The sequence below is a fragment of the Acinetobacter sp. VT 511 genome (assembly GCF_001077515.1).
GTDB classification, from domain to species: domain Bacteria; phylum Pseudomonadota; class Gammaproteobacteria; order Pseudomonadales; family Moraxellaceae; genus Acinetobacter; species Acinetobacter schindleri.
Map to the genome: position 1 here is coordinate 1 of NZ_LFRE01000089.1, position 115,343 is coordinate 115,343.

Below are 115,343 nucleotides of genomic sequence, written 5' to 3' on the forward strand. Positions count from 1 at the left end.
TGAAGGTTTTCAGGCTGCCAAATACATGCTCAATTCCGATTCTTCTTTTATTGATTTCTTGATTATAGATTTTCAATTCAGGATCCAATTTACAGTGTCTTTTGGCTTTTAATGGCAACAGGCTATTCGGATACAAAGTATAAATCCCCTGATAGCCTTTATCTGCAAGGATAAAAGCCCCAAAAGGAATCTGGTTTAAATTGCGTTTGAACAACTCGAAATCATGCACTGCACCGCGACTGGTACATAAACTCAGAATTTGCTGAGTTTTGTAGTGAATCATGGCCTGTACTTTAAAGGTATGGGTCTTTTTCTTGCCGCTATAACTTTTCTTCTGTTTTTTTAGGCCTTTGGATTGGAATTTCCGTGGCATCCACGATCACAACATTCCAGTCGATGCCTTCGCCCTTGGGTAAATCTTTGGGTAAATTAAACAGATTGGACCGAATCAGGCAGTCTTCAACATGACGGATAATTCTTGAGGCTGTGGGCTCTGAAACCCCGTAACTCGTCGCAACGTGAAATAAGGTTCGGTATTCCCGCCAATAGCTCAGACAGAGCAGAACCTGATCCTCCAGGCTTAACTTGGGCGGTCTGCATTTGGCAGAGACATGCTTCTGCAATTGCTCAACCATCAAATAGAAAGTTGACCATGAGATGCCTGTGTATCGCTTGAACTGAGGATCAGAAAGCTTGTTTGAATCGATGTATTTCATCCGCAGATTATGCACGAATGCCAAGAAATCCGGAGTGCAAATATTAACCAAAAAGAAGGTCGTTTTTTGATTTATGAAAGAGATCTAATGGACAAATTATTCAAAGTTTAAATACCAATTCGGTTGTATTAAATCAAAATTCCGTAGTTAAAATTGGTGTCAAAATAGAGGATGTTGCCAATATTCTAAGAGAAGGAAATGCGGCAGTTATCACACTTAAAAACGGTAAAAAAATTGTTGTAGAAAATTATTTCGACCCCGCGGTGAATGAAAGTTTACTTGTTTTTGAAGGGAATAATGGTGAGCTGTACTGGGCAGAATTTACCGACAGTTCAGGTCAATTATTAGATGTAGTTAAATACAACCCGATTACTGAGGAAGCCCTTCTTGGAGGAGGGGCAACTGACTTACTACCTTGGATTGGTGGAGCATTAGCTGTTGGGGGAATTGCAGCTGCGGTAGGTGGATCGGGTGGTTCAAGTAGTTCAAAAGATTCTACACCAGTAAATCCAATGGAAAATGCTGAAAGGCTAGTATCTCAGGCTGAAGCTGAATATAACAATGCATTAGAAATACTAGAACAAGCACAACAAGATGGCCTGATTACCCCTGAAGAACAACAAGCAGTTCAGGATGCGATTAATACAGCGGAAGAAGCAAAACAAGTTGCCCAAGATGCAGTAAATACTCTACCAGCTGGTACTGATAAAGAAGGTCTACAAGATCGCCTGGATGACCTTGTCGATATCGTAGTTCCACCGGTGAATGATGCCAATGAAAATGGCATTGATGATGGAGATCTTGAAGCCGAAGCAGCTGCCGAATTGGTTGCAGCAGCAGAAGCAGCACGTGCTGAACAACAAGAGATCTTGGATGGTCTTACAGATGCAGATGACAATGGTCTTATTACACCAGAAGAATATGCACAGGCTGAAGAAAGATTAGAAGAACTGCAAGGAATTATAGATGTAGCGAAAGAACTTGCTCAAAACGCTGTCACAGGACTAGATGATTGTCCTGCAAAAGACACATTACAAGATCGTCTGGATGCGATTGAGGATCTTGTAATTCCAGCAGTCACTGACTTTGATGGTGATGGTGATGTCGATGCCGATGATGCCGCAATCCAGGCACAACTTGATGCAGCGACAACAGCAGTAGAAGACGCTGAGCAAGCGTATGATGATCTGGTTGCTGCCATTGACGCAGTTGGAGATGAAGTCAGCTCGGAAGAGCGTGCTGATTTATTAGCGCAATTAGAGGCTGCACAACAAGCGAAAGAAGATGCACAAGCCCTTGTGGATGCATTACCTGAAACGATCCAAGCAGAAAAAGATGCCTTGGATACACGTTTAGACGGCTTAATAGATCCAGAGATACCAGCTGTAAGCTTTGCTTATGATGACGACGTTAACTTGGATATGGGTAATGAGATTTCAATCACCGCTCCTGAGATTGTTGACCAAAATGTTCAAGTGATTAATTTACTTGAGTCGACTGGCGGAATAGATGCGGGAACAGAGGTAGTACTGTCAGGTTCAACCAATAGTCTCGCGATTTCGATTTCACAAACATCCTTACTTGCAGTAGCTGATGCTTATCGTGTTGATGTTTTAGATGAAGCTGGGAATATCGTGTATTCAGCAGTAACCCAAAACTCTCAATTAGTGGGTGATGTGGCAGGGCTGGGAATATTAGGTATTACAGGAGATGATACATTAACAACAACAATACCTGATTTGCCTGCAGGAACTTACCGTGTTGTAGTGAGTAATGATGCAAGTGCTTTAACGAATTTACTTGATACTGATGGTGGTGGTATTTCGTTACAGGAGCTTGGGGATGCAGGTGTATTGCTAGGTGCAGGTAACCAAGAAATTATTCTTGAAGCTGTTAATAATGCCTTAGGTGGTGGTGCGATTGCAGGTTTGGTAACAAATATTGTCTTACCACCAGTTCTTCAGTTAGTAAATGGATTACCTGCTGATGAGCTTGTTGGTGCATTAAACGAGAGTTTACTCAGCAATGCTAATGCTATTTCCTTACTTGGCTTTAGTGTGACAGGCTTACTCAATACTATTATTGATGCAACTGCAACTGCGCTGCTTTCCAATACCTTGACCTTATTGCAACAAACCACGATTACGACACAAGTAACTTCCACAACATTTGAAAATAATACTGTGGAGGATAATGTCTTGGCCAATGATGAGGGTGGTACTTTAGCAACGGTTACTCAAATCCAATTTGGAGTGGAAACACCTCAAAGTGTGAGTGCGGCTGGTACAACAATCAATGGAGAGTATGGTGTTTTAACCATTTATTCTAATGGGTCATATACTTATGTTGGGAACGGTGAATTTGCATCTATCGGACAATCAGAAGTATTTACTTATACAGTGTTAAATGCAGATGGAGTAACTACTGATACTGCAACTTTAACTATTAATATTTTGGATCGTTATGCCCCTGATGCACCTACAGTTAATCCAATAAATAATATTAATGATATTACAGGTACCGCAGAAGCTGGCTCAACAGTGATTATAACTGCTGAGGGTGGTAATGAAATCGGCAGGGCAGTAGCAGGGAGAGATGGTTTATGGTCAATCCCAAATCCGGGCTTAACAGATGGAACAATACTGAATGCCGTAACCATTGATCTGGCGGGTAATTCTTCTCAAACCGTAAGTACAAGCGTTGATGCCCAAGCTCCAATAGCGAATCTTGTGACAAATACAACAGGTGATAGTACACCAATTTTACAAGGGACAATTGACGATCCTACAGCAACAATTGTTGTGACTGTAGATGGCATTAATTATGCAGCAGTAAATAATGGTGATGGTACATGGACACTTGCCGATGGCCAGCTTCCAGAATTAGCTGATGGTAATTATAACGTTACTGTGCAAGCTATTGATGTCGCAGGTAATGAAAGTACAATTACAGAAAGTTTAGTGGTTGAGGCGGTTCTATTTGCCAATGATGATTTAAATAATGTGAATGTACTAGATAGCGTTTTGGAAGGTAACTTAAATGGCGTAAATGGTTATACATTTGGGTTGCTTAGTACCGATGTGCTATCGGGGGTAGTTGATGTAAATATAGCTACTAATGGCTTTAGATTTACAGTGAGTGGAGATACTACCCAAGATATTTCTATTGATGTAAGTGGGACTACTGGTGTTGATGTATCAATTGGTTCGGTAACTTATGCAAATCTTTTATTAATTAATATAGATACAGGTGAAATTGTTGCAACGGTACAAAATGGTTTAAAACTAGAACCATGGGTACTAACCACACGATTAGTAGCAAATAATGTAGAGTTTACTAATATTCCAGAAGGCAACTACACTATTGGTTTCTCTTCTACATCTGTTGATGGATTCCTCAATTCATTATTGGAAGGAGTTGTTGATCTCAATCTTCTCAGTGCAAGTAGAATCACTATTAATGATTCAACCCAATATTCGACAGCAGATGCTATAGGTAATGTATTAGCGGGTGGAACGGGTACGGATGTAGCAGATATCGGTGATGGTATGAGGGTGACAGAAGTCATTTCTGCTGAAACGACGTATGCCGTCAATACGCCAATCGCAAACATAGGAGAGACAGCAATTGCAGGCAGTTACGGTATTCTTTATATGCAAGCAGATGGGTCATACCGTTATGTAAGTAATGGTGATGCCAATGATGTAGCTAAAGTTGATACATTCACGTATACAGTAGCTGATGCAGCTGGTAATACCTCGCAAGCCTATCTTAATATCCGTACTGATGCAGAAGGTGCAACGATTATTTGGAATGAAAATGATCTTCAAGCTGATGGGGTGATTACTGTAAATGCACTTGATGATGAGACAACTGTATCAATTGCCCAAATTAATACAGTCAGTGAGCTGTTATCAAAAGTTGAAGTTGTAGGTGCTCAGGCTACCGGAACTAATGGACCTGTTACAGGAACGATTATTACTAATACAACTTGGACAAATACCTATACGCTCTCAGAAAGCTTTAATATCACAGAAAATACTGTAGCTAATGGAACATTAACTGTTACAGCTGAATTATTAGGTACGGTATTGAATAACTCTGTAACTGAGAATTGGGGGAGTGTTACTGCGACTTACACACTTACTGGTCAAAATGGTGAAGTGACATCGGGTATTTTAACTTTAACTGCGAATAACTCAGTGTCTGATGGTTATTATACAGCAAGCATTCCACTTAATGATTTAATTGCGGGTGATTATGTACTTAATGTTAATGTGGAAAATATAACCACTAATACAGGTGTGGGAGTAAGACCTGCAAATAATGGTGAGTTTACAGTTGATACAACACTTTCAGTGATTGAAACTTCGTTAAATGACTTTACAACTATAGAGGGTATATATAGTGAAGAGGGTAATTTACTGGAAGATGATATCGTTTCTAATATAGCGACTTTCACCATTCAACAAGGCGCAGAAATATATCGCTTTGAAAATGGGCATATTTACCAGAATGATGTTTTGCTGCAGAATCAGGATTCTGTAAATATTACTGGTACTTATGGCATATTAAATGTTGAAGCAAGTGGTAAATACACTTACACAACGCAAGATGGCAACAGTATTGGTCAAATAGAGAGCTTTACTTATACTGTAAATGACGTGGGCGGTTTATCTGATACTGCGAACCTGAATATTGGAATAGGCGCTTCAATTACAGGCAGCCGTTATGATGATAGTTATTCAAGCCATATAGGCGTAGCAGATACTGTTATTTATAATGTACTTGAAGGTGCAGAAAAAGATGCAACCGGCGGAAATGGTACAGATATCTGGACCGATTTCAGCTTGAATGAAGGTGATGCAATTGATGTGGGTGCATTGTTAACAGGTGCAAATGCAGAAAATATTAGTGAATATATTTCTGTGGAAGTAAATGACAACAACGCTACTGTGATATCGATTGATCGTGATGGTACTGGTACGCAGTTCCAAGACAAGGTTGAACTTATTACTCTTGAGGGTGTGAATACGAACTTGGAAGAGTTGCTTTCAAATGGTCATATCATTTACTAAAACTAAGATAATTATTTAGAAAATGACTAACACAAAGAGGCTTCTCGAAGCCTCTTTGTTCGTTTATACAGATAAAAAGATTTTTTGATCAATTTCAGAAAGATTAAGGGATTTGATCAGTAGTGAATAAATATCAAACTCTTATTGGCATGACCTGTTCATAAATAAGTTTTTAATTTACTTAAAAAATATAAATAAATTTCATTAAAAAATTTTGAATAATTATTAAGATTTTGATATTTATATAAATTTCATTTTTAAACTACTTAATAATATTTAATTTATATTAAAAACAAACAATTTATATAAAGAGGTGTAATATATTCTCCATATAAGTGTGATTAAGGCGACACATTTAATGTCTATCTCCCAATTATCCAAGGCTGTATATACATGCTTGGCTGCTTTGCTATTGGCAAATACTGGTACTCATGCTGCGGATGGACTTAGTACAGAAAATCCATGGATGTTAGGCGACTGGAATGGTCAGCGTACTCAACTTCAACAACAAGGTTATGATTTCAGTTTTGGTTATACCGGTGAAGTAGCAACACTCATTGATGCTAAAAACTCATCTGATCACGGTACTGAATACGCCGACCAATTTGCAATCGGGGCCCATCTGGATCTGGAAAAAATTGCAGGATGGAAAGATACCGAAGCACAAATTACGGTGACTCAGCGTAACGGTCGTAACTTATCCAATACTGCTGAAGCGCTTGATGGACACTTAAGCTCGATGCAGGAAGTATGGGGACGTGGTCAAACCTGGCGTTTAACTGACTTCTGGATCAAGAAAAAATTCCTGGATCAGAAACTGGATGTCAAAGTTGGTCGCTTTGGTGAAGGTGAAGACTTTAACAGTTTTGATTGCGATTTCCAGAACCTGGCATTGTGTGGTTCACAGGTAGGCAACTGGGTCGGTGACCAATGGTATAACTGGCCAGTATCACAGTGGGCAGCACGTGTGAAATACAACGTCACACCTGAAATCTTTACCCAAGTGGGCGTCTATGAATATAACCCTGAGAATCTGGAACGTGGTAAAGGCTTTAACCTGAGCACAGACGGCTCTAAAGGCGCGATCATTCCGGCAGAAGTGGTGTGGACACCAAAACTCGGTGAACGAAAACTTCCAGGGGAGTATCGTGCCGGGTATTATTACAGTACCGCAGATTCAAAAATTCTTGACGGTGTAACGCCTCAAGAGATCCAGACTAAAACAGACCATCATCAAGGTGGCTGGATTGTTGCCAAGCAACAATTGACGGCACAGCAAGACGATATATCTCGTGGTCTCAGCGCATTCGTAAATCTCACCCTTCATGATGCCAAAACTAATGAAAAGACTGATATGCAGAATATTGGTCTTGTGTATAAAGGCGCAATGGATGCTCGTCCAAAGGATGAAATTGCGTTTGGTATTGCCCGTATCCATATGAATCATGATGCATTGGGTGATCGTAGTGAAGAAATCGATGCGGAAATCTACTACGGATTGCATGCCACGAACTGGTTAACCATTCGACCTAACCTTCAGTATGTTCGCCATGTCGGTGCATACAGAAATGGTGAAAACGTTTGGGTAGGCGGTATCAAGTTTAATACCTCCTTTTAAAAAGAGTTTTTAGTTGCAAATACATAATTGAATCTCCCATGACTTTGAGGCATTGATAAACAGATGCCTCAGGTATGTATTTATAACTAAGAACTTAACAATATGGTGCTCATGCATTCGAATTGCATGAGCGAAAAGAAATCTTATAAAGGTGTTCAATATGAATACTTCATCTTCAGGTTCAGTACTGAAAACGATTATGGCAGTCATTGCTGTTATTTTCGGTCTGGTACTACTGATCGGAGGGATTTACCTGGCAGTACTTGGTGGGTCTTGGTACTACATCATTGCCGGTATTTTCTTTATTGCGACCGCAGTGTTATTACATAAACAGAAAAGTACAGCACTGATCGTATACGCCGTGCTGATTTTAGGCACAGTGGTATGGGGGCTATGGGAAGTTGGTTCTGACTTCTTCGCACTCGCACCTCGTTTAGACATTTTAGGTCTGTTCGGTTTAGCACTTCTCATTCCAGCAGTGACGCGTGGTTTTGGGGAGACGAAAGGTGCCAAGATTGCACTCACCAGTACTTTGGCAATTACCATTGCGGTAATGATCTATTCTGTGTTTAATGACCCGCAAGAAATTCGTGGTGAGTTAAAATCACAGCAGCCTGCAGTGCATCAGTCTATTCCAGGTATTGCTGACGAAGACTGGCCAGCCTATGGCCGTACTCAATCCGGCCTACGTTATTCTCCATTGAAACAGATTACTGCTGATAACGTAAAAGATCTGGAGTTAGCTTGGGAATTTCATACCGGTGATGTAAAAACGGATAAAGATTCTGGTGAAACTACGAATCAGGTAACCCCGATTAAAGTGGGTAATAACCTGTTTATGTGTACCACTCACCAGTACCTGATTGCACTTGATCCTGCGACGGGTAAGGAAAAATGGCGTTTTGATCCTAAGCTGAAAGCGGACAATACCTTCCAGCATTTAACTTGCCGTGGAGTGTCTTATTATGATGCCAATAACACTGCCGGTTTTGAAAGCAGTCTAGCTGCTCGTTCTACAACGTCTGCCGAATGTCCTCAGAAAGTAATCTTACCAGTGAATGACGGACGTTTGGTGGCGGTCAATGCAACTACTGGTAAGGTATGTTCCGACTTTGGTAATAACGGCGAAGTCGATCTGCAAAAAGACATGCCATTCCCATATCCAGGCGGTTATAACCCGACTTCACCTCCTGTGGTGACAGGTACAACCATTATCATCGCCGGTTCAACCACAGATAACTATTCAACTGAAGAACCTTCAGGTGTCATTCGTGGTTATGATGTAAATACTGGTGAATTGCTCTGGGTATTTGATACGGGTGCGGAAGATCCAAATGCGATTCCTGCTCCAGGGCAAAAGTTTGTACATAACTCACCAAATGCATGGGCACCTTTAGCTTATGATGCCAATCTGGATATTGTTTATGTACCTACAGGTGTCGGTACACCAGATATCTATGGTGGTCATCGTACTGAACTGGACGAGCGTTATGCCAATTCAATGCTGGCATTGAATGCCTCTACTGGTAAATTAGTCTGGAACTTCCAGACTACCCATCATGACCTATGGGATATGGACGTACCAGCTCAACCAACATTGACTGATATCAAAGATAAAAACGGTAATATGGTGCCAGCCATCTACGTGCTGACCAAGACTGGTAATGCCTTTGTATTAGACCGTCGTAATGGTGAAGCTATTATACCAATCACTGAGAAACCGGTGCCTCAATCTGTAAAACGTGGTCCACAAACTAAAGGTGAGTGGTATTCAAAAACTCAACCGTTCTCTGACTTCAACCTGGCTCCTCAAGATAAATTGACGGATAAGGACATGTGGGGTGCCACCATGTTTGATCAGTTAATGTGTCGTGTATCGTTCAAAAAACTGAACTATGACGGTATTTATACACCACCCTCTGAAAACGGGACGCTGGTCTTCCCGGGTAACCTGGGGGTATTCGAATGGGGCGGTATGTCTGTGAATCCAGACCGTCAAATTGCATTGACCAACCCAATTGGTTTGCCATTTGTATCTCGTCTGATTCCGCAAGATCCGAACCGTAAGCAGACTGCCAAAGGTGCAGGTACTGAAGCGGGGGTACAGCCAATGTATGGCGTGCCTTATGGTGTTGAAATCAGTGCCTTCCTCTCTCCATTCGGCTTACCATGTAAGCAACCTGCATGGGGTTATGTGGCTGGTGTTGATCTGACCAATCATGAAATCGCTTGGAAACGTCGTATCGGTACGATTCGTGACAGTATGCCGGGCATTCCATTGCCTCCATTTAAAATGGGTGTACCAATGTTAGGTGGTCCAATCTCGACTGCAGGTAATGTGATGTTTGTCGGTGCAACTCAAGACAATTACATCCGTGCGATCAATGTGACTAATGGTGATGAGCTGTGGAAAGGTCGTCTACCTGCAGGTGGTCAAGCGACGCCAATGACTTATGAAGCCAATGGTAAGCAGTATGTTGTGATTATGGCGGGTGGTCACGGTTCCTTCGGTACCAAAATGGGTGACTCTTTGGTTGCCTATGCACTACCTGACAATAAATAATGAAGTTTTATAGTTAAGTAAAAAAGCCTGATTCGTCAGGCTTTTTTATGCAAAATACAGGCTGTTATGACAATAAAGCTTGATTAGAAAATCATGAACCTTTAGCTCAGCTTTCCTGCAAGTATTCAGTTTGATCTTATGCAGATGCTGAGTCTTTAAAATTAATAAGACACTTTTAAAACGTTTGAACTCCCATGGCATGAGTGAATGCCAGATATCAGGAATATTAGCTATGCACCTTCATACCACGCGGTTGCCGATGAAATCGACTTTATCCTGTCTGATTGCTTGTATCAGTCAAGGAATTTATGCGGAAGAACCGGTTACAGAGGTACAGCGACTGGCTCCCATTGTGGTTGAAGCAACCCGTACTGACCGTACATTGCTAAACACCCCGGCTTCAGCTTATTACCTGAGTCAGAGTCAGCAAAATAGCCTGAATGTAAATCTCTCTGAAACCTTAAAAGGTGTACCGGGCTTACAACTGAATAATCGTGAAAACTATGCCCAAGATCTGCAAATTTCCATGCGAGGCTTTGGTGCCCGCTCAACATTTGGTGTGCGTGGTGTGCGTTTATATGTCGATGGTATTCCTGCAACTATGCCGGATGGGCAAGGACAGACCTCAAATATTGATCTAAACAGCTTAGATCATATTGAGGTACTGAGCGGCCCATTTTCATCCTTATATGGGAACTCATCAGGCGGAACCATTCTGACGACGAGCCGTGAAGGGCAGGGACTTGATTCACTGACCTTAGGATATTCGGGTGGCAGTCAAAATAAAGGCCAAACCAATCTGGTGCTGCAAGGCGGTGCGGACAATGCTTCTGAGCCAAGTTATGTTATCAGTTCATCCTATTTTGATACGGACGGCTACCGTGACCACAGCAGTGCGCATAAAGTCCTGAATAATGCCAAGCTGACCTGGGAGCTGGACGATGGTTCTAAAATTAACTGGATCAACAACTATGTTAAAATTTCTGCCGATGATCCGGGTGGTTTAAACCGTGAGCAATGGCAAGCCGATCCTAAACAGGTTGCAAATAATGTGCTGCTATATAACGCCCGAAAAGAGATTGAACAGCTTCAAACTGGTTTAACCTGGAATAAGCCAATCAATGATCAGTATGAACTGTATGGTATGGCCTATTGGGGACAGCGTGCAGTTACACAATATCAGTCGATTCCAAGTACAGCACAAGGCGCTCCTAATCATGCCGGTGGCGTGATTGACTTCGACCGTAATTTTTATGGTGCTGATTTGCGTTGGACAGGGCGAGAGATTCTGCCAAATACCAAACTGATTGCTGGTGTCGCCGTAGATGCCATGACCGAAGAGCGGAAAGGCTATCAAAATTTTGTAGGTAATACTTTAGGTGTTAAAGGTGAATTACGTCGTAATGAAGACAATACCTTATGGAATGCAGACCCTTATTTACAGATATCTTATAACTTTGTGCCAGACTGGACTTTAGACGCAGGCTTGCGTTATAGCAATGTGCATTTTAAATCTGATGATCATTACTTAAGTAATGGCGATAATTCAGGTAAAACCACTTATGAGAAATTGCTGCCTTCAGCCGCGCTAAGCTGGCAGATTCTACCCGAATTGATGGCCTATACCAGCTATGCCCAAGGCTTTGAAACACCAACTTTTACAGAAATGGCCTATCCAGCGGATAACAGTAATAACAGCTTGAGCTTAAATGCGGCAGAAAGTGAAACTTATGAAATTGGCTTAAAGGCTGCTAATCGCTTCGGTGACTTTACTGCAGCCGCTTTCCAGACCCAGACTGAAAATGACATTGTGTCTGCAGGCAATGATAATGGTCGTTCTACTTTCCGTAATGCAGATAAAACCTTAAGAAAAGGGCTAGAACTTTCCTGGAGTAAAGACCTCTGGCGTGATCTCACTGCTCAAGCCAGTTATAGCTATATAGATGCAACTTTTGATGCAGATATTCCTGCAATTCTTAATGATGAAGGAGAGATTGTAGTATCTAGAGTGGCATCCGGTAACTACATTCCGGGTATTGCTAAAAATCAGGCTTTTCTTGGTTTAGGCTGGAAACCTGAAAATGGCTTAAATGCGGGTTTAGATGTACGTTATTCAGACCGTATTTATGTCAACGACATTAATTCACAGTATGCGCCAAGCTATACTGTTGCTGGTGCCAATGTCGGTTATCACTGGAATATGAAAGACTGGTCTGTCAAAACTTTTGCGCGTGTAGATAATTTGTTTGATAAAGACTATTCAGGTTCGGTGATTGTCAATGAAAGCAATGGCCGTTTCTATGAGCCGGCAGAAGGGCGAAACTGGAGTGCCGGATTGAGTATAACCAAAGCGTTTTAATTAAAATAATTTGTGGCTGCTCAATTTTCAAAATAAAAAATCCCGCTTCCTGAGCGGGATTTTTTTATATTTAAGCTTTGACCAGTTGATCAGAGGATTTGAGATAAAACTAAATCGTTTTCTGATTCACTCGTTTTGATAATTCCTCGGCACTTTCCACCCGTTCAGAATATCGATCGGTGAGATAAGCAGACTGACCGCGAGTGAGCAGGGTGAACTTGTAGAGTTCTTCCATCACATCCACAATGCGGTTGTAATAAGGTGATGCTTTCATGCGCCCATCTTCCTCAAACTCAAGGAAAGCTTTGGGTACAGAAGACTGATTTGGAATGGTGATCATCCGCATCCAGCGTCCTAAACCACGCAACTGATTCACTGCATTAAAGGATTGTGAACCACCACAAACCTGCATCACGGCCAGTGTCTTGCCTTGCGTGGCACGAATTGCACCGGCTGCCAGAGGAATCCAGTCAATCTGGGCTTTTAAAATCGAACTCATCGAACCATGACGTTCCGGTGAACACCAGACCATGCCTTCTGACCAGGCCAAAAGCTCATGCAGTTCTTTTACCTTAGGGTGACTCGTATCTGCATCCTCCGGTAAGGGTAATCCTTTGGGATGGAAGATTCTAACTTCGGCGCCAAAATATTCCAGTATCCGGCCAGCTTCCTGAACGGCGAGGCGACTGTAGGACCGTTCACGGTTTGAACCATATAGCAGCAGAATACGGGGTGGATGATCCAGTACTTTAGCCTGAACTTTGTCCAGTGTTGGTGTTTCTAGCAGATTCACATTGATATTCGGGAGATCCATCGGGTTATGCCTCTTTAAACACTTTTTTTCTCAGCGATAATGAAACGCTGACCAGCGCAATCAGAACTGGAACTTCAACCAGAGGGCCAATCACGGTGGTAAATGCCACAGGGGATGCGAGACCGAAAGTGGCAATCGCAACTGCCAGCGCCAGTTCAAAATTATTACCGGCAGCGGTAAAAGAAATAGCCGCAGTTTTAGGATAATCATTGCCCATCCATTTGCTCATAAACAAGCTGATAAAGAACATCACCACGAAATAAATGGTCAAGGGAATGGCAATTCTGAGTACATCCAGTGGCAGGCTAACCACATCACCACCTTTAAGGCTAAACATGGCAACAATGGTAAACAACAGAGCCAGCAGGCTGAGCGGACTGATTTTTGGAATAAACTGCGTTTGATACCATGCCAGACCTTTTTGCTTGACCAGAATCAAACGCGTCAAAAAGCCCAGCAAAAATGGAATACCCAGATAAACCAGAACCGCGTGGGTAATCGTCCAGAAGCTGACATCAATCACCTGTGCTTCAACACCAAAATAAGGCGGCAAGAAAGTCAAGAATAGCCAGGCATAGCTACTGAAAAACAGGATCTGGAAAATACTGTTAAATGCCACCAGTCCGGCCACATACTGATTATCGCCGCACGCCAGACCATTCCAGACTAAGACCATGGCAATACAACGCGCCAAGCCGATCAAAATAACACCCGTCATATATTCAGGATAGGATTGTAGGAAAATCAGCGCCAATGCAAACATCAGGCAGGGTGCAATCAGCCAGTTTTGAAGCAGAGACAGGGTGAGCGTGCGTTTATCCTTAAATACCTGCGGCAAGGTGGCATAGTCCACTTTGGCAAGTGGCGGATACATCATGATAATCAGACCGATGGCAATCGGAATATTGACCGAATCAATACTTATCCGGTCTAAAGCAATCGACGCCTGAGGAAAGAAAACCCCAATCCCGATCCCCAGCAGCATGGCGATAAAAATCCAGAGGGTCAGATTTTTATCTAAAAATGACATTTTTGAAGCAGACATGATATTGGACTCAGGATACTTCGCAAGGTGTTGAAATAGTAGATTTTAGTTTTTGAATTTCCGGATCTTGTGCGATGACTGTTAATACTTCATTTGCCCAGACCGGCAAATCCGGATTTAAACGGTAATAAACCCATTGCCCTTGGCGTTGATCCAGCAAGATACCCAGATTTCTCAATAAAGCCAGATGACGGGAAATTTTGGGCTGGCTCAGATTTAATTGTTCTGTGAATTCACAAACACAGACATTCTGTTTGGCCATGATCAGCTTTAAAATATCTAAACGTGTTGAATCGGCAAGACATTTAAAAAAATCGGTCTGATGCATCGCGATATCCTGATATATTTGCTATTGCGAATATACGGATATCCATATATAAAAGCAAGATTGTTTATGTACTGAGAAAAGTTATGTCGCAAAAAATCAAGATTTATCATAATCCCGAATGTGGAACCTCCCGAAATACTTTGGCCTTGATCCGTAATACCGGTGAGGAACCACAGGTGATTGAATATCTGAAAAAACCACCGTCCAAAGAAGAACTGATTCAGTTAATCCAAGATGCGGGTCTGTCGGTACGTGAAGCGATTCGTAAAAATGTGAAGCCGTATGAAGAACTCAATTTGGAAAGCAGTGATTGGACAGATCATCAACTGATTGATTTTATGCTGCAACACCCGATTTTGATTAATCGTCCATTTGTGGTGACTGAACTTGGTGTGAAATTGTGCCGACCATCAGAAGTTGTTTTAGATATTCTTTCCGCTCCGCAGCGCGCAGCTTTTAGCAAGGAAGACGGGGAAATGATCATTGATGAAGCAGGGAAGAGATTGAAATAAATCGCGGGATTTAAAGTCGATCGCTCAGATCACAAAAAAGCCACCGCAAGGGTGGCTTTTTATTTAAAGCTAAAATGACAGATATCGGATTATTTTAAGCTAAACCGTCATGCGACACATAAGTTGTCATTAGCATAATAATCAAATCAGTGTCTTAATTCTTCAAACGAACCATAATGTCATTATACTGCGACTCAACCGATGTCATTATGAGTGTAAGACGACTCAACCTGTGTCATTTGTCTAAATGAGCTTTTAGTAGGTGTTTTAGATGTCTTTAATTTGTTAACTTAGTGTTGAATCCAGAGTTCAAAGTATTGAGGATTAGTTAGCCGCACTAGAGCATTTTTTATTCTTGGAAGATAATCCTACTATCCATAGTAATAAATTGTTTTATTTAGTATTATTCTAAAAATTTCATAACTTGTATTGATATTCTTGACATGCCTATATACGAAAATAAAGCAGATCATCGACCTCCTAATTGGAGCAAAGACAAAAAAAGCAAATGGATTGTAGAGGTAACGGAAGAGGAAGAAATTTTCTTTCATGGTTATGAGCAAAATTGGCTACATGAAGAATCAGAATCTATTTGGGCTATTAAAGTTGAAGATGAAAGCCCTTTAGTAATAGGTGAAGATCATAGACCAAAATATAGAGGAAAAAATACTCATATTAATCTGGTAGTTGCCAAATTTATTAAGCATAGAGAAGACCGATGGCATGGTTATCCAGTAAATACTGTCTCTGATTTTCCTCCAAGTGATATTTTAAAAATGTGGCAAAAATCTCCGGGTGTGAAGAAAAAAACAATTGTCAAATTAAATAAGGCGATAAAGTAATGTCTGAATTTAAAATTAATATTGAAGGAAATTTTTTAGATTCTTTTATTTATTCTGGAGTCTTATTTACTATTGATGTTGATGGAAAACTTTGCACTTATAGCTGGAATCATCTAATAAAAGAATACATGAGAAAAGATGTTCAGAAAAAGCGTTTTGAGAAAAAATTGATTGATACGCGTCAAGATAAAAATATTAAATTTGAAAAAGATTTAGTTATAGAATTAGATCAAAACTTTTTAGAAGAATATCAAAAAGGTATATGTTTAGACTTAGATGTTTGGTCAACAGATTTAGATATAAAAGATAATATTTTATATATTTCATCGGAAAGAGGTTTGGAAGCTTTACCATTTAGAGAAAGTTGGGATAATGGTAAAATCATGAGCTTTAATGATTTATATAAAGTTTGGGGAGAATCTAAAGTTTTTGGAGTGAGCACTGGCTCATGGGGAAGAACACTTCTAGCAGCTGGTTGTCATGGGGCATTAGAAGTTGTTAATGATGTTGAGCAAAATAATACTGTCGGTCTGAAACAACAAGAGGGAAAAATTTTAAATGAGGAAGTTTGTTTAGATTGCGAATGGGAACTTAACTCGACTATTGCTATCTTGGATCAGTTAGATACACAAGTTTTACTTGAGTATGAAGAGCTTATTAGTGATAGTAATTTTAAATTTCATGCTCGAGACACTGAAGAAGATAGATTAAAAAAGATTAGAGAGAGAGAACGTATACCGCAAGAAAATATATCGTATTTAAAAGAATATATTACATCGGGAATTCCAAATAATTTAGAAAATATAGCTGCGTATTCCTGGTTTGATGGAAAAAAACTTGTCGGGCTAGATAAAGAAAATCATTCCTTATTTTATGATTTTACTCAAAATGAGTGGATTGTTGATGATAGTAAAGTTCTAGAAGAAAACTCTTATAGAAAAATTCGTCAAACAAATGCAGGAATTATCATAGAAACTGAAGATGACAGTTTATATAGAAAGATGGGAAATAATAATAAATTGTTATCAAAAGACGTTTCTGCTTGGAGGGTTTTTCCTAGATCAAAAAACTATCAAGATAGAATACATATTATAAATGAGGACTATCTACAAATTAGTATTTTTGACTAATTAGTTATTTCTAAAATAATTTTAAACCAAGTGTTATAAGCCCAGACAGGGACTGTGCTTCTATTTTCTTATAAACAGAATTAATTTAAAAATTCTGTTTATAAGTGATTTTTATAAAGAGGATGGTTTTGAGTTTTTTTGATTTTATTTTTAAAAAAATTAATTGGGTAATTAATTGTAGTAACCAGATAATAAAATTCATTATTGGATTTGGTATTTGTTTAATCCTATTGTACTTTACATATATTGATTATTTTCCCACTGACTTATCATTGGGTGATGGTCTTTTATTCTTTTTAATAACTATAAAATTTCTATTGGTTTTTTTATTATTTTTGAGTTCACATTATGCACTTGGTAGAATAGTTATTTTTATTTTTAGTGGTATAATAAGGATATTTAAATTTTTATTTCAGATAAAATTATTTTTTAATAATATTGTGAATATAAGAAATATTACCTTGGTAAAGGTGAAAAAAGTAATAGATAAGATTTCTGTTAAGTTTATAAAATTTATTTTTTATATTTTTGGATTTGTATTGATTTTTCTTTTTTATAACGAAAAATCATTAAATTTAATATTAATGATTTTTTTAAGTATATTGCTTACATACTGTATTGATATCTTTATTAAAGAATTTCGAGATAATAATTATTTAAAGAGTGAGGAATCTACAGCTGAAAGTATAGAAAAGAAAAATTTAAAGCTATCTATTATGCTCATATATATATTGTTTTTTCCAAGCTCTATATATCTTTTTTATAGCGAAAAGCCGAATAACTTTCTTATAACTTCTACCTTAGCCTCAATACGAGAAGATGATAGAAAAAGTATTATTTTTATAAAATTTGGACTAAAAGACCTTTTCCCTGAATCAAAGATTGGTGAAAGAAAAGGGGAGTATGTCGAATTAAAAAATACTGAAATCTTACTTAGAGGCATAGGTAAAAATGCCTTAGTTCAATACCAGTCTAAAGCTAAGGATTACCGAGGTAATGATGTACAGATAAAAGTAAAAGTGGAAATCCCCAACGATTCTCTTTTAGTTGTTAGAAGATCATATAGTCGCAGATGATCGAGAATTCTCATTTTTGATGCGGATGACATCATCTTTTTTAAACAGCCTAATTTTTGAATCAGTTTTGCCAAGATAATAGGGACGAATTAAACCTTGTTTCTGTAGGTTCGTTATATGCGAATGCCTCATTCCTAGTAACTTACTAGCTTCAGTACCTGTCATATAGACTTCCTTTAATTTAAGTACTTTACTGAGTTCTTCTCGTGGAATGAGCTTCCAATAGACTAAATCTTCAATGCTTAAGAAGCCTGTATTGCACCAATACTTTTTTATCCAATTGGCAGGGCAGTTCAATTGCTTTGCAGCATCTAGGTAGGAAATAAATTCGTCGCTTAGTAGTTTGTTTTTAAGATTTAATAGGGAGCAAGCTTCAATCTGAACAGATAAAGGGTTGTTCTCATTTTTCCTAAGAATCCCTTTTTGAACAAGTACAGCAACTTTATTTGAGCTAATTGCTAATATGGATGCAGAATCATTTAAAGAGTAATAATCTGCATTTTGGGATACATCTTTTAAGGTATTTTTGTGCCTTCCAGCTCGAGTTGGATAGCCCTTAATAGTACTTAGGTCATTTGTCTTTATATCTTGAACATCAGACTTTAAAAAAATATTAATTGCAGTTGAATCTATATGTGGGCCATTAGTAGGAGTAATACCTAAAGCCCCTAATTTCTCCACTAGATTAGTTGGAGACACCTTAAGCTGTGTTGCTAAGGGGCTAACAAGAATGTATTTATTTTTGAATTCTGTTACTTTTTCTTTTGAATACTTTCTGAGAGTCTGCGGCTTTTCATATATATCCTCTAAGTTGAACCATCCAGATTTTGCTAGATTTCTAGCAATGTCATAATTGATTTCTAAAATCTTGGCAACATCTTTTAACTGAATTTTATCCTTATCTACGGGTTCTTCGATGTTGGTGACTACTACAGATTTAAGCTGAGGATATGCACCAATTAGAAAGCGCTCTACGTCTATGCTGGCAATATCTCCTTTATAAAGTTCTTTGTCACCAAGGTTTAAATAGTCACTATCTATCAATTTCTCAAGCTCAAAGCGAGAAACCTTTAAGATCAGTTTTATTTCATAATTTCTAAGTTCTCTAGAAATACTCTTTTGAGTAATTTTGTACTCTGATGAATTTTTTTCAGTGATCTCAATATGTTTTGTGAACAGTTGTTCATACTTTAGAAAAGGTAATAATTGAATCCTAGGGTGAGAATACTCACTTTTACTATTAATACTTTCACTTAATTTTGATGCTGAAATGTCAGGGTCAGAAAAATATTCATATACTTTAGAAAAAATATTTTCGTTTGTGTTAGATCTATCAGATTTTAGAAAATCATTAAAAGCTTTCCAGCAGGATGCGAACTTTCTAAACCGCTCCTTTGAACTATGATTAAGCATGTCAATAAACCAATAGACACTTTTCATTGACTCTGCTTTCCGTATCGGTGCTGTATCTAATTTAAAACCACAGCTTGAACAGTTTCGAACCCCTGATTTTGGAATAAGATAATGTTTACACTGAGGACAAGAGTAAATTAACAAACAAGAATGTATTGGACATGCGTGTATTGGTTTTAGGGTCCATAATTTTCTAAAATAAGCTTTTTCAGAAAGGCAGATAGGACAGTAACGTAAATATTCAAGTTCTATTAACTCATAAGGAACTTCGATTGCTCCAATAATTATTGGAGATCTATAGGTCGGCTGCGATCTTTCAAAGGCTAGAAATTTATAAGAACTATCAAGATTCAATGCTTTTAAGACTAAGATGAAGCGGGTCATATCAGTGATATGGTAATTTAAAGAATGACGTATGATAGATTTGTATTTTTCTTTTCCTATTAAATTGAAAATTGAACTATGTGCATTGAGTTCAGCCGTTCTTAACAAGAAGCTCATTGGTGATTCGTCTTCATAGGGCTTAGCTTGCATTAAAAGAGAATTTTGCATAATTCTGCCTATTTCATTAATGAAATGATTTGCGAATAGTTCATTTCGAATGGATTTTTATTTTGTTTACTGATGTATGACGTTATGCCTAACTTCCAGGCATAGCTGAAATCACTGGGATTAATGATTTGCCTGTTCTCATTTAAAGCATGCGCGATACTTTCCCTAATAAGGCTCATTACGTATGAGTGAAAACCTTTCGTAGCTAATTGAATTTGCATGCCAATAAGTTGACTATCTAGCGCAGGAAGGAAAGTAATATTTTGCTTATTGAGTATTCTTGCAACTTCAGCAAGAAACAAAAATATACTCCCGCTATTATTTAAAGAATCAACGGTTAATGGGTTTAGTTGATAGATAAATGGGAATCTGCGTGCAATTTGGCTATCAACTTGGAGTAGGGGTACAAACTCAGGTAAACCTACTAAACAAAAGCTAATACCGGTTCTGTTTACTAGGGTTTTAAGCCAATTTCCTGTAGTCCGATTCATTCTCGTAGACGTGGGTTTACGTTCAAATAGATGGTGGAATTCATCTAAAAATATAAGCTTGGTTTCGCATTGTGCGAGTAAATAAATAAGCCTGCTAGTTAAGTATTCAGTAGTACCATACCCATTTTCATAAGTAGGATCTCCAAGCTCTTTGAGCATCGTTATTGCTAATGATTTAACTGTGGCAGGCGATGGGACTTCCACATAACATACTGGGATGATGTTTTTTATATGATCCTGCTCAATTTTTTCTGTAGGAGGCATCAGACTCAAAATCGTTTTACAGAGGGTGGTTTTCCCGAGTCCTCCTTCAGAAAGAAGCATGCTTCCAACAGGCTCTCTAAATGAAATACTTCTTTTGACACAATCTTGTATGCCGGTGAATGCGGTCATAAATTCATTGGAAGTAATAACAATATTGTTAATAGATCGAATTTTTTCAAAATGATTCTCAAATTTTTCCATGTTTAACTACCTCCAATGAGCCAAATTGATTAATTGGTGTGGGTTCATTTATTGTGGAAACAGGCTGTTCAGCAATATCCTCTTCTTTTGAAAGTAGTTGTTCTTCGACCCTTTCTAGCTGTTTGGGAAGTTCGAGAGTAAGGGGTTTTAATCTTGGCTTTCTTCTCACAAGATTGCTTTGAATCTCATGCATAAGTTTATATAGATAGTACAAGTCGGACATTGCTCCGATCTTTTGCTTGTCTGATCGAGATTGTGCCTTTTTTATCTTTTGAACTTCTAAGTGAGTTACACGTGTCAATCCAAATGTATAGTCTTGATTAGTAGAGTCTGCTTGAATGATTATGTTTTTATTAGTGGGATCAATGATAAAAACTTCATTTAGATTTAAATCATCTATAAGCACAGTCACTTTTTTTATACCTTGTGCCTGTAGTGTTGTGAGTGCGTGTGAGAAATAGCTGATTCCATCTATACGGACTTGACCATGATTAATATTTCGTTCAATAGGTTTGCGGCATAAAATCTCTGCATCCGTTTCAGTAAGAAAACTAGGCTTAATATCTTCGATAGCATCTTGCCACATGACACATGGAGAGCGACCAGTAGAACTATGAATAGATCGGTGATAGACCTCATTAATCCATGTATTAATATATTTTTTGAGTTGTTCTATCGTGAGCTGAGCGAGTTTAGTTGAATTATAACTGCCTCTCTCTATTGAGTCTGAAAAGGTTGTCCCTGGCAGTTTCTGAAGAATTCCGTGGGTGAGGGTGTTAAAGAAACGTTCTATATGTGGCTTGTTATTTGGCGTACCTACCTGAGATGGTGTTAACGTGATTTTAAGCTGATCGCATACCCTCGCCAATGAATTGTTTTTAAACTCCACACCATTATCGGGAATAATGATACTTGGAATTCCTCCAGGTAAACCAAGAGTGGGCCGAGTTACCATCTCTTTAATAACAGCTAATGTCGTTGCTGCGCTTGGTGGATACATATTGATATATGTACCGACAATCGCTCTAGAGTAAACATCAATAGCACAAGCTAGAAATGGTCGTCCAAGAGCAACATTTGTCTTAGGATCAATCACAATAATATCTAGATAATGAGTGTCAATTTCGACCATATAAAGTGCAAATGGGCTGATAATATTTTGACCAGCTGCTTGAAATGCTTTTTTTGCAATTCGACTCCCTTGTTTTATTTTCAAAGTGAGATAGGGGTCTAGTTTTTTAATATGTTTTTGAATACTTCTAAGACTCGGCAAGTTGTCAAGAGATATCCCTTGCTCCATGAATCTTCCGAGCATATAAGCTTGGACATCTTTACTGGTTCTATATTCTGGTTTGAGGTAAACATCATTAATAGCTTGATTAAGAATTTGATATACCTCCGGAGGAAAGCGTAGAGAACAATTTCCTTTATATTCATTTTTTAAGCAGAGTTTATTTTGGGAATAACTTCTATATTTGAATATCCATCTAGCAACTGTTCGGGGTGAAGGGGGGGTACGATCTTTAATCTCAATTGCTATTTTTTGGATCAATAATGAGAGCTGTTTTATGCATGTAGGATGTTTAAGTTTTTGAAGAGCAGAGATGATATAGCGTTCTTTGCGGTGAATTTCAGTACTATATTTAGGGTTAAGGATAAGTTTTTCAGGTGCAAATACACATAAAATCTCACCAGCTTTGTACTGATTTTCAAAGTCATTCAATCCTATTGAAAAAGCCTTACCACCAGCGATAGCTGCATAACGTATAGTGGTGTGAGTAATAGACCCTATTTCGAATATGTAATTAGGATGCTCTTGAAAGTAAAAGCGATAACCGGGCTGAGGATTAAATAGAGCCTTTTTCATATTAAAAGACTCCTTTAGGATCATTAAGTTTTCCTTTGGAAATCTTAATTTTCTTGTGAAAGAATAGATAATCACCTAACTCTTGCTTCAAACCGATTGATTCGAGCTTTCTATAGACTTGTTTAGGATCATCGTATTGAGTTTCTTGCAAGTGATTTAAGGCGTAATCGATTTCTAAATGATTCCAGTTAAATCGATGTCCTCTTTGATACCAGTAAAGTAGCTGAGAAACCTCTGATTCACTTGGTAAATCTGTGTGCTCTATTAGCTTAAAAGTGATATTAATTGAGTGGAGTAAAACAGAAAGTATTGCAAAGCGGTTTAAATCTTCTGTTGATAATGAGGCTATGGATGGTTTGACTTCGTGAACTTCATAACTACCTTCTTTGGTTTGTATTAAAAAATCTGGGTAACAATACTGTTTATCGGTAATTAAAATTTTTAAAGCTTGTGAGCGATAATTTGTGATGTTGGGATCTTGTTCTAAACGTATCGCATGAGCTAGTTCAAGACGGCTTTCTAGTGGTATAGCACCACAACACTTTTGACTAGGAAATAGGGAAGTTCGACGGCCAAAAGAGCCTTGATAAATCTTACGTTGACCGTGGATAGTGGAAGCTATATTAGCCGTGGTTTCAAAAGCCTCTTTGATCTGTTGAAGAATATTCTGTTGGATTTCTCTTTTTGAACATAGAGTCTTATAAGACATATTTGTATCTCCCAGCATTCTCTCATTCTTAATAAAGAAATGAGAATAAGAGGATTCAACGCTATTCAAATTGAATAACGGCTACTTGACTGGTGACTTTATACGGAAGATACTATGATTTCTGACGTCTCTGTATCTTTATATAGAGTCATCAACGGATCCTTTAAGGGTCCGTTTTTATTTGAGTTATTACTTTGTCACATTTCTCCCATCTTTGATTTTTGAAATCAATTCATATTAGAGTCTTTGGTTCTTTTCTAAAGTTGAATTACGTTGATTGGCTAGCCATATTGCTACATCTTTGACTAGAGCATATTTACCACGACGATTTTCAACAGAAAAGACTGGTATAGGAACAGTCTTTCGAGTTAAAGCTTGTCTAAATGCTTCAGTTGATTTGTAGCCTAAAGCTATTCTTAAAGCATCATCCATGATAAGTGGACCATAACGATCAAAAAGGTCTCGCTCAATCATTTCTGCATCGACAAGAATATTATTTTGCATTTTGGTTTGTCCTAACCTGTCACAACAAAATCATATACCGTATTAAATAAGTAGTGTAGAAAGTAAAAATGGCTTCAAAGATTACTCTAATATGATTTTGTAATTATTTGATTATTAACAATAATCCATAATTTTTTATGGTTGCGTCAAGGTCCACGCAACATGCAAAAAGCTAAAATAAAACGAAGAGATCATATCGATGCTGTACGAGTAGCACTGTGGTATTCGTACATCAGAGAAAATTTGTCAAAAAATTCGGATTACCAGATAGAAAGGATTATTGAACCAGAAGCCTTTGGTAAAAATGAGTATGGTGATGCCTATCATAATAATAAATGGAGAGGCTACCGAGTTGGTAAACATACTCCAAATCAAAAGCTTATTGATGCTGCTGAAAGACATGTATTCGGAAGTTGTAAAGTTATTAATAATATTCTTTGGCAAGCTATTCGTGGAAACAAAGAGATAGATTGGCTTATTAAACATGGAATTAGCCAACTTCCATGGGATGTTCAGAAAGTTCTTTATAAACCAAATAAATATGATACCAGTCTTGAATTAGTACCAGATTTATCAAGAAGAGAACTAATAAGGTTAGAAAGGTTAGCAGGACTTGATGCTTTGGCTGCGCAGGTAATTTTTTTAAAATTGGCTGCTAATAGAGACGGGAATACTTTTGCAATAAGCCAGTCTATTTATAGAACGTTACTTATCATTTGTACTGAAATTCCATTCTTTTATTATCGTGAACATCTTATCTCATTGGTTAATTTCTACGTTTTTTCTTCAGTTAGCTCTACAAAGGAAATATTTGGTGAAAATTTTGAGGATAGTTTCTCGAATAATGTCAAAATTTTGCTAGATCTATTGTTAGCAATGGAAGATAAGATAATAGTGGGTATTACAAGGAAGGAAAGAGTAAGAGCATTATCAGATTTATTGCATAAAACACGAGTTTTAAGTCTCTTGGACGGAGGGTATTTTCTGACATTAGATGCCCTATGGGATGCTTCGAATGCAAATTATCATTGAAATTTACATTCGAGATTTTTGATAAGGATAATGGGGGAGAAGATGTGAGAAGAATTATATAGTAGTGATTAGTTAAACCTTCTACATTTCTAGACGCTTAGATAATTTTTCTTCAGCATACATCTGTTTGAGAGCTAAATTTTCCTGTTCTAACTTATTGAGTCGAGTAAAAATCTGTTCATCGATATCTAAATAACTAGCTTTCCAACGGTAGAAAGTAGCAACACTTATTTTATACTCTTGGCAAAGTTGTTCGACAGTTGCACCTGCTAAATTCTTTTTAACAATACTGTTGATTTGAGCTACTGAAAATTTTTGCTTCACATCGAATTCCTAAACTACCATTTAAAAAAATTTCCATTTCTAAACGAAAAATTTCTGTAAACAGATAGGGTTAAGTTTAAATATCCTATTTTGGGATATTTTTAATTGTAACTGATATTGAGCCATGCGCTCAATACACGATCCTAGGTATCAAGACCTAATTAAGAAACTTATAGAACTGCGTGAGTCTAAAAATGTGACTCAGGTGGAGCTTGCCCAATGTTTGGGGAAGCCTCAGTCTTATGTATCTAAAGTTGAAATTCTAGAAAGGCGGTTAGATGTGATTGAGTTAATGGATTGGTTAAAAGCTATAGATAAAGATTTAATAAAATTTCTAAATGAGATTAAAGATAAAAATTAACTTAAAATTTTTATTTCTTTCATGGAAAATAGTTTTTTTAAATTAATAAGTTAATTTTTGATTAGTATATAATTAATACAATTTTTATTATATCTAATAAAGTATGAATTTTGATCAAGAATTATTTTGTTTACCCCATGGTGAACCACCTTTACCTCCAATTGATACCTTAGAACAAACATTGCCATTTGATAAATTAGAATGGGAAAATTTTGAAAAATTAATTGCTAGGATAGTAAGTCAAGAGTTTACTATTACAGATACTTATCTTTATGGAGTAAGGGGCCAAGACCAAAGTGGCTTAGATATTTTAGCAAGTATAAAGACAACAGAAAAAAAAGCATGTTTCCAATGTAAAAGAGTAAAAACTTTTAATGCTTTAGATATCAAAACTGCTGTAAATAAATTTTTAATAGGTAAATGGGCTCCACAAACACAAATATTTGTTTTATGTATAACGATCCCAATGAACCACACCCAACAAGTTGATGAAATTGAAAATCAAAAAAAAATTCTAAGACAGAAAGGCATAGATTTCATAGTATGGGATGCTACTGAAACAGGTCAATTATCACTAAAATTAAAAAACTTACCAGAGATAGTTGATGATTTTTTTGGTAGAGAATGGGTTAAACGATTTAATGGATTAGAAAAAGCTGAATTACTCGGAGATAGGGCGAATGGGTATGAGATAAATAATTTACGCAACCGTTTGTTTAAGTTTTACTCAACTTTATTTGCTAGACATGATCCTGGATTAAATAGTACACATACAAATCGATTTATCGACTTAAGAGAAAGATATATTCCTTCTGATATTAGTGAGTATATTCAAGGAAGCTATATAAATCTCCCTAAAGAAACTGATTCTCCTATAGAGGATGACTATATTTACTCAAATGAGGAAAATGAATATAAAAATAGTAATATTGGTTATGAAAATATATCACCTATATTAGAGTGGATTCTAGGTCATGAAAATGGCATTATTATTGGTGAACCTGGTTTAGGTAAAAGTGCTTTTTTAAGATATTTAACTTTAACAATTTTAGAACCTATTACTGATAATCAAAAACTCAATAACAATTTTTTTAACACTTGTGTTCCAATATGGATCTCGTTTTCTGGATTTACATCTGCAATAGAAAAAAAAGAGATTCTTAATATAGATGATTATTTAAAAGATTGGTTACATCAGTTTGGTTACAATGATATTTATCCATTATTTAAAAAAGCTATAAACACTGGTAATTTACTAATACTTTTAGATGGTCTTGATGAGTCTGGAAATGAATATTTAGGGCAGCAAGCAATAGACCGTGTTATAACTTTTTTAGAATCTCATGATGCTAGAATTATTTGTACAAGCAGACCACAAGGATATAAACAATATTCATTACCTGCTAATTGGAAAGTAGGTACTCTTCAATATTTAGATGAAAATAAAATTTCAAAGTTGGCGAGCACTTGGTTTCGTCATATTGAATTTTATCAATATGGGGAGGGTGAAGAGTTTGAATTGCAGCTCAATGCTAGATCGAGTCTTTTTTTAAATGTAGTTAAATCTAATCAAAAAACATTTGAATTGGCTAAAACTCCACTAATTTGTCAAGCTTTGATAGAGTTGTTTCATCATAGGCATGCACTTCCTGAAGTAAGGGTAAAAGTATATCAACAAATTATTGAATTACTTCTAACTAAGCATCCTAAGGCTAGAGCTCATGCTGGTGGATTGTTGAATAAAGATGTTATGCATATTAGGCATGATGACATCCAAAATTTATTGATAAAGCTTGCATGGAAATTACAAACGGCTGATTTACATGCTTCTACATTATCCAGAAATGAATGCAAAAAAATTATAGAAGACTATTTAATTGATGATGAAGAAGGGTTGGGCGAAGACCTAAATACTGCAAAAATTCATGCTAATACAATATTAGATCTCTTAGTCGATCAGTATGCAATATTAGTAGAAAGAAGTCCGAAACAATATAATTTTGTACATTTGAGCATTCAAGAATATTTAGCAGCTGAGCACGTTATAAGACTTAGTGAAGCTGATCAATTAAATTGGTTTAAGGAGCATTGGATATTAAAAAACTGGCATGAAAGTATTTTAAGTTGGTTTGGCCTACTAGATTCTCAAGGAAAAAAAGATCTAGTTTCTACCACTCTCGATATTTTAGACGAACATGGTCAAGAGGGAGAGTGGCAACGTTTAAAATCAACAATGCTACAGACTGAATTGATCACTTCAGATCTGGGAGTAACAATTCGAAGATCTCGTGATATTTTGAAAATGGCTATTAATGAAATTGAAACTAGCCCCTTGTCAGAATATCGAGTTAATTTAGCTGAAAGTATAGTAAAGGGTTCTTTATATTCAAAAATATCGCAAGAATGTCGCGATATAATAATCAAATGGAATAATATTTATTCACCATATACTAGAAGAATAGTTCTGAAAGGATTAAAACATTGGAATCCAGATGAGCAATTATTTAATACGCTATATAAGGCAATATTTGATGAAGATTGGTATTGTTCATATGAAGCAGCTCTGAGCTTTGCTACAGTATTCAAAAATGATGAACGATGTATAGAAATTTTAAGTAATTTGGCAAAAAAATACCCTAATCCAGAAGTAAGAGCTGTTGCTATATTAGCATTAGCTACCCAGAATATAGGTAGAGAAGTAGTTTTAGAAGTAATAGAAATTAATTCTAGCTCATGCAATTTACAAGTAATTAAGGCTGTTATTATAGCGAAGATAAAAAACAGTATTCAAAGTAGTAAAGATTTATCAATTTTATTAAATATGCTTCAAGATCAAAATTTATTTAGAGAAGAGCGTTCTATAATAAATATCATCAAAGAGGGATGGCCTAATAATATTGATTTAAAAACAAAGTTTATAAATTTTTGTAAAAAAACAGAATTTAATAAACATCAATATCATTTAGAATATTTAGTTAGTCAGTTCCCTAATGATGATATTGTTGCTGAAATAGTTTGTTCAGATTTAGAAAATAATAAACTATTTTCTTTTACAATGTTTGATTCGATATTGGATGAACTATTAGTCATAAATTTTAAAGACAATGTTTTAATTAAGAAAGCATTATTAAGATCAGTATGTGAGGAATTGAAAGAATATAGGGTTTGTTATCAAGCTTATTCTAATAGGAATTTTTTAAAGTTAATTGATGATGTGGATTTTAAAAAAAAATTAATTTCAAGCTACGAAAATGAAGGGGAATTGCATGATAAATACTGGGTAGTTACTGCTTTATTAGGAAGTTGGAAGAATGATGAAGAAGTTAAAAATAAAATAAATGAATGGGTATATAGTGATAATAAAGATTTAGCAGCTCCTCTTTCTGAATATATCTCAGATTATATTGAGGATAAGGATGAAAGAAAAAGATGGTTGATTAATATTTCAAATGAAATGATTGAAAATGATTATTTACGTCCTGTATTTAGTTTAATCGATAATTTTAAAGATGAAGAAACAAAAGATATAATTATTGATTTTTTACAAAATGTAAAAATTAGGCCTGATTCAAGATCCAATTTAATAGGTTATTTAATAATTAATTTCCATGAATATCAGGAGGTATTAAATTTTTTACCAGAAATTTTTGAGAGCGCTCATTCTAATTTTGAAATAATTACTAAATGTTTAGAAGCTAATGAAATAGTTTCCAGTCAATTGTTGAAATTAGTTAATTCTTCTTATTCAGATGTTAGAGCAATTATAAACTCTATAATTTACGAGAGAGTAAATGATTTTGATTTTATTAAGGAAATTATTCCTAATCCTCTATTAGAGTATGATGGGACAATACGTACAAGAAAAATAATGGCTTATTCAAAAAGCGCAAAATTTTCTTCAATAAATAGCCAGTATTGGAAGTCTATTTGCTTAAAAGAATTAGTTTCTACAGGGCTTAATTATGAGCAAAAAGTAAGGTCGGGGATAATAGGTCTAATTGAATTGGAAGAGTTTAATGAGATAGAAAATTATTTTAAGAGTGATAAAGCAAAAGGGATGTATGCTGATAATTTCTTCATGATTGATTATTTACAAAGAGATAAGTTAGCTTCATCTATTTTTTTCAAAAATTTTGATAATTTTGATCTCCTTTTTCGAAAGGAAAAGATCAATATTAGTGAATTTATTAATCAGGGATACGAAAGTTATTTGGAAAGAACAAAAAATGGAAAGGAAATTTTGGAAGATTTTTATTTAAACTCGAATGATTTAAATCCATTAGTTAAAATACGAAAAGCAATAAAAATATATGGATTTAATAATTCTGTATTAGAATTAATTATTCAGAGTTTAACATTATCACCAGTCCATAATTTATTATCTCTCAATGAGCAAAATGAATTAGCTAAGTTATTAATTTTAAATTATAGGTGGGATGAGGTTTCTGAAATTTTCGTTAAATATTTAGGAGAACCAAATGAAATAATGTTTTCTTTCGAATCTGGTGTATTAGGCTGGTTCGCGTATGGTTGGAATGACTCACCATTTGCAAATTGGGTAAGAGCTCAATCTATAGAAAACTTAAATAAACACTCACTCACAAATAGAGCTTTTTTTGCTGACGTTCTAAATGAACCAAAATATCTCGAGGAAGTCATTTTGTATTTTGTGGATTTTACCTTTGAAGACTATAAATATTATGATTTTTTAAGAGAAATTTTTATAGAGTTAGCCAAAGGGGATCTGATGAAATCTGTTCTTAAAAAATGGATGATTTCTAAAAATTATCATTTAATTTCTTTAGCTATTGAATTATTAAAAGAAAAAGATAGATTGGATGTGGACTTAATTTATATGTTTAATGAATTCTATTCTAAACATAACTTAGAAAATTTGGATGGTATTAATTTTATGCAACCAAAACATAAGAATATGATTATGCAAATTTTTTCAAAAATTATTCCTTTTTAGAGTTTAAAAAAACCGCCAGATTTGGCGGTTTTTTTATGACAAACTATGAGTCGTCTAATGACAAACTATGAGTCGTAAATGACAAACAATGAGTCGCTTGACGTAAACCTTACCAGCTTAATGCACCGCCAGTTTGGTAATCTGTTACGCGCGTCTCGAAGAAATTCTTCTCTTTACGCAAGTCCATCATTTCTGACATCCACTGGAACGGGTTATTTACGCCAGCAAACTGTTCAGGCAGACCTAACTGCGCCAGACGACGGTTCGCAATGAACTTTAGGTATTCTTCCATCATGCCAGCATTCATACCTAATACACCGCGTGGCATCGTGTCACGTGCGTATTCGATTTCCAGCATGGTACCTTCAAGAATCATCTGGATGATTTCTTCCTGGAACTCAGTGGTCCATAAACCCGGGTTTTCGATCTTGATCTGGTTGATCATATCGATACCGAAGTTCAGGTGCATTGATTCATCACGCAGGATGTACTGGAATTGCTCGGCAACACCATTCATCTTGTTACGACGACCCATCGAAAGAATCTGGCTGAAACCGCAGTAGAAGAAGATCCCTTCAAGTACACAGTAGAACGCGATTAGGTTGCGAAGTAAAATCTGGTCGTTTTCAGGTGTGCCAGTTTTAAATGTTGGATCGCTTAACTGTTGCGTATATTTCAGGCCCCACGCCGCTTTACGTGCAACTGACGGTACTTCGCGGTACATGTTGAAGACTTCGCCTTCATCCATACCTAAAGATTCGATACAGTATTGGTACGCATGCGTGTGAATCGCTTCTTCAAATGCCTGACGCAGGATATATTGACGGCATTCAGGGTTGGTAATGTGACGGTAAATCGCCAGTACCAGGTTGTTTGCAACCAGTGAATCCGCAGTCGAGAAGAAACCAAGTGAACGCATCACGATGGTACGTTCATCTTCAGTCAAGCCATTTTCAGACTTCCATAGCGCGATGTCGTGGTTCATATTCACTTCTTGCGGCATCCAGTGGTTTGCACAACCGTCCAGATACTTCTGCCAAGCCCATTCGTATTTGAATGGAACAAGCTGGTTCAAGTCCGCACGACAGTTAATCATTGCCTTGTCGTCAACCTGTACACGTTGCGCACCCATTTCAAGCTCTTCCAAGCCTGGAGCAACATCAAGCTGATCTAGGGAAGCAGATGCTCTTGCCAACGAATCGGTTGGATTTGATCCTCGGTTTTGAGTGGCTCTAAGGGGTTGTGCAGCTGCCACATCCGACGATGTGTTGCTTGCATCAGGTACCACCTGTGAATTAGACGCTTTTTGCGGCTCGACGGGCGCAGGCTGCTGTGTTTGTGCAGCTGGTTTTTGCGAATCATCTTCGAAATCGTCCCAACTTAAGATAGACATATCAGTTCTCTCTTCGATGCTTATATCTTTTATTAGACATTCAGCCTCGCTGAAATGTCCTACTATACGCTCAATTTATGTAAGCAAAATTAAGTTTTGTCGATGACTGCTCTGCTTTTGTACGGAAGAGCAAAAATCCCCACTACTTATTTTGCTTGCGCGATTTATGAGCCTTTAACCAGAAATAGGCAATCGGTGCATAAAAAGTCAGAGCAAAGGAAACCACCAGTGCAGCAAGTCCTAACATATAGTTATGGGTCATATGAGGCATTGAGGTTTCCTTGTGTTTCTATTTATCTTTTTGATCAGTAGTGTAATAGTGATTGTGGTGAATGTTATAGGTAACATTTTGAACAGAGGAGTGGTTCAAGTTACTTGAACCTTCTCCTGTACTCTGTGCAAGTGTATTACTTTGAACATTACTGGTTTGGGAGTTATATAAATAAGCTCCCGTACTACCACATACTATTGTTAACACACTGAAAATAAATGCGTTAATTTTATTCATATGCTTTCTCTAAAGAAAGCATGCTGAAAATCAGAAGATCTAAACTGATACAACTATTCAGATATCTGATCTACAACATGCTGACATGTTAGCAATCATCATTATCTCAATGTAGCTGTATAAGCCTAAATTACTGACAAGCCTCACAATCAGGATTGTCAATTGAACATGCCATTGGCACTGGTGCTGCATTTGCAAAACCTTCTTCCTCTGCAGGAACTTCAGGTTTCGCTTCAACTGCTGGAGCGACTGCCGCAACAGGGGCTGCAGTTGCAGTCGCTTTAACAGCATTTAGTGCGCCAGTGTTAATCGTCGATTTCTCAGCAGACGTTGCACCCAATGCACGTAGGTAATAAGTGGTTTTAAGACCACGTAACCAAGCCATCTTGTAAGTGATGTCCAGTTTCTTACCGTTTGCACCAGCGATGTAAAGGTTAAGAGACTGCGCTTGGTCGATCCATTTTTGACGACGTGATGCAGCATCTACGATCCAGCGAGTTTCAACTTCAAACGCAGTCGCGAAGATGGCTTTTAGCTCTTCAGGAATACGAGAAATCTTCTGCACAGAACCTTCGAAATGTTTCAGGTCGTTGACCATGACTGCATCCCAAAGACCACGTTCTTTTAACGCACGTACCAAGTACGGGTTAATCACGGTGAATTCGCCAGACAAGTTCGACTTCACATACAAGTTCTGGAATGTAGGCTCAATGGATTGAGACACACCACAGATGTTTGAAATCGTTGCAGTTGGCGCAATTGCCATCACATTCGAGTTACGCATACCGTCTTTTTGAACTTTGGCACGTAAAGTATCCCAGTCCAGACGTTGAGTGCGGTCAACTTCGAACATACGTTCTGGACGAGTTTTCGCAACCAAATCAAGCGAGTCGATTGGTAAAATACCTTGATCCCACAATGAACCCTTGAATGTTTCATATGTACCACGTTCAACAGCAAGGTCACTTGAAGTTGAAATCGCGTAGTAAGAAATCACTTCCATCGATTCATCAGCAAATTCAACCGCCGCTTCAGAACCATAAGCCAGGTTCATTTCGTATAGCGCATCCTGGAAGCCCATGATACCCATACCGACTGGACGGTGTTTCAGGTTTGAATTACGTGCTTGAGGAACAGCGTAGTAGTTGATGTCAATCACGTTATCAAGCATACGAACTGCAGTTTTAACTGTACGTGCCAGTTTTTCGCGGTCTAGTACACCACCTTGAACGTGTTGAACCAGGTTGATTGAACCCAGGTTACATACTGCGATTTCTTCTTTGCTGGTGTTCAAAGTAATTTCTGTACACAAGTTGGAAGAATGGACTACACCCACGTGTTGCTGTGGTGAACGCAGGTTACATACGTCTTTGAATGTGATCCACGGGTGACCAGTTTCAAACAGCATCGACAGCATTTTGCGCCACAAATCTTTTGCACGGATTTTCTTGTGCAACATGTTTGTTTCTTTGGCAATGCTTTCGTAGTAAGCATAACGCTCAGCGAATTCTGCACCTGTTAAGTCATGTAGATCAGGCGTTTCAGAAGGTGTGAACAGTGTCCATTCTGCATCTTCGAATACACGTTGCATGAACAGGTCAGGAACCCAGTTCGCAGTGTTCATATCGTGGGTACGACGACGGTCATCACCAGTGTTCTTACGCAGTTCCAGAAATTCTTCGATGTCCAGGTGCCAGGTTTCAAGATATGCACATACTGCACCTTTACGCTTACCACCTTGGTTTACTGCAACAGCTGTATCGTTCGCTACTTTCAGGAACGGAACCACACCTTGTGATTTACCATTTGTACCTTTGATGTATGAGTTCAGGGCACGAACTGGTGTCCAGTCATTACCTAAACCGCCTGCCCATTTAGACAGCATTGCGTTATCACGCATCGCGCCATAGATATCAAACAGGTCATCATCAATCGTGGTCAAGTAGCAGCTAGACAACTGTGGACGAAGCGTGCCTGAGTTAAACAGGGTCGGCGTAGATGCCATGTAGTCGAAGCTAGATAACAAGTTATAGAACTCGATCGCACGCTCTTCACGGTTTTCTTCGTTCAGGGCCAGACCCATTGAAACACGCATAAAGAATAATTGCGGCAATTCGAAACGTACGCCATCCGAGTGGATGAAATAACGGTCAAATAATGTTTGCAGACCTAGATAAGTAAACTGGTTAGAGCGTTCAGGTTGAATCGCTGCAGCTAATTTAGTCAGATCAAAGTTTAATAATTCAGGTGAAAGAAGTTCTAGGTCAATCCCTTTTTTGAGGTAAGTTTCTAGCGCATCACCTTCAACGGTATCTGCAGGTAGACCCAAGAACTCTAAACCAGTTGCCACCAAGTCATTACGTAATAGACGCGCAGTTACATAAGTATAGTGAGGTTCTTGCTCAATACGAGTACGAGTCGCCATCATCATGGTTGTAGAGATGTCAGACTCTTTTACGCCGTTATACAGGTTTTTTACGGTCTCATCGACAATCGCCTGTACGTCGATTCCTTCAAGGCCTTCAGCAGCTTTAGCAACAGTTTCAGTTAGTTGGCTCAGGTCAAGCGGTTTGAGCTTGCCCGCTGCATCAGTAATTTGCAGGGTAGGGTGATGGTTGGCACCCAGCTGCTTACGAGCGTCAGAACGTTGTTCGCGATAGATGACATAGGCACGCGCAACTTTCTGTTCGCCGGTACGCATAAGCGCAAGTTCAACCTGATCCTGGATTTCTTCAATGTGAATCGTCCCACCAGAAGGCAAGCGACGTTTGAAAGTGTTCATGACCATTTCCGTCAGCTGCTCAATACGATCGTGGATACGGCTTGAGTCAGCACTTTGTTGGCCTTCAACAGCCAAAAAAGCCTTACCAATTGCGACAGAAATTTTTTCTGCATCAAAAGTGGCAACATCACCGGTGCGTTTAATCACCTGAAGTTGACCAGGAGTTGAAGTAATTACGCTCATTTTAGCATAGCTCCATTGTCATCTATTTTTATGTTTATGGACCGTTTGAACTGGGCAATTTTTATGCCACAGTGTTTGAGGAATAAACACAATACCTAGTGGTTTAAAAATTAATTGAACACAAGATACGGGAAAATTTAGGGTAGATCAATATTGACATTTTAATAAATATTTTAGTGAAACAACCTGAGAAACTTTATTAAAAAAATCCTTTTTTTTATCATCTTGGTGCAAGCCTTATTCGGCAAGGCATAGCATAACAAAGCTGGCAAGAAGTACTTATAGATAACATTGTGGATAACTCTTTTTGAGCAAATTGAGGGCATTTTTTATTCAGATAGACGGTTGCCTAGCGTGGATTTGTTCGATGTTTTGTATAAAAAATGTCGCTAACAGAAATATCTGCAAAAAAATATTACAAAATGCTACTTTGATGTATCAGTTTGGTGAATGCTATCTTGTTTACAATGTAAACGTGTGTATATTGCTTGCTATATCCACCGTATCTATCAGATTTCAAAAGGATACGTCCATCGAATAAAGGTGCACAATATATGAGCCAAGAAGAAAAGTTACCCAAAATTCTAATCGTTGAAGATGATGAGCGTCTTGCTCGTTTAACTCAAGAATATCTTATTCGTAACGGACTTGAGGTAGGGGTAGAGCCCGACGGTAATCGTGCGATTCGCCGCATTATCGCCGAGCAGCCAGACATGGTAGTTTTAGATGTTATGTTGCCAGGTGCGGATGGTTTGACCATTTGTCGTGAAGTTCGTCCACATTATCATCAACCGATTTTGATGCTGACTGCACGTACTGAAGATATGGATCAGGTATTGGGTTTGGAAATGGGTGCGGACGACTATGTCGCTAAACCGGTTCAGCCGCGTGTGCTACTGGCGCGTATTCGTGCCTTGTTGCGTCGTACTGATAAAGTGCCTGAAGATGAAGTGGCTCAACGTATTGAATTTGACGATCTTGTGATCGACAATGGTGGCCGTTCTGTGACCTTGAATGGTGAATTGGTAGACTTTACCAGTGCAGAATATGATCTGTTGTGGTTGCTTGCATCAAATGCAGGCCGTATTCTTTCGCGTGAAGATATTTTCGAGCGTCTTCGTGGCATTGAATATGATGGCCAGGACCGTTCAATTGATGTTCGTATTTCGCGCATCCGTCCGAAAATTGGGGACGATCCAGAAAACCCTAAACGTATTAAAACAGTTCGTAGTAAAGGTTATCTGTTCGTTAAGGAAACCAATGGCATGTAATTACATGTCATTCCTAAGCTGAATAAGCGGGAAAGCTTATAAGTGTTCAAACACAATATATTTTTGCGTATTTATGCAGGACTTGTCATTCTGGTACTCCTGGTGACCCTGTTCGGCTATCTGTTGGTGCAGATTATTAACTACCAGCGGGCGCAGGTATATCGTGAGTCCTTGACTGATGGTATGGCCTATATCATGAGTGAAGGGGTAGCACGCCAGCCGAATATGCAGCAGAAACTGGACTGGATTTCGGATGCTTCAGATTTACTGGAGCTTCCGATCTATTATGTAGAAGCTGAAAAAGTTGATCTGACCCGTGCAGAGAAACGTCGTATTGAAGACCGTAAGGCGGTAGTGCGTTGGGATGCACAAACCTCAGTGGCTTATGTGGTCATTGGATTGCGTGATGATCCAAAGCATTTTTTATATATAAAGGCAGACAATATTACCGAGCGCCAGATGAAGGCGCTGCCGGTATTTATTCTGGACTATCTGGTTTATTACCCAGGTCAGGAAAAAGAATATCTGGAAAAGATCCAGAAGTATTTTTCTTATCCAATCAGTATTCAGGATGTGCAGAGTCTGCCGCTCGATTCAGAACAGATTGGCCGTCTACGTCTAGATCACAGTATTATCCTCTACCGGGATAGTGCCACGATTCGCGGTACCACTATTTCAATTGTTTCTCCGATTCCGAGCTCAGTGTCTGAAGTACTGGTGATGGGGCCTGTGCCTTTGTTTAACTGGATGCCATTCCAGTTGGCAGCCGGGATTACCTTGCTGAGTATGTTTGTGCTGAGTCTGGGGGTATATGGTTTGCTGGTACCGATGCAACGTAAGCTGCGTGAAGTTAGCTATGCCCTGAACAAGATGAAGTCCGGTAACATGTCGGTGCGTCTGGCGATAGATGGTAAAGATGAAATGGCATTATTGGCATCCAGCTATAACGCCATGTCAGATCATATTCAGCGTCTGATCGAAGCTCAGCGTGAGTTGATGCGTGCAGTTTCACATGAACTGCGGACACCTGTTGCGCGGATCCGTTTTGCCATGGAAATGCTGGCAGATGAAGATGACTATGAATATCGTTTGCAACAGATGGAACAGATCGATAAAGACATCGAGGCCTTGAACAAGCTGATTGATGAGATCATGACCTATGCCAAACTAGAGCAGGGTACACCTTCCCTTGATTTCGAGAAGATTAATCTGCATGAAGTGCTGGATCAGGTTGTGGCTGAAACTGAAGCGCTAAAAACTGGCAAGAGAGTCGAGCTGCATCAGGTGCCGATGGATATCGAGGTTGAGGCCGAGCGTCGTTATCTGCATCGTGTGGTACAAAATCTGGTCGGGAATGCTGTGCGCTATTGTGATGAAAGAATCATGATTAGTGGTGGTATTGATGCCAATCAACAGGCTTATATCTGTGTAGAAGATGATGGTGCGGGGATTCCGGAAGAAGATCGTGCTCGCGTCTTTGAAGCCTTCTCGCGTCTGGATGACAGCCGTACCCGTGCATCTGGTGGTTATGGCCTGGGTTTGTCGATTGTTAGCCGGATTGCCTTCTGGTTTGGTGGCAAGGTCGAAGTAGATCAAAGTCCTAAGCTGGGTGGTGCACGCTTTACCATGAGCTGGCCAGCTCAACGTTATAAGAAGAAATCTCGCTTTAAGGCTGTTGAAGAGCATAAAGAAGACCTGGATTCCTTATAAAAAGGTGTCTTTAGATTATAAAAAAACGATGCATCCGCATCGTTTTTTTTATTGAGGCTAATTAATGAAAGCACTCAGGTTTTATAATTCGCTTTATTCATGGATTTCAGCATCGGGCTCAATGATCGGTTTACCTTCGCGTAGACTTTTGGCCGCTTCCGAATTCAGATTCATCAGAAGTTTATTGTACTTTCCATCGATGCTATAGCTCTGAATCAGTTTTTGGTCGCCATGCAGAGTTTCCACGCGATATTCATCAGCAATATTTAAAATGCCTTCTAAATTTGTCGAGGCAGAAGCGAAATCCTTGCCAAACAGATCATAAATATCCTGCAAGTTGAAATTAGGAGTGTTTTCCTCAGGATGCTTCACAATATAGTTTTCAAGATGTCGAACAAATAGCTGGGCATAGAGAAAATAATCAGGTTTGTGGGTGAACTTTAAACTCATATATTCAATCCTTCTTGTTCATTTTTATGCTGTTTATAGGAATAACACAAAGCGATAAAGGGATGAAGTTGCAGATGCAAGTGGTTGCAAAAAGTACACAATTCACAGGCAGTAATTATGTTTCAGTAGAATCAGCCATTAAAACAATTAAACTGATTTTGGAAAAAATAATGAATTTATTGTTTTTGATTTATTAAAGCGATTATTTCGTAACATGGGCGATAGAACCTAGAAAAATCGGGTATTCGTCCAAAAAATCATCCAAAAGACTAAGACTTATAAGCTAGCAAGTGAAATCCAAAATCAGGTACAATTGGCGGGATTAATTTTGTGTTTGGTGTATTTGAAGGCCAATACATACATTCTTTGTTAATACATAGGCCTGCCAGGAGTTATCCCCGCATGAGTGCCATTACTCCATACGAATGGGCAATTATTGCCTTCGTGATCGGCGTTACATTTTTATGCGTCTTTATGCTCACTGTCCCATTACTCCTCGGGGGTAAATCATGGGGCCGTGCCAAGCAGGAGCAGTTTGAGTCAGGCGTAGTCAGCGCAGGTGGAGCTCGTATCCGCTTGTCTGCAAAATTCTATTTAGTTGCAATCTTCTTCGTCGTATTCGATTTAGAAGCACTTTATCTATATGCATGGGCAGTTTCTGTTCGTGAAGTGGGATGGATTGGTTTTGCAACTGCAGCTATCTTTATTTTAGTTTTACTTGTCGGTTTGATTTACGAATTATCCACCGGCGCACTTAACTGGGCACCTTCAGACAAACGTAAGGCGACAGGAGTTAAAACTAAGATTGGTTCGCCAAACATGGATATCGCAGAAATCACTCGCTTCAACTCAATTGAAGAATTGGTTATAGACCCGACTGGTCAAATTCCAGCTCAATCATCTGGTCGTGTGAAAGGTTCACCGGCTCCATTATCTGATAAGGAGTAACCCGGGATGAAATACACTCTAACCCGTGCGAATCCGGATGCTGATCAATATCCACTTCAGGAACGTATTGTTGTTGACGATCCGTTACTACAAGAAGAAGTGAATAAAAACGTATTCATGACTCGCTTAGAAGATGTGCTGCACACTGCAGTAAACTGGGGGCGTAAGAACTCAGTTTGGCCGTTCAACTTTGGTACATCTTGCTGCTACGTAGAGTATGCAACGACCTTAACCGGCGTGCATGACTTGTCACGTTTCGGTGCCGAAGTTATTCGTGCTTCACCGCGTCAGGCGGATTTGATGATTGTTGCAGGTACCTGCTTCGTGAAAATGGCTCCGGTGATTCAACGTCTGTATGAACAGATGCTTGAACCGAAATGGGTTATTTCAATGGGTGCATGTGCCAACTCAGGTGGTATGTACGACATTTATTCAGTTGTACAAGGCGTGGATAAAATTATTCCGGTGGATGTGTACATTCCAGGTTGCCCGCCACGTCCTGAAGCATTGATTCAAGCACTCATGCTATTGCAAGACCAGATTCAACTTGAGCGTCGTCCGCTTTCTGCGGTGATTGGTGATGATCTTCAGCCAGTGTATAAGCCAAAGATGATGCCAGAACGTGACCGTAAGAAAGATCAGCGTATTGCTGTGAAAAATCTGCGCTCAATGGATGAAATTAAATAATTTAAGCGACAAATTTCTTTATGCACCCGACTTGGGTGTAGTTGTCGTTTAGGTTGACTGAATTTGTATTAAATAGGAAGCCAAGCCAATGGCTGAAACTGACATTGCTATGCCAGAATCAACATCTGTTGATTCCCGCCCTGCATTTGCAATTGTAGAAGAGCTCAAAACCAAGTTTGGTGAGAACTTCTATGTGCAAACAACTTTCGAGGATTTCCCGACGGTTTGGGTTGAGCGCGCACGTGTACAAGACGTTTTAATGTTCTTGCGTACAGTGTCACGTCCATACGTGATGTTGTTCGACCTGTCAGCGGTAGATGAGCGTCTGCGTACGCACCGCGACGGTTTACCTGCGTCTGACTTCACCGTGTTCTATCACCTGTTGTCGCTAGAGCGTAATACGGACATCCGTATTAAAGTTGCATTGAGTGAGAGCGATCTCAATATCCCGACTGCAACCAACATCTGGCCAAATGCCAACTGGTACGAACGTGAAGCTTACGATATGTTTGGCATCAACTTCGAAGGGCATCCAATGCTTCGTCGTATCCTGTTGCCAACTTACTGGGAAGGTCATCCACTTCGTAAAGAATATTCTGCACGTGCGACTGAATATACGCCGTACCGTCAGAACCAGGCGAAGCAGGACTACGAACAGGAACATCTTCGTTTCGTTCCTGAAGACTGGGGTATGAAACGCGGCACAGCTGACGAAGACTTCATGTTCCTGAACCTGGGTCCTAACCACCCGTCTGCGCATGGAGCATTCCGTGTGATTTTGCAGATGGACGGTGAAGAAATTAAAGACTGCGTACCAGATATCGGCTATCACCACCGTGGTGTGGAAAAAATGGCTGAACGTCAAACCTGGCATTCATTCATTCCGTATACAGACCGTGTCGACTACCTTGGTGGTTGTGCGCAAAACATGCCATACGTGATGGGTGTAGAGCAAATGGCCGGCATTACCGTGCCTGAGCGTGCGCAATGTATCCGTGTCATGATGTCGGAACTGTTCCGTATCAATAACCACTTGTTGTATATCGGTACTGCGATTCAGGATGCTGGTGGTATGACGCCAGTATTCTATATGTTCGCTGACCGTCAAAAGATCTATGACGCGATTGAAGCGATCACCGGTTACCGTATGCATCCAGCATGGTTCCGTATTGGCGGGACTGCGCATGACCTTCCAAACAACTGGCAGCACCTGATCCGTGAAATCCTGGATTGGATGCCAAAACGTTTGAAGGAATACCACACTGCAGCACTGAAAAACTCAGTATTTGAAGGCCGTACCCGTAACGTTGCGCAATACGATGCAAAATCTGCATTGGCTTGGGGCGTAACAGGTACCGGTTTACGTGCAACAGGTATCGACTTTGACGTACGTAAATACCGTCCATACAGTGGTTATGAAAACTATGATTTCGAAGTGCCGGTGGAGTACGAAGGCGATGCATATGCACGTGTGATCGTTCACTATCGTGAAATTGAACAATCGCTGAAAATCATCAAGCAATGTCTGGACAACATGCCGTCTGGTGCATACAAAGCGGATCACCCACTGGCTGTTCCACCACCAAAAGACAAGACTTTACAAGATATTGAAACCTTGATTACGCACTTCCTGAGCGTGTCATGGGGTCCTGTAATGCCTGCTGGTGAAGCATCTGTAATGGCGGAAGTGGTAAAAGGTGCATCGAACTATTACTTGACTTCAGACAAGTCAACCATGAGTTACCGTACCCGTATCCGTACACCGACCTTCACCCACTTGCAGCAAATGCCTTCCGTGATTAACGGCAGTCTGATGTCTGACTTAATCATTTATTTAGCGACCATTGACGTCGTAATGGCTGACGTGGATCGCTAAGGGGTAAACGCTTTATGATGATTTTGACTGATAAAAAGCCACGTGTGAATGTTGAAGGGATTTTGACAGCTGACGAAATCCACGAGATTGAACATCACATTGGTCACTATCCGTACCCGCGTGCAGCGTGCCTAGATGCGCTGAAGTGTGTACAGCGTCGCAATGGCTGGGTAGACGATGCACAGATGAATGCCATCGCGCAGATGCTGAGCATGAGCCTTGCCGACCTTGAAGGTGTTGCGACTTTCTATAACCGTATTTACCGTCAGCCGGTAGGCCGTCATGTGATCCTGTTATGTGACTCTATTGCGTGCTTCTTGATGGGTGCGGAAACTTTAGCAGAAGCTTTCCAGCGTGAATTGGGGATTTCGTTTGGTCAAACAACCGCTGATGGTCGTTTTACTTTGCTACCAATCTGCTGCTTAGGTAACTGTGACAAAGGTCCAACCCTGATGATTGATGAAGATACTCATGGTCTGGTTGAAGTGACCTCAATTAAACAGTTATTGGAGAAGTATGTATGAATACTGAACCAAAACCAATTTATGGCGACGGTAATCCAGAAACGCATCCATTGACCTGGCGTTTGAGCAAACAAGCCAATGTTCGTAGTGTTGATGACTACGAAGCTTTAGAAGGTTATGCAGGCTTTAAGAAAGCGCTGACCATGCCGCCTAAAGATGTGCTTGAAATCATTAAGGCAGCGACTGTTAAGGGTCGCGGTGGTGCAGGCTTCCCGGCAGGTATCAAGTGGTCTTTGATGGCGCCAAATGACAATTCAGGTCCTCGTTACCTGATTTGTAATGCTGATGAGATGGAACCAGGTACTTTCAAAGACCGCCTGTTGATGGAAGATCTTCCACACCAGTTGATCGAAGGAATGTTGATTGCAGGCTATACGCTTGAAGCAACACACGGTTATATCTTCATCCGTGGGGAATACATTGAAGCTGCGAAGTATTTGAACGAAGCGCTTGAGCAAGTTCGTGCCAAAGGTTACCTGGGTGACAACATCCTGGATTCAGGCTGGAGCTTCGAATTACACGTGCATACTGGTGCGGGTCGTTATATCTGTGGTGAAGAAACCGCATTGATTAACTCGCTTGAAGGTCGCCGTGCCAATCCGCGTACTAAACCACCATTCCCGCAGGTTGCAGGTGCTTGGGGTCGTCCTACGATTGTCAACAACGTAGAGACCTACAACAACTTGCCAGCAATCATGCTGCGTGGTCCTGAATGGTACATCGGCTTATCTGCGGGTAAATCGAAAGATCCAGGCACAAAAATCTACGGTGCATCAGGTAAAGTTAAATTCCCTGGTCTTTGGGAACTTCCATTCGGTACCACTGCACGTGAAGTGATTGAAGATCATGCCGGTGGTATGCGTGATGGCCTGAAACTGAAAGCTTGGTTACCAGGTGGCGCATCCACTGACTTCCTGGCAGCTGAACATATTGACCTTCCTATGGATGCGGAAAGCATCATGAAAGCAGGTTCACGTCTGGGTACGTGTTTGCTGATGGTGGTTGATGAAACTCAATGTATGGTTTCAGCAACACGTAACCTAGAAGAATTCTTTGCGCGTGAATCTTGTGGTTTCTGTACACCTTGCCGTGATGGTTTGCCTTGGGCGGTGAAAGCGCTTAAAGCACTAGAAGATGGTACAGGTAAGAAAGAAGATATCGATCACTTACAAGAGCTTACCCGTAAGCTTTGGATTGGTAAAACTTTCTGTGCTCACGCACCAGGTGCGATGGAACCGTTAATGGGCGCACTCAAACATTTCCGTGGCGAGTTTGAAGCAAAAGTGGTGAATGCCGCAGCTCAAACCAGCAACGTAGAACAAGCTTAAGGAATTCGACTATGGCTACAATTCATGTCGATGGAAAATCGTATGAAGTCAACGGCTCAGAGAACTTGCTACAAGCATGTTTGAGTCTGGGCATCGACATCCCATACTTTTGTTGGCATCCATCCTTAGGTTCTGTCGGCTCTTGCCGTCAATGTGCTGTGACCCAATACGCGAATCCAGAAGATACGCGTGGCCGTTTGGTCATGTCATGTATGACGCCTGCGTCTGACAATACCTATATCTCGATTGAAGACAAAGAAGCAAAAGATTTTCGTGCTTCGATTGTTGAATTCTTGATGACCAACCACCCGCACGACTGTCCAGTCTGTGAAGAGGGTGGTCACTGTCACCTGCAAGATATGACAGTAATGACACAGCATGACCGTCGTCGCTACCGTTTCACTAAGCGTACGCATTACAACCAGGAACTTGGTTCGTTTATTGCGCACGAGATGAACCGTTGTATCGCATGTTACCGTTGTGTGCGTTACTACAAAGATTATGCTGGCGGTACCGACTTTGGCGTATATGCCAATGCATCACGTGTGTACTTCGGCCGTCCAGAATCAGGCACTTTGGAATCTGAATTCTCGGGTAACCTGACTGAAGTATGTCCGACTGGTGTATTCACCGATAAGACTCACTCAGCACGCTATAACCGTAAATGGGACATGCAGTATGCGCCTAGCGTATGTCATGGCTGTTCTTCAGGTTGTAACATCTCTCCGGGTGAGCGTTATGGTGAATTGCGTCGTGTAGAAAACCGTTTCAATGGTGATGTTAACCAGTACTTCCTGTGCGACAAAGGTCGTTTCGGTACAGGTTACGTAAACCGTGAAGATCGTCCACGTCAGCCACAGTTCCGTACAGGTAACAACGTAGAAACTATTTCAGTTGATACTGCACTGGATACTGTGATTGCAAATATCCAAGGCAAAAAAGTTCTGGGTATCGGCTCTCCACGTGCGTCACTTGAAACCAACTATGCATTACGCGAGTTAGTTGGTCAGGACAACTACTCAACTGGTATGTCTCAAAAAGAGCAAAACCTGGTTGAACTGGCTGCTTCAATCATGCAAACCGAGGGTGTTTACAACCCGAACATGCGTGAAATCGAAAGTTACGATGCTGTTCTGATTCTGGGTGAAGATCTGACTCAAACTGCGCCACGCATGGCTTTATCTGTTCGCCAAGCTGCGAAAAATAAAGGCAAAGAAATGGCGGCAGAGCGCCGTACACCAGACTGGCTGGCTGAGCCTGTTCAACGTATTGCGCAAGATGCAAAATCTCCGATTTACATTTTGGCAGCAACACAAACACGTCTAGCTGACGTAGCAACAGGTGAAGTGGTTGCATCTCCAAATGACATCGCGCGTTTAGGTTTTGCCATTGCGGCAGGTGTGAAAGGCGAAAGCATCCTGGGTTTAGATGACGATGCCAAAGCATTTGCACAAACGATTGCAGATACGCTGAAAGCTGCAAAGAAACCACTGATTGTTTCTGGTACTAGCTTGCAAGACGCTGCGATTATGGAAGCTGCTGCACAGGTTGCACAGAACCTTGATAATGCTGGTCTGACTTTGACTGTTCCTGAAGTGAACTCAATGGGTCTGGCAATCTTCGGTGGTCACAGTCTTGAGCAAGCATTCGCTCAAGATTACGACACTGTGGTGATTGTTGAAAACGACCTTTACCGTCGTTTACCAACCGCTCAGGTAGATGCTGCACTGGCAGGTAAAGAAGTGATCGTGCTTGATCATTCTGAAACTGAGACAGTGAAGAAAGCCAATATCGTACTTTCTGCTGCATCGTTTGCTGAAGGTGACGGTACTGTAGTCTCGCAAGAAGGCCGTGCACAGCGTTTCTACCAAGTGTATGACCCAAGCTATTACAATCCTGAACTGGCCATCAAAGAATCTTGGCGCTGGTTGCATGCCATTGAAACTGGTGTGAAAGGTCAGTCAATTTCCTGGACTGTACTTGATGACGTGATTGATGCAGTAGCGAAAAATGTTCCTGCACTTGAAGCGATTCAAGACGTTGCTCCAGACGCGGGCTTCCGTGTTCATGGTCTGAAAGTTGCACGTGAACCACGTCGTTACTCTGGCCGTACTGCAATGCGTGCACCGCTTTCTGTACACGAGCCGAAACAGCCGACTGACCAAGACACTGCGTTAACCTTCTCGATGGAAGGTTATGTGGGTGACCAGACTCCATCTCCACTTGTGCCATTTGCATGGTCAGCGGGCTGGAACTCTCCACAAGCCTGGAACAAATTCCAGGATAAAGTGGGTGGTCATCTGAAAGGTGGTGATTCTGGTATCCGTCTGTTCGACCTGTTACCGAAACGTCCAGCGCGTACTTTCGTTGCACCAGCACCTGTGCTTGTGAACGCTGAAAGCTTCCGTCTGGTACCGATGCATCACATCTTTGCCTCTGGCGAATTCACGATCAAAACACCAGCAATGGAATCACGTATTCCGGATGCAGTATTTGCAGTGGGCGAACAGGATGCTACACGCTTGAACCTGCAAGACGGTCAGAAGATCACTGTGAAAGCAGGCGAGACTTCAATCGTTCTTCCTGTACAAGTGATTGAATATTTACCTACAGGTTATATTGGTTACCCAATTGGTCTAGCACCGACGGTATCTCTTGCAGAGCCTGTTTCAGTCGCGGTAGGAGTATAATTCATGGAACAAGAATTGATCCGTCAGACGCCGCTGTGGGCTGAAAACTGGCCAATTGCCTATTCAGTCATTCAAGCGATCGTGATCTTGCTGGTTGTGGTACTGATCGCAGCGTTGATGTCATTCATTGAACGTCGTTTACTGGGCTTGTGGCAGGACCGTTACGGTCCTAACCGTGTAGGTCCGGGTGGTATGTTCCAGATCGTTGCCGACATGCTGAAAATCATGTTCAAGGAAGACTGGACACCAAAATTTGCTGACAAGCTGACTTTCCGTATGGCGCCTGCAGTTGCGATGGCAACTGCTGTGCTGTCGTTCATGGTTATTCCTGTTTCACCTTACCTGGGTGTTGCAGACATGAGCATCGGCCTGTTGTTCTTCATGGCAATGGCAGGTATTGCAGTTTATGCAGTACTGTTCGGTGGCTGGTCATCGAATAACAAATACGCGCTTTTAGGTGGTTTACGTTCTGCAGCTCAGACTATTTCTTATGAAGTGTTCCTGGGCATCTCGTTGATGGGTGTAGTGGCAATTGCTGGTTCATTCAATATGCGTGAAATTGTAGAAGCACAACGCGATGTATGGTTTGTGATTCCTCAGTTCCTTGGCTTCCTGATCTTCGTGGTTGCAGGTGTGGCGGTTACTCACCGTCATCCATTTGACCAACCAGAAGCAGAACAGGAATTGGCTGAAGGTTACCATGTGGAATATGGCGGTATGAAATGGGGTATGTTCTTCGTTGCGGAATATGTCAACGTCGTACTGATCTCTGCATTGATCGTAACCTTATTCTTCGGTGGCTGGTTAGCGCCTTTTAACCTGGAAATTTCATTCATTCCACCAGCATTCTGGTTCATTATCAAAACAGCATTCTTTGTAATGATGTTCGTACTGGCACGTGGTTCATTAATGCGTCCACGTTATGACCAGGTGATGAACTTTGGTTGGAAAATTTGCTTGCCATTGGCGTTGGTTAACCTTTTGGTGACTGGTGCTGTGATTCTGATGAATCAGGCCTAAGACAGCAGGGAGAACAAAATGTTTAAATTTCTAGCTGGATTCGGGTCAATCGTTCGTTCGTTGTTCATGGTGTTCAGCCATGCAACGCGCAAACGTGACACCATCTTGTACCCAGAAGTACCAGCCGAGGAAATCGTGCCACCACGTTTCCGTGGCCGTATTGTATTGACGCGTGACCCAGATGGCGAAGAGCGTTGTGTTGCATGTAACCTGTGTGCGGTTGCCTGTCCGGTAGGCTGTATCTCTCTGCAAAAAGCAGAAAAAGAAGATGGCCGCTGGTATCCGGAATTTTTCCGCATCAACTTCTCACGCTGCATTTTCTGCGGTATGTGTGAAGAAGCATGTCCAACCACTGCAATTCAAATGACACCTGATTTCGAACTCGGTGAATATGTTCGTCAAGACTTAGTCTATGAAAAAGAACACTTACTGATTTCTGGTCCTGGTAAATATCCTGACTATAACTTCTATCGCGTAACAGGTATGGCTGTAACTGGTAAAGAGAAAGGTCAGGCACAGCGTGAAAGTGCGCCTGTTGATGTACGGAGTCTATTACCATGATGTGGCCGTTTTATCTGATGGCGCTTGTGGCCATCGTCTCTACGGTTCGTGTAGTGACTAACGCGAACCCGGTACATGCTTTGTTAAGTCTGATTGTTTCACTTCTTGCAGTTGCAGGCATGTTTATGATCGTGGGAGCGCCGTTTGCCGGTGCTCTTGAGATCATCGTTTATGCTGGTGCGATCATGGTCTTGTTCGTATTCGTGGTCATGATGCTGAACCTGGGTGAACAAACCATTGAGCAGGAGCGTAAGTGGTTAACTTCAAGTGCCTGGGCTTACCCGGCACTCATGAGCTTCCTGATCGGTCTGATCTTGGTTTGGGTGCTGAACTCAGATTACGCTCAGCCGTCTCTGGTGATGGGTGCTGAAATTGTTGGCCCTAAAGCAGTTGGTCAAACGCTCTTTACACAGTACTTACTATTGGTAGAAGTTGCTGCGATGTTACTGTTAGGCGCACTTGTTGCTGCTTATCATCTTGGCAAACGTGAACCAGGTGCAGAAGAGGACAATAAATAATGGGCAACATCCCTTTAGAGCATGGTTTGATCGTTGCATCCATTCTTTTTGCACTGGGTTTTTACGGTGTAATGGTGCGACGCAACCTGCTATTCATTCTAATGAGCCTTGAAATCATGATGAACGCTGCTGCTTTAGCGTTTGTCCTGGCGGGCAGTGCCTGGGCACAGCCAGATGGTCAGATCATGTTCATCTTTATTCTGACGCTGGCTGCGGCAGAGGCGTGTATTGGTCTTGCGATCGTCCTTCAGTTCTATCATCGCTTCCATCATCTGGATGTGGATGCTGCTAGTGAGATGCGCGGATGAGTTATTTATATCTAACAATTTTATTTCCGCTCATTGGTTTTGTCCTTTTAGCGGCAGGGCGTAACAAGCTTCCTGAATCTGTTGCAGCCATTATTGGTGTGGGTGCCGTAGGTCTGTCTGCATTATTTGCACTGATCGCGGGTATGGACTTTAAGGCTAACGGTTCCGTTGCTCAAGTTCAGCATCTTTGGACCTGGTTCAATGTAGGTGGTTTTGCTCCTGGCATCAGTCTGCATTTAGACGGTCTGTCTCTGTTAATGCTTGGTATGGTGACTGGCGTTGGTTTCCTGATCCATATCTTTGCATCATGGTACATGCGCGGTGAAGAAGACTTCGCACGTTTCTTCTCTTACTTCAACCTGTTCGTTGCGAGCATGTTGCTGTTGGTTCTGGGCGATAACCTGGCGTTATTGTTCCTGGGCTGGGAAGGCGTAGGTCTGTGTTCTTACCTGTTGATCGGTTACTACTACGAGAACCCGAAAAACGGTTTAGCTGCAATTAAAGCATTTACTGTGACTCGTGTCGGTGACGTATTCCTGCTGATCGCAATGTTCCTGATTTTCCAGCAATTCGGTACGCTGAATACTCAGTACATCGTTGAAAATGCTGCGACTGTGATGACTCAAAGCTCATCACTGACCATCTGGACTGCATTAATGTTGTTCCTGGGAGCTGCAGGTAAATCTGCACAGATCCCGTTACAAACATGGTTAGCTGACGCGATGGCTGGTCCAACACCTGTATCTGCATTGATCCACGCTGCAACGATGGTCACAGCGGGTGTTTACCTGTGCTGCCGTCTGTTCACAGTATTTGAACTTGCGCCTGAAGTGATGATGTTCATTTCGATTACTGGTGCGGTGACATTACTTGTAGCTGGTTTTGCTGCGCTTGTTCAAACAGACATCAAACGTATCCTTGCTTACTCAACCATGAGTCAGTTGGGCTATATGTTTATGGCGGTTGGTGCTGAAGCTTACCAGGCAGGTTTGTTCCATATGCTGACTCACGCATTCTTCAAGGCATTATTATTCTTGTCTTCTGGTGCAGTGATTCTGGCTTACCACCACGAACAAAATATCTTCAAGATGGGCGGTCTGTTCTACAAGAACAAATTCCTGTTTGCTTGTTTCGCGATTGGTGGCGGTGCATTAGCTGCAATTCCATTCATCACTGTGGGCTTCTTCTCGAAAGATGCCATCCTGGGTGCGGTATGGGTACAAGGTCAATCAGTTGCGGTATATAACTCACTGTACTGGGTAGGTGTTGCAGGTGCATTCCTGACTTCAATCTATACCTTCCGTCTGATCTGGGTTGTATTCTTCGGTAAAGAAAATACCCCTTATCACGAAATCAAGGGTGTGACTTACTGGGGTCCATTGGCAATTCTTGCGGTTCTTTCTACTTTCGTTGGTGCAGCATTAAAAGCACCTGTAGAAAGCATCCTGAATTCAGCTAAAGTTCCTGCGTTTAATATTCCTGAAGCACTTGAGCATGGCATGCATACTGCAGAATATACTGCGGTAGGTATTGCACTGGCGGGTCTTGCACTAGGCGTAGTGTTATTTGCCTTTGCTTATAATGCAGTGAAATCGTTTGCTAAAACTTCACTGGGTGCTGGTCTTGCGAACATTTGCCGCAATGCACTTGGTTTTGATGCACTGTATGACCTGATCTTTGTGAAGCCTTATTTATTCTTCGCGAAATTGTTCGGTCGTGATCCAATTGATGGCTTGTGGTTAGTACTGCCTGCACTTGTAAAAGGTGGTCACAGCTTTACCAGCTCACGTCAAACTGGTTCACTGCGTGAATATGCATCTAGTATGGGGCTCGGTGTCGTTGTCCTACTGATGATCTTGCTCGTGATTCAGGTAGTGGGGAAATAAAATGGAAGCTCCAAACAACATGATTTTGCCGGCTCTGATCCTCATTCCGTTCATTGCAGGTTTTGTATGCTGGTTGGTCGACAAGCTCGACCAGTCTCTACCGCGTTATATCGCGTTAATCGGGATGCTGGTAACCCTGGTGTTAACCGTGGTTCTCTGGCAGAACGGTACTTATGTTTATGAATTAGGCGGCGCTACACCTTCGTGGGCTGCTGAGTTCAAATTGCCTTGGATTCAAACCCTGGGCATTAACATTCACCTAGCGGTGGATGGTTTATCTTTACTGATGGTTGGCTTGACTGCATTGCTTGGTGTATTGGCAGTCGGCTGTTCATGGGGTGAGATTCAGAAAAACGTTGGTTTCTTCCACTTAAACCTTTTATGGTCTTTGGGTGGCGTAATTGGTGTGTTCCTGGCAATTGACCTGTTCCTGTTCTTCTTCTTCTGGGAGATGATGCTGGTACCGATCTACTTCCTGATTGCGCTTTGGGGGCATAAAGGGGCAGAAGGCAAGTCACGTGTATATGCTGCAACCAAGTTCTTCATCTACACACAGGTTGCTGGTCTGGTGATGCTGATTGGTATCCTGGGTCTGGTGGTTGCTGGTTACTCAATGACTGGTGAAATCCGTTTCGACTACAACTTCTTGTTGGGCGTTGCGAATACACTGGATACGCAAGTTCCAGCATTGGCTTATGCCTTCATGATCTGTATGTTCATCGGTTTTGCAGTCAAACTTCCAGTTTTCCCACTGCACGGCTGGTTACCGGATGCGCATGCTCAGGCACCAACAGCGGGTTCTGTTGACCTTGCAGGTATCCTGATTAAAACTGCTGCGTACGGTTTACTGCGTTTCGTTATGCCGTTCTTCCCGGCAGCTTCGGCTCAGTTTGCAGACATTGCGATCATTCTGGGTCTGATTGGTATTTTCTACGGTGCATGGTGTGCATTCCAGCAAACCGACATGAAACGTCTGTTAGCGTACACATCTATTTCACACATGGGCTTCGTTCTACTTGCACTTTATGCAGGTAACGTACTGACTTTCCAAGGTCTGATGATCATGATGCTGGCTCACGGCCTGTCATCTGCGGCATTGTTCATTATGTGTGGTCAGGTGTACGAACGTGTTCACACACGTGACATGCGTCTAATGGGGGGGATGCGCGGTCAGTTCCCATACTTAGCATTCTTCCTGATGTTCTTCGTAGCAGCGTTGGTGGGTATTCCTGGTCTAGGTAACTTCATCGGTGAATTCCTGATCCTGATGGGTGCATTTGGTCAATATCCGACTTATACAATCCTTGCTGCAATCAGCTTGGTGTTTGCTGGTCTGTACGGTCTGATCATGATTCACAAGTCACTGTTTGGTACGCCAAACGAAGAGCAAAAGCAGCATTACACGAATCCGCTGAAAGATTTAAATGCGCGTGAAGTGGTAATCCTGTTGATCTGTGCGTTTGGTCTGTTATGGCTTGGTCTATACCCACAAAGCTTCCTTGATATTTCAAACTCAAGCATGGCGTGGTTAGCAAATAGCTACATTCCTGTGTCTGAAGCAGCTGATGCTGTGCAGCAAGCTGCCGTTTCAGCTGAAAATGTGGAGATCCAATAAGCCATGAACTTCACAATGTCTTTTTCTGAGCTTATGCCCCTAGCACCTGTGATGATCGTGGCGTTGACTGCGATCGTTGCAATGCTGGTGACAGCAGTTAAGCGTAACCACAACCTGGTTGCGACGACGACAGTTATTGGTTTAAACCTGGCTGCGTTATATATGATCTTCGTCCTGTTGGCGGGTAAATTTGCACCTGCCAACGTGATGAACCTGTTCATCGTAGATCCGTTTACGATGCTGTACCAGTTTGTGATCCTGATTGCTGCACTTGCGTGTAGCACACTGTCACATGCATACATTGAAACTTATAAAGACAACCGCGAAGAACTCTACATCTTGATGTTGTGTTCGGTTGCGGGTGCAATGTTGATGGTGGCAAGCACGCACTATGCTTCATTCTTCATCAGCCTTGAGTTAATGTCGATTCCGGTTTACGGCCTGTTGGCATATACACATCAACGTTCTCAGTCGCTTGAAGCGGGTGTGAAATACCTAGTATTGTCAGCAACTGCATCTGCAATGCTGCTGATGGGTATGGCTTACATCTATGCGTACACAGGTACACTGAACTTCACTGCTGAACCAGGCAAAATGTTCTCTGCATTTAGCCAGCCAGCTGTGGTAATCGGTCTTGCGCTAATTGTCTTTGCTGTGGCATTTAAACTATCGCTTGCACCATTCCACAAGTGGACACCAGACGTATATGCAGGCGCTCCATCACCAGTTGCAACTTTCCTTGCGACAGTTGCAAAAGTAGCAATGTTGGGTCTGTTTGTGCGTTATGTATTGTCTTCAGGTTTAATCTTGGCAGACAGCTTCGTCACCATCATTACGATCCTTGCAGTGCTTTCGATTCTTGCTGGTAACTTGCTGGCAGTGAAACAGGTGAATCTGAAACGTATCCTTGCATACTCTTCAATTGCTCACTTCGGTTATGTACTGGTTGCCATCGTTTCTGCACGTAACTCTGACTTCCTGCAAATCCAGGGCTTCGCGACATTTGAAAGCGTGAATGTGTATATCATCACTTATGTGTTGACGACAATCGGTGCATTCGGTGTGGTAACCCTGATGTCTAGTCCGTACAACAACACCGATGAAGCAGGTAGCCTGGCTGAGTACCGTGGTCTGTTCTGGCGCCGTCCAGTATTGACTGCTGTATTAACGGTGATGATGCTGTCTCTGGCTGGTATTCCATTAACAGCGGGCTTTATTGGTAAGTTCCTGGTGGTGAAAACTGCGGTAGCTGGCGAGTCTTGGTTCCTTGCTGCAATGGTCATCCTGGGTTCAGGTATTGGTCTGTATTATTACCTACGTGTAATGGTGGTAATGTACATGACTCCACCAGAAACGCCTCGTCTTGACGCTGTAAATCACTGGGGGCAAAAAGTGGGTGGTATCATGGTGCTGGCAGTGGCTGCACTGGTACTGATCCTGGGTGTTTACCCAGATCCAATGATTGCATTCTCTAAGCTTGCTTTCTTTGCAATCTCACCTGAGCTTCAACAGTTCATTTTCACTCTGGTGCAAAGCGGTTATAACTAATTAATCGAAAGATTAGAACGTTATTACAAAAAAAGCCTCCTTGATAGGGGGCTTTTTTATTTATATAAAAACGAAAATCGCTTTATAATAAGCAGCAATTTATCTTTAACCTTTTAGGTGTTCTCCCGTGGCTATCCATGAAATCCGTCATCCTTTAATCCGACATAAACTCGGTTTACTTCGTCGTGCAGACATCAGTACCAAGAACTTCCGTGAGCTGGCTCAAGAAGTGACCATGCTCTTGACTTATGAAGCGACCAAGGATCTTCCTGTTGTTGAGCATGAAATTGACGGTTGGAACGGCTCAGTCACTGTAGACCGTATCGCTGGTAAGAAAATTACCGTTGTGCCAATTCTACGCGCCGGCATTGGTATGCTGGATGGTTTTCTGAACCTGATTCCAAGCGCCAAAGTATCTGTACTGGGTCTTGAGCGTGATGAAGAAACTTTAGAAGCACGTACTTACTATAAAAAACTGGTACCAGATGTACAAAATCGTATTGCGATGATCATTGATCCAATGCTGGCGACGGGTTCTTCTCTGGTGGCTGCAATTGATGTGCTGAAAGCAAGCGGCTGTAAAGACATTCGTGTGATGGTACTGGTTGCTGCACCAGAAGGTATTAAACGTGTTGAAGCAGCACATCCAGACGTGGTGATCTTTACGGCTGCGGTGGACGATGGCTTGAATGAAAATGGTTACATCGTTCCAGGTCTGGGCGATGCGGGCGACAAGATTTTTGGTTCGGTTCAAAAAGACTGATTTTTGAAGATGAACAGGAAAGGGGCTTTTATAGCCTCTTTTTTATATACTGAACAATATAATGGTCAGATTAGGGTACGTAAATGAGTTCTGAACAATATCAAGGCAAAGTCAAACAATACAATGCAGAGAAGGGCTTTGGTTTTATTTCATCTCCAGAAGGTGATGTATTTTTCCATATTTCGGATTTTCCTGCAGACTCAGGTGAGCCGAAGCGTAATGAGCGGGTAAAGTTTAACGTGATTCAAAATGGTGATAAGTACAAAGCTATTAAAATTGAACGCGTAGCTGATAAGTCCAAGAAAGCGAAAAAAGCCAAGGCTGTCGCGGTAAATACTTCAATTACCACTGAATTATTGTCTAGCTTAAAACGTTAAATTTTTACTTTCCATTTAAACTGAAAAGGGGCTTTGGAGCCTCTTTTTATTTGATTTTTTATTTAATGTAATTTTATAACGAGTTTTTTAACTTAAATGCTGTGCGATGTTGCTAAAACAATAAAATACCTACTAAAGCTCACAATATATCTTATAGCCTTCCACTTAAAATACCCATCTATGATGATTCAGGGACATATATCATGTTTACAGATGGAAGAGTTAAAACCTATGACTCCCTAAGCGGGACTGGAAGCATTGAACTGGCAAACACGGCACAGGAGTTAGGTTTCCAGTTACAGCAATTACCTTCACCTGAGATAATGCCTCAAGTTGGGGAGCGGCTTAAATTCAGAATCATTGAAGAACAGAATAAGATTCAACTGGACAATATGGTGCGTCTAGATATCAAACCCCAACAGGAATTTGTTCCTGATGTAGTCGTACTGCCATCTCTAGCACCTGCCGTGGTGGCTGTTCCAGTACGTAACAGTATTTTCTTTAGTCCTACACTCTGGCTGGCTTTTGTATCAGCGCTTGGCTTCATGATATTTGGAGAAATTTAGCTCAGTCTTCAGTTTTTAATAAGATATTTGTCCCATTCTTAAAAAAGCGCCTTAAGGCGCTTTTTTAATTTGAACAGAAATTTAGGCTTCACAGAATTTCATAAAAGCTTTTAAACCTGGACCTTGATACTTCTGACGGTGTACCAGCATAAATAATGGACGGGTTAGAGACCAGAAGGGTGTATCAAGAATCACCAACTGACCTTTTTCACGTAAAGGTTCAATTGCCAGTTTAGAAATACAGGACATACCTATGCCACCTGCAACTATCTTCAGAATTGCCTCGTTATGACCGAGTGTCAGACGGATATTAGCATCTGGAACATCTTGCAGAATAGCATTGTCAAAGACTTCGCGCGTACCTGAACCTTCTTCACGAAGAATCCATTCTACAGATTTAAAGTCTTCAGCAGTCAGTGGACGGTTTAACTGAGCAAGTGGATGATCCGGAGCACAGCACACTGCGAGTTCATCATCACGCCAATGGATACATTGCAGCTGTGGTAAGTGACAAGAACCTTCAATTAAAGCTAAATCCAGCTGGAACTGGTTCACAGCTTCAATCATCTGGCGAGTATTACCCACCTGAAGTTGTAAGTGTGCCTGTGGCTGGATTTTTAAAAAATCCGCCATTAGGTCTGGCATCAGATAGTCGGAAATGGTCAGGGTCGCACCGAGACGCAGGTCAATGCTTTGCAGTTCACCTTTAGCAGCTTGTTCAAAAGCTTCACAGCGACCAAGAATTTCAAGTGCTTGCGGGAGAAGAAAACGACCTAAGTCATTCAGCTGTAAACGCTTGCCTAGACGGTCGAATAAAGGTGCGCCAAGACCATCTTCTAAATCTGCTAAAGCCATACTCGCCGCACTTTGGGTGAGTTTGACTGCATCACTGGCTTTGGTGACGGTGCCTTCTTGAGCAACTGCTACAAAAACAGCCAACTGGCGTAGAGTCATGCGCATGAATAGAGCCTTAACATTTAAAAAATATTAATAAATTATGCTGTCATGCTACCATGAGCATAGTCTTTGATGCCACGTTTGAATCATGTCTATTGAAAAATTTAGCTTAGAAAAGGTTTTATCTGTACACCGTTGGACCGATACGCTGTTTAGTTTCACCATGACCAGACCTGCACATTTCAAGTTTACTGCAGGACAGTTTGCGCGTATTGGCTTGAAGATAGGGGATGAACTCGTTGTCCGGGCATATTCAGTGGTGTCTTCACCTTTCGATGAAACCTTGGAATTTTTTTCAATCGTGGTGCCTGAAGGTAAATTTACTTCAAATTTACAACATCTTAAAGTGGGTGATGAACTTTACCTGGAAAAGATTCCCTATGGCTATCTCACCCTGGCACGTTACCAGCTGCCATTACCACAAGATTTATGGTTACTGGGAACAGGTACAGGTTTGGCGCCATTTTTATCCATGTTGCAAGACTTTGAAACCTGGAATAACTATAAGCAAATTAATCTGGTCTATAGCGTGCGTACGCAAGCTGAACTGGCTTATGTAGAGCGTATTCAGGAAATTGCAGAAAGCTTTGGTGAAGGACATAGCGGTTTTAAATTTATTCCAATTATTACCCGTGATCCTGAAGCAGCATTGCATGACCGTTTACCGGTTCTGATTGCAAATGGTGAGCTGGAAAAAGCCGCAGCTATGCAGCTTAATCCTGAAACCAGCCATGTCATGCTCTGCGGTAACCCGGATATGGTTGAAGATACCAAAGAAGCATTAAAAGCACGTGGCTTGACCATGAACCGTCGTGGTGAAGGAAATATTGCAGTCGAGAATTATTGGTAAGCATTATTCTCCCTCGTCCTTTGGGTTGAGCAGCATCGCTGCGCAAGGGAAGGGATTAAATTAAAAAATATTTCCTGAAATTGGAATCCCCCTAAATCCCCCTTTAGTAAAGGGAGACTTTTATTTTCTTTAAACACAAAAAAACCTCCATGTCGGAGGTTTTTTACTTTGTATCTCTTAATGGACAAACATATCCATAAAGTCCCGGATTTCCTGGATCGCTGTCTCTACATCAGAGGTCAGCCAGGTCGGTTCAAAGAAACCGGCATAATGTTCGATGCGTTCCGCAGGCACGACCAGACGTACCGGACATTCTTCTTCCAGTAAGCGCCATGGAATGATGGGTACGTCATTGTCGAGCCAGGCTGCGACATTACGCACATCAATGATCATTGCATTCACGCAGTCCGGGAATGGCATCACCGACATTTCTTCGGTACGACGACGGAAATATTCTAGATCCTGCCAGCGCAGCAAAAAGCTTGGCTTGCTGAATTCAATAATTCCAATCAGATGCTGATCGCGGGTGTGGTGTAACGCACATTGATGTGTGACGTCAGTGTCAAGATCAAGCGATACACTTTGTTGACGATACGCCATAAAAATCGAGTGTATAAATAGGAGGTGGATGATTATAGCGCATTTCGTACTGATAGGGCAGCGATTCAGTTTGCTTTCCCTAGACAATGGATGAACTGGTACGGCTTATGCATATCCTCAGGGAACAAAGATAAAAACAAAGAGGTTGCTATGTCAGAGTCAAAAAGTGTCATCGATACCGGCGTCACCGAAACAACAGTACAAGAAGATTATTTTGCCCTGCGACAGCTGAAAAAAGGTGCTGTAGGCTGGCTGCTCCTCGTGGGTTTAGGGGTGGCTTATGTGATTTCCGGTGACTTTGCTGGTTGGAATTTTGGTCTGGCTCAGGCGGGTTGGGGTGGGATGTTTATTGCTACTATTGTGGTGGCATTGATGTATCTGTGCATGTGTCTGGCCATGTCGGAAATGTCGACCATGCTGCCGACTGCTGGTGGGGGTTATAGTTTTGCCCGGACTGCTTTTGGTCCCTTTGGTGGCTATCTGACAGGTAGCGCGATCCTGATTGAATATGCGATTGCACCGGCAGCCATTGCCTGTTTCATTGGTGCCTATTGCGAAGCTTTATTTGGCATTGGTGGCTGGATTATTTATCTGGTCAGCTATCTGATCTTTATGGGCTTGCATCTGAAAGGTGCTGGTGAAGCACTTAAAATCATGTTCGTGATTACCGCAATTGCTGCGGTAGCTTTGATGGTATTCATCTTCGGCATGTTGCCGCATTTTAATAGTGCAAACCTGTTTGATATTGCGGTCAGTACTGAAGCGGCGGGTGCCAGCACTTTCCTGCCATTGGGTTATCTCGGTATCTGGGCGGCCGTGCCTTATGCAATCTGGTTCTTCCTTGCTGTTGAAGGCGTACCATTAGCGGCAGAAGAAGCCAAAGATCCGGCAAAATCCTTACCGCGAGGTCTGATTGGTTCCATGCTGATTCTGGCATTCTTTGCGTTAAGTATTCTGTTACTCGGTCCTGGTGCAGCCGGTGCAGATGCCCTTAAAGATTCTGGTGCGCCACTAGTCGATGCCTTGGTTGCAGTCTATGGGTCTAATACCTGGATGGCCAGTTTTGTGAATTTTGTCGGGCTGGCGGGTCTGATCGCGAGTTTTTTCTCGATTATTTATGCCTATTCCCGTCAGATTTTTGCACTGTCACGTGCCGGTTATTTACCGAAAAAATTGTCTTTGACCAACAGCAATCATGCGCCTTATCTGGCGATCATTATTCCGGGGATTATTGGCTTTCTGCTGTCACTTTCAGGTGAAGGTGATCTGCTGATCCTTATGGCCGTTTTTGGCGCGACGATTTCCTATCTCTTGATGATGATGTCTTATATCAAACTCAAAGTATCTCGACCAAATCTGGCACGTCCTTATCAAGCGCCGGGCGGTATTGTCACGGCATCGATTGCTTTAGTGCTTGCAGCCATTGCAGTGGTCGCTGGCTTCCTGGTCGATCCAAAAGTCTGGTTAATGGCAGCTGCGATTTATGTCGTACTGATTCTCTACTTCCTGTTGTATAGCCGTCATCATCTGGTGGCAGGCACACCGGAAGAAGAATTTGCCCGTATTGAGGCAGCAGAAAAGGAATTGAAATAAATCATCTTGAAGGGAGAACATGCTTATGCTGTATCAGATCAATGTGGCCAGTCAGCACTATATTTTTGAAGACTTAAAAACGCTGATGGCCAAGGCTAGCCCTGAACGGTCTGGCGATCAGCTGGCAGGGATTGCTGCCCATGATGCAACTGAGCGGGTTGCTGCACAAATGTGTCTGGCAGAAGTACCATTACAGCAGTTTTTGAATGAAGTTTTAATACCTTATGAACAGGATGAAGTGACCCGACTGATTCTGGATGAACATGATGCCGCTGCCTTCTATCCGATCTCGCATTTTACTCTGGGGGATTTTCGTAACTGGCTGTTGAGTACAGATGCCACCACTGAAAAAATTACGGCCTTAAAAATGGGGCTGATCCCAGAAATGGTGGCAGCGGTCAGTAAAATCATGCGCAACCAGGATCTGATTCTGGTGGCAAAAAAATGCCGGGTGGTGACCCGATTTAGAAACACCATCGGACTGGAAGGACATCTTTCCACCCGCTTGCAGCCGAATCATCCCACCGATGATCTGATGGGAATTTCAGCATCGATCCTGGATGGGCTGATGTATGGCAGTGGTGATGCGGTGATCGGAATCAACCCGGCGACAGATAATCTGCAAAATCTCTCCGAGTTATTAAAATTATTGGATCACATTATTCATGAATATCAGATTCCGACCCAGTCCTGTGTGCTGACCCATATCACTTCAGGGATTCAGTTGGCGAATAAAAATATCCCGATTGACCTGATGTTCCAGTCCATCGCGGGAACTGAAAAAGCCAATACCGGCTTCGGCATTAATCTGGAACTTTTACAGGAAGGTTATGAAGCGACTTTAAGCCTGAAACGTGGCACAGTGGGTCAGAACGTGATGTATTTTGAAACCGGACAGGGCAGTGCTTTGTCCAGTAATGGTCATCATGGGGTCGATCAGCAAACTCTGGAAGCACGTGCCTACGCCGTGGCACGTAAATTTAACCCTTTATTGGTCAATACCGTGGTCGGCTTTATCGGCCCGGAATATCTGTATAACGGTAAGCAGATTATCCGGGCAGGACTGGAGGATCATTTCTGTGGCAAGCTGCTCGGCGTGCCGATGGGTTGTGATATTTGCTATACCAACCATGCCGATGCAGATCAGGATGACATGGATATCTTGCTGACTCTACTCGCCAATGCCGGACTGAATTTTATCATGGGGATTCCGGGTTCAGATGATGTGATGCTGAACTATCAAACTACCTCTTTCCATGATGCTTTATATATTCGTCAGTTATTAGGCTTAAAACCGGCGCCTGAATTTGACCACTGGCTGCAACAGCAGGGTATTCTTTCTCAGCAAGCCCATCAGTTGCAGTGGCCGACTGAATTACCCAAACAGTTTTCCCGTTTGATGCTGTCTTAAGGAGTGATGATGAAACTGGTTCCTGATGTGCAATTTCAGTCACAGCTGCAAGACAATCCCTGGCAACAGCTCAAAGCCTATACCGATGCGCGTATAGCCTTAGGCCGGGCAGGTGGCAGTTTACCAACCCGACCAAGTCTGGAGTTTCAGCTGGCACATGCTCAAGCCAAAGATGCTGTGCTTAAATCACTTGCTGCTGATCAACTTAAAGAAAGTCTAAGCAGGACTGGTCTAACGATTTTAGACATTGAAAGCCAGGCAGTGGAAAAGGACCTTTATTTAAAACGCCCGGATTTGGGTCGTATCCTGTCTGATGAGTCTAAAACGATGTTACAGCAATACCGGAATGAACATCAGGACACTTGGGATGTGGTGATTGTCGCGGGAGATGGGCTATCTGCACGTGCTATTGAAGAAAATACACCACACTTTATTCCTGCTTTGGTAGAAGCTTGCAAAGTGCAAGGCTGGAGGGTCGCACCTCTAATTATTGCCCGTGGTAGCCGTGTCGCACTGGGAGATGAGGTTGCAGAAATTTTAAAAGCCAAAATGCTGGTGATGCTCATTGGTGAACGCCCAGGGTTGAGTTCTCCGGATAGTATGGGAATTTATTATACTTATAATGCTTTTAAAGGCTGCCATGATGCACTCAGAAACTGTATCTCCAATGTTCGTCCGGCAGGTCTGTCCTATCCGCTGGCGATCCAACGCTTAATCGCACTCATGCAAAAATCCTGTGCATTGCAGCTTTCGGGCGTACAGCTAAAAGATGAACATGAAACATTGGTTGAAGTTCGGCATGAGCCAGGCAAAGGATTATTTAAATAACCAATAGTGTAGAAACTTCTACGCTGTTACAGACTTACACGCCGTCACCATCTCACTTATTTTTGTCACACAAGTTAAAAAATCAACTTGTTATGATGAAATCCACACATGAATAAAAAACAGTGAGGATGGTTATGGCTAATGATTTCAACAAAACACCACCTTCAGGCTATGATGAAGATACACGGCAGAAGAAAAGAATTCCTGTCTATATTTTAATTTTAGTAGGTGTCTTCCTGCTGGCATTGCTACTTTATATGTTTGCCGATATTAAGCCTTCACCAGAAGAAGCACCTCCGGGTCATCCAAATCCGCAAGCTCAACCAGCAACCATGAACAATACGACCCCAGCTCAGTCAGAGGAAGGGCGTAGTCAGGATCTGAATCAGCCTGCGAACTTAAGTGGTGTTACTGGTACGACTGAAGCCACCGCAGAAGATACAGCGGGAGGTATGAATGTTGGTATAGCAACCGACTCAGAAGGATCTAGTCGAGGTGCTGGTCAGTAAGCACCCTCTTAAAAAGCCCTGGTTAAGAATCAGGGCTTTTTTGCAATCTAATGTGCGGATTTGTTGTAGTTGTGCATTTCTCAATTGAATAAAAAAAGCTCCAATTCTAATGTGAATAATGCATAACAGACGGCTTTACAACTTTCCAAAAAAGAAGTCTGTAAATACTTATAAATAAAGTAAAACCATAGAGGGCATGACAACATGAATGAATATATGAGAGGCCCAGGCGGTTATGATGCCATGTACTATTGGGAACAGTTTCATCCCATATTAAGTGCAGTGGCGATCCTGCTGATAGGCTGGGTTATTGCATTGCTGGTCTCTGCAGGCGTAAAAAAAATCCTGCAAAAGCTTGGCACCAATGAGCGGCTAAACCATGCGACTGGCCATCGTTCCAATATTGAAAATATCATCACAAGAATTGTCTTCTGGTTAATCCTGATTATGGCAGTTATTGGTGCACTGAATGTACTGAATCTGACCAATGTCAGTGGACCGTTCAGTAACATGATTCAGCGCTTCCTGCTGTTTATCCCTCAATTGCTTGCTGCGATTGCTGTCGGATTCATTGGCTGGATTGTTGCCAATCTGGTCAAGGTGGGACTACAGAAGCTGCTTGACCGCACTCAACTGGATGAAAAACTCAGTTCAGAAGTTGGTGTAAAGCCACTGAGTGAGAATATCAGTGAAATTATTTACTGGCTGATTCTGTTGTTATTCCTGCCTATCGTACTCTCGATTCTGGGTTTAAGCGGTCTGCTGTATCCAGTTCAGAACATGGTCAATGATGTGGTTGGTTATCTGCCTAATATCTTTATTGCCGGTGTGATTGTTTTTGTCGGCTATATTCTGGCGAAAATCATCCGTGGCATTGTAGAAGGTTTATTGCGTAGTCTGAATGTACAGCAACAGGCAGAAAAAGTTGGCATCTTCAAGAACTCTAATGTTCCTCAAGTAATTGGTTCCTTCATCTTTGCTGTGATTATTATTACAGCGCTGATCATCGCTTTTGAAGCTCTCGGTATTGAGGCGATTTCACAACCTGCAACCGCGATGTTGTATGAGGTAATGAATGCCATTCCAAATATTATTGCCGCAGCCCTGATTCTGATTCTGGCTTATGTCGTATCGAAACTGGTCGCGAAGCTGGTTACTGAAGTTCTGGCAGGTACGGGTGTAGATGAAGTTCCGGCCAAGCTAGACTTACAACGTTTCCTAGGTACCACTAAAATTTCGCATGTCGTGGGCGTCCTGATCATTCTGTTCACTATGCTGTTTGCTGTGTCTGAAGCGGCGAACCGTCTTGGCTTTGAACAGGTAAGTAGCCTGATTGCGATGTTCATTTACTTCGGTGCGAACATCCTGCTCGGCGCAGTGATTCTGGTGGTTGGCTTCTGGCTGGCAAATGTGGTTGCGAATGTAGTGCAGCGCGGTGAATATAACAGTTCACGCTGGTTAGCCAATCTGGTTCGTGTCCTGATTATGGGTCTGGTAGTTGCAATGGGCTTACGCGCAATGGGCATTGCCGATTCGATTGTAAACCTTGCATTCGGTCTGACTCTGGGCGCAGTAGCAGTGGCTTTTGCTCTGGCATTCGGTCTTGGTGGTCGTCAGCCGGCAGAACGTGTTCTGACGGATTTGATTGATAAAGCCAAACGTGAAGGCAAAGAACCAAATCCCTTGAAAAAAGATACTGATATCATGACTTCAGCTTTTGGTTCAGGTAGTGCGACTTCTGCGACTGAACCAGCTACTACAACAGGAGCGAGTATCGTGCCTACTCCAGGTCAGAATGATGACAATGCGCCAATGCGTACGGACTTATCGAATAGTACCCCTGCATCACTTACTACTGCACCGCAGGATGATGAAGCATCGGGTATTGATCAGGTTACTCCAGATATAGATCAGGCTGTACCGGACTCACTCGACGTCGATCCAACTCATCCACCAGCTAATAATCCATTTGGCTCTACAGGTGAAGACGAACCGAATGTCGATAGTCGTCCAAAGAAAGATGACCTGAATTAACCTGTTCCAATCAAATAAAATCGGCCACGCTTAAGTGGTCGATTTTGTTCAGTCATGAGGAAAAATGAATGAATGCAAAAAAACCGAATAAAGTTCTAGCACCTTTAGTGATTGCAGGAATTACGATTGGCTTTTTTACTGCTGCCTATAGATTTATCTTTGTTAAGAGCAAAGCAGATAAGCGCTCTGAACAAGCGCTGGAAAAGAATATACCGGATACAGACGAATTTAACTGAAAAATCCTGTTAATTCGTTGAAATAGAATTGTCATGTTGAAAATATAGAATATTCAAATGAATACTAAATTAATTTTGGTATTCTTATTGCATTAATAATATAAAGACAAAGGAGATCAACAATATGTGGAAATTAAAACAGTCTAAATTTATTAGCTCTACTGCAAATGCAGCACCATATTATCTGCAAGAAGCCGGCCGAAAAATGCAGCTGACGATTGACCGTCTTGAAAATACGGCCAATCTTAAGCTGTTTAAAACAGACTATCTGGAGTGAACTTGAGACTGACTTTAGAGTATTTATAAATTAAACATATTCTGATGCGGCATGCGCCGATGACCATGCCCATTGGAAATTAAATCCACCCAGATGTCCGGTAACATCCAGAATTTCACCGACAAAGAACAAACCTTTTTGTTTCTTGCTTTCCATGGTCTTGGAAGAAACTTCAGTCGTATCTACACCCCCTAGCGTTACTTCGGCAGTACGATAGCCTTCGGTGCCTGATGGTTTCACTTCAAAGCTGTGCAAACGTTTGGCGATCTGTTCTAGTTTATCATCACTGATATTGCCAATCGAGGTTTCTGCAACCTCAGTCCAGATCAGATTCTGTAATTCCAATACCACACTTTTGGGTAAGTGCTCGGTGAGTAGGGTCCGTAACAAGACTTTTGGCTGGCTTTGTTTTCTGGATTTAAAGAAGTCAAACAGATCCACACTTGGCAGGAAATCGACCTTAAAGCTTTGACCAACATCCCAGTAGTTAGACAATTGCAACGAGCTTGGACCACTTAGGCCACGATGGGTAAACAGCAGGGCTTCAGTAAAGCTGTTCAGCTCATTGGATAAAGTTGCTTCTACCGCATTACCACTTAAGCGCGTCGTAACTTCTTTAAAATTATCCGAGAAGGTGAAGGGTACCAAACCGGCACGGGTCGGATAGATATAGTGACCAAATTGCTTGGCAATCTCATAGCCAATACCAGAACCACCCAGGGTCGGAATTGACAGGCCACCGGAAGCCACCACGACAGATTCAACTTCAAAATATCCCAAAGACGTTGCAACCTGGAAACCTTGATCGTCAACCGCGTTGACTGCTTTGACTTCACAACTGGTTTTAATATCGACCAGACCGGTCTTGTCACATTCAGACAGCAGCATTGCCAGAATTTCTTTGGCGCCATTTAAAGTGAAAAGCTGCCCATGCTTACGCTCTTCATATTCAATACCGTACTCGCATACCATACCAATGAAATCCCAGTTGGTATAACGAGTCAGAGCTGAAATAACAAAATGTGGGTTATGCGAGATAAAATTTTCCGGCTCGACGTACAGGTTGGTGAAGTTACATTTCCCACCACCAGACATCAGGATCTTTTTACCGACCTTATTGGCCTTTTCAACCACGACAACACGACGACCACGTTGCGCAGCCATATATGCTGTCATTAAACCTGACGCACCTGCACCTATGACTAGAACATCGTATTGCTTGGAAGACATGACACACTCAAGGGAGAAGAAAAGGAAAGCATTATAGACAATTTTATTTCAGCTTTCTCTATTCATCCTGAAGCAAATCGAATTACAGATATTCATCAGACATTCATCACAACTGATTTGAAATACTGAAAAGCTGCTTCTATAGTTTTATACATGAGGATAGAAAGCCTAGGGAGAAAGACTGATGGCGAATATCGAACAATTAAAACAATATAATCTGATCACTTATATTCTGTATATTCTGGGCTTCTTTGTCGGCCTGACGCCGATTGTTGCCATTATTATGAACTATCTGAAACGCAATGAAATGCGCGGCACATGGCTGGAAAGTCATAGCGACTGGCAGATTCGAACCTTCTGGATCAGTTTAATCGGTTATCTGATCGGTGGCTTATTAACCACGATTCTGATTGGATTCGGGATTCTGTTTGTAGTGTTTATCTGGCACATTTACCGTCTAGCCAAAGGTTTGATGGCTTTAAATAATAATGAGCCGATTAATCCGGTTTAATTTGTATACAGCTCAGGGATTTTGCCTTGCAGGCCTCCAGTATGAATGACCAATAGCTTTGATCCAGCAGGGAAATAACCCTTTGCAATCAGCTCAGTCAGACCCATCAGCATTTTCCCGGTATAAATCTGTTCTAGAGGAATACCGTATTCAGCTTCAAAGTTCTGAATAAACTGAATCAGTTCAGCTGTAGTTTTGGCATAACCACCACAGCAATAGTCATCCATAATCTGCCAGTTTTTCTTGTGGGTCAGTTTGGCGACATCTTCTGTTAAGAATGTCCCTTTCAGTGCAGAAAAACCTAAAACGTGTTGATGATTTTGACTGGCTTCAATTAGTCCTGTAATTGTACCGCCTGTACCCACTGCAGAACAGATCACATCAAACTGGCGATCTTCAGGTTTTAAAATTTCCTGACAGCCTTGAATAGCAAGCGTATTGGTCCCCCCTTCAGGAATCACGTAATGATCTGGAAACTGCTGCTGTAATTCTGCCAAAAAATCGGGTTGCTGTTTACGTCGATAATCCTCACGGCTGACAAAATGCAACTGCATGCCAAAGTCTTGCGCGGTCTTTAAGGTAGGATTTAAGGGTTTTTCTTTAAGTTCTTCACCACGAATAATGCCGATACTTTCAAAACCAAACTGATGTGCCGCAAATGCCGTCGCTGCAATATGATTTGAATAAGCACCGCCAAAAGTCAGCAACTTTTTAAACCCTTGTTGTTGCGCTTGCAGAAAATTATATTTCAGCTTAAAAAACTTGTTGCCCGAAATCCGTGGATGCACCAGATCCAACCGACGTATGGTTAGTTGCATACCGTGTACATTCAGGGTTTGGTCTATGAATTGCTGGGCAATCGAATCAAACATGGCAATCTTAAAAGTGAGAACGGCAACAGTATAACCAATTTGAGCGTACCCGAAAGTGACTTTATTCCTATTCTAACTGCACTCTTGAATGATGCAGCTTGTCACAAAATAATTGAATAAAAAACAGACATAAAATGCTAATCTAAAGTTAAGGGAATCTGTCAGGAGGGTAGCAAATGAAACATCTATCCTATGCTGTGCTTGCGTTACTTCTGTCCAGTCTGACTGGCTGTGATAATGACAAAATGAATAAACCGAAGACTGAAGTCAGAACCATGATCATAGGCGGAATGCCGGTACATGATCACGACTATCATTTGTCTAAACCGCAATTTATCGCCCAAGAGCTTCAGTAAACTTAAACTGAATATTTATGAGATAAAGTTAAGATTTTGCACTATAAAAATGCAGCATTCGTGCTGCATTTTGCTTAGAATAGCGCAATCAAGATTTAACCGGGTTGTGTTGTGGAATCATTCTGGATTTTGGGCTCAATTGCCTTTGCATTAATGTTAGGCGCAATGAGCCCTGGGCCGACATCGATTTATGTGGCAAAAAATTCAATTGCTATTTCGCGCAAGCATGGCCTGTTTACGGCATTAGGAACCGGTACAGGTGCCGCTGTTTTTGGTCTACTCGCAGTTCTAGGCTTACAGGCATTTTTACTGGCTGTGCCGTCTGCCTATCTGGCTTTAAAAATCTGTGGTGGGATCTATTTGCTCTGGCTGGCATTTAAAATTATCAAACATGCCAAAGAGCCGATTAGTGCCGATGAAAACAGCAATACCCAGATGTCACTGCGTCGTGCTTATACCACAGGCTTGATCACTCAATTATCTAACCCTAAAATTGCCATTGTATTAGCCAGTATTTTTACTGCACTTTTGCCTAAAGAAATTCCAACCTATTTCTATGTCGTGCTTCCGGTCCTATGTTTCTTTATTGATGCAGGATGGTGTTCTTTGGTGGCAGTTGCCTTGTCTGCAGAAAAGCCTCGTCGTGTGTATTTAAAATTCAAAGCAGGCTTTGATCGTGCTACAGGTGCAGTCATGACCGTGCTTGGATTAAAGCTGATCTTTGGTATGAAGTAATTATTTCTATAAGCTCCGCTATAGATAAAAAAGCCCCTGTGAAATAGGGGATTTTTTACGAGAGCATTAAAAAATATTTTCTTCAGAATTCGCAGAAATACGGTGAATGGACAGGTCTGCACCTATAAATTCTTCTTCCCGGGTGAGACGAATACCAATCCATACTTTGAGCAGGCCATAGACCAGGAAGCCACCTGCCAAAGCCACAATAATAGCGAGAACTGTACCAACTAGCTGTGAAATTAAAGAAACACCACCCATGCCTCCCAGCCATTGCTGACCGAAGATACCCACAGCAAGACCCCCAAAAGCTCCGCATACACCATGCAAAGGCCAGACGCCAAGCACATCATCCACTTTGAGTTTATTTTGAGTATACGTAAAAAGTTTTACAAAAATCACGCCTGCGCTCATGCCGATAAAAAGTGCACCCAATGGATGTACCACATCTGAGCCTGCACAGATCGCTACCAAGCCGGCTAATGGTCCATTATGCAGAAAGCCCGGGTCATCTTTACCTGCCACTTTGGCTGCAATTGTTCCACCGACCATTGCCATTAAAGAATTGATGGCGACCAGTCCAGAAATAGCATCGAGGCGCTGGGCACTCATGACATTAAAACCAAACCAGCCGACAATTAAAATCCATGAACCTAAAGCCAGAAATGGAATTGATGAAGGCGGATGTGCTGTAATCCGGCCATCATTTTTATAGCGGCCATGACGTGCACCAAGCAGAATTACCGCAGCCAGTGCGATCCAGCCACCCATGGCATGCACCACCACTGAACCAGCGAAATCATGAAAGCTGGAACCAAATGCCTGAGCTAACCAGTCCTGGAAACCAAAGTTACCATTCCAGATCATACCTTCAAAAAATGGGTAGATCAGGGCAACTAGAAATAAAGTTGCTAAAGCCTGCGAGCGCATTTTGGCCCGTTCAGCAATACCACCAGAGATAATCGCTGGAATGGCTGCAGCAAAGGTAAGCAGGAAGAAACAGCGCATCAGGTTATAGCCATGATCAGCTGCTAAGGTATTGGCATCATGGAAAAAATGCTGTCCATAGGCAATATAGTAACCCACTAAAAAGTATGCGATTGCAGAGATGGCAAAGTCAGTTAGAATTTTACTTAAGGCATTGACCTGATTCTTATGTCGAACTGTTCCAAGTTCCAGAAAAGCAAATCCTGCATGCATGGCAAGTACTAGAACTGCACCGAGAAGGAGAAATAATAAGTCTATATTTTGCATGGTGCGTTCCAATTTAGTGCGTAGAATCACAAAAGAAACCCAGTATATAGAGGCAAACTGATTCTAAAAGAGGCACTAGCAAGGGAAATTTTGATGAAGAATTTATTGAAATTAATAAGACTCGATATAAGGCATAATGTGATTTGTCTGCACCAAACTAAGACACTACAAGAGACGATAAATTTAAAATTTATACCTGATTTTTAAATATTTAGATTTATCGGACTCAATTGAATGCTAAAAATGAGTGCTAAAGGTGCACAATGAATGTGAAGCAATTTTTAAGAAAAAATTTAAAAAGTTAAGTGAAGTAGCGGATTTTAATTCTCAATCTAAACGTGATTTTTGAGTCTGAGATCTTTAATACTTGTTGGTTAGGTGTTTATAAAATAAATGAAACCCTAAAAGCTTAGGGTTTCATAGCTGAATATTGCAATCACAGTATTCAATTAATCTTTAAAGTGTACCGGTATCCACTGATAGCTTTGACCATCTTTTGAATAGATATGCCCAATCCCGGGGAAAGGTAAATGTGGTGCAGCAATCAACTGACCCGCTTTGGCATATTCAGCAAAATGTTTAAGACGGGTTTCGACTGCTGCCTTAGGGTCTATATCAAAATCTACCGCTGTTTTTGGTGCATCAAACTGCAAGGTATGTGAATGCACGATGTCACCAATAAATACCACTTCTTGAGCATCGGTTTTCAGTTTAAAGCTGTAATGCCCTGGGGTATGACCGAAAGATGGCTTAAATTGAATATCACCCAAAGCGAAAGCTTTATCTGAAAAGACTTTAATTTTTTTGGCTTTTTCATAGGGTGCAAGTGCGGCTTTAATTTTCTCAACTGTGCCTAAAAATTTCTCTTGGTTTTCTTTGGGTAGTTTCTTGATGGTGTTTGGACTGAGCCAGTAGTCATATTCGGTTTTGGAAATATGCAGTGTGGCATTTGGGTAATTTGCTACACTGTTATTTGAGATGCCACAGACATGGTCAGGGTGTAAATGGGTCAGGAAAATGCTATTGACCTGTCCAGGCTGATACCCTGAAGCTTTTAGGTTGTTATAGATTGAACCTAAGTGTGTGCCAAAGCAGCTTGCAGCACCGCTGTCGACCATGAGTAGCTGGTTGCCTGTATTGATTAAAAAAGCATTGACTGAGGTTTGTATGCCTTTGTCGTTGATGGCAGCGTATTTTTTGAGAATGCCCGTTTTTTCGCTGTCACTTAAGCCTTTAAATAGCGCAGGGTTTAAGTAGTTTGTGCCATCGAGCAGGGCGGTGATTTGAGTGTTGCCGATTTGGTGATGGTAGTAGCCAGCGACTTGTTTTTGCGTTGGGATGGTAGTTGGTTCAGCCGCTTGAGAGTTGAGCGCTACAGTGCTTAGAGCAAGTGTGAGGAATAGGGGGTTAAATGTTTTCATGGGGTTCTTATAAGTTTTAAAGGGATGGATATTTTTTATCATACTTAGATATAAATTTTAAAATTTTTGAAAGCTCTTTTTCTTGCGCCACATATGGCTCAGAAAGAAGGTTGGGATGAAGGTTATATACTATTTACCTTACTTTTGACGGATGAGAAATGCAACTTCGTAAGGTAACATTCCAATATTGATTTAATAATGGATTCTCCCTCTCCCTATGGGAGAGGGCCGGGGTGAGGGAAATCCCAAAAACAAAAAAGCCCCTACAACGTAGAGGCTTTTTTACAACTAAAAATTATTTTTTACATTCTGGCTGTGAACGGTCAATTACTTGAGTACCTTCAACACGGTAACCAATCTGACCCACAATAAATGCTTGATTCAATTGGGTAATGACAACATCAGATAAAGCCACAGCACAACGATCTTTCTCAATTGCACGATCTACCGCTGTTTTGAAGTTAGGAATACCTAATGGGAATAAAACTACCGGAACCTTATCTTCACCTGTGACACGTTGACCTTTCACAAATTGGTTTGAGTTCAAGTTATAGTTCTTTGTAGAAGCTACGGTCATATCCGCCATACGAACTGAACAGCCTGTAAATGCAATTGTTGACATCGCTAGAACTGAAACTAGTAATTTTTTCATGCTTACCCCGAATAGTTATAAAAAATAAAAAGCGCTTTGATTTTATCGATATATTTTTTTAAAACAAGAAAATAAATTATATAAATGATATAAAAAAGCCCCTACATTAGTAGAGGCTTTTTATTTAAGACCTACATCTTAAGACACTTTATCACCCGGTTTAGCACCAGATTCAGGTGAAATCACCCAAACACCTTCGCCATTACCCGCAGCTAACACCATACCGTTAGAAATACCAAAACGCATCTTACGTGGTGCAAGGTTCGCAACCATCACCACTAGTTTACCTTTCAGATCTTCAGGTTGATAGAACTCACGAATACCACTAAATACATTACGTGGCTCAGCTTCGCCGATATTTAAAGTGAGTTGTAAAAGTTTATCCGAACCTTCAACCGTCGCAGCTTCAAGAACTTCCGCTACACGTAGGTCAACTTTCATAAAATCATCAATATTAATGATTTCAGCTTCGCCCACTTTAGGGTCAGCTTTCTTCTCTTTGGCTTTCTCTTTTTTCTTTTCAGCTTTTGGTGCTTCCGCAGGTGCCGCTAAAGAGTCTTTAGATGCATCCACCATAGCCGCCACAGCTTTCGGGTCTACACGTTGCATAAGCGGTTGGAACAATGCAATTTCATGACCCATTAACACTTGCTGGCGTGATGCAAAGTTGAAACTGTCGAGTTGTAAGAATGCTTGAACTTGTTCGGCCAATGTTGGAAGTACTGGCGCAAGGTAAACCGCCAATTGACGGAACAAGTTAATACCCACAGAACATACGTCATGAACTTGTTGTTCTTCGCCTTCAATTTTCGCTAAAGCCCAAGGCTTTTTCTCGTCGATGTATTGATTCGCTTTATCCGCAAGCGCCATGATTTCACGAATTGCCGTTGAGAATTCACGTGCTTCATAAGCTTGAGCAATCGAATCACCTGCATCAATAAAGCTTTGCACCAATTCAGGCTCTGCGCATGTTGCAGAAAGTTTATTATCAAATTTGGTATTAATGAATTTCGCACAACGACTTGCGATGTTCACCACTTTGCCAACTAAATCTGAATTCACTTTTTGAACGAAATCATCAAGGTTTAAGTCAGAATCTTCAACTTTATCAGAAAGTTTAGACGCGAAGTAGTAACGTAAATATTCAGGGTTTAAATGCTCTAAATAGGTTTCCGCTTTAATAAACGTACCACGAGATTTAGACATTTTCTGACCGTTTACAGTCAAGAAGCCATTAACAAATAAGCTTGTAGGCGTGCGGTAGTTTGCACCTTCAAGCATGGCAGGCCAGAACAACGCGTGGAAATAAACAATGTCTTTACCAATGAAGTGATACACCTCATTTTGAGAATCTTTTTTCCAGTAATCGTCAAAGCTTAAGTCAGGACGTTTGGTCTTGATGTAATTTTCAAAGCTCGACATATAGCCGATAGGCGCATCTACCCAAACATAGAAATATTTGTTTGGTGCATCTGGAATTTCAAAGCCAAAGTAAGGTGCATCACGAGAAATATCCCAATCCGACAAACCTGCTTCAAACCATTCATCTAACTTGTTGGCAATTGACACAGGTAAACGACCTTGGTCACGTGTCCATTTTTGTAGGTATTCACCAAAGTTAGGCAGTTTAAAGAAGTAGTGATCTGACGATTTCTCGACAGGTGTCGCACCGCTTAAGGTCGATTTTGGATTGAGCAGTTCAGTCGCGTTATAAGTTGTACCGCACACTTCGCATGAGTCGCCGTATTGATCTTCCGCTTTACATTTTGGACAGGTGCCTTTAATGAAACGATCCGACAAGAACATGCCTTTTTCAGGGTCAAACAATTGAGTCACAGGACGAACTGCAATGTTGCCCGCTTCACGGTTTTTGATATAAATCTCAGATGCACGAGCCTGGTTTTCGGCACTGTTGGTTGAATCGTAGTGGTCAAAGTCCACTTTAAAACCAGCAAAGTCACGTTCGTGTTCTTTTTGTACATTGGCAATTTGCTGTTCAGGGGTAATGCCATTGGCTTCAGCACGCAGCATAATCGCCGTACCATGCGCATCATCCGCACATACATAAGTCACGTTATGACCCATTGCACGCATCGCACGTACCCAAATATCAGCTTGGATATAACCGAGTAGGTGACCCATATGGATCGGGCCATTGGCGTATGGAAGGGCGTTAGTGACTAAGATATTACGCACGGATCTGACTCTCTCATTCGTATTTTATGCAATGGGCGGTAATTTTACATGAGATAGACATGACTTGCATAAGGCTTTTAGTGAATTCTTTTTCAATAACAAAGTTGCACCTCAATGAAATGCTACTTTATGGCAGGATTATCAGGGATAATAGCCTATCCGCCATTTGCTTGAGTGCTTGACTATGTATGACGATTATGATGATTTTGAAGATGATCAACCAGTCAGACGGATTAAATCGAATATCAAGCAACAGACTTTAGGCAAACGTATCCTTGAAGATGCGCAAAGCTATTTAGATCAGGTTTCGCAAGGTGAACACACCTTCTTAGTTAATCATTTGCGTGAACTCGCACAGCAGGATGAGTATTTTAATGTGTGGGCAGATCAGCTTGATCAACCTGTCGGTTCAAAAGTGGCCAATGATGCCTTAAACCTGATGCATTTTTGGCAACAGATCCATCGTCATGAAGATGTTAAAGCCTTTAACCTACTCGATGTCATCAATAGTGAAGACTTCCAAAAAGACGTACTGACTGCTTTTGATGCGATGCAAATAGATGAAGCCCATAAAGCCTTACGCCGTCCCGTGATTGTTGAAGCCTTTAAAATGTATAAATTGGGCTGTTATGCAGGTTGTGTACCTTTGCTCTATGCACAGCTTGAAGGTTTACTCACCGACGTCTTAATCCAACAAGGTTTTTTAAAGCAAAACGGCACCAAGTTTGTCGATGTCTATAAAATCGTTCCCGGTTTAAAGGGCAATGAAATTAAGAGTCTATGGCATAAATCTAAAATCGCTGCAGAACTGAATCCATACTTTGCAGAACTGGCTGCTTATAAAATGGATTCTAGTTCGAACGTCACTTCAACACGCCACAACATTTTGCATGGTACAGATGTGGCACATTTCACTCAAGCGCGCAGTTTTATCCTGTTCATCTGGTTGTTCTCGGTAGTAAGTTTTATGAGTACCGTGCGTGCTTAAACTAAGGTCGTTTGATACCTTTAGTTTTATTCATTCTATAAACGTTTAATGTAGATCGATCATAAGCATCCTTTAGCTTGAAAAATCAAGCTATGACAGTATTTGAGTAGGCAGGCTAAAGGAAATACGATGTCATGATGACAGTAAAATACTAACCGATGGTGCAAGAAATAAGATAAATAGAATCTTCAAAATACAGAGCACAATCTCGTCCAGGGTAGTGATGAAAATTTAAGATCGTAAGGTTTGTGCTATCTGATGCAATGATCAGCAACAACATGTACAGGCTTTGTTGCAGTTTGCTTAATTCACCCGATTCATTCTCTGCTTTATGCTAAATAATTGTCTGATAACTTATATGACTTACCTAAGGAGGGTACTCATGACTCAGAATAACCAGACAAGTACTTCTAAGCAGAACCAAGATAAACAGCAACATGCACGTGAAATGCATGATCAAATTGAGAAAGAGCAGAAGCAAAACGAGATCGACAAGCAGCACAAACAGGAACATCAGGAAGTACTAGAGGCTCAGAAGAACTGGTCGGATGATAAATCTGAAAAGCAAAGTGCTAAAGACTCAGATAGTGAGCAGTCAGATAAAAAAAATGAAACGACCAAGATGGATGACTTAAAAGCCAAGGCGATTGCTATTGGTGAAGAGCTATTGCAGAAAGGCGAAAAGATTCTGAATGAGCTAAAAAATGGCAAGTCTGAAGCCAAGCAGAATGATGATGCAGATGATTCCAAACAGGCTGCGCATAAATATGGAAAATCAGACCAGCAACATGGCAATGGTCAAGATCAGCAGGATCGTATGACGCATCTTAAAGATGAAGCCCTACATAAGTTTGATGATACCAAACAGAAGATTACTGAATTGGTGAATGAAGCTTCTGTCAAACTGGCTGAGCTGAAACAGATGGCCACCGATACGATGACTAAAATGAAAGAGAATTCATCTAAAGATCAAGACGCTAAAGATGACACCTCTAAGGAGAATACGTCTGATAAAAAAGAGGCTGCCAAAGATAAGGATTCAGAATCTGATGCAGACCAGTCTAAACAGGATCAAGGCAAAAACACCAAGAACCAGCAAGATAAGTCCGAACACAATAAAAATCATAAATAAGCTTTGATCGCACTGCCACTTCAACCATAACAGGGTTGAGGTGGCTGAATCTAATCAGACTCTTATTATAAAAATAATTATTCGCATACTAAAAACTACCTTATTTCTTATTCTCTTTCACTTTCCATTATTTCTATTCGCCACAAATTAATAAAACCAAGTAAAATGGTTGGAAATTGAAAATATCTCCCTCATCTTAATGGGCAGAATGCTTAACCTTAAGTGAAAAGCCCGTTAAACTAAGCTATTTAGATATCGATCTACATTTTTGGAGTAACCTATGTCGTGGCTTTCTTCGCTTAAATCGGTTTTTTCGCCTTCCAAGGAGGTGAACGAAGAAGCTGTGCAGAATGTACTGCAAAATTATATCTTGCCAAATTCTAACAATGCCTTGAAAGATCGGATTACTCAGGTCAATGTACAAGGTGAGATCTTACAGATCACGATTAATACCTATCCTGAAGAAAAAGAGCAGCTACAGCAGATTCATGATGAACTGGCTGACGCATTGGAAAAATGTGGCATCAAAGAACTCAATATGCATGTGATCCAGCAAAAAACGGGGCATAAAAAAGAGAGCGGGTGCGGGCATCATCATGCTGAAGGTGAAAGCTGCTCTAGCCAGCCGCAAACCACAGTAGCACCAAAATCGAATTTACCACCCGTGGTGGATGCATCTGCAAGCACTGATGCTGTAAAGCAGGCGAATGAAAATTATCAACCTCAACAAGAAGAAGCGCCTATTCAAAAAGCTGCCCCGCAACAGCGTGATGTGCCGAAGCATCCACGTATTCAAAATGTGATTCTGGTGTCTTCTGGTAAAGGTGGTGTGGGTAAATCAACCACAACAGTGAACCTGGCCTTGGCTTTACAAAAACTGGGTCTAAAAGTCGGTGTACTGGATGCGGATATTTATGGTCCAAGTATTCCAACAATGCTCGGTAATGCGGGTAAAACTCCGATGATTGAAGCTGAAAACTTTGTACCATTAGATGCCTATGGCCTGGCGGTGCTATCAATTGGTCATTTAACTGGTGATCACAATACACCAGTGGCATGGCGTGGTCCAAAGGCAACGGGTGCATTAATGCAATTGTTTAATCAGACACTTTGGCCAGATCTTGATGTCTTGATGATTGATATGCCGCCAGGTACAGGGGATATCCAGTTGACTCTAGCGCAGCGTATCCCAGTCACTGGCGCAGTGATTGTGACAACGCCACAAAATGTGGCATTACTGGACGCTACCAAAGGAATTGAACTGTTTAACCGTGTACAGATTCCAGTCATGGGTGTGATTGAAAATATGTCGACTCATATCTGTTCAAATTGCGGCTATGAAGAACAGATTTTTGGTACGGGTGGTGGCGATAAATTGTCAGAACAGTACAATATTCCACTACTTGGCCGTCTGCCTTTAAATGCTGTAATCCGTGAAAATGCCGATGCCGGAACGCCGTCAGTGATCGCTGGAGATGAGGCTGCTGATAGCTATATGGCGATTGCCGAAAAGATTGCAGCCAAACTGCCAAAGGCTCAAAAAGATCAGTCTCGTATTTTCTAATAGAGATCATTGATTAAAACCTCAGTCCAGGCTGGGGTTTTTTATGTTAAAGCTGACAGTAAAATGAAAGTATTCGCTAGCAAGTAGGTCCAATAAAAGCAAGAAAATAAATTAAGACAATAAGTGGAAATAAACTGAGTGACTTTAAAAGATTTGAAGATGAAAAAATCAGAAATGTATTATTAGATAAATCATTTTAAAGATATAAAAATTTAATTTTTGCGTTAGTGTTTTCTATAGAATTTTCTCATGAATAAGTGGGAGTCAACTAAAATGACTCTATCGTATATCACTTAATCTTAGCATTTTTTTTCATATAAGTATTTGAATTTAATTTATAATTTAAATTATTCCAAAAAATTATAATTCTTCTTACAAATAAGATTTTGCAGGTAAAAATATTCTGATCTATGCTGCAAGCATTACAGCGAGGTCAACCCATGATTTCTTGGTTATTTATTGGTTTAGTAGTCACAATTTTACTGACTCCAGGCCCAACTAATACCTTATTGGCATCTTCCGGGATCCATGCAGGTTTTAGGAAATCATTTTATCTTATTCCTGCTGAAGCGTTAGGCTATCTGCTTGCGATCAGTTTTTGGGGAATCCTGATTGGCAAGATTTCAACCCATCTGCCAGCTTTACCGAATATCCTGAAATTATTTAGCGCCTGTTATATTCTCTATTTGGCAATCAGATTATGGCGTACAGCAGAAATTGCTGACAGTTTAAGTCAATTCACCATTCGTGCCAGAGAGTTATTTTTAGCAACTTTACTGAACCCTAAGGCCTTATTGTTTGCATCGGCAATTTTCCCCGTAATTGCATGGCAGAACAGTTATTACTATGTCGTACATATGCTGATGTTTATAGGACTATTAATTCCAATTGCAGTTTTATGGACATTCTTCGGTACTTTACTGGGTCGTAATAATAATCGTTGGCTCAACCAAAAAAATATGCAAAAGACCGCATCATTGGTACTGATGAGCTTTTCTGTACCGCTGAGTTATTCAGCGATTATGAGTCTGTAACTTCACTCAAAAAATCTTATTAAAATTTCAAAGTAGCATCAAGAAAGAACACTTATTTTCATTGAGGTGAATTTCAGTTAAAGTACGTCGCAATAACTGAAATTAAGATTTTTGGATTAGTACCAATGGCAATTAAGTCTGATCGCTGGATTCGCGAAATGAGCGAAAAGCATGGCATGATCGAACCCTATGCAGAGAACCAGGTTCGTTTTGATGAGAATGGTGAAAAACTCATTTCTTATGGTGTATCAAGCTATGGTTATGATGTTCGTTGTGCACGTGAATTCAAGGTATTTACCAATGTGCATTCTGCGATTGTAGACCCGAAACACTTCGACGAGAAAAGCTTTATCGACATCGAATCTGATGTATGTATTATCCCGCCTAACTCATTTGCGCTTGCACGTACTGTAGAATATTTCCGTATTCCACGTAATGTACTGACTGTTTGTCTGGGTAAATCTACCTATGCGCGTTGCGGTATTATTGTGAATGTGACCCCACTTGAACCAGAGTGGGAAGGTCATGTCACCCTTGAGTTCTCAAATACGACGAACCTTCCTGCACGTATCTATGCGGGTGAAGGGGTAGCACAGATGCTGTTCTTTGAATCTGATGAAGTTTGTGAAACTTCATACAAAGACCGCGGCGGTAAGTATCAGGGCCAGACTGGTGTAACTTTGCCAAAAGCATAATTAGTTTAAAGTATTGAATAAACGGGGCTTAAGGTCCCGTTTATTTTTTGAGTTTTCATTCATCGGAAACTTGGCTATTCAGTACTTTGCTTTTTGCATCTGAATGGAAAATGAGCATAATGGATGAGGATTACACATTAAAAAATACATTGCTGAAAGCTATGTAGCATAAAAATTAAATACTACAAAAAGTAAGCGATGGCTGGAAGCCAAAGAAGAAAGATGCGGAGCATCTGATAATAAAAGGACAGTGAAGATGATTTTGAACGGTAAACATTCCATCTTTAAAAAATCGTGTTTAGCAAGCATGGTGAGTTTGTTATGCATGCCTTCTACCTATGCTTTGCAGCAGTTATCGGATGAATCTTTAGCAGATACGACAGGGGAAGGGATCGCACTTACTCTAAATGATTTCAAAATGGTATTTCAGGCACCGAATGATGTATCGGCAGGCTCTAGTTATACCCGTGACATTGATAATCCTGGTCAAGCAGATACAGGTTTCATTCGCATTATTCCTACAGGGGAGAATTATATCCAATTAGGGCAGCGTGCCTATGATCAGGTTTATGCAGATACCTACAATAAAAGTGTATTACAGGGGAAAGCAGATCGTAATTATAATACGCTGTATAAAAGTACCTATGACACCACTTATAACTCACAATATTCTACATTATTAACAAGTTATAGCGCTAATATCGAGACTGATGCTGAGGCAAAAAGAGAAACTTTTTTATTAGAAACACGTGAAGCACTGCTCAAGACTCCTATTATGCAACAATACTATACACAACGTCTTGCAGATTATCGAAATGGGACTTGGGGATGGCATAATGGTTGGCTTTATCGGGATGGTACCGGATTAGCAACTGATGGTACAACAAAGCATTCCCAACGACCTGTTAGCGAAGATCCTACAGGCATTTTGGGTTACGACAAAGCCGCTCGAGATTTTGCACTCGGTAATACTTATGAAATGATTAATTTACTTTATGGTCCAGGTGCATTGACTGCTAATAGTGACCTTACCAATTCGACATTTTATAAAAGTCTAACTAACTTCGTCAGATCCGATCAAATTACTGCAACAGTTAATAGTCTGATTTCTAGTGAAATTACTCGAGAGCGTCTTGCTGCAGAGTTACGTGCAAAATATAATGCCACTCAGCTCGCTGAAGATGCTGCAGACGCAGCAACGCAACAAATCCTGGCATTAATTATTGCGGCTGCTGAAGCCAGCGCATTACAGGCGGCAGCAAATTCCCCGGTCAAATCCTTAAAGACCAAGGCGGATGTTTTTATCTACGGTCTGGCATTATCTAAAAGTGATGGCTCATTAAGTACACGCTATAGCAATGAAGGCTTTAACTGGGGTTCAGCTGAAAACCCTTGGTTATTCCGTGCAGGTACAGAGAGAGTTAAACAGTTTAAAAATGCAGATAAAAACATCGGTTATCTAGCACTAGAAGCACCATTGGCATTGATCCCTCAATATACGACTGCAGATGACAACAATATAAAACTAGGTTTCTGGACGGATATCTTTTCTAGAAGTCTGGATTCAAGCAACCAGATTGATCCAGCAACAGGTGCACCGACTTCAGGTTTAGAGTTAGATCAACGGCTACGTATGCAAGTGGTGGCCAATGGCTTAAGTCTAAATGGTTCGCAAGTCCGTTTATTCCAAACAGCTGAATCAAATGATGCAAACTATAATAAGACCCTAGGCTTAGCCGCATTATTACGTTTGAATACCAATGATAATCCAGCGACATTGAGTAAACTTGATTCAAATCTGGATGCACGTGGTATTCGTATTAGCTCAGCAGTTGAAAACGAAGATAACACGGTCGTTACACCTGCTATGGTGCGAGGTACACCAGCCCCAATTTTTGAAAAACAGGAAGGCTTGTATTTATATAGTCCTAATATCAATCTTGTCCTCGGTAATATGTATCAGCCTTTTGTAGTAGGTTCAGAAGGTAATAATATTATTTTGGAGGTTACCCGTATTCCAGATATTCCAGATATTTACAATAAAATCTACCAGAATTATAAGAGTAGTAATTTTAAACCAGGTGATACTGCCTATAACACACAATATGGTTTGACTGAATACTTAGGAACCAGCAGCCTAGAAGGTTCTACCTGTAATGTGTATACCTGTGGCACAGCAATTAAAGCCAATGATCGGGATACGGTCGCAAAATATCAAGGGCGGAATGCAACTCACAGTAGTATTTCAATTGGTACAGTAGATCGTCTGCCAGGCAACCTTTTAGATGCAAATAAAGGCGACAATGCGACGGGAATTATGTTCAAGAGCACCGCAGCAAATGGAACCGAGTTTAAAAACTTTGGTTCAGTAGCAATTGATGGGGTGCTAATTCAGCATCTAAAAATTAAAACGACAGGACTATAAAGGGAGTTAGCCATGTTAAAGAAAATGACCTTAGCGACCTTGATGTGTGTATCGTTATCTAGCTATGCCAATTTAGTGAATTTAAATCAACAAGAAATGAAAGAGGTAGTTGGACAAGGGGGGGCAGACCTAAGTTGGACCTTTTCTTTAAATCATCGATATGCTACTAACCCAAATCTTAAAAATATTCATGGAATTGAAAACGGCATTGCAACTGTATATTACGATTTTGATGCAAATTCATGTGGTACAGATAATCTGTTCTGTCGTTTGGCTATTTCACCTAATAATCATGTGGATGAGGATGGCAATAAGAAATGGCTGGTTTTTAAAGATATTCAGGGTACCTTGCAAATTGACCGTTTTTCTATAGATGGCGCTACTATCATTAATTATCGGAATATTCCCCAAGCTGCGATGCAAGTCACTTTTTATGATGAAAGTCCGCTTAAAATACGTAATCTTGGGTTTAGTACCTTAGCGGTTGAAACAGGGACTACAGACGAGGCAGATAATAAAGAAGAAGGTTATTTAAATGTCGATAAATATGACACATACGTAGAAAAAATTACCGATATCAACGGTAACATTACAACTGCAGAAAAAGCAGTTCCTCAATTTGATCTTGGACAAGAAAAAGGTTTTATGGGGCTCAATGTGCATGGCAATATGCATATGTCTGGAAAATTGAAAATCTTTAGCTATAACTGCTCAGGTGGGGCACAAAGCCGTTGCTAAAATCTTAAGTGAAGGATAAGGATATCAATATGAAAACAAAAAAAATGCAATTAAAACTCCTCACTGTATGTGTATTTTTGGCACAACAAACCTATGCTTTAGAGGCTATCCAAGATCAGGACTTAGGACAAGTTACAGGTCAAGACGGGCTTAGCCTTACCCACGAAGTTTCAAAAGTGTACATTGAACAAGCCAACTGGCTTGATCCTACCGGTGATCAGAATGTACAAAGAGGTTTGGGGCTGCATCAAGTAAATGTATTAGGTGTTAATAACAATCCTATAGTGAGCCAATTACATCTTGATGTAGGTGCAACAGAGGTCGGCACAGGGATCAGGCTGGCATTTAGTGTTGATCCATTTAATGCAGAGGCAAACTTAAATATTGTTGAAAAAAACTGTAGTGAAGCAACGTGTCATGCCATCAATCGGAATGTAGAAAATGTAAGTAGCTTGGGTAAGTTAGGTATACAAACCAACTCTCCAATAAAAATGCTTTTAGAAACACAAGCAGGGCTATTTAACAGTAAAGAGCTCGCTTATCTAGATTTTCAATTGCAAAATGCGAATATAAGTCATGCCTTAGGGAATAATAAAACCCTATTAAAAGACTTTAATTTTAACTTCTCTGGTTTTGGATATATGTCTGTAAACCAGCATGAAGGTATTGTCCTAAGTACATACAATACTGCAGAAAAACCGAGTATTAATAGTGAAACTAATATTGTGCATTTAGGACGTGTTGCTGATAAGACTGATGTGGCAGCGGGACGTTCTGGTGCTACTAATCCTGGTATAAATCTGGATTTGCGTTATGTAACCCAACAAGATGCAACTTCCAAAGCAGTAGTCAAAAATATTATGCGTATGGGCGCATCAGGTGATATAACCAACGCAAAAATATTTATGAATGGTAATCAGTCTAATATTACTAAATTCGGAGTCAATACCAATGGTCAGGCTTACAATGCTTTAACAGGTTATGAAAATATCACCAATACTGGTGGCTTGCATTTGGGTATATCCACTGATTTCACCAATGCGTCCAATAGCCAAAATGCACCAACAACATTAGAAATAGGTCATACAGGGAAAGGAAGTTACGCAATTGAGTTTTCTAATTTAAGGGCACTTACAAAGCAGCAAAATGCTTATATTGATTTTGGTGATATTTATGTCAATACGATTTCAGGTAAAAGCTTAGAGTTTCTGATAAATGAAAATTTAAAAAATACCTTAATGCAGAATGATCATATTCGTAAGCAAAATCTAAAGTCTACTGAAAATTATGCCTTTATAGCAGTACGTGGCATGGACTTTCAGTCAATCGCCAGTAAAGCGCGCTTTATTTCAGACAATTCGATTGCCGCTCTTACAGGCGATGGTGGTTCTTGGGGTATAGGTATTCCAGTCTATAACCTGAATGCTAATGTAGCTTTGACCGGTACAACTTATAATGGTAAACAGGGGATAGCTTACAATGTTCTTGCATCAACCGAGGGTTATGGTATTGATGCTAAAACGGGTTTGCCAAGTACCACCTCTATTCTTTTAATTGATGGTCAAAATGGCGTACATGGGGAAGCTGTGAATTATTATGCTGGTTTACGTAACATTGATGCGCTGATTCAAGCTGAAGGTGTGATTAGCTATGAAGATAGTGGACTATATATTCGTGCAGATGATTTATTAATTGCAGCACAAGCGGAATTAGCCATTGGCCAATTGCCTGGTTCAAAATATAACTGTACTTCAGGATCTGCGCTATGTGGTGCTGTAGTTGCTAACGATAGCTTCTCAAAACCTGATGATGTTTTGACTACGATTGCTTTAAAACTAGATGGTTCAGGTGAACTACGCATTATTCCAGGAGTAGATCCGACTCCTGCTGATCCTGATAGTAACTTCCTTGGATTGAAAGGTAATTTCAAATTTAAAGATTTAACTGCTGCGCAACGTGATGATGAAGATTATGTAGGTAGTTATTTTAGTTTAATCAACAAAGATATTGGTGAAAATGGTCAGGTTGTACAAAGTTCAGCATTAACTTTGAACAGTCTGGAAGGAAATTTAGGTTTTAATACAAAAGTTAAATTAAGTGCAGATACAGTGACCTTGGATAGTCAGATTGACTTGAATCATACTAAGGATCTGGCAACCCCATTTAGAACCAATTTCGCAATGACCACTAATAATACTATGCAGAATATGGCATCAATTGCGTTAACAGGTGGAACGATGCGTAGTACTTTAGGAATAACGCCACGTTAAAATGGCCATCTTCTTACAGAAGTGTGCTGTGTCACATAATGGTAAGTAAAATAAATAATGAAATTTTAATGAATTCTTGTTCTAAATTAAGAAACTGATACTTCATGGGATTATAAGATGAAAAAAATAATAATGAGCAGTCTTGCATTTGCAATACTAGCAACATCACAGCAAGGGATTGCTCTAACTGCTTTAGCGGATCAGGAACTAGCAGCAGTAGAAGGCCAGGCTCTTTTAAATATGCAGACTAATTATGATTCAGGGCAAGGTATTAAGTTTCATAAACTAGGCCTAGAAGCATTAATGGAACTTAATGTTAATATTAAAAGTCTGCAATTGGGCTGTGGTGGGATGAATGGTGCAAATGCCTGTGATATTGATATTTCCAATATATCATTAAGTGGTCCAGCAACGGGGCAAAAGACCGATGGCTCTCCAAGTTTTACGGGTGAGCGTGCTGCAACCAGCGCTCAAATTACCAATCCATTTATTGAGTTTGCAATCAGTGGTAATCAAACAGCTACACGTGAAGTTGTGGGTTTTCGTCTAGGTGCAGAAGAAATTTTAGGCTTACTGACCTTGGGTACGGACAATATTCCAGATCCAAAAGACGGAATTAAAAGCTTCAGTGGTTATATGAAAATGGCTCAAACTAAAGGTCACTCCTATACTAAGGCTGCAACCTTTGGTAATGCATCAGATCAGAAAATTAGTGGGACATTAACCGCTTTAGGACAAGACCGTACTTATACCAGTAAACCTGGTGCTGAAGGTCATACTGGAATTACTGTACCTTCGATGCGGGCAGATTTTGTGATGCCAGAAACAGTCGTAACCGGTAAACGTCTTAACTCAGCAGTCGTTTCTGGTATTCGTTCTACCTTAACATCTATTCCACTTGCTGCATCAGAGAGTGGTTCTTATGGGCCTGACGTAAATGGTACACCAGACTTTTCTAAAGACCAGCTATATGTCACGTTTCCTGCTCTAATTTCATTAGGGAGTATTGAGGTCGGAGATCACTCATTCTTTAAAATGGCAAAAGGATCAACCTTAGAAAACTTGAATATGGATATTACCTTTGTTCAAGCCTTAAATATGATTCATAACATTCCATTATCCGGTACAGGTGGATATCTGTCTTTACAAAGCCGTGATGTGCAGTGGTTGGGCGCTGACGATAAAGATATAGCAAAAGCCGGGTGGTGGATGTCGTTTAAAGATCCCATTGACTTGGGATACTTAGAAACAAAAGATTTGGTAGATGTGTCTGCTGTATTGCCACAAGTTGCTAAAGCACTGACTACTGAACTGATGGCAAGTTATCATAATGTAGATGTATCAGTGATTGAAGCGCTGGGTTCTTTGGCAGACACCCCAATTGAACGAAAAATGAATATCAATGTTGGCGCTTATACAGGATATTATACTGGACAGCCTGCGCGATTGAACCTACAAAATCAGGTCTTGCAGAACCAGTCGGTTACATCTAACTGTTTCGGTGGGCATAAGTTCTGCTAATTTCAAATATAAAAGAAATCCCGCATTTCGCGGGATTTTTTACTTCAAAGACAAATTATTTCGCAATTTTAGCCAATAACTCTTCTTTAGAAAGGTTGACTGACTCTGCATCACGGCGACCTTTGTATTCAAAAGTGCCTGCATCTAGACCTTTTTCACCAATCACGATACGGTGTGGAATACCAGTTAGCTCAAGGTCAGAGAATTTTACCCCTGGACGTTCATTACGATCATCCAGTAGTACGTCATAACCTGCAGCTTGAAGCTCTGCATAAAGCGCTTCAGCAGCTTCTAAAGTACGCGGTGATTTGTGCGCATTCATCGGCACAATGGCAACTTCAAATGGTGCAATTGCAGCTGGCCAGATGATGCCTTTCTCATCATAGTTTTGCTCAATTGCAGACGCAACCACACGAGTCACACCGATACCGTAACAACCCATCGTTACAGTAAATGGCTTACCATCTTCACCAAGGACTTTACAGCCTAACGCTTCTGAGTATTTTTTGCCTAACTGGAAGATATGACCGACTTCGATACCACGCTTGATTTGAAGGGTGCCTTTACCATCTGGAGATGGATCACCTTCAACTACATTACGCAGGTCATAAACTTCAGTAAATTGTGCATCACGATCCCAGTTTACACCAGTCGCATGCTTGTCAGCTTCGTTTGCACCCGCAACGAAGTCAGACAGTATAGAAGCAGCCCGGTCAGCAATTACTGTAATCCCTTTTTCTACCAGACCTTGTGGACCTACAAAACCTGCCGTTAAGCCAAGTTCAGCAAGTTGAGCTTCAGTTGCAAACGCTAAAGGAGCAGCAATTTGTGGATGCTTTTCAGCTTTAATTTCATTCAGTTCGTGGTCGCCACGAAGGAACAAAGCAACAACTGGAGCAGGCTGATCCGCTTCTTTTGCAACGCCTTGAACGAGGAGAGCTTTCACTGAATGTGCAGGATCAGTACCCAGGAAGTGAGATACATCAGCAATGGTTTTTTGATTTGGCGTGTCAACAACTTTTAATTCTTGAGCAGGTGCAGCGCGTTCACCAACCAGAACTGCTTCAGCCATTTCGATGTTGGCTGCATAATCCGATTCAGTCGAGAATGCGATATCATCTTCGCCGCTTGAAGCCAGGACGTGGAATTCGTGAGAACCTGAACCACCGATTGAACCGGTATCCGCCTGTACTGGACGGAAATTTAAACCTAAACGAGTAAAGATTTTGCAGTACGCATCATACATCTTGTCGTAAGTTTCTTGTAGTGATTCCTGGTCTGCGTGAAAAGAATATGCATCTTTCATGATGAATTCACGTGAACGCATTACACCAAAACGTGGACGAATTTCGTCCCGGAATTTAGTCTGTACTTGATAGAAATTGGCAGGCAATTGCTTATAGCTTTTTAACTCATTGCGCGCAAGATCAGTAATGACTTCTTCGTGTGTAGGACCAAGTACGAAATCATTGGTATGACGGTCTTTGAAACGAAGCAGTTCAGGACCATATTGAACATAACGGCCAGATTCTTCCCAAAGTGAAGCAGGCTGAGTTACCGGCATCAACACCTGTAATGAACCAGCACGATCCATTTCTTCGCGAACGATCGCTTCAACTTTATTTAATACGCGAACGCCCATCGGCAGCCAGGTATATAAACCTGAAGCCAACTTACGAATCATACCGGCACGAAGCATTAGCTGATGTGAAATAACTTCAGCATCGTTCGGGGTTTCTCTCAACGTTGCAAATAAAAAGCGACTCGCGCGCATGGAAACTGTCCTAAAAAATTAAGCGTTAAAGCAGAGATTATACAATAAAAAATGAGGTGAACATTTCAGAATGTCACCCCACTGTTATGCAATAAATTATGACATGATTTTACGTGTATGGCGCAGCATAAAATTTTTAAAGTCATCTAAATAAGTAAAGATGACTGGAATAACGACTAAGGTCAGTAGGGTAGAGGTGATCACCCCACCAATCACCGCATGTGCCATAGGTGCACTCTGTTCACCACCTTCACCGAGTCCAAGTGCCAAAGGAACCATACCCATGACCATAGCACTCGTTGTCATCAGGATTGGACGTAAACGGGTTTTACCGGAAGCGATAATGGCTTCATAGCGATCTTCACCACGGTCCATGGCTTTCTTGATGAAGTCAATCAGCAGGATAGCATTTTTGGTCACTAGACCCATTAACATAATGATCCCGATGATCGAGAACAGGTTCATGGTCGAGTTAAACAGGAACAGGGCTAGGAATACACCAATCAAGGACAAGGGCAACGAAGCCATGATCGCAGCTGGGTGAATAAAGCTGTTGAACTGTGAACCGAGTACAATATAAATGAACACGATCGATAGAGTTATCGCTGTCAGGGCATAACCTGCAGATTCAGCCATATCCGCATTCGAACCTTGGGTATCAAAACTATAGCCGGGTGGTAAGTCAAAATCAGCCTGTACCTTGCTAATGTCCGTACCGATATCACCTGCAGGACGACCAGCTGTATTGGCTTCTACCAGTACTTCACGCGCCAGATCACGGCGGTTAATCTGAGATGCTCCAAGTTTTTCCTCAAATTTTGTCACACTTGAGAGGGGAACCATGATTGGTTGACCATTCGCATCGGCCTTATTTGATGTGAGATACATATTTTGTAAGTCACTTGGTAGAGTACGTTTATCTTCAGTCAGGCGTAGATTCACGTCATAGGTTTCACCTTTCTCATCTTGCCAAGAGGTGACATCATCACCAGCAATTAATGGACGTATGACATTGGCAATCTGATTGACTGAAAGACCAAGATCACTTGCCAGTACACGATTGACCTGTACACTCAGAGTAGGCTTGGGTTCTTTTAATGAACTCTCAAGGTCAACCACACCCTCTACTTTGCTAATCTCTGCCATAAAGCGGTCAGAAATTTTTTGTAATTCATCCAGATCTGGCCCTTTAATAGAGATCATAATCGGCTTTTGCCCACCAGAAACAGTTTCATCTGCAGAGGCGACTGAAGTAATGGTAATCCCACCTACAGACTGCAAGCGCTCACGGAATTCATTGTTAAGGTCGTTCAGGGTTTTTTCACGTTCAGTACGTGGTGTCACGGTAACGCGCAGACTGATATGGTTTTTGCCCCGATCGGTAACTCCATTAATAACGCCATAAGTCGCACGTACATCCGGATGTTTACGGATGATCTGATCAACCTGCTGGAGTTTGGCCTGAGAATACTCCAGAGATGAATCCACTGGAGTTTCGAATTTAATCCGGATTTCACCTTTGTCTGGTACAGGTACAAATTCGGTACCAATCAATTTGGAAAGTCCGAGAGCGCCAAATAGAGAGGCAACTGCAATCAGAATCGTGATCAATCTAAAACGCAGTGCCAGTTTGAGTAATTTCTCGTAGACATCGCTTAAGCCATCGAGCTTATTGGAAATCCAGGTAAAAAACCGTTTTACCGCATTAGGTTTTTTATTTGGATCCTTTTTACGCTCTGCCCAATGCGCAGACAGCATTGGATCCAGGGTAAAGCTGACAAACATAGAAATCAGCACAGCGGTACTCACCGCGACGCCAAACTGGAAGAAGAAACGGCCAATAATACCGCCCATAAATGCAACGGGTAAAAAGACTGCGACAATGGTCAGAGTCGTAGCGAGAACAGCCAGACCAATTTCTTTGGTGCCATCCAGAGCGGCAGTGACATGGTCTTTGCCCATATCACTGTGACGTACAATATTTTCCCGGACCACAATGGCATCATCAATCAACAGACCAATACTGAGCGAAAGTGCCAGCAGCGTCATCATATTGATGGTGAAACCAAAGGCCCAGATAAAGGTTAAGGTACCAAGCAGGGCAATCGGTAAAGTAAGGCCAGTAATGACAGTAGAACGGAAAGAACCTAAAAATAGCAATACGATCAGTACTGCAAGCACAGCCCCTTCAATGATGGTTCGTGCCACATCGCCAATCGTTCCACGAATGCTTTTGGAGGAATCAACCACCACTTGCAAAGTAGTACCTTGCGGGAGCTGGGCTTTAATGCTTTCTAAAGTTTTATAAGTTTCATCGACAACTTCAATAACATTAGAGTCAGAACTACGCAGAATATCGATAGCCACTGCTGCCTTGCCATCCAGGAAAGCACCTGTTTCCAGTTCGGCCTGACTATCCTCAATCTTGGCAACCTGTTTCAGGAAAATAGGCGCACCATTTTTATTGGCAATGACCAGGTCCCCAAAGGCTTGTGGATGCAGCACTTTAGAATTGATTTCAATCACCAGCTCAGAATTGCCAGATTTCAGCGTACCACCAGGAACTTCAACATTTTCAGATTTCAGTGTGTTAATGACACTGTCTACCCCAATCCCAAAGGCTTGTAATTTTTGTGGTTCAACCTGAATACGGATCTGACGCTGGGCATCACCGAGCAGGTTGACTGTACCCACACCGGGAACAGTACGTAGCTGCGGCACAATACGTTGATCAAGATAAGAACTTAATGATTTGAGATCCATTTTGTCGGATTCAAATACAATCGACATGACTGCATTGGCAGATGGGTCATAACGCTCAACCACGGGTTCCTGAATTTCATCACGAAAATCAGCAGTAACAGACGCAATTTTATCTCGCACATCCTGTGCAGCAGTGGTTGATGGTACATCCAGGTTAAATTCTGCCGTAATCATCGACAGGCCTTCACTGGATTGTGAAATCACCTGTTTAAGGCCAGAAATGGTATTGATCTGGTCTTCCAGTTTTTTGGTGATCTCAGATTCAACCGTTTCAGGAGAAGCACCCGGATAGTTGGTATAGACCACCACGAAAGGAAAATCCACATCTGGAAACTCTTCCACACCCATACGTTGCCAAGAAGCGAGGCCCAGTACCATCAGACAGAACATCATCATGATGGTAAATACAGGAAACTTCACACTAATACGCGTCAACCACATCTTGATAATCCTTTTATGATTTTAGTTCTGGCCAAGGGTGACGGTTTTATTAATATCGGCATCCGTGAAGCTGATTCGGCTGACCCGATCACTACTTTCAAGTCCGCGAACGACGGCAAGATTATCGTTATAACGTTGTTCTAGTACATCCACATTCACTTTGATGATCTTATTCTGGCGAACAGCCCAAACATAAGGCTTGTTCTGAATATCCCGGATAGTATCCAGAGGAATCAACTGTCCTGAAATCTGGCGAGCACTGAGAATCTCGCCATCCACAAAGGAGCCGATACTTAAAGAAGTAATGGTTTCATTTGGACGAGCAAAGAATTCAATCTGACGACTGGCCTGATCTGCAATAGGAGAGATCCGACTGATACTGGCAGTAAGCAGGTTTGGATTGCCCTGAATACGGTATTCAATTTTATTGCCAGTTTTCAGGTCAGCCTGCATGTCGCTCGGCACTTTAGCCTGAATTTCCAGTTGATCTGGATCGACAATTTCAAAAATGGTTTGACCGGGAGCGACAGTCTGACCTGGCTCAACCTGACGTTGGGTAATTACCCCACTAATCGGGCTGCTAATGATGCCATCCCGATCTGCCTTTTGTGCAATATCGACATTGGCCTGTTGTGCACGAACATTTTCTAATTGTGTTTGATAGTCGACACGGCTTTGTTCATATTCAGCTTTGGAAATAAAACCTTGATTGAGTAGGCGCTGCTTACGTTCCATCATGAGGCGTGCCTGATTCGCCTGTGCTTGAGCCGATGCACGATTGGCCTGGGCCTGTGCAAGACGCGCAGTATTGTCTTGATTATTCAGGCGAACCAGCACCTGACCTTTCTGAACGCGTTGCCCGACTTGAGCATTGACACTGGTCGCTGTAGCGGTCACCTGAGCCTGAATGCTACTTTGATTTACCGCACGGATAGTCCCGGTAAATGCTGTTTTTTGCACAGCATTGCCTGTCTTTACCTCAATCAGATCTTGAGCAATCAGTTCTACAGTGTTTTGATTTTTTGATGGCGTTGAATCAGCTGTTTCTTGTTTATTACATGCAGTTAGGAGCAGACTCATACAGAGCAGACTCATGACAAAAGTAGAGCGACTGGTATTATTTTTCGAAAAATAAGTATGCTGTGCAGGGTGCATAGGAGTCCTTTTTATAGCGCTGACCACAGAAGCAGCATCAGGAATAAAAGATTATTCAAGCGCTTTTAAACGCTGGATAATTCTGTCGTATTCTGCTTCCTGATTTCGATAGCGGCTTTGTAAAGATTGAATATTTTCTTTTTGTGCAGTCAGGTTTTTTTCATTGGTAACTAAGGTTTTTTTAAGGTGCTCAGGTACATTTTTACCTTTACGCAGAAATTCACGTTCCTGACGTACGAACATAATCCGATCTTTTTGTAGCTGCTTAAGTTGCTCTTGTTGGAAAGCCATTTGCTTTTTCAACTGAGAGAGTACTTCATTCTTTTTTTGTAATGCAATCTGACTATTATTATAGGCACGTTTTAACTTCTGGTCTTCTGCCTGTTGTCTGGCAAGTGCTGCGCGTTGAGGTGCCTGACGAATATCTGCTTCAACATTATAAGGTTTGGCACGCTGAATCACCTGCATATTCTGATCTAGTGCTTCATAGCCATAACGAATATGGTTAGGGGTCACGTTGCTGCTAATATTTGCTACCCCCTTATGATCATAATAACGATACCATTTTGCCTTTTGAGGCACGTTATTTGTTGCGGATGCATGGCTAATAGTCAACATGGTTTGCAGCATAAGTACCATTAAAACAGCAGTCTGCCTGATTATGGATTTTCTTTGACCCATATAAGCAGGTTTTTCCCCAAACTGGCGCATTATCGGCTCCGCGAAAAAAGTTTACTAATAAAGTTCTTTTAAAGTTGACTAAATTACTTAATTAGAAGTAATAATATTGGTATATTATTCCTAATTCCGACAATAAAAAGCTATTACCACTCAAAAAAAAATCATTGAAACAGGGAAAGTGTGAAGTCGTTATTGAAATTATAATTTTTTGACTACTTGTGTAGAAAATGCTCGTTGATAATCTCTGGACAGGTATGTTAAAAATAATCGACACTTATATAAAATTCCGCTATAAGCCTGTGGTCGCTTATGGTTTCTGAATGGGAAGGGGTAAGAAATGGACGATAAATTCCAAAATCTAAAAGTGATGGTCATTGATGATTCAAAAACCATTCGTCGTACAGCAGAAACTCTTCTTCAGCGTGAAGGTTGTGAAGTGATTACCGCAGTAGACGGTTTTGAAGCATTGTCAAAAATTGCAGAAGCAAATCCCGACATCGTTTTTGTAGATATCATGATGCCTCGCCTTGATGGTTATCAGACTTGTGCCTTAATTAAAAACTCGCAAAGTTATCAGAACATTCCTGTTATTATGCTATCGAGTAAAGATGGTTTGTTCGATCAGGCCAAAGGCCGTGTGGTTGGTTCAGATGAATATCTCACCAAGCCATTTAGCAAAGATGAGTTGCTTACCGCAATCCGCAACCATATCAGTGCTTAATTTATTTGATTTTTTCTTGGGGAAATTGGCATGCCACGTATTCTAATCGTAGATGATTCACCGACCGAAACTTTTCGTTTCCGCGAAATTCTATCCAAGCACGGCTTTGACGTGATTGAAGCAGCAAATGGGGCTGATGGGGTGACCATGGCGCAGGCAGAATTGCCTGATCTGGTGTTAATGGATGTCGTCATGCCAGGGGTAAACGGTTTTCAGGCGACACGTCAGATCGCTCGTGGGGCAACAACCAAACATATTCCAATTGTCATTGTAAGTACCAAGGATCAGGCAACTGACCGTGTATGGGGTAAGCGTCAGGGTGCAGCAGATTATCTGACCAAACCTGTAGATGAAAATCAGTTAATTGATGTGATTAAGCAACACCTCAATGCAGGATAAACGCTATGGCAGCGAATGGATTTATCGAACTGCTTCGGATTGCGAAACGGGGTAACAAAAACTACGTTTCCAATGACAACGAAGTCAACCGATGGTCAGGCATTGCTTTTGAAATGATGGGGCAATATTTTGTTGCCCCGCTCGGGGAAGTATCGGAAGTTATCTATCCGCCAAAATATACACCTGTTCCCAATACTCAGCCGTGGGTAGTGGGACTGGCAAATATTCGGGGCCGACTGCTTTCAGTTTCAGATCTGGCTCAATACATGTCTGGACATAGAAGCCAGTATTCACCTACTCAAAAAGTATTATGCATTAACCATAATGATCAGTATGTCGGCCTGGTTGTAGATCAGGTTTTGGGGATTCAACACTTTAATAAGAAAAGTTTCTTTTCTAAAACAACTGAATTGGACAAAAATTTACAGGAATATTGTCAGGGGTATTTCCACCAGCACAATCAGCAGTGGCATGTCTTTTTATTCAGTCGTTTGTTGCAAAATCCAAAATACATGAATGCATCTATAAAATTTATAAATTAATTGTCGCACGAAAGTAAAAGGGCGTAAATTCGGGGAGAAGCTTTATGGGCTTTAAGCTTAAGAAGAAAAATACAGGCGAGAGTAGCAGCCGCAGCGGCGGTAATGCTTTTTTAGCCAAGATTCAATCACAAGCAGATCAGCTATCACGTGTCTTTGGTGATAGTGAAAAGTCTAAGCCACTCATTTACGGAGCAATTGGCTGTCTTGTTGCTGCAACTATCACACTGTTATACCTTTTCTATAGCGTTCCTCGTGCCAACGAACTTACACAAAGTTTGGGTGAATTGCGTCTACTTTCACAAACCATTTCGCGTCAAGCAACTGAAGCGACTGCCTCCGGCACGCCTGAGGCAATGAAGAAACTGACCGAATCACAGCAGTCATTTGCTGAAAATCTGGAAACGGTAAAAAGTATCCATTCGAATAATGAAGCCCTGCAAGCGGTAGACAAGCAATGGACTGAAGTATCTTCAAGTATTGACCTGATTTCTTCACAACAAAAAATCATTAACCAACTTTACGATACTAACATCGCGATTGGTGAAGCAATTCCAGGAATTCAGGCAGAATATAACCTGATGGTCGATCAGATGGCACGTCAGGACATGCCGTCGAACCAGGTGGTTATTGCCAAAAACCAGGTATTCATTGCAGAACGTATCTTGCGTTCGATCAGCTTGGTGTTAACCGGTACAGATGGTTCACGTGAGTCTGCAGATGACTTCAGTTCGGATACTGAAACATTCGGTGCTTACTTAAATGCACAGTTAGATGGTTCAGCACAACTGGGTGTACAACGTATCGATGATCCGAACTTACGTGAGTCATTAGAAGGTATTAAAGCTGAATATGATGATGTATTACAGTCAGCTGCATCTACAATTTTGAAAAACTCAGCGCAGATTGTAAAAGTACGTCAGGCATCTGCATCTATTTTTTCTCAATCTGACCAACTATTAGATAACCTGAACAAACTGTCAGGTGGTTCAACTTTAAAAACAGTTATTCCGGCAATATTGTTACTTACCTTCCTGGCTGGCTTCATTGTTTGCGTATTCCGTTTGCTTTCATTACGTGGTGCATCGGATAAACAGCGTGTAACTCGCCTACAAGAAGAATATGACCGTAACCAGAATGCGATTCTTCGTTTACTTGACGAAATTGCTGACCTTGCAGATGGTGACTTACGTTCATATGCAACGGTATCTGAAGACTTTACCGGTGCGATTGCTGACTCGATTAACTTTGCGATCGATCAATTACGTGATCTGGTATCGCGTATTACTGAAACATCTCAGGAAGTTGCACAATATACTGCAACTACTCAGAGCATTACCAACCAGTTAGCCGAAGCATCTGAACACCAGGCACAAGAGATTGCCGGTGCATCTGCAGCGATTAACGAAATGGCACTGTCGATTGACCAGGTATCTGCCAACGCCGAAGAGTCTGCTGTCGTTGCGGAACGTTCAGTACAAATTGCAGCAAATGGTGCAGACGTTGTACATCGTTCTATTGAGGGTATGGATACGATTCGTGAACAGATCCAGGAAACCTCTAAACGTATTAAACGTTTGGGTGAGTCTTCTCAAGAGATTGGTAACATCGTCGCACTGATTAACGATATTGCCGACCAGACGAACATCCTGGCACTGAACGCTGCGATTCAGGCATCTATGGCGGGTGAAGCAGGCCGTGGTTTCGCCGTAGTTGCCGATGAAGTACAGCGTCTGGCAGAACGTTCTGCATCTGCGACCAAGCAGATTGAAGGCCTGGTAAAAACCATTCAGACCGATACCAACGAAGCTGTAATTTCGATGGAACAGACTACTGCCGAAGTTGTGCGTGGTGCGAACCTGTCTAAAGATGCCGGTGTGGCACTAGACGAGATTCAAACCGTATCGAATAACCTTGCAAAACTGATTGCGAACATTTCCGATGCAGCAAAACTTCAGGCTGCATCTGCGGGTCATATTGCAACGACGATGAACGTTGTACAGGAAATTACTTCACAAACAACGACTGCAACCTTCGATACGGCACGTTCGGTATCTGAACTTGCCAACATGGCCGATGCATTACGTGAATCTGTATCTGACTTTAAACTTCCAGAATAAGTCAGAAAAATTTGGGGGAAGGAGCGTGTCTTAATTCCGGTTAGGACACCTCCACATACAGATCAAGCCTCGACAAGATGTACTTAACTTCAAACGTTAGGTCTCGCGTGACGGTCACAATCAAGTTTGAGCGCCCTTCTTGGCGGCAGAACGTAAGAAGCCTTAGCTATGAAAGAAATATTAAAAGATCTAGTTGAAACAACAGCGCTTCCTGAAGATAGTTATCTTGATCAAGATGCTGAAATTTTAGAGATATTTGTCGAAGAGATTGAAGAAATCTTTGTCGAGTTAAATGCTTTATTGCCACAGTGGTTTGCCACACCAGATCATCAAGAAACATTAACCACCATTCGCCGCCACTTCCATACGCTGAAAGGTTCGGGTCGTATGGTCGGTGCGAAGCAGGCGGGTGAAATTGCCTGGGCAGTTGAAGATACTTTGAACCGTGTACTTTCCGGTTCAATCAAATTAACGCCAGTCATTCAGAAGTTCGCGCAAGCAACTTTAAATATCTATCAATATGTATTGTATCCATGCTTTAAGCAGGTACAGCCATTAACCGTGGATTTACGTCCAGTCGTACTTTTAGGACAACAATTACAACAGCAATTGAGTCCAGAACCGGCACTTGAAGAATTATTGCTACTTGCGGACAATCTGACTGCTGAAGGTCAGCTAACAGGTCTTGAACTTGCGGATACTGCAGAAGCAGATTCATCAATAGCAGAGATTGCTGAAACTGCTACCGCAGAACGAGTAGAAGTTGCTGAAGAACGTACTGACCTTGAAGAAACGGTAGCGATCTTTGTTGAAGAAGCCGAGGAACATCTGGCGACAATCCATGATTTCCTAAAACACGAAAATAGTGCCAAGCAAGACTATAATGGCCTGATTCGTGCATTGCATACCCTGCGTGGTAGCTCTTCTATGGCACAGATTGATGATATCTGTGAGGCCAGCGTTAAAGTAGAGAATTTATTTAAAACGCTGGTTCAGGATGAAATTGCTTCAACTTCCAAAGAAACAGCACTATTACAGCAATATTCAGAATTTATCGGTGATTATTTACATCTATTGAAACAAGGTAATACTGAAAAGCTGGCAGGGATTTCTGCTACTTTTGAGGATGCCTGGGATACCTATGGCTTTACTGTGACTGAACAGCAGGATGCTGATCAATCTCAAGGTATGGTTACACGTCTGGTTGAACTGAATATTGATCAGTTACTGGATGCCGAATTTGAGTTTGATAAGCGGGTACTTGAAGAATATCCAGATTATATTGAAGCTTTGAGCCAGCAAGCCGCAGAGCTGATGGTACATACGGATAACCGTGCATCGATCGGTATTCATGAATTCGCATCCCAGTTAAAAGCAGCTTATGATGCTTTGCTGGCGAGACCGGTCTTGCTTGAAAGTGATTATGCCTTCGAACTGTTTGCACAGGCACACCAGGAATTTATTCACCTGTTCGATACGCTCGCGGCAGGACAGCGGGTGATTTTGAATGCCGAAGTTGAAAAACTTCTGGCGGATCTGTCTGCCTTTGTACAGCAAGACATCGAAGTATTCGCTACAGACAAAGTTGTTGAAACTGCGGTACCTGCGCCAGTAGAGTCAGATATATCCACAGCAGTTGATTTTACTGGGCTCAGCCAGCGTATTGTAGCTGATCGTCAGCAGCAGGACGCTGAAGATGCGAACCGTGATTTCGATGAAGACTTGCTGGATATCTTCCTGGAAGAAGCAGATGAGTTGCTGGCAGGCATTGATGAAGACCTGAATACCTGGTCCAAAGAACCTGAAAATACCCACTCATTGAACAATCTGATGCGTTATTTGCATACCCTGAAGGGGGGTGCAAACATGATTGCTGCCACGCATATCGGTTCGATTGCACATGAGCTGGAAAGTATTTATGAGCGCGTGATCCGTCAGCAGATTACCGTAACACCTGCATTGATCCAGATTATCCGCCTGGTACAGGATAACGTGTCAGACCGTATCCAGAGTATTCGTGATGATAAGATTGATTATCCGGCACCTGAAGCTATTCATATGCTGCAAAATATCCAGGCACTTGTGGCTGGAACAGCTACTGCAACTCCGGTAGCTGCTGTTGAGACGGTAGAAGCAGAGACTTCTGTAGAACTAGAAGTTATTGACGATGCATCGGAATCTGCTGAGATCGTTGTGGAATCACAAGCGCTTGAGCGAGTAGACGGCTTTGAAACTGAATCTGTTCCTGCATCAGATGAGCAAATTCAGGAAGATCAGTCAGGCGAAACACTTACTGCTGAGTCAGCTGAATCTATGCTTGCTGATGAAGATGATCTACAATCGATTGTTGAAGAAACCTTCCTGGAAGAATCGCAAGAGATTCTGGAAAATGCAGAAAAATTACTGAACCAATGGTTCGATCAGCGAAGTGACCGTAGCTTATTGCTGCAACTTCAGCGTGCTGCCCACAGTATCAAGGGTGGCGCCCGCATGATCAGCAATGAAAGCATCGCAAGTATTGCTTATGGTCTGGAAAGTGCATTTGAACAGTTTGCTGTTCATCATTTTAACTCCAATGCCTATGACAGTCTGCTGCAAAAGACCCTGAAATGGCTGGGTCAAGCCATTTTTGATCATGATTACAATGGTTTTGAGCAAATCAAAGCAGCGCTGGATGCGATTGAGTTTGTAGATGTCACTGCACAGCTACCTGAACGTCTGACCAAAACTGAAAGTCTGGAAGTTACAACTGGCTTCGAGTTTGTTCAGGGTGATGGTACTGAACCACCAAATATGATGGGTGAGTGGGCTGAGAACACCTCAAGCGATAGCAATAACGAGATGATCCGTATTTCAGCCGAACTGGTCGAGAAGATGATTGACCTGTCAGGCGAAAATGCAATTAACCGTTCGCGTATCGAGATGGATCTGGGACAGCTCGGCAATACCTTAAATGAGATGGAACTGGCGATCAAACGTCTGGCTGATCAGCTGCGCCGTATGGAAGGCGAGCTGGAGTCTCAGATTATTGCCAAACATGGCTCAGAAAACTCACGCTATGCTGACTTCGACCCCTTGGAGATGGACCAATATTCATCCCTGAACCAGTTATCTAAATCTCTTGCTGAATCTGCATCGGACTTGGTCGACTTTAAGACCACGCTCGCGGAAAAAATCCGTGATACCGAAGGTTTGCTATTGCAACAATCGCGTATCCAGGCTGAGATTCAGGAAAGTCTGATGCGTACCCGTCTGGTACCATTTGACCGTATGTTGCCACGTTTACAACGTATTGTGCGTCAAACTTCGACCACACTGAACCGTCCGGCAGAGCTGATTGTTCAGAATACCGAAGGTGAACTCGACCGTACCATTCTGGAACGTCTGGTAAACCCATTTGAGCACATGCTACGTAACGCGATTGACCATGGTCTGGAAGATACTGCAGAACGGCTTGCGCTGAATAAGCCAGAAGTCGGTTCAATTGTCCTGAACATTAGCCGTCAGGGTACCGACGTCATTATCTCCTTTAGTGATGATGGTAAGGGGATTGATGCGGAGAGTATTCGTGCTAAAGCCATCAGTCTGGGCTTGATCAAAGCGGAACAGCAGGTGGATCAGGAAGAATTGCTGCAATTCATCTTCCATCCAGGTTTCAGTACGGCTAAAGCAGTCACCCAGATTTCGGGTCGAGGTGTTGGTCTGGACGTGGTACAAAGCGAAATCAAAACGCTGGGCGGTCACGTTTCGGTAAATTCTGAACTGGGCAAAGGCACGACCTTTACGATTCGCGTACCGACCACTGTGGCCGTCAGTGATGCCTTAATGGTGAAAGCGGGTGACCAGCAATTTGCCATTTCTCTGGCACAGATTGACCGTATTGTCCGTATTGCACCAGCAACACTGGAAACTTACTTCAACAGTAAGGATGATTACTTCAAGATTGATGGTGTGAACTACAAGCTGCGCTATCTGTCTGAGTTTGTCTCTAATCAGCCAATTCCACGTTTGAACAATGTTGCGCATTCATTACCAGTACTCCTTATCAAGGGTAATGGTGGTCAAAGTATCGCTTTGCTGGTGGATCAATTAGTTGGCTCACGTGCACAGATCGTAGTGAAACCGATTGGACAGCAGTTTGCCAGTGTGGGTGTGATTGCAGGGGCAACCATTCTTGGTGATGGTCAGGTCTGTCTGATTCTGGATGGTCAGAATATTGCCCGTCAGGTTCAGGCGACTCAGCGTATCAAACAGTTATCTGATCAGCAGGATCTGTCGCGTCGTGGTAATGCACGTCGTCTGGTCATGATTGTCGATGACTCGGTAACTGTACGTAAGGTAACGTCACGTCTGTTAGAGCGTCAGGGTTATGATATTGTCACTGCCAAAGATGGTGTCGACGCGATTGAACAGTTGGAAAATGTCCGTCCAGACCTGATGTTGCTGGATATTGAAATGCCACGTATGGATGGTTTCGAAGTAACTAACCTGGTTCGCCATCATGATATTCACCGCAACTTGCCAATTATCATGATCACCTCACGTACTGGGGAGAAGCATCGTGAGCGTGCCTTCAGTCTGGGTGTAACACACTATATGGGTAAACCGTTCCAGGAAGCGGAGCTGCTTGCCAATGTTCAAGAATTAATTGCTGCTCAACAGGGGTAATGAATGAATAGTCAGACTAACGTGAACGCAGTGTCGGCCGATAAAATCAGCCAGCAGGAGCTACAGCATCTCATTACCGTATCTACGGGATTTATTGATGCGTATATCATCGACTGTCATGGCAAGGATCCGATGTTGCTGCCGCAGAACATTGTTCTATCAGCGCTGGATAGTGCTACACAGGTAAAAACTGTAGAGTGGCATGATGCACAACTTCCAGTTTATGCAGTGAATGATCCAGACCGTAAGAATGGTGTAGCATTAGTCATTGAAGGGGATGAAGCGAATCAGCGTTTTGCCCTGATGTGCAATGAAATGCCCAAGACCATCCGTTTACGTATTTCGGAAATTGTCGATGATGAACGCGAAGTGACAGATCCGACGATTTTCCAGTATGTACGTATGGGCGAGGCGATGTACCATATTCCCCAGATGGCACATATTCAGTCCTTGGTCGGCCATTAAGCTATATAGATCTAAGAATATAAAAAAGGAACTCAACGGAGTTCCTTTTTTATTTGGAGCTTTTCAATCTGGCTTAGTTTGCCAACAGATTGATCAGGATTTTTTCGTAAATTTCAGCTAGTGGTTCCAGATCGGCGATATCGACATGCTCATTGATCTGGTGGATGGTGGCATTTAATACGCCTAGCTCAAGGACTTGAGCACCGGTAGGGGCAATGAAACGGCCATCTGAAGTACCTCCAGAAGTTGACAGCTCGGTTTCAGTACCAGTGACATCACGAATCGCATCTTTAGCAGCATTCACCAGTTCACCGACTGGTGTCAGGAATGGCAGCCCAGATAAAGTCCACTGAATGTCATATTCCACACCATGACGATCCAGAACTTCTAAAGTGCGTGCTTTTAATTCGTCAGCAGTCACTTCAGTGGAATAACGCCAGTTGCATAGCAAATTCATTGTGCCTGGAACAACGTTGGTTGCACCTGTGCCAGCATTGATATTGGAAATCTGGAAAGAGGTTGCCGGGAAGTATTCGTTGCCATTATCCCAAACAGTTTCACAGAGTTCAGCGATGGCTTTAGATGCAGTATGAATTGGATTCACAGCAAGATGTGGATAGGCCACATGACCTTGTTTACCTTTGACAGTCAGGTTGGCATTCAATGAGCCACGACGGCCGTTTTTAACAATATCACCAAGTTTATTGGTACTAGATGGTTCACCTACCAGACACCAGGTAATTTTCTCATTACGCGCTTCTAAGGCCTCAATGACTTTTACCGTACCATTGATTGATGGACCTTCTTCATCAGAAGTGATCAGGTAAGCAATTGAACCTTTATGATCTGGATATTTCTCTACAAAGCGCTCAGTAGCAACAACCATGGCTGCCAAGGCAGTTTTCATATCTGCACTGCCGCGACCATAAAGTTTACCATCACGGATTTCTGGCAGGAACGGGTCAGAGTTCCAGGCATCCAGGTTGCCGGTTGGCACTACATCTGTATGACCTGCAAAACAGAACACCGGGTCTTCCGTCCCTTTGCGTGCCCAGATATTGTCGACATCTTCAAAACGCATGTTTTCGATATTGAAGCCTACCTTTTTCAGGCGTTCTGCCATGATGTTCTGGCAATCATGATCGACTGGAGTAACGGAAGGCTGACGTAACAGTTGCAGGCTTAAATCGAGAGTTGCGGAAGATGTCATATGAGATTCATTCATAAATCAAGAGTATTGTGTGCACTATGATAGGCGAAGATGCAGTAACTTGTGAATCACAGACATAAAAAAACCCTGACAAGCGCAGGGTTCTTTTACTAAGGCAATAAGATTAGTTGCGGCGAATTTCATCAGAAGTTTTTTCTGCTGTACCAGTCACGGCTTCACCCGCTTTAGACACATCTTTACCAACGCCTTTCACAGTATTACAACCTGTAAGTACAAATGCCAAGATTAAAGAAGTTGCAAGAATTTTTTTCATCATCATCTCCGTGTTATCAATAATAAAATTATTATGATGTGGAAGTTAGATTAGAAAATATACGAAAGAAAAAATATATGGTTTTCATAGTGCTTGCGTAAATTAATGTAATAGTTATCAAATTTTTCAGTAAATATCCTAGATCAGTGTCGGGACACGGAACATATAGAAATCTCCGCTGAGTGCCGATTTATATAAGCCATTAGTCCACCACTGTGGATAGTCACTGCTCATATGCCGGTTTGGATAGATCCATTCATGTCGTTGCAGGCGATAAAAGTATTTCTCCTGGGTGGGAATCTGATAGCCCCAACGACCCAAACGCCGTCCGGTATTGACCCAGTCTGGAATAGGCGCGCTGCGATGGACTGGTAAATACAGTTGTCCCTTCAATATGCAGAATCGCTGATCAATCGGATAATCCAGCGCATCCTGAAACTGGAACTGCTTTTGAGTGAAATGCTTCAGCTTGCGATTCAAGGTATCGCTTCGGTTTAATCCATACCAATGCGGCAAGCTAAAGTCTGCTTCAGCCAGATAATATTTTAAAGCAATTTCCCAGTGTTCGATTTTTTCGGTGAGTTTATTGAACAACAGAAAATCAAGTTCACCTAAGGTTTTGGGTCCATCAATCTTCTGAATACTATGTCCAAGCAGGGTATAGGGATGATAACCCTTATCCAGCAGCCAAAACCAGATCAGCATTTCGAAACGCAGTCCAAGACGGGTACTTTTGAGTTGTGCAACAAAGTTTTCCAAAGCCTGTGGATTTTGATCCAGTTCTAAAAGTCGTAGATGATAATTTTCCAGATATTGTTGCCACATTTGATCTGAATGCAAGTCAAAGGCATGCTCTAGTTCAAGTTTGTCAGGCACCTGAGAAAGGATATTTGGACTGCCAACAGCGAACGCCAGCTGACGTACCAGTGGATGCTGATACTGTTGCCACGGTTCAATAAAGTCCTGAGTCAGGCAGGGTACAGGCATGAAGAGTCCTAGCTAAATATGCAGAAATACAACGGATAAGAATCAAAAACACCTTATACTACCCCAATTCCATGGTTAGGGTTGCTGTATGAAAGTGTTGTTTTGGCGAAGTCTGGTGGTCATTTTTGTGACATTAGGCTTTATAGGTGCGGTTTTGCCTGGCATGCCAACAACGGTTTTCTTGATTCTGGCCACATGGGCTGCCTCTAAAGGCTGGCCGCAGATGGATGAGTGGCTGCTGAATCACCCTAAATATGGACAGACTTTACGCGACTGGCGTGCCAATCGGACCGTGCCGCGTAAAGCCAAATGGTTTGCCAGTATCATGATGCTGGTTAGCGGGATTATCATGTTATTTACCAATGCACCGCTGGCTGTCAAAATCTTTACTGATCTGACCATGCTAATCGTGGCAATCTGGTTATGGTGCCGCCCGGAACCCAAGCCAATCTCTGAAAAGCATATACCGTCTGAAAGGGAATAAATGTATGCAGCAATGGACTATAGAACAAGCCGATATTCAGATTGATCTGGCTGCACAAAAGCTGTATCTACCTCGTTTTGCCAAGAGTTATTCAATTTCAAGCGGTAAAAATGGTATCGGAGAAATGGAAAATAGTGGCAAAACGCCTCGAGGCTGGCATAAAGTTGCGCAAAAAATCGGGGCTGATACACCATTGAATAGTGTATTCATTGCCCGTCAGGCTACAGGAGAGATTTATTCTGAATCACTGGCAGCAAAATTTCCCAATCGGGATTGGATTCTGACCCGGATTTTATGGCTGAGTGGTTTGGAAGACGGTTTTAACTGTGGGGAAGGTTGTGATACTTACCGCCGTTATATCTACATTCATGGTACGCCAGACACAGAACCGATGGGAATACCGATGTCACATGGCTGTATCCGTATACGCAATACCGACCTGATCGAGCTGTTTGATCTGGTTAATGAGCAGGCTCTGGTTTATATCTCAGAACATTCTTTAGAAAAATAGTCTCTTACCAATGTTTTCATGGCTCCTATTTTAAATCTCTACAGAGAGTGAGATGGGGTAGAGAGCATAAAAGGATTTTATCTCACTATTCACCTTTAAATATGAGTGACCAGGTAGCTGTAGAGCAAAATGAAAAACATCGTTTGCCTTTGAAATAAGCTGAATTTCCTCCTGAATCGAAAAATATGGCATAAATCCCGCTTTATTTCTGATTAAAAATAATTGCAGATACGTTTTTACATGATCACAACGTGTCCTTAGATAAAGCTTTGTATACTATTTCGGCGAAATAGCAGCTTTTGGACCGTATGGTGTATAAAAGGAACGATCCAGCAAGCAATGAATACCGCCTTATCTGAGTTTGAGATTCAATGAATTTCGGTATAGACTTAAAAAATAAACAAAAAGTGTTGTTTTTTTTGGCGATCAACCTATTTTTTAATCACTCGAACCTAAAAAGTGGAAAACATTCGGAAAAGCGTTTGACACGCTGTGAAGATTCTCTATAATGCACCTCATCAAGCGATGAAGTCGATTTGAAAGGGCGCTTAGCTCAGTTGGTAGAGCGTCTGCCTTACAAGCAGAATGTCGGCGGTTCGATCCCGTCAGCGCCCACCAAGCTTCTTTTAAAGTTAAGATCTTTTAGTGCAGCGGTAGTTCAGTTGGTTAGAATACCGGCCTGTCACGCCGGGGGTCGCGGGTTCGAGTCCCGTCCGCTGCGCCACTTTAAGTTCTTGATGAATCGTTTGCCACAATAGCGACATTGTGTAAGTGCAGCGGTAGTTCAGTTGGTTAGAATACCGGCCTGTCACGCCGGGGGTCGCGGGTTCGAGTCCCGTCCGCTGCGCCATTTACATGATAGACCTTTTGAGGGCGCTTAGCTCAGTTGGTAGAGCGTCTGCCTTACAAGCAGAATGTCGGCGGTTCGATCCCGTCAGCGCCCACCAGATTTTTTGTGATGCAGCGGTAGTTCAGTTGGTTAGAATACCGGCCTGTCACGCCGGGGGTCGCGGGTTCGAGTCCCGTCCGCTGCGCCATCCTTAGAATCGAAACAGTTTGACCCTTTAAGGGCGCTTAGCTCAGTTGGTAGAGCGTCTGCCTTACAAGCAGAATGTCGGCGGTTCGATCCCGTCAGCGCCCACCATATCTTTTATAGATATACGACACGCAGCGGTAGTTCAGTTGGTTAGAATACCGGCCTGTCACGCCGGGGGTCGCGGGTTCGAGTCCCGTCCGCTGCGCCATTTTTCATTTCCTGATGTGAAGAATGTGTTATCAAAGTCCAAGACTACGCGCTTCGCTTGTCTTGCATCATAAAAAATAACGATGTTATTTTTTACTCTTCAGGGCGCTTAGCTCAGTTGGTAGAGCGTCTGCCTTACAAGCAGAATGTCGGCGGTTCGATCCCGTCAGCGCCCACCATATTCTCTCTTGCTTAAAATCTAAATTTTCCATAGAATCCTAAGTCTATAATAATTTATAAGATTTCATGGCTATGAGAAATCCATATCAGCGCAAGGCCGCGACTAAAACTCATAATACTCCTTACGATCCTCTACAAGTTTATAAACAGTTCATCGAAACAATTGTGGCACAAGGCTGCATTTACGCCTTATACCAAGATGGCTGGGCACTCTGTGCAACGCCAACAGGGCAAAAGGCTTTTGCAACCTGGCAGAGTAAAGGCTTGGCAAAACTGCTCATCAAAGATAACTGGGAAAAATACGAAATTCAGGAAATCAGCTTCAAAGATTTTATTGAAAAAGTGATTCCTTTCCTGCGTGAAGAGCATACCGCTTTATCTCTAGATCTGACGCCTGAAGGGCAAAATATTCTGGTTGCGCCAGAAAAAATGCTGCTGGATATCAAGAATTATCTGTATCAGATTTATGTGCAGAAGCCAGAGATCTTTAAAAGCGGTCATATTCCATTGCCACGCCAAATCCGATTGCATTGATTTTCATCTTTTAAATAACTCTTTTTTAATATTCATTCAGCAACCAGCCGCTAAGAAAAGCAAAATACTCGCGTAGCCACGAGTTATAGCGAATATATAGTGGCGTTTCTGCGCTAATACTGATGACTTGTGTATAGCCCTGATGTCTGGCTATGGCACGAGCACGAATGCTATGAAAGTCACTGGTGAGAATGGTAATTGGATCATTCAAAGTAATCTGATGACGGTTTAAAATCTTTTTGGAGTTGATCAGATTGAGTTCGGTGCTGGTACTTTGATCTTCCATTGCAACTAGATTACGAACAGCAGGATATGACTGTTTAAGGTAAGTCTGCATCACTTCGGCTTCAGTATATTTCTCCTGAAAACTCAAGCCGCCCGTCATAATGATCAATGCTTCTGGGTGGAATTGTGCATAGTCAGCTGCAGTGTCGAGACGTTTTTGCAAGGTTGGCGAGGGTCGGTTGTTTTCTATACCACTACCTAAAACCAGGATTGCCTTGGTTGGCAATTGGGTATTATCACTATTGATATTGCTTTGAATATAACCAAAGAAGATCAGAACACTGGCGACCCAGGTAAAAAGTCCAATCCACATCCATTTCCATACACTGGAACGAAACCTGGAGTGCTGGTGCCATTGCTGGAAATAGGAAAAGAACAGGGCGTAAATAATCAGTAACACGCCAATCAATAGTGGTAGCAAGATTCCCAGATGAATCTTGTTCTGTAAGAGTAACCAGAGACTGTCTGCACTCAGTAAAATCCCTGCAATACTACTGATCAGGCGTTTATAAAAATCTGACATGAATAATCCTGTAATTTTCATATTTTATTGTAGGTATTTCAGTTCTATAGGCAAGAAAAAACCGGGCAACATGGCCCGGTTTTTCTATCATTCACTGATTAATACACATCACGGCGATAACGACCGTCCTGACGTAATTGATCAACAGTTGATTCACCTAGAATATCAATCAGTGCCTGATCGACATCACTGGCCATGCCATCAATGCTACCGCAGACATAAATCACAGCACCATTGTTCACCCAGGTTTTCAGCTCATCCGCCTGTTCACGGAGCTTGTGATGTACATAAACTTTTTCAGCCTGATCACGTGAGAATGCCAGATCCAGACGTTTTAGTGTACCTACAGTCAGCCAGGCTTCCAGGGTTTCCTGATAGAAGAAATCGTGTGCACGCTGACGTTCACCGAAGATCAGCCAGTTTTCATTATAGTCCTGACGGTTACGAGTATGCAGTAAACTCATCAAGCCAGCGATCCCGGTACCATTACCAATACAGATAATTGGGCGGTTATCATCCACCAGATGGAAGGAATCATTGCTGCGAATACGCAAGGCAATAGGTGCATTGAGTGCAGCATATTGTGTTAACCAGCCTGAACCTAGACCAATTTCACCAGAGGTATCCTTTTGCTGACGAACCACCAGACGTAAGATCTGCTGGCTTGGAATACTGGCAATAGAATATTCACGTGTTGGTAACACGGGTAACTGATTCAGTAATTCTTCTGAAGAAATAAATGGGAAAATTGGCTGAGTCAGATCACGGTTCCAGAGGATGTCTTCTATACGTTGCTGCATAGAGGCAACTACAGTACCTGCGGGAATTTGGTGTGCTGCCAGGAATTGCGCAATGCGTTCAGCGCTGTTCCCTGGCTGGATTTCTGCAATATCACCCGCTTGCCATTGTGCTTCATGTTCAGGTTTAAATTCCAGGTTAAAGGCTGGAGCTCCCAGACTGCCTGGATTCAACACCTCACGTTTTACAAGGGTCCAATCGTCAAAGGTTTTATCAATATCCATGGCCTGAAGTTCTAGCTGAGTTGACTGAGCGAGTGCGGCATTCCATTGCTGGATATGCTCGTTACTGGCATTGTCGACTTCAATAGTGGCAAATAATTGCTGAGCACCATTATTTTTCAGCCATTGATCAATACGGTGACCAAAACTACAGAAAGTATCCGGATATTCTTTAGAACCCAGCGCCAGTACAGCATAATGAAGATGACTCAGGTCAGCCTGACCGGACATAATTTTCTTCTCAAATGACGAAGCCAGGTCTGGTGCTTCACCGGTACCATAAGTACTTGCAATAAAGAGCACCTGTTCAGCCTGTTGCAGATCAGCCAGCGTCAGCTGTTGTACGGATTTTACCGTTGCTGGTTGATGTGCTTGTTGCAAGGCAGTTGCGGTACGCCATGCCAGCTGTTCAGAAACACCGGTTTGTGTGGCATAAGCAATCAGCCAAGGCTTGGCATTTGGGTCAATATCGATGGCTGTAGCGCCTTGACGTGCGGCAAGGGTTAATTTCTTCTGTTTACGACGCTTCAGATACAGCATCCAGCCGGTTATAAAGAAAAGTGGCATCAGCAGTGACGCGACCATAGCAAAGAATTGGTAGATCGGACCAAAGAAGCTGCCACGGTGCACCGGTAACATACTGCTCATGATCTTCTCATTCAGCTTTTTGTCTTCATACATTTCTACCAATGTAAAAGCTGCATCCTGATAGTTATAAGTAGCATTATTACGGGCACGCTCATGCTGAACTTCAACATCGGTAAAGCTGAGTTTCAGTTCACCATCGACTTTTTTAGGAATATTAAAAGTAACCGTTGAATATTTATCATTGAATTCATTCTGGAAACCTGCCCAGCTCTTGTTCAATGCAGTAAGTAGAAGGGTATCATCAACACCTTTCTCACGACCTTCACCGCGATTTTCGCGCTGACCTTCGCTTCGTGGACCACGTTCGCCTGCACCTTCACCACGTGATTCGCCAGCATTACGACCTTGTTCTGCACCACCACGGCCGCCTTGACCTTGCTGCATTTCAGGTTGTGGACGTTCTACACCCAGCACCTTGAACATACCGTTGCGCCACCAGTCATAAGACCAGTACAGTCCGGTACACGCCAGGATCAGATAAAAAATCACGACCCAGGTTCCAACAACCGCGTGCAGATCCCAGATGAAGTTACGACCTTTCAGTTGCGGCTTCACAGCTAGCCACTGCTTCACTGAATGGCGTTTTGGCCAGCGTAGGTAAAGACCCGACAAGACAAAGAAAATCAGCATCAGGGCACAGGCACCTGTGATCTGCTTGCCGACAGGACCCATGGTTAAATAACGGTGTAGCTGCTGTATGAACTGGAAGAACTCACGGCCTTTGATTTCAGGTAGTACTTCAGCCGTATACGGGTTGACCATCATGTTGTAGCCACGACGAGCACCTTCTTTGGCAATATTAACCGTACTGGATCCTGTTGGACTGGCATCCAGGCTCACGCTGTTAATCTGCATCTCAGGATTTTGCTGCTTAAAGTGCTGATACAGCTCAGCCGGGCTGAGTTTCGGTCCGGATTGTGCCTGTACGGTATAACTGTCCGTATTGATCCATTTCAGGATCTGTTGTTCATAGGAATATATCGCCCCGGTAACGCCCATAATTGACAGGACCAGACCGGCAGTAATTCCAAGAAACCAGTGGATCTGGAAAAAGGTTTTTTTAAACATGGTCGTTGGATGAAAATACGAATATTAGAAAATGGTCTGATTATAAAGGAATATCGCAATAGAATGATGGATTTTGCGGATAATATTTATTCTCATTATCGTTTACAGTTATGAATACAAAAAAACCTCCGTACCCAGGTAGGAGGTTTTTTAATGAAAGTTCGTATCAGATTTCTTTCGGTTCGCCTACTTCTTCACGTAAATGCTTGCGAATGGTTTCGAATGAGAAATTTTTGCTATCCAGGCGTTTTGGCAGGATATAAGCACCTTGCTGACCTTTAACTTTGAAATTAACCAGCATGAATTCAGGTGTATTGTACCATTCATAGATGTCTTTCCAGCCAATCGCACCTACACCTTCTTGTAGACCCATTTTCTGACGCATCACGATCCCGTGAGGTTGTACACCCAGACGAATACCTTTAATTTCCTGAACTGGAAATTCGTTCATCTTGCGCTTTACATACCATTCCAGACCAAAAGTACGGATCAGGTAGTACAGCACGACACACACCAGTGCCACCCAGCAAAAAATCGTAGAATAGTTCTTGAGCATGATAATGCCCAGAATAGAAAGTGCCACAACTGCACCCATGATCAGCCAGGCTTTCATGCCAATTTTATTGGTACTGCGCCAGATCATTAGCTGAGCATGACGTTGTTCCTGTTCTGTCACTTCATAGTTCACAGGCTGTAGGGTATAGGCGTATAAATTTTTCGCGGTCATAGTGAAATTTACAAATTTAAAACTGCAAAAAGTTTAGCATTATTTGTACCAATTCAGTGAGTATATTGTTCCAAAATCAGTCAAATTATAATGAGGCTAATTCGGTTGCCTGTTCATCACGTTCATGGCTTAAACTTTGCTTTAACTGACTGAGTTGATTCAAGATACTGAACATTAGGGACAGTTGCTGCAAAATGATCAGGGATTTCTGGTCTTCATCCTGCTGGTGTGACAGGCGTTGACGAATATTGTGGATCATATTCTGTGCACTAAGATCGGGCACTTCATCGGCCAGTAATGCCCCACGAATGTCTTCAAGCGCTTGATCTAGCAGACTCAAAATTTCTTGGTCTTCGATTTTTTCACGATGCGCACCTAGCGCAGCAATATAGCTGATCAGGGTATGATTCAGACACAGGAATTCGAAAGCCTGGCTCTTTTGCAAAGGATCAAAATCGGGCTCAGTCGCCAAGGTCGAAATCAGGGAAGCTACTTCAGCATCGGTATTATGTGCAGCGCGACGCACGATCCGGTAACGCAGACCATTGTTACGCCCAGTTTTATACTGTTCAATCACTTCGCTAAGATAATCGACCTCAGCATTTAAAGAACGTTTGATTGAACGCGGTAGACGGCGGAATTTCCAGTCAGGGAAGATAAAGCTCACCCCGAACCAGGCAATCGCACAGCCAATGAGGGTATCAATCATCCGTGGCAATGCTGCGGAAAAGCCCATACCATCCAGGTTAAAGTTGATCAAAGCCAGAATGGTAATGAAGGCTGTAGCTTGCGCATACTGCTTGCTGCGTAATTCAAAGAACAGCACGCCACTCAGGATCAGAAGCAGTAATTGACCTTCGATTGAAGGGACAAAATACAGAACGGCAAAGCCCAGGCTAATCCCAATTAGTGTGCCGATTATCCGCAGACGTAGGCGGCGCTTGGTGGCGTTAAAGTTAGGCTGACTCACGAACAGGGCAGTCAGCAGAATCCAGTATCCATATTCGATATTGGTCAGCTGTACAAAGATATAAGAAATCAGCAGTACAATCGACAAACGCACCGCATGACGAAACAGTACGGATTCCGGGGTCAGATGCTGTTTGATCCGGATCCGGATATCTTCCCAGCCTTTTAAGTCGTCATCTTTGAGCTGGTTTTCAATATGTTTGGCACGCTCGAACTTAATATTGCGTTCGGTTTCCAGGTTACGTAACTGGGCATCAATCGATTTTAAGTTCTGATACAGAGAAAACAGTGCATTGATCCAGACTTCATCATATTGCTGTTCCTGACGTAACTTATCCAGCGAATAGCGCAGGTTCTTAAAGGCATGTTTAAAACGCGAATTATGCTGGTATGTTTCGCGCTGAAGGATACTTTCGCTCAGGTCCTTACAGGCTTTGCCCTGAATCGACAAAATGCGCTGAAAGCGAAACAGAATATCGCTATGCTCAAAAATCTTTGCCAGTTTCTGATAATCAATATGCGCTGAGTCCGCCCGCTCATGAATGTCTTGGGCAATAAAATAATATTGCAGGCTGCGACGGGTGTCTTTCTGTCCTCGATCTCCCTTGAGTCGGGTCAGCAAAGCAGCTTTCATATCATTAAAAATCGCAATTAATTTGCCATTTTCAAGTGAAAGTTCAATCATGCTTTGCTGATAACTACTCGATGTCATATCAACATCAAATAGATTCGATTTGGCATAAAGAAAGTTACCGAGCGACGAATAGCACTTGGCCAAATTGTCTTGTGCCAGACGGGCAGGGAACAGCAAGAAACTAATTGTAGATAACAGGCCATACCACATGGCACCGATAACCAGCAGGCCTGCCTGGGTGTACCAGTTATCAAACAGTTCTACCCCGAGCATGGAATAGACCGAGATCACCAGACAGCCATAGGAAATCGTAGCATAACGCCGTCCCAGCGAGCCGAGCAGAATTAAGCCAATACAGGACACGATGAGTGCCAAGGCGAACAGGATCGGGTACGGAAATAATAGATAAACGGCAGAGGCTGTAATAAAGAAGCCAATATAAGTATAGAGGAGATTCAGAATCCGGACCGAGAAGCGGTCGTCAATATCGCTTAAACCTGCTGCCACCACGCCCAAGGTCAGTGGAATGGTCATTAACTGCTGACCCATCAGATAAGGCACAAAGGCAGTTCCTGCAAAGGCAATGATCATCCGCAGATTATACATAAAGGTCGTATTGCCGGTGGTTTGCTTGAAACGAGTGAGCCAGGATTTCAAGATTCGTCCTTCTATACCACTGTCTTTAGATAAAGACTTAATAAGTGTGTGAAAATTTAGCAATAAAAATAAGTAAATTTGCTTCACAAATCATACTATGCTCTGTGTAAACTTGTCTGCACAGCGCTCATTTAAATTCTAAATATTATTATGTCGACAACAACGACCAATAAAAACTATGCCATGTCCTGGATCATACTACTGGCATCCCTCACTGCACTTGGCCCGCTTTCTATTGATATGTATCTGTCGGCATTGCCACAAATGGCTGATGATTTTGGTGTCACTACCCAACAGGTGGCAAACAGTTTGCCCGCCTATTTTCTGGGTCTGGCGATCGGGCAGCTGGTCTATGGTCCGGTTAGTGACCGTATCGGACGTAAACCGCCATTATACTTTGGTTTAGCCTTATATGTAGTGGCAAGTTTGCTTTGTGTATTTGCCCAGAATGAATGGAGTCTAATTGCCGCACGGGTGCTGCAAGCCTTAGGC

General features: G+C 41.7%; 93 protein-coding genes, 8 tRNA genes and 1 pseudogene (1 of these 102 running past the window's edge). 68 read left to right on the forward strand and 34 right to left on the reverse strand.

Going from position 1 to position 115,343, the window contains the following annotated elements; genetic code table 11:
* A partial coding sequence (locus ACS72_RS12825) for a transposase family protein (RefSeq protein ID WP_048882340.1) occupies positions 1-373 on the reverse strand: 373 nt, incomplete at its 3' end.
* Positions 321-716 (reverse strand): transposase family protein, encoded by a 396-nt coding sequence (locus ACS72_RS17615; RefSeq protein ID WP_081405837.1) that lies wholly within the window; start codon positions 714-716, stop codon positions 321-323. The genes ACS72_RS12825 and ACS72_RS17615, both read right to left, overlap by 53 nt.
* 98 nt (positions 717-814) lie before the next feature.
* On the opposite strand from ACS72_RS17615, the pseudogene ACS72_RS19700 reads away from it, so the two are divergent.
* The 5 genes and pseudogenes from ACS72_RS19700 to ACS72_RS12845 all read left to right on the forward strand — a co-directional run.
* Positions 815-913 (forward strand): annotated as a pseudogene (locus ACS72_RS19700) (hypothetical protein); the annotation flags it as partial.
* A gap of 66 nt (positions 914-979) precedes the next feature.
* Positions 980-5,794: a BapA/Bap/LapF family large adhesin gene (locus ACS72_RS12830; RefSeq protein WP_048882341.1), complete on the forward strand. Its 4,815-nt coding sequence runs from the start codon at positions 980-982 to the stop codon at positions 5,792-5,794.
* A 358-nt stretch (positions 5,795-6,152) separates the two neighbouring features.
* A complete protein-coding gene (locus ACS72_RS12835; protein WP_008305435.1) occupies positions 6,153-7,412 on the forward strand; it encodes a carbohydrate porin in 1,260 nt (419 codons plus the stop codon).
* A gap of 160 nt (positions 7,413-7,572) precedes the next feature.
* Positions 7,573-9,975, forward strand: a complete 2,403-nt coding sequence (locus tag ACS72_RS12840) for a glucose/quinate/shikimate family membrane-bound PQQ-dependent dehydrogenase (RefSeq protein ID WP_048882342.1) — start codon at positions 7,573-7,575, stop codon at positions 9,973-9,975.
* Positions 9,976-10,207: 232 nt separating this feature from the next.
* Positions 10,208-12,334, forward strand: a complete 2,127-nt coding sequence (locus ACS72_RS12845; RefSeq protein ID WP_048882343.1) for a TonB-dependent receptor — start codon at positions 10,208-10,210, stop codon at positions 12,332-12,334.
* Positions 12,335-12,443: 109 nt separating this feature from the next.
* Here the strand turns inward: ACS72_RS12845 and arsH are convergent, their stop codons facing one another.
* The 3 genes from arsH to ACS72_RS12860 are packed head-to-tail and all read right to left on the reverse strand — an operon-like array spanning position 12,444 to position 14,521.
* A complete protein-coding gene (gene arsH / locus ACS72_RS12850; protein WP_008305442.1) occupies positions 12,444-13,148 on the reverse strand; it encodes an arsenical resistance protein ArsH in 705 nt (234 codons plus the stop codon).
* A 4-nt stretch (positions 13,149-13,152) separates the two neighbouring features.
* A complete protein-coding gene (gene arsB / locus ACS72_RS12855; RefSeq protein ID WP_008305444.1) occupies positions 13,153-14,193 on the reverse strand; it encodes an ACR3 family arsenite efflux transporter in 1,041 nt (346 codons plus the stop codon).
* Positions 14,194-14,203: 10 nt separating this feature from the next.
* Positions 14,204-14,521 (reverse strand): metalloregulator ArsR/SmtB family transcription factor, encoded by a 318-nt coding sequence (locus ACS72_RS12860; protein ID WP_008305446.1) that lies wholly within the window; start codon positions 14,519-14,521, stop codon positions 14,204-14,206.
* An 83-nt stretch (positions 14,522-14,604) separates the two neighbouring features.
* On the opposite strand from ACS72_RS12860, the gene arsC reads away from it, so the two are divergent.
* From arsC to ACS72_RS12880, 4 genes are all read left to right on the forward strand, one after another.
* Positions 14,605-15,033, forward strand: a complete 429-nt coding sequence (gene arsC, locus ACS72_RS12865) for an arsenate reductase (glutaredoxin) (RefSeq protein ID WP_008305449.1) — start codon at positions 14,605-14,607, stop codon at positions 15,031-15,033.
* 443 nt (positions 15,034-15,476) lie between these two features.
* Entirely contained in the window at positions 15,477-15,875 is a 399-nt protein-coding gene (locus ACS72_RS12870; RefSeq protein ID WP_048882344.1) for a hypothetical protein, read from the forward strand.
* A complete protein-coding gene (locus ACS72_RS12875) occupies positions 15,875-17,005 on the forward strand; it encodes a hypothetical protein (protein WP_048882345.1) in 1,131 nt (376 codons plus the stop codon). Before ACS72_RS12870 ends, ACS72_RS12875 begins: the two co-directional genes overlap by 1 nt.
* Before the next feature lie 128 nt (positions 17,006-17,133).
* The gene (locus ACS72_RS12880; protein WP_034592785.1) at positions 17,134-18,081 is read left to right on the forward strand and encodes a hypothetical protein; all 948 of its coding nucleotides are present in this window, start codon (positions 17,134-17,136) and stop codon (positions 18,079-18,081) included.
* Here the strand turns inward: ACS72_RS12880 and ACS72_RS12885 are convergent.
* The 5 genes from ACS72_RS12885 to ACS72_RS12905 all read right to left on the reverse strand — a co-directional run bounded on the left by ACS72_RS12885 (position 18,064) and on the right by ACS72_RS12905 (position 24,082).
* Positions 18,064-20,046 (reverse strand): TniQ family protein, encoded by a 1,983-nt coding sequence (locus ACS72_RS12885; protein ID WP_048882346.1) that lies wholly within the window; start codon positions 20,044-20,046, stop codon positions 18,064-18,066. The genes ACS72_RS12880 and ACS72_RS12885 overlap by 18 nt on opposite strands.
* 8 nt (positions 20,047-20,054) lie before the next feature.
* Positions 20,055-21,002, reverse strand: a complete 948-nt coding sequence (locus ACS72_RS12890) for a TniB family NTP-binding protein (RefSeq protein WP_008305969.1) — start codon at positions 21,000-21,002, stop codon at positions 20,055-20,057.
* Positions 20,989-22,869: a Mu transposase C-terminal domain-containing protein gene (locus ACS72_RS12895; RefSeq protein ID WP_034592732.1), complete on the reverse strand. Its 1,881-nt coding sequence runs from the start codon at positions 22,867-22,869 to the stop codon at positions 20,989-20,991. Before ACS72_RS12895 ends, ACS72_RS12890 begins: the two co-directional genes overlap by 14 nt.
* Before the next feature lies 1 nt (position 22,870).
* Entirely contained in the window at positions 22,871-23,578 is a 708-nt protein-coding gene (locus tag ACS72_RS12900) for a hypothetical protein (protein ID WP_008305965.1), read from the reverse strand.
* A gap of 237 nt (positions 23,579-23,815) precedes the next feature.
* On the reverse strand, positions 23,816-24,082 hold the full coding sequence (locus tag ACS72_RS12905; RefSeq protein ID WP_008305963.1) for a hypothetical protein: 267 nt from the start codon (positions 24,080-24,082) through the stop codon (positions 23,816-23,818).
* 162 nt (positions 24,083-24,244) lie between these two features.
* Between ACS72_RS12905 and ACS72_RS12910 the strand changes: the two genes are divergently transcribed.
* Complete coding sequence (locus ACS72_RS12910) at positions 24,245-25,114, forward strand: hypothetical protein (protein WP_008305961.1); 870 nt, start codon at positions 24,245-24,247, stop codon at positions 25,112-25,114.
* An 81-nt stretch (positions 25,115-25,195) separates the two neighbouring features.
* Here ACS72_RS12910 and ACS72_RS12915 read toward each other — a convergent pair whose 3' ends face one another.
* On the reverse strand, positions 25,196-25,438 hold the full coding sequence (locus ACS72_RS12915) for a transposase (RefSeq protein ID WP_008305959.1): 243 nt from the start codon (positions 25,436-25,438) through the stop codon (positions 25,196-25,198).
* Between the two features lie 124 nt (positions 25,439-25,562).
* On the opposite strand from ACS72_RS12915, the gene ACS72_RS12920 reads away from it, so the two are divergent.
* Together ACS72_RS12920 and ACS72_RS12925 are read left to right on the forward strand one after the other, a co-directional pair.
* The gene (locus ACS72_RS12920) at positions 25,563-25,799 is read left to right on the forward strand and encodes a helix-turn-helix transcriptional regulator (RefSeq protein WP_008305957.1); all 237 of its coding nucleotides are present in this window, start codon (positions 25,563-25,565) and stop codon (positions 25,797-25,799) included.
* 103 nt (positions 25,800-25,902) lie between these two features.
* Complete coding sequence (locus ACS72_RS12925; protein ID WP_048882347.1) at positions 25,903-30,771, forward strand: hypothetical protein; 4,869 nt, start codon at positions 25,903-25,905, stop codon at positions 30,769-30,771.
* A gap of 109 nt (positions 30,772-30,880) precedes the next feature.
* Here the strand turns inward: ACS72_RS12925 and ACS72_RS12930 are convergent, their stop codons facing one another.
* The 3 genes from ACS72_RS12930 to ACS72_RS12935 all read right to left on the reverse strand — a co-directional run bounded on the left by ACS72_RS12930 (position 30,881) and on the right by ACS72_RS12935 (position 35,637).
* Positions 30,881-32,164 (reverse strand): ribonucleotide-diphosphate reductase subunit beta, encoded by a 1,284-nt coding sequence (locus tag ACS72_RS12930; protein ID WP_008307445.1) that lies wholly within the window; start codon positions 32,162-32,164, stop codon positions 30,881-30,883.
* Between the two features lie 142 nt (positions 32,165-32,306).
* Complete coding sequence (locus ACS72_RS18905; protein ID WP_278364076.1) at positions 32,307-32,435, reverse strand: hypothetical protein; 129 nt, start codon at positions 32,433-32,435, stop codon at positions 32,307-32,309.
* A gap of 367 nt (positions 32,436-32,802) precedes the next feature.
* Positions 32,803-35,637 carry a ribonucleoside-diphosphate reductase subunit alpha gene (locus tag ACS72_RS12935; protein ID WP_048882348.1) on the reverse strand — a complete coding sequence of 945 codons (2,835 nt, stop codon included), beginning with the start codon at positions 35,635-35,637 and terminating at the stop codon, positions 32,803-32,805.
* Between the two features lie 554 nt (positions 35,638-36,191).
* Between ACS72_RS12935 and bfmR the strand changes: the two genes are divergently transcribed.
* The gene (bfmR, locus tag ACS72_RS12940; RefSeq protein ID WP_004891693.1) at positions 36,192-36,908 is read left to right on the forward strand and encodes a response regulator transcription factor BfmR; all 717 of its coding nucleotides are present in this window, start codon (positions 36,192-36,194) and stop codon (positions 36,906-36,908) included.
* A gap of 42 nt (positions 36,909-36,950) precedes the next feature.
* Positions 36,951-38,618, forward strand: a complete 1,668-nt coding sequence (gene bfmS, locus ACS72_RS12945) for a sensor histidine kinase BfmS (RefSeq protein WP_048882349.1) — start codon at positions 36,951-36,953, stop codon at positions 38,616-38,618.
* Positions 38,619-38,711: 93 nt separating this feature from the next.
* Here bfmS and ACS72_RS12950 read toward each other — a convergent pair whose 3' ends face one another.
* Entirely contained in the window at positions 38,712-39,068 is a 357-nt protein-coding gene (locus ACS72_RS12950) for a hypothetical protein (RefSeq protein WP_048882350.1), read from the reverse strand.
* 402 nt (positions 39,069-39,470) lie between these two features.
* On the opposite strand from ACS72_RS12950, the gene ACS72_RS12955 reads away from it, so the two are divergent.
* The 16 genes from ACS72_RS12955 (at position 39,471) to ACS72_RS13030 (ending at position 56,283) form a co-directional block, all read left to right on the forward strand.
* The gene (locus ACS72_RS12955) at positions 39,471-40,016 is read left to right on the forward strand and encodes an NADH-quinone oxidoreductase subunit A (protein ID WP_004814675.1); all 546 of its coding nucleotides are present in this window, start codon (positions 39,471-39,473) and stop codon (positions 40,014-40,016) included.
* Positions 40,017-40,022: 6 nt separating this feature from the next.
* Positions 40,023-40,703, forward strand: coding sequence for an NADH-quinone oxidoreductase subunit B family protein (locus ACS72_RS12960; RefSeq protein WP_004814676.1), 681 nt, complete (start codon positions 40,023-40,025; stop codon positions 40,701-40,703).
* An 88-nt stretch (positions 40,704-40,791) separates the two neighbouring features.
* Positions 40,792-42,579 (forward strand): NADH-quinone oxidoreductase subunit C/D, encoded by a 1,788-nt coding sequence (gene nuoC, locus ACS72_RS12965; RefSeq protein ID WP_004891702.1) that lies wholly within the window; start codon positions 40,792-40,794, stop codon positions 42,577-42,579.
* A 14-nt stretch (positions 42,580-42,593) separates the two neighbouring features.
* Positions 42,594-43,103 carry an NADH-quinone oxidoreductase subunit NuoE gene (gene nuoE / locus ACS72_RS12970; RefSeq protein ID WP_004814680.1) on the forward strand — a complete coding sequence of 170 codons (510 nt, stop codon included), beginning with the start codon at positions 42,594-42,596 and terminating at the stop codon, positions 43,101-43,103.
* Positions 43,100-44,431 (forward strand): NADH-quinone oxidoreductase subunit NuoF, encoded by a 1,332-nt coding sequence (nuoF, locus tag ACS72_RS12975; protein WP_048882351.1) that lies wholly within the window; start codon positions 43,100-43,102, stop codon positions 44,429-44,431. Before nuoE ends, nuoF begins: the two co-directional genes overlap by 4 nt.
* An 11-nt stretch (positions 44,432-44,442) precedes the next feature.
* Positions 44,443-47,121, forward strand: coding sequence for an NADH-quinone oxidoreductase subunit NuoG (nuoG, locus tag ACS72_RS12980; RefSeq protein ID WP_004891706.1), 2,679 nt, complete (start codon positions 44,443-44,445; stop codon positions 47,119-47,121).
* Positions 47,122-47,124: 3 nt separating this feature from the next.
* Positions 47,125-48,141 (forward strand): NADH-quinone oxidoreductase subunit NuoH, encoded by a 1,017-nt coding sequence (gene nuoH, locus ACS72_RS12985; RefSeq protein WP_004814686.1) that lies wholly within the window; start codon positions 47,125-47,127, stop codon positions 48,139-48,141.
* An 18-nt stretch (positions 48,142-48,159) separates the two neighbouring features.
* Positions 48,160-48,702 carry an NADH-quinone oxidoreductase subunit NuoI gene (gene nuoI / locus ACS72_RS12990; RefSeq protein WP_004814689.1) on the forward strand — a complete coding sequence of 181 codons (543 nt, stop codon included), beginning with the start codon at positions 48,160-48,162 and terminating at the stop codon, positions 48,700-48,702.
* Positions 48,702-49,220, forward strand: a complete 519-nt coding sequence (nuoJ, locus tag ACS72_RS12995; protein WP_171058617.1) for an NADH-quinone oxidoreductase subunit J — start codon at positions 48,702-48,704, stop codon at positions 49,218-49,220. Before nuoI ends, nuoJ begins: the two co-directional genes overlap by 1 nt.
* Positions 49,220-49,528, forward strand: a complete 309-nt coding sequence (gene nuoK, locus ACS72_RS13000; protein WP_004814693.1) for an NADH-quinone oxidoreductase subunit NuoK — start codon at positions 49,220-49,222, stop codon at positions 49,526-49,528. The genes nuoJ and nuoK overlap by 1 nt, the downstream gene beginning before the upstream one ends.
* Positions 49,525-51,414: an NADH-quinone oxidoreductase subunit L gene (gene nuoL, locus ACS72_RS13005; RefSeq protein ID WP_048882352.1), complete on the forward strand. Its 1,890-nt coding sequence runs from the start codon at positions 49,525-49,527 to the stop codon at positions 51,412-51,414. The genes nuoK and nuoL overlap by 4 nt, the downstream gene beginning before the upstream one ends.
* Before the next feature lies 1 nt (position 51,415).
* The gene (gene nuoM, locus ACS72_RS13010) at positions 51,416-53,029 is read left to right on the forward strand and encodes an NADH-quinone oxidoreductase subunit M (RefSeq protein WP_004814697.1); all 1,614 of its coding nucleotides are present in this window, start codon (positions 51,416-51,418) and stop codon (positions 53,027-53,029) included.
* 3 nt (positions 53,030-53,032) lie between these two features.
* Positions 53,033-54,577, forward strand: a complete 1,545-nt coding sequence (gene nuoN, locus ACS72_RS13015) for an NADH-quinone oxidoreductase subunit NuoN (protein WP_048882353.1) — start codon at positions 53,033-53,035, stop codon at positions 54,575-54,577.
* Positions 54,578-54,704: 127 nt separating this feature from the next.
* On the forward strand, positions 54,705-55,340 hold the full coding sequence (gene upp / locus ACS72_RS13020) for a uracil phosphoribosyltransferase (protein ID WP_004814701.1): 636 nt from the start codon (positions 54,705-54,707) through the stop codon (positions 55,338-55,340).
* 83 nt (positions 55,341-55,423) lie between these two features.
* Positions 55,424-55,717 (forward strand): cold shock domain-containing protein, encoded by a 294-nt coding sequence (locus ACS72_RS13025; RefSeq protein WP_004814703.1) that lies wholly within the window; start codon positions 55,424-55,426, stop codon positions 55,715-55,717.
* Between the two features lie 203 nt (positions 55,718-55,920).
* Positions 55,921-56,283: a hypothetical protein gene (locus ACS72_RS13030; RefSeq protein ID WP_048882354.1), complete on the forward strand. Its 363-nt coding sequence runs from the start codon at positions 55,921-55,923 to the stop codon at positions 56,281-56,283.
* A gap of 81 nt (positions 56,284-56,364) precedes the next feature.
* On the opposite strand, the gene gigC is transcribed toward ACS72_RS13030, so the two are convergent.
* Positions 56,365-57,243 carry a LysR family transcriptional regulator GigC gene (gigC, locus tag ACS72_RS13035; RefSeq protein ID WP_004814707.1) on the reverse strand — a complete coding sequence of 293 codons (879 nt, stop codon included), beginning with the start codon at positions 57,241-57,243 and terminating at the stop codon, positions 56,365-56,367.
* An 85-nt stretch (positions 57,244-57,328) separates the two neighbouring features.
* Here gigC and ACS72_RS13040 point away from each other — a divergent pair, with 85 nt between their 5' ends.
* Positions 57,329-58,090, forward strand: a complete 762-nt coding sequence (locus ACS72_RS13040) for a ferredoxin--NADP reductase (RefSeq protein ID WP_004814709.1) — start codon at positions 57,329-57,331, stop codon at positions 58,088-58,090.
* Positions 58,091-58,267: 177 nt separating this feature from the next.
* Here ACS72_RS13040 and ACS72_RS13045 read toward each other — a convergent pair whose 3' ends face one another.
* Positions 58,268-58,690: a hypothetical protein gene (locus ACS72_RS13045; protein WP_004814711.1), complete on the reverse strand. Its 423-nt coding sequence runs from the start codon at positions 58,688-58,690 to the stop codon at positions 58,268-58,270.
* A 150-nt stretch (positions 58,691-58,840) separates the two neighbouring features.
* Here ACS72_RS13045 and eat point away from each other — a divergent pair, with 150 nt between their 5' ends.
* The 7 genes from eat to ACS72_RS18230 all read left to right on the forward strand — a co-directional run bounded on the left by eat (position 58,841) and on the right by ACS72_RS18230 (position 65,578).
* Positions 58,841-60,283, forward strand: coding sequence for an ethanolamine permease (gene eat, locus ACS72_RS13050; RefSeq protein ID WP_008307469.1), 1,443 nt, complete (start codon positions 58,841-58,843; stop codon positions 60,281-60,283).
* Between the two features lie 25 nt (positions 60,284-60,308).
* Positions 60,309-61,694, forward strand: coding sequence for an ethanolamine ammonia-lyase subunit EutB (locus ACS72_RS13055; protein WP_008307470.1), 1,386 nt, complete (start codon positions 60,309-60,311; stop codon positions 61,692-61,694).
* 9 nt (positions 61,695-61,703) lie between these two features.
* Complete coding sequence (gene eutC, locus ACS72_RS13060; RefSeq protein WP_008307472.1) at positions 61,704-62,522, forward strand: ethanolamine ammonia-lyase subunit EutC; 819 nt, start codon at positions 61,704-61,706, stop codon at positions 62,520-62,522.
* Positions 62,523-62,656: 134 nt separating this feature from the next.
* Positions 62,657-63,031 carry a hypothetical protein gene (locus ACS72_RS13065; protein WP_008307474.1) on the forward strand — a complete coding sequence of 125 codons (375 nt, stop codon included), beginning with the start codon at positions 62,657-62,659 and terminating at the stop codon, positions 63,029-63,031.
* Positions 63,032-63,235: 204 nt separating this feature from the next.
* A complete protein-coding gene (locus ACS72_RS13070; protein ID WP_004891720.1) occupies positions 63,236-65,065 on the forward strand; it encodes a mechanosensitive ion channel in 1,830 nt (609 codons plus the stop codon).
* 68 nt (positions 65,066-65,133) lie between these two features.
* Positions 65,134-65,301, forward strand: a complete 168-nt coding sequence (locus tag ACS72_RS18225) for a hypothetical protein (RefSeq protein WP_004814722.1) — start codon at positions 65,134-65,136, stop codon at positions 65,299-65,301.
* 124 nt (positions 65,302-65,425) lie between these two features.
* Positions 65,426-65,578, forward strand: a complete 153-nt coding sequence (locus ACS72_RS18230) for a hypothetical protein (protein WP_004814723.1) — start codon at positions 65,426-65,428, stop codon at positions 65,576-65,578.
* Positions 65,579-65,608: 30 nt separating this feature from the next.
* Here ACS72_RS18230 and ACS72_RS13075 read toward each other — a convergent pair whose 3' ends face one another.
* Positions 65,609-66,808 carry an NAD(P)/FAD-dependent oxidoreductase gene (locus tag ACS72_RS13075; RefSeq protein ID WP_008307479.1) on the reverse strand — a complete coding sequence of 400 codons (1,200 nt, stop codon included), beginning with the start codon at positions 66,806-66,808 and terminating at the stop codon, positions 65,609-65,611.
* 184 nt (positions 66,809-66,992) lie between these two features.
* Here ACS72_RS13075 and ACS72_RS13080 point away from each other — a divergent pair, with 184 nt between their 5' ends.
* A complete protein-coding gene (locus ACS72_RS13080) occupies positions 66,993-67,319 on the forward strand; it encodes a DUF4870 domain-containing protein (protein ID WP_008307481.1) in 327 nt (108 codons plus the stop codon).
* Here the strand turns inward: ACS72_RS13080 and ACS72_RS13085 are convergent.
* On the reverse strand, positions 67,316-68,191 hold the full coding sequence (locus ACS72_RS13085) for a 1-aminocyclopropane-1-carboxylate deaminase/D-cysteine desulfhydrase (protein WP_008307482.1): 876 nt from the start codon (positions 68,189-68,191) through the stop codon (positions 67,316-67,318). The two genes, ACS72_RS13080 and ACS72_RS13085, sit on opposite strands and share 4 nt — an antisense overlap.
* Before the next feature lie 176 nt (positions 68,192-68,367).
* Between ACS72_RS13085 and ACS72_RS13090 the strand changes: the two genes are divergently transcribed.
* Together ACS72_RS13090 and ACS72_RS13095 are read left to right on the forward strand one after the other, a co-directional pair.
* Positions 68,368-68,547 carry an NF038215 family lipoprotein gene (locus tag ACS72_RS13090; protein WP_034593080.1) on the forward strand — a complete coding sequence of 60 codons (180 nt, stop codon included), beginning with the start codon at positions 68,368-68,370 and terminating at the stop codon, positions 68,545-68,547.
* A gap of 111 nt (positions 68,548-68,658) precedes the next feature.
* Positions 68,659-69,282, forward strand: a complete 624-nt coding sequence (locus ACS72_RS13095; protein WP_008307483.1) for a LysE family translocator — start codon at positions 68,659-68,661, stop codon at positions 69,280-69,282.
* A gap of 66 nt (positions 69,283-69,348) precedes the next feature.
* Here ACS72_RS13095 and ACS72_RS13100 read toward each other — a convergent pair whose 3' ends face one another.
* The 4 genes from ACS72_RS13100 to metG form a co-directional block, all read right to left on the reverse strand.
* Positions 69,349-70,536: an ammonium transporter gene (locus ACS72_RS13100; protein WP_008307484.1), complete on the reverse strand. Its 1,188-nt coding sequence runs from the start codon at positions 70,534-70,536 to the stop codon at positions 69,349-69,351.
* Between the two features lie 449 nt (positions 70,537-70,985).
* Positions 70,986-71,957, reverse strand: coding sequence for an MBL fold metallo-hydrolase (locus ACS72_RS13105; RefSeq protein WP_048882355.1), 972 nt, complete (start codon positions 71,955-71,957; stop codon positions 70,986-70,988).
* Positions 71,958-72,252: 295 nt separating this feature from the next.
* Complete coding sequence (locus ACS72_RS13110; protein ID WP_004814739.1) at positions 72,253-72,609, reverse strand: hypothetical protein; 357 nt, start codon at positions 72,607-72,609, stop codon at positions 72,253-72,255.
* A gap of 138 nt (positions 72,610-72,747) precedes the next feature.
* Complete coding sequence (gene metG, locus ACS72_RS13115; protein ID WP_048882356.1) at positions 72,748-74,805, reverse strand: methionine--tRNA ligase; 2,058 nt, start codon at positions 74,803-74,805, stop codon at positions 72,748-72,750.
* A gap of 184 nt (positions 74,806-74,989) precedes the next feature.
* Here metG and ACS72_RS13120 point away from each other — a divergent pair, with 184 nt between their 5' ends.
* The 9 genes from ACS72_RS13120 (at position 74,990) to ACS72_RS13160 (ending at position 87,172) form a co-directional block, all read left to right on the forward strand.
* Positions 74,990-75,793 carry a hypothetical protein gene (locus ACS72_RS13120; RefSeq protein ID WP_048882357.1) on the forward strand — a complete coding sequence of 268 codons (804 nt, stop codon included), beginning with the start codon at positions 74,990-74,992 and terminating at the stop codon, positions 75,791-75,793.
* A 382-nt stretch (positions 75,794-76,175) separates the two neighbouring features.
* Positions 76,176-76,925 (forward strand): hypothetical protein, encoded by a 750-nt coding sequence (locus tag ACS72_RS13125; protein ID WP_048882358.1) that lies wholly within the window; start codon positions 76,176-76,178, stop codon positions 76,923-76,925.
* Between the two features lie 280 nt (positions 76,926-77,205).
* On the forward strand, positions 77,206-78,489 hold the full coding sequence (apbC, locus tag ACS72_RS13130; RefSeq protein WP_048882359.1) for an iron-sulfur cluster carrier protein ApbC: 1,284 nt from the start codon (positions 77,206-77,208) through the stop codon (positions 78,487-78,489).
* 440 nt (positions 78,490-78,929) lie between these two features.
* The gene (locus ACS72_RS13135) at positions 78,930-79,523 is read left to right on the forward strand and encodes a LysE family translocator (RefSeq protein WP_045796330.1); all 594 of its coding nucleotides are present in this window, start codon (positions 78,930-78,932) and stop codon (positions 79,521-79,523) included.
* A gap of 125 nt (positions 79,524-79,648) precedes the next feature.
* Positions 79,649-80,218 carry a dCTP deaminase gene (gene dcd / locus ACS72_RS13140; RefSeq protein WP_004814752.1) on the forward strand — a complete coding sequence of 190 codons (570 nt, stop codon included), beginning with the start codon at positions 79,649-79,651 and terminating at the stop codon, positions 80,216-80,218.
* Between the two features lie 256 nt (positions 80,219-80,474).
* Entirely contained in the window at positions 80,475-82,643 is a 2,169-nt protein-coding gene (locus ACS72_RS13145) for a hypothetical protein (RefSeq protein WP_048882360.1), read from the forward strand.
* Between the two features lie 12 nt (positions 82,644-82,655).
* Positions 82,656-83,381, forward strand: a complete 726-nt coding sequence (locus ACS72_RS13150) for a hypothetical protein (RefSeq protein WP_005223035.1) — start codon at positions 82,656-82,658, stop codon at positions 83,379-83,381.
* 29 nt (positions 83,382-83,410) lie between these two features.
* Positions 83,411-85,651, forward strand: coding sequence for a DUF6160 family protein (locus tag ACS72_RS13155; RefSeq protein ID WP_048882361.1), 2,241 nt, complete (start codon positions 83,411-83,413; stop codon positions 85,649-85,651).
* 117 nt (positions 85,652-85,768) lie between these two features.
* A complete protein-coding gene (locus ACS72_RS13160; protein WP_048882362.1) occupies positions 85,769-87,172 on the forward strand; it encodes a hypothetical protein in 1,404 nt (467 codons plus the stop codon).
* A 55-nt stretch (positions 87,173-87,227) separates the two neighbouring features.
* On the opposite strand, the gene ACS72_RS13165 is transcribed toward ACS72_RS13160, so the two are convergent.
* The 4 genes from ACS72_RS13165 to ACS72_RS13180 all read right to left on the reverse strand — a co-directional run bounded on the left by ACS72_RS13165 (position 87,228) and on the right by ACS72_RS13180 (position 94,016).
* Positions 87,228-88,946, reverse strand: a complete 1,719-nt coding sequence (locus ACS72_RS13165; RefSeq protein ID WP_048882363.1) for a proline--tRNA ligase — start codon at positions 88,944-88,946, stop codon at positions 87,228-87,230.
* 96 nt (positions 88,947-89,042) lie between these two features.
* The gene (locus ACS72_RS13170) at positions 89,043-92,150 is read right to left on the reverse strand and encodes an efflux RND transporter permease subunit (RefSeq protein WP_048882364.1); all 3,108 of its coding nucleotides are present in this window, start codon (positions 92,148-92,150) and stop codon (positions 89,043-89,045) included.
* Between the two features lie 21 nt (positions 92,151-92,171).
* Positions 92,172-93,305, reverse strand: coding sequence for an efflux RND transporter periplasmic adaptor subunit (locus tag ACS72_RS13175; RefSeq protein ID WP_048882365.1), 1,134 nt, complete (start codon positions 93,303-93,305; stop codon positions 92,172-92,174).
* Between the two features lie 51 nt (positions 93,306-93,356).
* Positions 93,357-94,016, reverse strand: a complete 660-nt coding sequence (locus ACS72_RS13180; protein WP_048882366.1) for a hypothetical protein — start codon at positions 94,014-94,016, stop codon at positions 93,357-93,359.
* A 307-nt stretch (positions 94,017-94,323) separates the two neighbouring features.
* Between ACS72_RS13180 and pilG the strand changes: the two genes are divergently transcribed.
* The 6 genes from pilG (at position 94,324) to ACS72_RS13210 (ending at position 102,898) form a co-directional block, all read left to right on the forward strand.
* Positions 94,324-94,707 carry a twitching motility response regulator PilG gene (gene pilG, locus ACS72_RS13185; protein ID WP_004814763.1) on the forward strand — a complete coding sequence of 128 codons (384 nt, stop codon included), beginning with the start codon at positions 94,324-94,326 and terminating at the stop codon, positions 94,705-94,707.
* Positions 94,708-94,737: 30 nt separating this feature from the next.
* Positions 94,738-95,106, forward strand: coding sequence for a response regulator (locus ACS72_RS13190; RefSeq protein ID WP_004814764.1), 369 nt, complete (start codon positions 94,738-94,740; stop codon positions 95,104-95,106).
* Positions 95,107-95,111: 5 nt separating this feature from the next.
* A complete protein-coding gene (locus ACS72_RS13195; RefSeq protein ID WP_004814765.1) occupies positions 95,112-95,648 on the forward strand; it encodes a chemotaxis protein CheW in 537 nt (178 codons plus the stop codon).
* Positions 95,649-95,692: 44 nt separating this feature from the next.
* Positions 95,693-97,765, forward strand: a complete 2,073-nt coding sequence (locus ACS72_RS13200) for a methyl-accepting chemotaxis protein (protein WP_004814766.1) — start codon at positions 95,693-95,695, stop codon at positions 97,763-97,765.
* 168 nt (positions 97,766-97,933) lie between these two features.
* Positions 97,934-102,433, forward strand: coding sequence for an Hpt domain-containing protein (locus ACS72_RS13205; RefSeq protein ID WP_048882367.1), 4,500 nt, complete (start codon positions 97,934-97,936; stop codon positions 102,431-102,433).
* Between the two features lie 3 nt (positions 102,434-102,436).
* Entirely contained in the window at positions 102,437-102,898 is a 462-nt protein-coding gene (locus ACS72_RS13210) for a hypothetical protein (protein ID WP_008307514.1), read from the forward strand.
* Between the two features lie 73 nt (positions 102,899-102,971).
* Here ACS72_RS13210 and dapE read toward each other — a convergent pair whose 3' ends face one another.
* The 3 genes from dapE to ACS72_RS13225 form a co-directional block, all read right to left on the reverse strand.
* Positions 102,972-104,108 (reverse strand): succinyl-diaminopimelate desuccinylase, encoded by a 1,137-nt coding sequence (dapE, locus tag ACS72_RS13215; RefSeq protein WP_048882368.1) that lies wholly within the window; start codon positions 104,106-104,108, stop codon positions 102,972-102,974.
* 124 nt (positions 104,109-104,232) lie between these two features.
* Positions 104,233-104,382, reverse strand: a complete 150-nt coding sequence (locus tag ACS72_RS13220) for an entericidin A/B family lipoprotein (RefSeq protein ID WP_004814773.1) — start codon at positions 104,380-104,382, stop codon at positions 104,233-104,235.
* Positions 104,383-104,520: 138 nt separating this feature from the next.
* On the reverse strand, positions 104,521-105,369 hold the full coding sequence (locus ACS72_RS13225; RefSeq protein WP_048882369.1) for a DUF1853 family protein: 849 nt from the start codon (positions 105,367-105,369) through the stop codon (positions 104,521-104,523).
* Positions 105,370-105,457: 88 nt separating this feature from the next.
* On the opposite strand from ACS72_RS13225, the gene ACS72_RS13230 reads away from it, so the two are divergent.
* From ACS72_RS13230 to ACS72_RS13280, 11 genes are all read left to right on the forward strand, one after another.
* The gene (locus ACS72_RS13230; RefSeq protein ID WP_008307518.1) at positions 105,458-105,853 is read left to right on the forward strand and encodes a YbaN family protein; all 396 of its coding nucleotides are present in this window, start codon (positions 105,458-105,460) and stop codon (positions 105,851-105,853) included.
* A 4-nt stretch (positions 105,854-105,857) separates the two neighbouring features.
* Positions 105,858-106,364 carry a cell wall-recycling L,D-carboxypeptidase ElsL gene (elsL, locus tag ACS72_RS13235; RefSeq protein ID WP_048882370.1) on the forward strand — a complete coding sequence of 169 codons (507 nt, stop codon included), beginning with the start codon at positions 105,858-105,860 and terminating at the stop codon, positions 106,362-106,364.
* 542 nt (positions 106,365-106,906) lie between these two features.
* Positions 106,907-106,982 (forward strand) — tRNA-Val (locus ACS72_RS13240).
* 29 nt (positions 106,983-107,011) lie between these two features.
* Positions 107,012-107,088 (forward strand) — tRNA-Asp (locus ACS72_RS13245).
* Positions 107,089-107,137: 49 nt separating this feature from the next.
* Positions 107,138-107,214 (forward strand) — tRNA-Asp (locus ACS72_RS13250).
* Positions 107,215-107,235: 21 nt separating this feature from the next.
* Positions 107,236-107,311: transfer RNA gene (locus ACS72_RS13255), tRNA-Val, on the forward strand.
* Positions 107,312-107,324: 13 nt separating this feature from the next.
* Positions 107,325-107,401, forward strand: a tRNA-Asp gene (locus ACS72_RS13260).
* Between the two features lie 31 nt (positions 107,402-107,432).
* A tRNA-Val gene (locus tag ACS72_RS13265) sits at positions 107,433-107,508 on the forward strand.
* Positions 107,509-107,531: 23 nt separating this feature from the next.
* Positions 107,532-107,608 (forward strand) — tRNA-Asp (locus tag ACS72_RS13270).
* Positions 107,609-107,710: 102 nt separating this feature from the next.
* Positions 107,711-107,786 (forward strand) — tRNA-Val (locus tag ACS72_RS13275).
* A gap of 73 nt (positions 107,787-107,859) precedes the next feature.
* A complete protein-coding gene (locus ACS72_RS13280) occupies positions 107,860-108,321 on the forward strand; it encodes a DUF2750 domain-containing protein (RefSeq protein WP_048882371.1) in 462 nt (153 codons plus the stop codon).
* A gap of 25 nt (positions 108,322-108,346) precedes the next feature.
* Here ACS72_RS13280 and ACS72_RS13285 read toward each other — a convergent pair whose 3' ends face one another.
* The 4 genes from ACS72_RS13285 to yccS form a co-directional block, all read right to left on the reverse strand.
* On the reverse strand, positions 108,347-109,129 hold the full coding sequence (locus ACS72_RS13285; protein ID WP_048882372.1) for a YdcF family protein: 783 nt from the start codon (positions 109,127-109,129) through the stop codon (positions 108,347-108,349).
* 98 nt (positions 109,130-109,227) lie between these two features.
* Positions 109,228-111,864: a sulfite reductase flavoprotein subunit alpha gene (locus tag ACS72_RS13290; protein WP_048882373.1), complete on the reverse strand. Its 2,637-nt coding sequence runs from the start codon at positions 111,862-111,864 to the stop codon at positions 109,228-109,230.
* A 166-nt stretch (positions 111,865-112,030) separates the two neighbouring features.
* Positions 112,031-112,591 (reverse strand): YcxB family protein, encoded by a 561-nt coding sequence (locus ACS72_RS13295; RefSeq protein WP_004814787.1) that lies wholly within the window; start codon positions 112,589-112,591, stop codon positions 112,031-112,033.
* 85 nt (positions 112,592-112,676) lie between these two features.
* Entirely contained in the window at positions 112,677-114,851 is a 2,175-nt protein-coding gene (gene yccS, locus ACS72_RS13300; protein WP_004814789.1) for a YccS family putative transporter, read from the reverse strand.
* Between the two features lie 150 nt (positions 114,852-115,001).
* On the opposite strand from yccS, the gene ACS72_RS13305 reads away from it, so the two are divergent.
* Positions 115,002-115,343 carry the 5' end (the start) of a multidrug effflux MFS transporter gene (locus ACS72_RS13305; RefSeq protein ID WP_048882374.1) on the forward strand. It continues 867 nt past the right edge of the window, so the window shows 342 of its 1,209 coding nt (coding positions 1-342); it begins with the start codon at positions 115,002-115,004; its stop codon lies beyond the right edge, outside the window.

Bases quoted from the DNA above. Each gene is read 5' to 3' on its own strand.
- ACS72_RS13220 (WP_004814773.1), bottom strand. From the start codon at position 104,382: ATGAAAAAAATTCTTGCAACTTCTTTAATCTTGGCATTTGTACTTACA.
- nuoH (WP_004814686.1), top strand. From the start codon at position 47,125: ATGGAACAAGAATTGATCCGTCAGACGCCGCTGTGGGCTGAAAACTGG.
- ACS72_RS12950 (WP_048882350.1), bottom strand. From the start codon at position 39,068: ATGAGTTTAAAGTTCACCCACAAACCTGATTATTTTCTCTATGCCCAG.
- ACS72_RS13225 (WP_048882369.1), bottom strand. From the start codon at position 105,369: ATGCCTGTACCCTGCCTGACTCAGGACTTTATTGAACCGTGGCAACAG.
- ACS72_RS13285 (WP_048882372.1), bottom strand. From the start codon at position 109,129: ATGTCAGATTTTTATAAACGCCTGATCAGTAGTATTGCAGGGATTTTA.
- ACS72_RS13170 (WP_048882364.1), bottom strand. From the start codon at position 92,150: ATGTGGTTGACGCGTATTAGTGTGAAGTTTCCTGTATTTACCATCATG.
- ACS72_RS18905 (WP_278364076.1), bottom strand. From the start codon at position 32,435: ATGCCTCATATGACCCATAACTATATGTTAGGACTTGCTGCACTGGTG.
- ACS72_RS13125 (WP_048882358.1), top strand. From the start codon at position 76,176: ATGACTCAGAATAACCAGACAAGTACTTCTAAGCAGAACCAAGATAAA.
- ACS72_RS13290 (WP_048882373.1), bottom strand. From the start codon at position 111,864: ATGTTTAAAAAAACCTTTTTCCAGATCCACTGGTTTCTTGGAATTACT.
- ACS72_RS13075 (WP_008307479.1), bottom strand. From the start codon at position 66,808: ATGTCTTCCAAGCAATACGATGTTCTAGTCATAGGTGCAGGTGCGTCA.
- ACS72_RS12870 (WP_048882344.1), top strand. From the start codon at position 15,477: ATGCCTATATACGAAAATAAAGCAGATCATCGACCTCCTAATTGGAGC.
- apbC (WP_048882359.1), top strand. From the start codon at position 77,206: ATGTCGTGGCTTTCTTCGCTTAAATCGGTTTTTTCGCCTTCCAAGGAG.
- ACS72_RS12935 (WP_048882348.1), bottom strand. From the start codon at position 35,637: ATGAGCGTAATTACTTCAACTCCTGGTCAACTTCAGGTGATTAAACGC.
- ACS72_RS12875 (WP_048882345.1), top strand. From the start codon at position 15,875: ATGTCTGAATTTAAAATTAATATTGAAGGAAATTTTTTAGATTCTTTT.
- nuoN (WP_048882353.1), top strand. From the start codon at position 53,033: ATGAACTTCACAATGTCTTTTTCTGAGCTTATGCCCCTAGCACCTGTG.
- ACS72_RS13025 (WP_004814703.1), top strand. From the start codon at position 55,424: ATGAGTTCTGAACAATATCAAGGCAAAGTCAAACAATACAATGCAGAG.
- ACS72_RS18230 (WP_004814723.1), top strand. From the start codon at position 65,426: ATGTGGAAATTAAAACAGTCTAAATTTATTAGCTCTACTGCAAATGCA.
- ACS72_RS12955 (WP_004814675.1), top strand. From the start codon at position 39,471: ATGAGTGCCATTACTCCATACGAATGGGCAATTATTGCCTTCGTGATC.
- ACS72_RS13045 (WP_004814711.1), bottom strand. From the start codon at position 58,690: ATGGCGTATCGTCAACAAAGTGTATCGCTTGATCTTGACACTGACGTC.
- ACS72_RS12835 (WP_008305435.1), top strand. From the start codon at position 6,153: ATGTCTATCTCCCAATTATCCAAGGCTGTATATACATGCTTGGCTGCT.
- ACS72_RS12910 (WP_008305961.1), top strand. From the start codon at position 24,245: ATGCAAAAAGCTAAAATAAAACGAAGAGATCATATCGATGCTGTACGA.
- ACS72_RS12960 (WP_004814676.1), top strand. From the start codon at position 40,023: ATGAAATACACTCTAACCCGTGCGAATCCGGATGCTGATCAATATCCA.
- ACS72_RS13180 (WP_048882366.1), bottom strand. From the start codon at position 94,016: ATGCGCCAGTTTGGGGAAAAACCTGCTTATATGGGTCAAAGAAAATCC.
- nuoF (WP_048882351.1), top strand. From the start codon at position 43,100: ATGAATACTGAACCAAAACCAATTTATGGCGACGGTAATCCAGAAACG.
- gigC (WP_004814707.1), bottom strand. From the start codon at position 57,243: ATGCGCATGACTCTACGCCAGTTGGCTGTTTTTGTAGCAGTTGCTCAA.
- arsB (WP_008305444.1), bottom strand. From the start codon at position 14,193: ATGTCTGCTTCAAAAATGTCATTTTTAGATAAAAATCTGACCCTCTGG.
- ACS72_RS12895 (WP_034592732.1), bottom strand. From the start codon at position 22,869: ATGAAAAAGGCTCTATTTAATCCTCAGCCCGGTTATCGCTTTTACTTT.
- bfmR (WP_004891693.1), top strand. From the start codon at position 36,192: ATGAGCCAAGAAGAAAAGTTACCCAAAATTCTAATCGTTGAAGATGAT.
- ACS72_RS17615 (WP_081405837.1), bottom strand. From the start codon at position 716: ATGAAATACATCGATTCAAACAAGCTTTCTGATCCTCAGTTCAAGCGA.
- arsC (WP_008305449.1), top strand. From the start codon at position 14,605: ATGTCGCAAAAAATCAAGATTTATCATAATCCCGAATGTGGAACCTCC.
- nuoC (WP_004891702.1), top strand. From the start codon at position 40,792: ATGGCTGAAACTGACATTGCTATGCCAGAATCAACATCTGTTGATTCC.
- elsL (WP_048882370.1), top strand. From the start codon at position 105,858: ATGCAGCAATGGACTATAGAACAAGCCGATATTCAGATTGATCTGGCT.
- ACS72_RS13085 (WP_008307482.1), bottom strand. From the start codon at position 68,191: ATGTTTGATTCGATTGCCCAGCAATTCATAGACCAAACCCTGAATGTA.
- ACS72_RS12860 (WP_008305446.1), bottom strand. From the start codon at position 14,521: ATGCATCAGACCGATTTTTTTAAATGTCTTGCCGATTCAACACGTTTA.
- ACS72_RS12890 (WP_008305969.1), bottom strand. From the start codon at position 21,002: ATGGAAAAATTTGAGAATCATTTTGAAAAAATTCGATCTATTAACAAT.
- ACS72_RS12930 (WP_008307445.1), bottom strand. From the start codon at position 32,164: ATGTCTATCTTAAGTTGGGACGATTTCGAAGATGATTCGCAAAAACCA.
- nuoE (WP_004814680.1), top strand. From the start codon at position 42,594: ATGATGATTTTGACTGATAAAAAGCCACGTGTGAATGTTGAAGGGATT.
- ACS72_RS13135 (WP_045796330.1), top strand. From the start codon at position 78,930: ATGATTTCTTGGTTATTTATTGGTTTAGTAGTCACAATTTTACTGACT.
- ACS72_RS12920 (WP_008305957.1), top strand. From the start codon at position 25,563: ATGCGCTCAATACACGATCCTAGGTATCAAGACCTAATTAAGAAACTT.
- ACS72_RS13100 (WP_008307484.1), bottom strand. From the start codon at position 70,536: ATGCAAAATATAGACTTATTATTTCTCCTTCTCGGTGCAGTTCTAGTA.
- nuoM (WP_004814697.1), top strand. From the start codon at position 51,416: ATGGAAGCTCCAAACAACATGATTTTGCCGGCTCTGATCCTCATTCCG.
- ACS72_RS13195 (WP_004814765.1), top strand. From the start codon at position 95,112: ATGGCAGCGAATGGATTTATCGAACTGCTTCGGATTGCGAAACGGGGT.
- ACS72_RS13280 (WP_048882371.1), top strand. From the start codon at position 107,860: ATGAGAAATCCATATCAGCGCAAGGCCGCGACTAAAACTCATAATACT.
- ACS72_RS13150 (WP_005223035.1), top strand. From the start codon at position 82,656: ATGTTAAAGAAAATGACCTTAGCGACCTTGATGTGTGTATCGTTATCT.
- eutC (WP_008307472.1), top strand. From the start codon at position 61,704: ATGAAACTGGTTCCTGATGTGCAATTTCAGTCACAGCTGCAAGACAAT.
- dapE (WP_048882368.1), bottom strand. From the start codon at position 104,108: ATGACATCTTCCGCAACTCTCGATTTAAGCCTGCAACTGTTACGTCAG.
- ACS72_RS12905 (WP_008305963.1), bottom strand. From the start codon at position 24,082: ATGCAAAATAATATTCTTGTCGATGCAGAAATGATTGAGCGAGACCTT.
- arsH (WP_008305442.1), bottom strand. From the start codon at position 13,148: ATGGATCTCCCGAATATCAATGTGAATCTGCTAGAAACACCAACACTG.
- dcd (WP_004814752.1), top strand. From the start codon at position 79,649: ATGGCAATTAAGTCTGATCGCTGGATTCGCGAAATGAGCGAAAAGCAT.
- ACS72_RS13165 (WP_048882363.1), bottom strand. From the start codon at position 88,946: ATGCGCGCGAGTCGCTTTTTATTTGCAACGTTGAGAGAAACCCCGAAC.
- ACS72_RS13295 (WP_004814787.1), bottom strand. From the start codon at position 112,591: ATGACCGCGAAAAATTTATACGCCTATACCCTACAGCCTGTGAACTAT.
- ACS72_RS18225 (WP_004814722.1), top strand. From the start codon at position 65,134: ATGAATGCAAAAAAACCGAATAAAGTTCTAGCACCTTTAGTGATTGCA.
- ACS72_RS13105 (WP_048882355.1), bottom strand. From the start codon at position 71,957: ATGAAAACATTTAACCCCCTATTCCTCACACTTGCTCTAAGCACTGTA.
- nuoG (WP_004891706.1), top strand. From the start codon at position 44,443: ATGGCTACAATTCATGTCGATGGAAAATCGTATGAAGTCAACGGCTCA.
- ACS72_RS12840 (WP_048882342.1), top strand. From the start codon at position 7,573: ATGAATACTTCATCTTCAGGTTCAGTACTGAAAACGATTATGGCAGTC.
- ACS72_RS13160 (WP_048882362.1), top strand. From the start codon at position 85,769: ATGAAAAAAATAATAATGAGCAGTCTTGCATTTGCAATACTAGCAACA.
- ACS72_RS13210 (WP_008307514.1), top strand. From the start codon at position 102,437: ATGAATAGTCAGACTAACGTGAACGCAGTGTCGGCCGATAAAATCAGC.
- ACS72_RS13120 (WP_048882357.1), top strand. From the start codon at position 74,990: ATGTATGACGATTATGATGATTTTGAAGATGATCAACCAGTCAGACGG.
- nuoJ (WP_171058617.1), top strand. From the start codon at position 48,702: ATGTGGCCGTTTTATCTGATGGCGCTTGTGGCCATCGTCTCTACGGTT.
- ACS72_RS13155 (WP_048882361.1), top strand. From the start codon at position 83,411: ATGAAAACAAAAAAAATGCAATTAAAACTCCTCACTGTATGTGTATTT.
- nuoK (WP_004814693.1), top strand. From the start codon at position 49,220: ATGGGCAACATCCCTTTAGAGCATGGTTTGATCGTTGCATCCATTCTT.
- ACS72_RS13230 (WP_008307518.1), top strand. From the start codon at position 105,458: ATGAAAGTGTTGTTTTGGCGAAGTCTGGTGGTCATTTTTGTGACATTA.
- ACS72_RS13030 (WP_048882354.1), top strand. From the start codon at position 55,921: ATGTTTACAGATGGAAGAGTTAAAACCTATGACTCCCTAAGCGGGACT.
- ACS72_RS12925 (WP_048882347.1), top strand. From the start codon at position 25,903: ATGAATTTTGATCAAGAATTATTTTGTTTACCCCATGGTGAACCACCT.
- ACS72_RS13055 (WP_008307470.1), top strand. From the start codon at position 60,309: ATGCTGTATCAGATCAATGTGGCCAGTCAGCACTATATTTTTGAAGAC.
- ACS72_RS13080 (WP_008307481.1), top strand. From the start codon at position 66,993: ATGGCGAATATCGAACAATTAAAACAATATAATCTGATCACTTATATT.
- ACS72_RS13110 (WP_004814739.1), bottom strand. From the start codon at position 72,609: ATGAAAAAATTACTAGTTTCAGTTCTAGCGATGTCAACAATTGCATTT.
- ACS72_RS13145 (WP_048882360.1), top strand. From the start codon at position 80,475: ATGATTTTGAACGGTAAACATTCCATCTTTAAAAAATCGTGTTTAGCA.
- ACS72_RS13200 (WP_004814766.1), top strand. From the start codon at position 95,693: ATGGGCTTTAAGCTTAAGAAGAAAAATACAGGCGAGAGTAGCAGCCGC.
- ACS72_RS13065 (WP_008307474.1), top strand. From the start codon at position 62,657: ATGGCTAATGATTTCAACAAAACACCACCTTCAGGCTATGATGAAGAT.
- ACS72_RS13040 (WP_004814709.1), top strand. From the start codon at position 57,329: ATGTCTATTGAAAAATTTAGCTTAGAAAAGGTTTTATCTGTACACCGT.
- ACS72_RS12900 (WP_008305965.1), bottom strand. From the start codon at position 23,578: ATGTCTTATAAGACTCTATGTTCAAAAAGAGAAATCCAACAGAATATT.
- ACS72_RS12845 (WP_048882343.1), top strand. From the start codon at position 10,208: ATGCACCTTCATACCACGCGGTTGCCGATGAAATCGACTTTATCCTGT.
- ACS72_RS13205 (WP_048882367.1), top strand. From the start codon at position 97,934: ATGAAAGAAATATTAAAAGATCTAGTTGAAACAACAGCGCTTCCTGAA.
- ACS72_RS13090 (WP_034593080.1), top strand. From the start codon at position 68,368: ATGAAACATCTATCCTATGCTGTGCTTGCGTTACTTCTGTCCAGTCTG.
- ACS72_RS13070 (WP_004891720.1), top strand. From the start codon at position 63,236: ATGAATGAATATATGAGAGGCCCAGGCGGTTATGATGCCATGTACTAT.
- pilG (WP_004814763.1), top strand. From the start codon at position 94,324: ATGGACGATAAATTCCAAAATCTAAAAGTGATGGTCATTGATGATTCA.
- ACS72_RS12885 (WP_048882346.1), bottom strand. From the start codon at position 20,046: ATGCAAAATTCTCTTTTAATGCAAGCTAAGCCCTATGAAGACGAATCA.
- ACS72_RS13175 (WP_048882365.1), bottom strand. From the start codon at position 93,305: ATGCACCCTGCACAGCATACTTATTTTTCGAAAAATAATACCAGTCGC.
- eat (WP_008307469.1), top strand. From the start codon at position 58,841: ATGTCAGAGTCAAAAAGTGTCATCGATACCGGCGTCACCGAAACAACA.
- ACS72_RS13190 (WP_004814764.1), top strand. From the start codon at position 94,738: ATGCCACGTATTCTAATCGTAGATGATTCACCGACCGAAACTTTTCGT.
- nuoI (WP_004814689.1), top strand. From the start codon at position 48,160: ATGTTTAAATTTCTAGCTGGATTCGGGTCAATCGTTCGTTCGTTGTTC.
- nuoL (WP_048882352.1), top strand. From the start codon at position 49,525: ATGAGTTATTTATATCTAACAATTTTATTTCCGCTCATTGGTTTTGTC.